Raw genomic sequence first — 112394 nt, forward strand, 5'->3', positions numbered from 1 at the left:
ATTGTGTGGGCCGTTTCCTTCCAGAAAGGGTGGTGCCCCCGGGGGGGGGGGGGGGGGGGGGGGGGGGGGGGGGGGGGGGGGGGGGGGGCCCCCCCCCCCCCCCCCCCCCCGCCGGCCCGGACTACCAGCCGATACCGAGGGTCAGCCCGGTGGGCGGAGCCGCGTTGCCGAGGATCTGGACGGACGACTGGTCGTTGATGTCGTCGTAGGGAAAGGCGTAGGAGCGGCCGCCGAGGCTGATGCCGTGCAGGTACCCCGCGTAGTCGTTCGCGGCGTCGGCGCCGCGGTAGTAGGCCGCGGGCCGGTACCAGTCGTCCGGGGTGAGCGCCACGCCGCGCTGGAGGGCCGCGCACAGCTCCGCGCCGAGCTGCTTCTCGGTGTCGTCGCCCGCGGCGAGCGGGCCCGCGCAGGCCATCACGTCCGGCGAGGCGGGCTTGGCCAGGTGGAACGGTCCGGCCCCGTTCTTGGTGAAGGTCAGGGTGTCGCCGGTGACCCGCCCGGTGAACGTCTCGCCGAGCCGGGTGAGGGTGAACTGCCGTGCGCTGAAGACCGACCAGAACCGGTCGATGGCCGGCTGGAGGTAGCCCTGCTGCGCGCCGCCCGCCTGGAACTGGGCGGACGACCGCGGGGCGGTGATGCGGTAGGTGCCCTGCAGCGCGCGGAAGGCGGGCCCGACGGCCGCCGCGTAGCCGGCCATCACCTCGGCGCGGGTGCGGGTGATGCCCTCGGTGGAGTCGTAGCCGCTGGCGGTCTGCCGCAGCCGGGCGGTCATCGGGAAGCCGAACCCGTCCACCTGGGTGGTGTTGCCGCCGAACGGGACCTCGCCGTGGACGTAGGTGTACTCGTACCAGTCGTAGTAGACGTCGTTGTTCGGGTCGGCGGGGTTGCGCGGGTCCGGCCCGCCCCAGCCCTGGTCGTCGGGCGAGACGGGGATGTACAGCGGCGAGCCGAGCGAGATGTAGACGCGGCCCCCGCGGATGGCGGCCGGGGAGGGGACGGTGGTGGCCCGGTCGAGCGTGAAGGACATGTTCGGGTAGTCGACGCCGTTCTTGGTCAGGTGCCCCGGGGCCTGCGCGGCGCGGTGGTCGATGTGCGCCGTCGTGCCGTCGGGCCGCAGGTAGGACCACTGGCCGGGGGTGACCATGCCGAGCACGGTCACGTAGACCTGGGCGTCGCTGAAGGCTCCCCGGGTGTTGTTCACGAAGGTGAGCGGGAAGCTGCCCGTCGCCCCGCCGCCGGTCGAGCCGCCCGCGCCGACGGTCACCGTGAAGTGCGGGGTGTCGTAGAGCGGTCCGGCCTTCTCGTAGGTGAACCAGTACTCCAGGACGGTCCCGGCCACCAGGCCGGTGGCGGTCGTCTCCCACCGGCCCGCGCCCGCCGTCATCCGGACGTTCTGCTGGCCGTCGGCGGCGGGCCGGTAGTGGACGTCGACCAGGGCGGCGGGCGTGGCCGGGGTGAAGGCGAAGAGGACCGAGCCGGGGGCGACCGTGGCCGCCGACTGGGTGTAGTCGGTGGCCGCCCGCGCGCCGGCCGCCGTCCACAGACCGGCGAGCAGCAGGGCGAGCACGGTGAGGACCGCGACGGCGCCGCGGTGGCGGGGCGCTCGATGGCGGGGCGCGGCTCCGTGGGCGGGGCCGGGCAGGGGTGGGGTGGCCGTCATGGGGGATGCCTTTCCCTCGGCGGTGGCAAGGCGGCGGAACTGTGTGAGAGCGCTCTCAAGCGTCGACACACTGTCCCGCCCCGTCGGACGGCGGTCAAGAGACGAAGCGGTGGAACTTCCTTGTGGGCTTTGTGACTTCACCTTGTGAAGGGAAGCCCTGCGGGAAATTTCTGGACATGTGTCTATGATTGCTGGACAACAGTCCAGAAAGGGGCCCCGTCATGGGCATCGTCGCGAGCACACTGGTGGGCCTGGTGGCCGCACTGCACGGATACATCCTGGTGCTGGAGATGTTCCTCTGGGAGCGGGCTCCCGGGCGCAAGCTCTCCGGCTTCGACCCGGAGATGGCCCGGGCCACCGCGCCGCTGGCCGCCAACCAGGGCCTCTACAACGGCTTCCTGGCCGCCGGCCTGGTCTGGGGCCTGATCGCGGCGGACCCGACCGGCTTCCGCGTCCAGGTCTTCTTCCTGTCCTGCGTGGTGGTCGCGGGCTTGTACGGGGCGGCGACCGCCAACCGCCGGATCCTGTTCGCCCAGGCCCTGCCCGGCGCGCTCGCGCTGACCGCGGTGCTGGTCGCCGGATGACCGACGCACGGGCCGACCGCACCCGCGCCCGGCTGCGCGAGGCCCTGCTCGCCGAGTGCGCCGAGCGCCCGCTGGCCGAGGTCGGCGTGGCCGCCGTGGTCCGGCGTGCGGGCGTCGGCCGGGCGACCTTCTACCTCCACTACGAGGACCTGCGGGCGCTCGCGGTGGACGCCTGCGCGGAGGTCGTCCGGGACGCCGTGGACGCCCTGCACGCCTGGCGCGGCATCCCGGACCCGGCCGCACCGCCGCCCGCCCTCGGCGCGTTCCTCACGGAGGTCGAGCGACACGCGGCGGTCTACCGCTCGCTGCTGCTGCCCGGCGGCGCCGGACCGCTGGGCGAGCTGCTCCACCGCGAACTCCGGGAGCGCAGCCGCACCGAGCGCGAGCTGGCCGGCGCGCCGTACGCCGAGCTGGTCGCCACCGCCGTCGCGGCGACCTTCACGGCGCTGCTCGCGGACTGGCTGCACGCCCTGGTCCCCGCCACCGCGGACGAACTCGCCGCGCACAGCTGGCGCCTGCTGATCTCGCTGCACCGCACCCCGTTCGGCTGACCGGCCGGCGGGCGGTGCGGGCGCCGGTCAGGCGGGCAGTGCGCGCCGGTCAGGCGCCCGGCGGGGGCTCGGCGGCCTCGGGCGCCGGCCCCGTGGCGGCCGGCCGGCGCAGCGAGGCCGCCAGACTGCCCGGGGCGGGCGCGGCCGGGGGCTGCTCGGCCCGCAGGCCGTCCAGCGAGATCCGGGACCAGTCGGCGTCCGCCAGGTGCTTCGCCAGCAGCTCGACACGCTCGCGGTACAGGGCCTCCCGGTCGAGGTCCGAGAAGGCCGGCGGCAGCACCTCGCGCAGCGGCTCGAACCGCTCCCCCGCCCCGGCCAGCAGGCTGCGCAGGACCCGCTCCCAGGTGACGCCGCGCAGGCCGATCGACAGGTGCAGCGACGGCTCGTCCGTGGTGTCGCCGACGTGCACGAAGCCGCGCGGCAGGTAGAGGCACTCGCCCTCCTTGAGGACGACGTCGAGCACCGGTTCGCCGACCTCGGACGGGGCCACCGGGCGGGCCCGGCTCGGCAGCCGCCGCACGGGGGCGCTCACCCGCCAGCGCTTGGAGCCGTGGAGCTGTCGCAGGAAGATGCCCACCAGGTCGAAGTGCGGCGCCGCGCCCCGGGCCCGAGGCGGCGTCAGGAAGGCGGTGCAGTCGGCCTCGTAGCCGGTCTCGCGGGCCACCTCGGCGGCGAAGCGCGCCACCTCCGGGCTGTGGTTCTGGAGCTCCTCCAGGGTCAGGGTCGCGCCGCCGGCCACCTGCTCGGCGACCTTGGTGCCGTCGGCGAGCTTCTCGCGGCTCCGCGGGTTGCTCCCCCGGTTGCGCAGGACGAGCTCCGGCGGGACCAGCTTGCCGTCACGGAAGAGCCGTACCGCGCTCATCGGCAGGCTGCTGTGGATCAGCCGCTCGGCGGACTCCAGGGAGAACACGTCACCGAGGTCGCCCAGCCCGGTACTGACGAACGGCTCGCGCTCCCAAGCGGTTTCGAGCGTCGGCAGGTCGTCCACGAGCCGGAGCAGACTGTCCACGGAGGCCTCACAGGGTGGTCGGGTGCCGGGCGGGAAGGCGACGGCCGGCCTGCGCGGTTGCACCCGCACAGACCGGCCCGGCCTCGTCCCGCCGGGGTGGTCCGGCCCGGCGGCGAGTCGGCCGATGACGAAGCGTCGGGCTAGACGCCGGCGGGGCCGTCCGCGGCGCTGGCGTCGGGCTAGACGCCGGCGGGGCCGTCCGCGGCGCTGGCGTTGAACTGGATCCCGCAGCCCGCCAGGTCCTCGTCGTCCTCGCCCACGCTGTGGGCCTGGACCTCGTCGTCCACGGCACTGGCGTTGAACTGGATCCCGCAGCCCGCCAGGTCCTCGTCGTCGCCGCCCACGCTGTGTGCCTGCACCTCGTCGGACATCGGAACTCCTCTCGCTCGCGCTCGGACGTCGGCCGACGTCACAGTGCGACGCTAGGAGCGGGCGGTTGAACTCCGGTATGTGCGTGGCTTCCTGGCAGCTTGTCCTGTCCCTCTCGACCCCCGGACACCGCTGTTCACCAATCGCTCACCACGTCCTTGCCAGACATCCTCTTCTCGGCGAAGCTACCCGTCGGAGTACGGACGAGGGCGACCGGCCCCGATCGGGCCGGCCCGACCTGTGCCCATGGCGTGGCGCGCTCTGGGGGAGGGGCCATATGACCGGGAACACCGGTGCGGAAAGAACGCTGCGTTTCACGATGCTCGGGCCGCTACAGGTCCGGTCCGGCGACGACCTGCTCGAACTCGGCCCGTACAAACAGCGATTACTCCTGGCCGCGCTGCTGTGCCGGGCGAACACCGTGCTGTCGGTCGACCAGCTCATCGACGCGCTCTGGGACGGCGACCAGCCCCGGACGGCGCGCAAGAACCTCCAGGTGTACGTCTCCGCCTTGCGCAAGGTCCTGCGGGACCGGATCGGCCACGTGCCGTACGGCTACACCCTGACGGTGACCTCCGAGGAGTCGGACCTGCTGCGGTTCGACGAACTCGCGGCGGCCGGGCGGCAGGCGCAGCGGGCGGGCCAGCCGGCCGGCGCGTCGGCGCTGTTCGGCGAGGCGGTACGGCTCTGGCAGGACCGGCCCCTGGTCGACCTGCTCGGCAGCCCGTTCGCGGCCCGCGAGTCGGAGCGGCTCGCCGACCGCTTCCTCGCGGTGTACGAGGACTGGGCCGAACTGGAGGTGGAGGCCGGCCGGGCGCTCGGACTGCTGGACCGGCTGGCCGAGTTGACCGCACGGCACCCGTTCCGCGAGCGGCTGATCGTGCTGCACATGACGGCGCTCGACCAGGTCGGCGGGCGGCGGCAGGCGCTCGCCTGCTTCGAGCAGCACCGGCAGTACATCGCCCGGGAGCTCGGCCTCGACCCCAGCCCCGTGCTGCAGCAGACCTACCGGGCGATCCTGGCCGGCGGTGGATCGGCCCGGCCGGGCCGCGACCGGCCGCGCGAGCACGCCAGGCCCTCCCAACTCCCCCGCGACCTGGCGGACTTCGTCGGCCGCCGGGACGAGGTCGAGGCGGCGGTGGCGGCCCTCGCCGGCGGGGCCCGATGTACCGACGTCACGGCGGTGTCGGGCCCGCCGGGGGTCGGCACCACGGCGCTGGCCGTCCACGTCGGCCACCGGATCGCCGACCGCTTCGCGGACGGCCAGGTCTTCGTCCCGCTGGGACACCCCGACGGAACCCCGCGCGACTGGCACGAGGTGCTGACCGAGCTGCTGCGGAGCACCGGTCTCGACCTCACCCCGCCCCGGGAGGAGACCGCGGCGCTGGCCCTGTGGCGGTCCTGGATCGCCGACCGGCAGGTCCTCCTCGTCCTCGACGGCGCGACCGGCGAGTCCCAGGTCCGCCGCCTGCTGCCGGGCCGCGGGCCGACCCGCACGCTGGTCACCTCGGCCCGCCGGCTCAGCGGCCTGGAGTGCGTCCACCGCATCGAACTCGACGAGTTCACCCCCGGCGAGGCCCGCGAGCTCCTGGCGCGCGTGCTCGACGAGCGACGGCTCGTGGACGCGGACCGGACGCTGCGCCGCCTTCAAGAGGTGTACGGGCTCTCCCCGCTGGTCGTCCGCGCGCTGGCCGCCAAGCTCACCACGCTGCGGCACCTCTCGCTGTCCGAGTACGCCGAGCAGCTGGGCCGGCTGCCCGCCGGACCCCAGGAGCTCTCGGTCGGGGGCTGCTCCGTCCAGGACGGCTACCGCCGGTTCCACCGGGGGCTGGATCCGCAGCAGCGGGCGGCGCTCGGCGCGCTCGGCGCCCTGCCCGGACCGGCCTTCGACCAGGCGGTGCTGCTGGCGGCGCTGGGCGGCCTCGCGGAGCCGGCCGAGCGGATCGTGGAGGAGCTCATCGAGGCCCATCTGGTCACAGTGGCCGAGGACGACGAGGTGCGGGCGCACGCCGTCCGCTACCGCATGCCGAGGCTGGCCCACCGGTACGCCGCCGCCCTGCACCGCGGCCCGGGTCCACTGCCGGGCGGCTGCTGACACCTGGACGTGACCGGGTGGCGGGCCGGTGCCGCTGACCGGGGCGGCCTCGCCGCCCGGTCAGCGCGCCGCCCCGCCGCACCGCGACCCCGCCGCCCGGTCAGCGCGCCATCGCGGCGAGCACCTCGTGCAGGGACTCGACCAGCCGCAGCCCACTGGCCCGCTGCTCGGGCGCCAGCGCGCCGAGGACCTGGACGATGCCGGCCAGCCGCTCGAACTCCGCACCCCCGAGGGCCAGCGCGCTGCGGGCCGCCCGGCTGCGGACCAGGCCGTGCAGGGCGAGCCCGGCCTGGCCGGCGAAGGCCACCAGCAGGTCCAGGTCGGCCAGGCTGGAGCGGGACTGCGGGTGCGGGTCGAGCACCTGGATGACGCCGAGGATCTCGTCCCGGTGGACGACCGGGGCCGCCATGATCGCGTCCGGCACGTAGCGGGTCCGCTCCGCGAGGTCCTGGGCGAAGATCGCGCTGCCGCGCAGGTCGTCGACCGTCACCGGCTCCCCGGTGTCGGCGACCCAGCCGGCGATCCCCCGGTGCGCCGGGAACCTGGTGCCGACCAGGAAGTCCTCGCCCTCCCCGGAGACGGCCTCGAAGACCAGCTGGTCCTCCTCCCGGTCGAACAGGAAGATCGAGCTGGCGGCGGCGCCGAAGATCGAACGCGCCACCCGCACGATGGAGGACAGCAGTTCGCGGTCGTCCGGGCCGGGATCGGCCAGGGCGCCCGAGATCGCCGCGATCATCGCCGTGGAGTCCGCCGACTGGTCCATGGATCTCACACTCCCCGCACGTTGGCTGCCGTCAGGTAGAGGATCGTCTTCAGCTCGAAGCTCGTCAGACGAGGGTGCTTGCCGAGGATGAGCGCGCTCAGTCCGGTGACGTGCGGCGCCGCGAAGCTGTTGCCGGTGTTTCGGGTGGTGCTGCCGTTCGGCCCGGCGACCTGCACCGCCTGCCCCCGGGCGAAGAACTCCACCGGCGGGTCCGGGTTGTAGAGCACGAGGTCCGAGTCGTCCTCGGCGTGGCTGCCGACCGAGATCACCGAGGAGAACCGCCAGGGGAAGCTCTCGATCCGGGAGTTGTGCGCCGAGGCGACGATCACCGAGCGGTTGAAGTAGGCGTCGTCGGCCATCTCCCGCAGCACCTGGCTGAACTGCGGGCGCGAGGTCGACAGGCTCAGGTTGATCACGTCGAAGCGCTGCTCAATGGCCCAGCTCAGCCCGGCGAGCAGGGCGGCCCCCGTGCCGCCGCCGTTCTCGCCGAGGATCCGGACGCTGTGCAGTTCGCAGCCGGGGGCCACCCGCCGGACGATGCTGGCGCAGGCCGTGCCGTGGCCGCAGGTGTCCATCGGCTCCACCCGTTCCACCGTCAGGCCGCCGTCGCGCCCGACCACGGCGTGCGAGGCGACCACCTCGCCGACCAACGGATGGCCCGCCTCGACCCCGCTGTCGACGACGCAGACCCGGACGCCGCTGCCGTCCGCGCCGCCGTACGCCCAGTCGGGCGTGACGGGCACGGTCTCGGAGGCGGCGACGGGGATGTCGGCGGGGCGGCGGTCGAGCAGGTTCCAGGTCAGCGCGGTGGCCCGGGCGGCGGTGTTGGTCCGGTCGGCGCTACCGGTCCGGTCGGTGACGGTACCGGTCCGACCGGTGGCGGCGGTCCGGTCGGCGGTACCCGGGGCGGAACCGGTCCCGGTCGCGGTCATCGGCCGCTCCCCCCTTCCGCCGGCCCGTCCAGCCCGTCCGCCCCGCCCGGCCCGCCCGGCCCGCGGTCCTGCTCCCGGCCGGGTTCCCGGGCCAGGCCGAGCTCCTCCGCCAGCAGCCCGGTCCGGGCCGCGCCGACCAGGTGCCCCTTCGCCTCGAAGCGGCGCCGCGCGGCCAGCAGCGCCGCCCGGGCCTGCTTCGGCCGGCCGACCAGGGCGCGGGTGTACGCGAGGTCGAGGCAGGCGGTCGCCTGGTCGGCCGGCGAGTCGGTGCGGTGGGCGAGCAGCACGGCCCGCCGGGCCAGCGCGAGGGCCTGCGGATGCTCGCCGCCGAGCGCCCGGATCCTGGCTTGGACGCCGTACCGGTTGGCCTGCACCACCGGGTGCGCGTCGGCGACCGTCAGGTCCTCCACCAGCTCGGCGGCCCGGCGCCACTGCCCCGCCGCGAGCTGGGCGCGGGCCAGTTCGAGCGCGGTGGTGCGGACCAGGCCGCCCGCGTTGAGGGCCCGGGCCGCGTCCAGCGCCTCGCGCAGGGCCGCCTGCGCCTGCTCCGGCCGGTCCGCCAGCGCGGCGAGCGTGCCGTCGAGCAGCGGCCCGAACACCGCGCCCTCGCCGTAGGCGAGCGCCGCCATCGCGCGCCGGACGTCGGCCAGGCACTCGGCGGCCCGGTCGGACCGGCCCTGGAGGGCGTGCAGCACGGTGAGCGGGAACCCGAGCGTGACCTGCACGGCCAGCCGGTCGGCGCCGTGCGTGGCCAGCAGGTCCTCGCACCGGGCGGCGGCGGACGGCGCCGGCTCCGGGCCGTGCCAGAGCGAGAGCCCCGTCGCGCCCAGGGTGTTGGCGAGCTCCCGGTCGGCCGCCGCGGCGAGCGAGTGGGTGAGGGCGTGGCCGAGCGCCGCCACCGCCTCGCCGTGCTCCCCGCGCCGCTGGCAGGACCCGGCGAGCACCAGGCGGCTGCGGGCCATCCCGAGTTCGTCGCCGCAGGCCCGGAAGACCGTCAGGCCGTCGACGGCCGCCCGTTCCAGCGCGACGTCGTCGTGTTCGCACGCGGCGAGGTGCAGCCGGGCGTGGGCGGCCGTTCCCGCCGCGCCCTGCTCGCCGGCCTCCGCCACGGCGCGGACCAGCACCTCGCGCGCCTCGTCGGAGCGGCCGAGTGCCAGCAGCACCTCGCCCAGCCGTTGCAGCACCTCGGGCCGGCCCTGGTCGCCCGGGTCGGCGAGGTCGGCGGCCCGCTGGAGGAGGGTGAGCGCCCACGGCAGGTCGACCCGGCCGAGCGCGCCGACGCCGGCCCGGGCCAGGTGGCGCAGCGCCCGCCGGCGCAGCAGCGGATTGCGCTCGGTACGGCGGCCGACCGCGCTGCGGTACCGGTAGGCCTGCTCCAGATGGGTGCCGACCAGCGCGTCCGGGCGCCCGGCGCGCAGCAGGTACTCGGCGTAGCGCTCGTGGAGTTCGCCGCGCCGGACCTTGGTGAGCCCCTCGTAGGCGACCCGCTGGGTCACGCCGTTGACGAAGCAGTAGGCGGCGCCGGCACCGAACGGCCGGCGCATCGGCTTCACCAGGCCGCGCCGGGTCAGGGTGCGCAGCACCGCCGTGCTCGCGGCCGGCAGCCCGGGCTCGCCGGCCAGGGCGTCGAGGTCCTCGGCGTCGAACTCGCGCCCCACCACCGAGGCCTGGCGCAGCACGGTCCGGTCCGCCTCGTCCAGCCGGTCGATCCGGGCGGCGAGCAGCGCGTGCAGGTTGGGCGGCAGGCCCTCCGTGCCGCCCGCCTCCTCGACCGTCGCGGCGAGCTGTTCCAGGTAGAGCGGGTTGCCGTCGGCCTGGGCCACGATCTGCTCGGTGGCCGCCGGGCTGTGCAGGGCGAGGTCGACCAGGTGGGCGGCGAGGACGGCGGAGTCCGCCGGGGAGAGGCCGGTGACGGTCACCGTGGTCGAGTTCGCCCGGCCCGTTCCCCAGCCGGGGCAGGAGTCCATCAGCTCGGGGCGGGCCAGGCACAGCACCAGGATGGGCAGCCGGCGCAGGTCCTCCACCAGCCGGTCGAGCAGGGCGAGGAAGGGCTGGTCCGCCCAGTGCAGGTCGTCGACGACGAGCAGCATCGGGTGGTCGCCGGTGCGCACCGTGAGCACATGGGCGACCGCCGCGCAGGTGTCGTCCTCGGAGGGGGCCGGGGTGCCGTCCAGCAGCAGCCCGGTACGCAGCAGGGCCAGCGCGGCGGCGGTGGCCGAGCCGTCGAGCGCGTGCCGCCCGGCCTCCTCGGCCAGCGGGGCGACGCACTCGGCGAGCGCGTGCAGCGAGCCGCCGGTGCCGGCCGCCCGGCAGCGGCCGGTGCCGACCGCCTCCGCGGCCGGGGCCGAGCGGCGCAGCCATTCGTCGACCAGGCGGGTCTTCCCGATGCCCGCCTCCCCGAGCAGGGTGAGGACGTGGACGTCGCTCTCCTCGGCCACCCGCCGCCAGGCCAGGTCGAGTTCACTGAGGTAGCGTTCGCGGCCGACGAAGGGCACGTCGGAGCGGGGCGCGCGCTCGGGCTCGGAGAGGCCCAGCAGGCGGCCGGCCTCGATCGGCCCGGCCACGCCCTTCAGCTCGACCGGCCCGACCTCGGCGACGGTCAGCCCGGAACCGCAGGCCCGCCAGGTCTGCGCGCTGAGCAGGATCTCGCCGGGGCCGGCGGCCTGCTCCAGCCGGGCGGCGACGTTGACCACCTCGCCGGAGACCAGCGCCTGCCGCCTGGCCGGATCGGCCGTGGTGACCACCTCACCGGTGTGCACGCCGATCCTGACCCCGAGCCGGACCCGGTGGTCGCGCTCCAGCTGGGTGTTGAGGCCGTCGAGGGCGGTCAGCATGTCCGCCGCCGTCTCCAGCGCCCGGCGCGCGTCGTCCTCCTGCGTCGCGGTGAGGCCGAAGACGGCCATCACGGCGTCGCCGATGAACTTCTCCACGATCCCGCCACGGGAATCGATCTGACGTTCCATCAGTTCGTAGTAGCGCAGCAGGATCGACCGGAGCACCTCGACGTCGAGCTTGCCGGACAGCTCGGTCGATCCGACGAGGTCGCAGAACAGCACGGTGACGACCCGGCGTTCCTCGGCCGCCGGGGTCGGGGGGGTGACCGGGGTGCCGCACCGGGCGCAGAATCGCGCGTCCGCGGGGAGTTCCGTGGCGCAGGACGGGCAGCTCATCGGTGGGGCCCTCCGGTCAGTACGCCGTCATGTTGCCTATGCACCAGGGGGCTTCGCCGTCGTCCCCGTCCGCGGAGTGCAGGACGACCTCCGGTTCGTCGTCGGCCGGCGCGGCGCCCGGGAGGGTGTCGGGCAGGTCCGACAGGTCGTCGAGCAGGTCGTCCGACAGGTCGGGGGGCAGGTCGGCGGGGGTCGGCTCGGGCACGTCGATCAGCCCTCTTCCATGACGTCGAGGTCAGGCGTTCTGGTCGTCGCCATGAGCCTAGGAGCGGCCAGTTGGGGTTCGGTTTACGTCCGGTATGCCCCCGTCGGCGCCCCGGCCGCCCGACCCGGGCCGGACGGTGGATGCCCCGGCCGTCCGGCCCGGCCGGAAGCTGCCCGTCAACCTGTCGCATACCGGCGGCAAACCACGGCTGCCTAGCCTCGCGCTGTCAGGGCCCGCCGACGGCGGCCGTTTCCCGCCGACCCCAGGGAGAGCAATGATCGGCACCCGGCTGGACGAGGTGGACGCGCCCCGCCTGATCAGGAGCGACCGCGGCTGGTGGTTCATCGGCAACCGGACGTGGACCCTGCTCAAACCGGAGCACGTCGCGGCCGACGGCCGGGTGCGGCCGGACATCGACGCGTTCCTGCGCGACGCGGGCGCGTACCGGGAGCGCACCGCGAAGTCCTTCGCGCTGACGGTGCTGACCAGCACGGCCTGCAACCTCGGCTGCGGCTACTGCTTCCAGAACACCGGCCAGGACCCGAAGGGCGGCCACCGCCCGCCCCGGATCAACCTGCGCCGGCTGAACACCCGGACCATCGACCGGATCGTGGACTTCACCGCCGAGCGGATGGCGCAGGCCGGCCTGGACCGGCTCTACCTGCTGCTGTTCGGCGGCGAGCCGCTGCTCAACCCGCGCGGCTGCGTGGAGTTGCTGGAGCGCTGCACGCCCCTGGGGCTCGCCACCGCCGCCATGACCACCAACGGCGTGCTGCTGACCGGGCGGCGGGCCGTCCAGCTCGGCGCCGCCGGGCTGCGCGCGGTGCAGATCACCTTCGACGGCAGCCGGGAGGACCACGACGCGACCCGGGTCACGCACGCCGGCGGGGGCACCTTCGACACCATCGTCGCCAACGTGGCGGCGGCCACCGAGGCCACCCGGCTCTCCTGGAACTTCCGGGTGAACGTCTCCCACCACAACGTGGACCGGATCGGCGCGCTCTTCGGCCAGCTCGACGGCAAGGTCGACCCGAGCCGGTGCACGTTCACCCACGCCTGGGTCGGCGACTCCGGGATCGGGTACCGCAACGACCTCGCGCGGGCCCGGCAGGTGGAGGACCGCTTCGTCGAGTGGGCGGTCGAGGCGCTCGAACGCGGCTACCGCTTCGCCAAGCCGAGCATGCGGACCACCTGCCAGATCTGCTCCGAGCCCGGCGGCCGCGAGGGCGCCGTGATCAACGCCGACGGCACGCTGTTCAGCAGCTGGCAGTCGGCCGGCAAGCCGGGCTTCGAGGTCGGACACGTCGACCACGGCTACCTGGAGACCGGCTCGGTGGCCGACCGCTGGGTGACCTGCGGCTACGAGTACGAGCAGGCCGACACCGAGGTCATGACGCGCTTCCAGGACAACGTCGACGCGCGGATCCTCGACCACCTGCACGCCACCGGCCGGCTGTAGCCGGGGAGGGGGCGGCCATGCTGGCTGGCGTGCTGCGCACCAACCGCGACTTCCGGCGGTCCTTCCTCGCCGACCTCACGTCGAACCTGGGCTCGGCGATGTCGACGATCGCCTACCCGCTGCTGGTGCTGAGCCTGGGCGGCAACGCGGCGCAGGCCGGGGCGGTCGCCACCGTCGCCCTGGTGACCAGGCTCGGCTTCCGCCTCCCGGCGGGCGGTCTGGTGGACCGGTGGAACCGGCGCCGGGTCATGCTGACGACCGACCTGGTGCGTCTGGTGGCGGTGGCCACCATCCCGCTGGTCGCCCTCTGGGGCTCCCCGTCCTACGCCCAACTGCTGCTGGTGGCCGCGGTGGAGGGCATCGCCACCGCGATGTTCGGGCCCGCCAACACCGTGCTCACCCGGGACGTCGTCGCCAAGGAGGAGCTCGCCGACGCGCTGGGCATGGGCCAGGCCCTCCAGGCCGCCGTCAGCCTGGCCGGGCCGGCGCTGGGCGGCGTCCTCTACGCCGCCGACCGGATGCTGCCGTTCGCCGTGGACGCGCTCTCCTACGCCGTGTCGGCCGCCCTGATCTGGCGGATCACCGTCCGCCCCACGGCCGCGGAGCCGCGGGCCGAGGACCGCGGGCTGACGGCGGGCATCCGCTGGCTGGTCCGCCGGCGCGAGCTGTTCGTCATCCTGGTGTACGCGGCCGTCATCAACCTGGTCGCGGCCGCCATCGATGTGATCGTCATCCTCGAGCTGCGGGCGAACGGGGCCTCCGGCTGGGTGATCGGGCCCGTGCTGTCCTGCGCGGGCGTCGGCGGGATCGTCGGCTCCCTGCTGGCGCCGTGGTTCGTCAAGCGGCTGAGCGTGCCGACCATCCTGCTCGGCATCGGGGTGGGCTGGACGGCGGTGCTGGCGGTGTTCACGCTGACCTTCGCGCCCGGGGTGGTCGCCGCCCTGCTGACGCTGCTGATGATGCTCTCGCCGGCCGCCGGCGTGGTGGTCGGGCACGCCCTGTTCGGGCAGACCCCCCGGCACCTGATCGGCCGGGTCAGCGCCGCCACCGGCCTGCTGCTCAGCGGCCTGGCCGCGCTGGGCCCGGTCGCGGCCGGCGCGCTGCTGCAGGGCCTCGGCGGGGCGGGCACCTGGGCGGTGATGGCGGTGCTGACGGCGGCGGTCACCGCGGGCGGCTGGATTCCGCTGCGGACCACCCAACGGCTCGCCGCCGGGCCGGCGGCCGACGGGGACGCGCAGCCGGCGGCCGGGCCACCGGCCACCCCGGACCTGGACGCGCAGGCCGGACCGGCCCCGGGCACCCGGACGGCGCCGGCCCCGGAGGCGGACCCGGAGCAGCCGGCGGAACCCGCCGTCGTCGCGCACGCCGCCCCGCCCGCCCCCGGCCGCGCCCCCGCGCCCGGCACCGGACCCACCGCCGCCCCGGCCGGCACCGACCCCGGGAGGAGCTCGGATGACTGACGGCCCGCCACCGCCCGACCCGTACCGCTGGCTGGAGGACGCCGACGACCCGGCCGTCCAGGAGTGGACGGAGAAGCAGGACGCCCGCTACCGCGCCGCCGCCGACGGCTGGCGGGCGCGCGCGAGTGCCGAGGCCCGGCTCACCGAGCTGTCCGGACGCCTCGGTGCCCGCTCCGCCCCCCGCCCGGCCGGCGCGCGGCTGTTCCTCACCCGCTCGCTCCCCGGCGCCGAACACCCCGAGCTGGTCGTCGTCGAACCCTCCGGCGCCGTCCGGGTCCTGATGGATCCGGCGCTGCTCGACCCGACCGGCGGCACCACCCTGGAGGAGTGGGAGCCGTCCTGGGACGGCCGCCGGCTCGCCTACCAGGTGGCGTCCGGCGGCACCGAGAACGCCGCCCTCTTCGTCCTGGACGTCGACACCGGCCGCGTCCTGGACGGCCCGATCGACCGGGTCCGCCGCAGCACCGTCGCCTGGCTGCCCGACGCCGACGGCTTCTACTACGTCCGCCGGCTGCACCCCGCGCTCCACCCGGGTGAGGGCCAGTACCACCGCCGGGTCCGGCTGCACCTGATCGGGACCGACCCCGAACAGGACGCGGTGGTCTTCGGCACCGGCCGGGCGAAGACCCAGCACTACACCGTGCGGATCAGCGCGGACGGCCGCTGGCTGGTCGTCGGCGCCGCCGCCGGCGCGGTGCCCCGCCGGGACCTCTGGATCGCCGACCTGACCGAGGACCGGCCGGACCGGCCCCGGCTGCGCCCGCTCCAGGAGGGCCTCGACGCGCGGTCCCAGCCGCACCTGCGCCCCGGCACCGCGCCGGACGGCCGCTGCTGGCTCACCACCGACCTGCACGCGCCCCGGGGCCGGGTCGTGGTCACCACCCCGGGCGCCCCCACGCCGGACACCTGGACCGAACTGATCCCGGAGGACCCGCAGGCCGTCCTGGAGGACTTCGCGATCCTCGACGGTCCCGATCCGGACCGCCCGCTCGCCCTGGTGGTCCGCACCCGGCACGCCGTCGGCGAGGTCACCCTGCACGACCTGGCCGACGGCCGGCCGCTCGGCCAGGTGCCCGTCCCCCCGCTGGGCACCGTCGGCAAGGTCCGGGTCGCCGCCACCGACGCCCACCGGGCCTGGTTCGTCCACACCGACTTCGCCACTCCCCCGGCCGTGCTCTGCTACGACACCCGCACCGGTGCGGTGACGCCCTGGCCCGTCCCCGGGGCCGCGGTGACCGAGCCCGCCGACGATCCGGCCGACGGCCTCGAAGCCCGCCGACTCGCCTTCACCTCCCGGGACGGCACCACCGTCCGGATGTTCCTGCTCGCCCGGCGCGGCGGCCCGGACCGCCCCCGGCCGGCGATCCTCACCGGCTACGGCGGCTTCGGACAGTCGCTGACGCCCGGGTACGCGCCGGAGGCCCTCGCCTGGGTCCGGGCCGGCGGGGTCTACGCCGTCGCCAACGTGCGCGGCGGCGGCGAGGAGGGCGAGCAGTGGCACCGCGACGGGATGCTCGACCGGAAGCAGAACACCTTCGACGACTTCCACGCCGCCGCCGACCACCTGGTGGCGACCGGCTGGACCACCCCCGGACAGCTCGGCATCTGGGGCGCCTCCAACGGCGGCCTGCTGGTGGGCGCCGCCCTGACCCAGCGGCCCGCGAGCTTCGGGGCGGTGGTCTGCATGGCCCCCCTGCTCGACATGGCGCGCTACGAACTCTCCGGCCTCGGGCCGAGCTGGACGGGCGAGTACGGCACGGCCGCCGATCCGGCGCAGCTCGCCCGGCTGCTCTCCTACTCCCCGTACCACCACGTCCGCGCCGGCACCCGCTACCCCGCCGTCCTGTTCGCCGTCTTCGACGGCGACAGCCGGGTGGACCCGCTGCACGCCCGCAAGATGACGGCCGCCCTCCAGGCCGCGACCGGCAGCGGGCAGCCGGTCCTGTTCCGCCTGGAACGCGGCGCGGGCCACGGCGCCCGCGCCGCCTCCCGCCGCACCGCGCTCTTCGCCGACCTCCTCGCCTTCTTCGCCGACCGCCTCGGCCTCCCGGCGGGCTTCTGACCCGGCGGCCGCAGCGCGGCTCACCCCGGGCGTCACTCCCGCGACGACGGACCCGTCCGCGGCAGCAGGAGCTTCGCCACGGCCGGCTACGGGACCGATCCGCGCGGGACCACCACCGGCGGCCACGACGACACGACCGCGCGTACGGTCGCCGTCCGCGAGGGCGAGGAGTTCGACGAGCCCGCCCTCGAGGCGGTGTTGCGGCGGATCATCGCCGACAACCGGGCCGGCGGCCGGCGTGTGCCGGAGCGCGGCGGGTGGCCGGGCGCGCCCACCAGGCCGGCCCCCGACGGGTCCGTCGGGGGCCGGGCAGCAGGGTGAGCAGGTCAGCAGGTCAGCAGGTCAGCAGGTCAGCAGGTGAACTTGATCAGCCGGAAGGTCGCGTAGTGGTCGCCGGTGTAGTAGTCCTCCCGGTACGCCTGGCCGGTGACGATGCGGCGGGCGCCGCGGGTGGGCGAGCCGGGGGTCACCACGGTGTACTCGTGGTAGTAGCCGGTGGACCTGCTCGGCAGGACGCGCTCGCGGTTCTGGAAGACGACGCCGTCCTGGGAGTACGGGAACGGGCCGTTGCTCGCGATGAGGTCGAGGGTGTGGTCGGCCTCGGCCGGCAGCGCGGAGAGGCACACCGAGCCGCTCACGGTGGCGTGGGCCTCGGTGGCGGTCACGGCGGGGACGAGGGTCAGCAGGGCGACGACGGTGACGGCGGCGGCGCGCGTCTTCCACGCGCGTAGAGTGCGGGTCATGACAACAGTGTGACCAGGCACGGAGCGGCACCGGAAGGCCTGATCCAACTCTTCACCTGCGGGTAAGTCGCCGGACGGACAGGCGACTTGAACCGTACTCGGGCGGCCGGACACCCGGCGCACGGACGCCCGCGCACCGAACGTGCGCCCGGGCCGTCCGGACAGCTCCGAACGGCCCGGTCGGCCCGGTCGGCCCCGACCAGCCCCGTCAGCCCCATCCGGTCGGTCAGCCCCGGGCCCCGCGCCCGCCCGCCGCGGCCCCCTCCCGGAGCAGCGCGGCCAGCGACTCGGCGTACGGCGAGGGGCGCCGGCCCCGGGCGACGGCGATCCCGAAGTGCCGGGCGGGGCGGGGCGCCACCACCGGCACCACCCGGGTGCCGGGCAGCGCCGGGTCGAGCGCGACGGACGGGACCAGCGAGACGCCGACCCCGGCCGCGACCAGGGTGCGGGCGAAGAAGTAGTCGGTCGTGGAGCCCGCCACCCGCAGTTCGAAGCCGGCCACGGCCGCGTACCGGCGCAGGAAGGTCTCGGTCTTCAGGCAGCCCAGCACCCAGCGTTCCTCGGCGAGTTCGGCGAGGTCCAGGGCCTCGCGGCCGGCCAGCCGGTGCCCGTCGGGCAGCACCACCGAGAACGGATCGTCCATCAGCGGGGTCCAGTCCAGGCCGGAGCGGTCTCCGGGGAGCACCGGCAGGGGGCCGTCGAAGTGGTAGGCGAGCGCGAGGTCGGCCACGCCCTCCCGCACCATCGGCAGGCTGTCCTCGGGCTCCCGTTCCAGGATGCGCAGTTCGACCTCCGGGTGGTCGGCGGTGAACCGGGTCAGCGCCGCCGGCAGGAGGTGCCGCCCGCCGCTGGTGAAGGTGGCGAGGGTGAGCCGGGGCCGGGCCGCGCCCAGCCGGCCGATCTGCTCCTGCGCGTGGCGCAGTTCGGCGGCGACCGCGGTGGCCGCCTCCACCAGCAACTGTCCGGCCTCGGTGAGCCGCACACCCCGGGTGGAACGCTCCACGACCGCCGTGCCCAGGCCCCGCTCCAGTGCGGCGACCTGCTGGGACACCGCGGACGGCGTGAGCCGCAGGGCGGTGGCCGCCCGGTTGAAGCTCCCGTGCTCGGCGACCGCCCGCAGCACGCCGAGCCTCCGTACGTCGATCATCGCGCTCCCTCGGTCGACAGTTCTGCTGATGACTCGTTCAGCAGGTCGGTAGTTCCGCTGATGACGGTACGGCAGCAGAGTGGGGGCATGCGAAACGTCTGCGTCATCGGCGGAAGCCGGTACTTCGGCCTGCACCTGGTCACCCTGCTGCGGGACTCCGGTACCCGCGTCACCCTCGTCAACCGCGGCTCGACCCCGCCGCCGCCCGGGGTCGACCACGTCCGCGCCGACCGGTCCGACGAGACCGGGCTGGCCGCCGCCCTCGGCGGCCGCGACTTCGACGCGGTGATCGACCAGGTGCTCTACACCCCCGTCCAGGCGGCCGTCGCCCGCCGGGTGTTCGCCGGCCGCACCGGCCGGTACGTGATGACCTCGACGATGGAGGTCTACGACCCGGCCACCTCGCCCCTGGTGCGCACCACCGAGGGTGTTCCGGTGCCCGAGTCCGCCGTCGACCCGCTCCGGGCCGTCCCGTCGGAGCTGCCGTGGCACGATCCGGCGGCGCTCGCCCGGCGTACCGACGAGGCGACCGGGTACGCCGAGGGGAAGCGGCAGGCCGAGGCGGTGCTCGCGCAGGATCCGCCGTTCTCCTGGGCGAGCGTGCGCAGCGCCCACGTCCTGGGCGGCGGGGCGCGGGACTTCACCGGCCGGCTGGCGCACTACACGGAGCTGATCGCGGCCGGGCGGCCGGTCGCGGTGCACGCGAGGCCGCGGCCCACGTCCTTCGTCCACCACGAGGAGATCGCCGCCGCGCTGGTGCGGTCGGCGGCCTCCGACGACGCCGGTCCGGTGAACGCGTGCTCGCCGGACGCGCTCGACGTGGTCCGGCTCTGCGAGCTGATCGCCGACCGGCTGGGGACCACCGCCCGCTACCGGGTGACGGCCGGCGAGGACGCCTCACCGTTCTCCTTCGACCGCTGGTACCCGATGGACGACCGGCGCGCCGTCGCGCTCGGCCTGCGGTTCTCCCCGCTGGCCGACTGGCTGCCGGACGCCGTGGTGGAAGCCGCCGCCCTCTCCCCGCGGGAGGTCTGACGTGCGACAGCGCACCATCGGCGCCGCGGCCGTCGGCGCGATCGGGCTGGGCGCGATGCCGCTCTCCGTCGAGGGCCGCCCGGACGAGGCCTCCGCCCTGGCCACCCTGCACAGCGCCCTCGACGCCGGGGTCACCCTGATCGACACCGCCGACTCCTACCACTGGCACGCCGGCGAACTCGGCCACAACGAAGGGCTGGTGGCCCGCGCGCTGGCGAGCCGGACCGCCGCCGACCGCGCCGCCGTGCTGGTCGCCACCAAGGGCGGGCGCGGCCGGCCCGGTGACGGCTCCTGGACCGTCGACGGCCGCCCGGACCAGCTGCGGCAGGCCTGCGAGGGCTCGCTGCGGCGCCTGGGCGTGGCGGCGATCGACCTCTACCAGCTGCACAAGCCCGACCCCCGGGTGCCGTGGGCCGAGTCGGTGGGCGCCCTGCGCGAGCTGCTGGATGCCGGGAAGATCCGGGCCGCGGGGATCTCCAACGTCGACGTGGGGCAGATCCTGGTCGCGCGGGACATCCTGGGCGCCGGCCTGGTCTCGGTGCAGAACCGCTTCTCCCCCGCCGTCCGCTCCGCCGAGCCGGAGCTGCGGCTCTGCGAGCGCCTGGGGCTGGCCTTCCTGCCGTGGAGTCCGCTCGGCGGGCTGTCGCGCAGTGTCCTCGACGGCCCCGACGACGTCGCCGTCACGTCCGGCGCGTTCCACCGGATCGCCGCCGAGCGGGGCGTCTCGCCCCAGCGGATCGGCCTGGCCTGGCTGCTCGCACTGTCCCCCGCCGTCGTCCCGATCCCGGGCGCCCGCCGGTCCGCCAGCATCCGCGACTCCGCCGCGGCCGCCGACCTCACCCTCACCCCGGCCGAACTCACCGAACTCTCCGAACTCGGCTCACTCGCGGCACCGTTCGGCCCGGCGCAGCCCGGGCCCACGGGGTGAGGCGCCGGGCCCATCCGAGCCCGGCCCGCCGCCGGCACTGCCCGGATCAGCCGTAGATCCTCAGGGACGTTCTGGTGGCGCGCCGGTCCAGGGGACGCCGAGAGACCCAGGGCGTCCCTCCTGCGCGGCGATCAGTATCCACGACGTCGCCGCAGCTCCGCACCCCGGTATCGGAGCTGCGGCGGCGGGCCCCGGGCCGGGGTCAGGACAGGTCGTCGGCCGGGGTCTTCTCGGGCTGGACGGCGCAGACCGCGTTGACGCCGCCCGGGCCGAACAGCAGGGATCCGCCGACCAGGGTGCCCACCACGCCGCGGCAGACGGCGGCCTCCTGGGACGTCTTGGGGCCTTCGGCGGCCGCCGGGTGGGCGGCCAGCAGCGGAGCGGCGAGCAGCAGGACGGCACCGGCCGCGCGGACGGCGTGGCGGAGCGGCTTCGGCATCGGGCTGAGCGGGAGCATGGGTCGGCCTTTCGGATCGGCGGGGGACGAGCCATCGCGGATCGGCGATGGACGAGCCATCCCTATCGGACCGGCCGTGCGCGGCGCCGGACTCTGCGCCGTCCGTGGGCGTGTCAGCCCGTGCCCGTCCGCTCAGCGCTCGTCCGGGTAGCCCCACTCGACGGCCGGCCGGGCGTGCGGCGCGACCTTCCCCACGGCCTCGGTGACGGCGCGCTCGAACGCCGGCCGCCAGGCGTAGAAGCGGGTGATGACCAGCGGGTACTCGCTCTCGCCCGAGACGATGAACTCCCCGTCCAGCTCGCCCACGCCGATCCGCACCTCGTCGTCGATCCGCTCGTCCCGCAGCACGGCGGCGAGGGCGTGCACCACCTCCCACGCCTGCTCCCGGCCGGTGAGGCCGTCGACGAAGAGGGCGAGTTCTATGTTGACCGACACGGGGGGAATGGTAGCCCGGCCGCCCCCGCCGAGCGGCGGCGGGCGGGTCAGCGGGGGCCGAAGGACGCCCCGGGTGAGGCCAGCACCCTGGCGGCGCAGCGGTGGCCGCGCGCGGTGGCCTCGCGCAGGCCGACCTCGGCCAGGAAGCCGGCCAGGAAGCCCGCGGCGAACGCGTCGCCGGCGCCGGTGAGGTCGCGGACCTCGCCGACCGGCGGGACGGGCACCGCGAAGGGGGCCCGCCCGGGCGCGTCCACGGTGGTCGCCGCCGCACCGGCCTTGGTGACCACCGTGGTGTCCGCCAGCCGGGCCCGCTCCGGGCCGGGCCGGCCCTCCACCAGGAGCCCGAGGAAAGCGGCCTCCTCCTGGTTGGCGAACAGCAGGGTGGGCGTCAACTCGGCGGCCAGGGCGAGGAAGCGCTCCCGGCCGAAGCCGGCGAGCATGCCGGTCGAGGAGGCGTCGAGCGAGGTGGTGCCGCCCGCCCGGCGCACCCGCCGCAGGGCGTCGGCCGCCGCGCTCCCGACCGGCTCCCCGTCGAAGGAGTAGGCGGGCACGTGCAGGTGGGTCAGACCGGCGAGCCACTCGTCCGGCACGGTGTCCAGCAGGGTGGCCGCGCCCCGGTCGGGGAGCATCGTCCGCTCCCCGGCGTCGTCGACGAGGACGACGATGCTGCCCGTCTGCCCCCGCCTGACGACCCGTACGTCGACGCCGTGGCCCGCCAGTTCGGCGACCAGAGCGTCCCCCGCCGGGTCGTCGCCGACGCAGCCGAGGAACCGTGCGGGCCACTGCCCGGCGGCGAATCCCGCGACGTTCGCCGCGCTGCCGCCGCGCCGCCGGAAGACCCTGGCCGTGGAGTCGGTGCCGTGCCGCAGCGGCCCGTCGACCCAGACGACGACGTCCTCGACGAGGTCGCCGAGTACCCCGAGTACCTCGATCACCGGCGCTACTCCCCGCCCCGCAGCGCCGCCAGCGCGGTGGCGATCCGGCCGCCGAGGCGGACGTTGCCCCGGTAGACCGCGACGTTGACGTCCAGGCTGCGGCCCTGCGTGTCGCGCTGGATGAAGTCGAGCAGGAACGGCGTCGAGGCGTTGCCGGTGATGCCCCGGCGCTCGGCCTCGGCCCAGGCCCTGGTCAGCAGCGCGTCGAGCTCCTGGGGCGGCAGCTGCTCGGCCGGGTCCACCGGGTTGGCGATCAGCACGGCCTGGGGCAGCTCCAGCCCGTCCCGGGCCGCGATGACCCGCGCGGCCTCCTCCGGGGAGTCCACCCGGTAGGCGATCTCGTGCCCGGAGTCGGTGACGTAGAAGCCGGGGTACCGGCGCGTCCGGTAGCCGATGACGGGGATGTTGAGCGTCTCGAAACGCTCCAGGGTGGCCCGGATGTCCAGGATCGACTTCACGCCCGCGCTGATCACGGTGACGGGTGTGGCGGCCAGCGTGGTGAGGTCGGCGGACTCGTCGAAGCTCTCGGCCGCGCCGAAGTGCACGCCGCCCAGCCCGCCGGTGGAGAAGACCCGGATTCCCGCCCGGTGGGCGAGGAAGGCGGTGGCCGCGACGGTCGTCCCGCCGTGCCGGCCCAGCGCGGCGACCACCGGCAGGTCGCGCAGGCTCGCCTTGTCCAGGTCGTCCGACTCGGACAGTTCCTTGATCTGGTCCGGGCCGAGTCCCACGGTGGGCACCCCGGCGAAGACGCCGATCGTCGCCGGGACGACCCCGGCGGCTCGCAACCGCTCCTCCGCCTCCAGCGCGACCTCCAGGTTGCGGGGCCGCGGAAGGCCGTGCGTGAAGATGGTCGACTCCAGGGCGACGACGGGCGCGCCGTCGGCGACGGCCCGGGCGACGTCGTCGGAGATCCGGATGGGCAGTCCGCTCATGGGAGGCACGAACTCTCTCTGGGGTGCCACCACGCTGTGGCAGTTCCGGTCAGCCTAGGGACGGTTCGCATCGGGATCCAGAAGGAGTACCGGGCCTTCCCATAGGGTTTCGACTATGGGATTCACCTTGCGTCAGCTCGAAGTCTTCCTCGCGGTCGCCGACGGTCTGCACTTCGGCCGCGCCGCCGAGCGCCTGCACATCTCGCAGCCGACGGTCAGTCAGGAGGTCGCCCGGCTGGAGCGGGCGGTCGGCGTCGAGCTCTTCGACCGCAGCCGCCGGGCCGTCGTCCTCACCCCGGCGGGCGAGGTGATGGCCGAGGAGAGCGCCCGGCTCCTCGGCCAGGCCGCCGCCCTGCTCGCCCGGGTCCGGCTGCACGAGGAGGCGCGGACGGGCACCGCCCGGATCGTCGCCTCCCCCAGCGTGATGAACCGGCTGCTGCCCGCCGTGGTCAGCCGGGCCGAGCGCGAACTGCCCGCGCTGGACACCGCGGAGCTCGCCGTCGACACCGGCCGCGTCTCCTCGACGCTGGCCGCCGAGCTGGCCGACATCGGCCTGGGCCGCTTCCTGGACGAGGTGCCCGGCTACCGGCGGGAGACCCTCGCCGACGAGCCCGTCCGGGTCGCGCTGGGCCGCGACCACCCGCTGGCCGGGCGCGACGCCGTCCGGCTGTCCGAGCTGCGGGACCTCCCACTGCTGCTCTGGCCCCGCGAGCAGCACCCGCGCTACTACGACCACGTCCTCGGACTCTGCTCCGAGCACGGCGTGGAGCCGCCGGTCCTGGTGAGCCCGCCGCGCATCGTCGGCTCACGGCTCTACCTGCTCTCCCAGAACCGGGCGTTCTCGCTCGTCCCCCGCTCGATGACCGGTCACCTCACCGAGGAGGTGGTCACCGTCCCGCTCGCCGGCCGAGCCACCCTGCCGCTGGAGATGCAGTGGCGGCTCGACGACGGCCGGCCCCGGCTGGCGGCGCTGCGCGAGCTGATCCGCCAGGAGGCGGGCACGCTCCAGGGCGACTGACCTCCATGGCTGCTTAGCTCCAGGGCGACTGAGCTCCAGGGCGGCGGATGCGAGCCGCCGACCGCCGCTCGCGCCACCGTCGCGCCAGCCCACGCGCCACCGCGTGCGCCACGGCGGGCCGGGTACGGGGGAGGCGCGTGCCGAATCGTTCGCCACCAGGGAGGGGAAACTGGCCAGAACCGGCCGGGTGGCCGGAATGTTGCATCCATGTGAACCGGTTCCGCAGACTCTCGCACCACGCCGCCCACCGCACCGCCCTGACCTGTACCGCCCTGGTGCACGGCAGCCGAGCCCTGGCCGCGGCCGTCGAACGCCTCGACCGCCGGGCCATCGCCCTGCTGCTCGGGCTGGTCCGCCCGTTCACCGCCCGGCTGGCCGCCCGGCTGCGCCGCGTGGTGGCCGCCAACTGCGGCGACGCGCTGAACCGGCACCTCCCCTGCCGCGGCCGGGAGCCCGTCCAGGACCGGTGGACCGACGGCGCGCCCGGGCGCCGGGACGCCGGCTGACCGCCCGGGGCCGGGGCGGACGGGCGCGAACCGACGATCGGATGTGGCCCTCGGGGCCGAGGATCAAGCCCGGCAGAGCCCGGTCGTCCAGTCGACGGTCGCGGCGGCCTGCGAGTACGTCCACTCCGGCGCCAGCAGGTCGCGGTCCAGCTGGGCCGCCGCGCCCTTGTCCTCGACCATGTAGCCGAAGTCCTGCAGCCAGGCCGGGTAGAGGTTCTTCGACCCGATGTAGAAGGCTGAGCCGTCGACCGCGACCAGCTTGTGGTGCAGCGCGTACGGGTGCCCGTCCGCCCAGGTGGCGGTCGGCGCCGCGCGGAAGGACGCGAGCTGGAGGTTGCCGCAGAGCGCGGCGCCCGCCTTCGCCGGGTCGCCGGTCAGCCGGGCCCGCAGCGCGTCGGAGACCTCGGCGAGCGACTTGATCTGCGAGTAGCCCCCGCTGCCGACCGTGCCCCGGTTGGCCGGGTCGCTGACCACGATCCGCACCTTGACCCCGGCCACCAGCTTGGCGGCCAGCAGGTCGTAGAGCCGGGCGTCGTAGCGCGGCAGCGGCGGGCAGGTGCCGTTCATGTCCTGCTGGGAGATCTCGATGTGGCTGCTCGCACTGCCGACGAGCGCGCGCAGGGCGTTCTCCTCGGGATTGACCGTCTCGTAGTCGCGGTCGGCGTTGGTGTTGTCGTGCAGGGCCAGCGGACCGCACTGGGTCTCGGAGACCCCGGCGACCGGTGCGGGCCGGTAGGCCGAGGCGGGGTCCGCGGCCTTGACGCCGACACCCAGGCCGCCGACGGCGATCACCGGGACGCTGCCGGTGGCGGGCGCGGCGGGGTTGTTGTCCCGCTCCATCGAGGGCCGGCAGGCACCGCCGTCGGAGGAGGCGAACCACGCGTTGTCGAACAGGCCGGTGCGGCCGCAGGTCCACGCCCAGAGGGTGTCCAGGTAGCGCGCGGCCGAGGTGGCGGCCGGGCCGGTCAGGGCGAGGTCGACGTCCGAGACGGGGTGCGCGGTGTCCAGGTAGTCGTCCTTCCACCCGTTGATGCCACCGGCGATCACGCTCCGGCCGTCGACCACCAGCAGCTTGGAGTGGTTCCAGGAGAACGCCGTGCGGGAGGTGGTCATCGAGGCGACGTTCAGCGTCACCGAGCCGGCCGCGGGGCCGAGCCTGGCCAGCAGCTCGTCGCGGTAGCGGGAGGGGAGGACGTTGGCGTTGTAGAGCGGCGCCGCGCCCACCAGGATCCGCACCTGGGGGCGGTGGCCGGCCGCGACCGAGGCCTTGAGCCCCGCCACCAGCGCGTCCTGGAAGCCGCCGTTGGGGAACGGCGCGAGGGTGGAGACGTCGACCGTCCGGGTGGCCGAGGCGACGTCCGCCTGCATCCTGGCCAGCAGCGCACGGGTGCCCCGGCGGTCGGCGCAGCCGGCGTCACCCCAGCAGCCGGGCGTCTGGAGCAGCCAGCCGGCCGGATCGTCGGCGGTGCCGGCCAGCGCGTTGCCCTCGGTGCGCTCCCAGACCGAGCCCTCCAGACCGGGCGACACCTCGCGCAGCGCACGCTCGACGGCGTCGAGGTGGGCCGTCCCGGCGTCGGCGGTGGCACCCTCGGCGGGGGCCGCGAGGGCCGACGGGGGCGGGACGGCGGCGAACAGGGTGGTGGCTGCGGCGACGGCCAGGGCCGAGCGGACGAGCCGGCCGGACCGGCGGGACCAGGGGAGGCGCACGTGAGGTTCCTTCAGGAAGCGGCGGGTGGTTCACCCGTGGGACACCCTGAGATTACCGAAAAGTAACTTGCTGTCGAATCTGCGCATGACAACCAGTCACCCGGCCGGAAACAGACCCGCCGGTCGACCCCCGCCGATCGGCGACACATCGTCAGGCGCATGTGTGACGGTGCGTCAATCAGCGGTGCCACCCCGCCAGCCGCGCTCGCGGGGCGCGGCGGGCCGACCGTCCGTCCCGGTCACACCGGGGCGCGTCCGGGCGGGTGACGGCGGCGGCGATCCGGACCCCGCGACCGGCGAGCCGGGCGCCCGCCCGGCCCCGGATCCGTAGCGTCGGCCCATGCTCCTCGGCCTGCTGGCGGCGCTCCTGGCCGCCCTCCTCACCGGCTCGGCCACCGTCCTCCAGGCGGTGGGCGCGCGCCGCGCCGCGGTGGGCCACCAAGCGGGCGAGGCCGCCGCGCTCGCCGGGGCGTTCCGCCAGTGGCCGTTCCTGGTGGGTGTCGGAATGGACATGCTCGGGTTCGCCGCCGAGCTGGTCGCGCTGGAGCGGCTGCCGCTCTACGAGGTCGAGGCCGCCCTGGCCTCCGCCCTCGCCGTCACCGCCGTGGGGGCGTCCCGGGTGCTGCGGATCCGGCTGCGGCGCAGCGAGTGGATCGGGGTGGCCTCGGTCTGCGCCGGGCTCTGCGTCCTCGCGCTCACCGCCGGACACGACGGCCGCGGGTCCGGCGACCAGCCGCTGCGCCTGGGCGTGCTGTTCGTCTCGGTCGCCCTGACGGCCGTGGGGTGGGCGGTGGTCCACCTGGCCGGGGCGCGGCGCGCCCCCCTGCTCGGCCTGGTGGCCGGCCTGCAGTTCGGGGTGGTGGGCGTCGCGGTCCGGGTCCTGCCGGGGGCACGGCTGCCGGAGCTGTTCGGCGAACCCTCGGCGTACGCGATCGCCGTCGCCGGGCTGGGCGGCTTCACCGCGCTCACCTGGGCCATGCAGAGCGGGTCGGTCACCGCCGCGACGGCGGCGATGGTGCTCGGCGAGACCCTGGGCCCCGCGATCGTCGGGGTGCTGCTGCTCGGCGACCACACCCGTCACGACGCCACGCCGCTCGCCGTCGCCGGGTTCGCCGCCGCGGTCCTGGGCGCGCTGACCCTGGCGCGCTTCGGCGACGCCGAGCAACCCGCCACCGCCGGGACCTGAGCCCCGGACGGCCGCCTCCCGCTCCGCGGCGCCGGGCCGGGGCCCGGCGCCGCGGAGCGGGAGGTGCGGAGCGGGAGGTCAGGCCGCCGGGCCCGCGAGGACCTCGTTGACCAGTTCCCGCGCCTCGGCCTGGACCCGGGCGAGGTGGTCGGCGCCGTGGAAGGACTCGGCGTAGATCTTGTAGACGTCCTCGGTGCCCGAGGGGCGGGCCGCGAACCAGGCGTTCTCGGTGCAGACCTTGATCCCGCCGATCGCGGCGCCGTTGCCGGGCGCCTCGGTGAGGACGGCGGTGACCGCCTCGCCCGCCAGGTCGCCGGCGCGGACCTGCTCCGGCGACAGCCGGGCCAGCAGCGCCTTCTGCTCGCGGTCGGCCGGGGCGTCCACCCGGGCGTAGGCGGGGGCGCCGAAACGGTCGGTGAGGTCGCCGTAGTACTCGCTGGGCGTGCGGCCGGTCACCGCCGTGATCTCCGAGGCCAGCAGCGCCAGCAGGATGCCGTCCTTGTCGGTGGTCCACACCCCGCCGTCGCGGCGCAGGAACGACGCCCCGGCCGACTCCTCGCCGCCGAACGCGATCGAGCCCTCCAGCAGCCCGTCGACGAACCACTTGAAGCCGACCGGCACCTCGACGAGGTCCCGCTTGAGGTCGGCGGCGACCCGGTCCAGCATCGAGGAGGACACCAGCGTCTTGCCCACCGCCGCGTCCACCGGCCAGTCGGCGCGGTGGCGGTACAGGTAGTCGACGGCGACGGCCAGGTAGTGGTTCGGGTTCATCAGACCGCCGTCCGGCGTCACGATGCCGTGGCGGTCGGCGTCCGCGTCGTTGCCGGTGGCGATCGCGAACCGGTCCCGGCGCTCGATCAGCGAGGCCATCGCGGCCGGCGAGGAGCAGTCCATCCGGATCTTGCCGTCCCAGTCCAGCGTCATGAACCGCCAGGTCGGGTCGGTGACCGGGTTGACGACGGTCAGGTCCAGCCGGTGCGTCTCGGCGATCCGGCCCCAGTAGGCGACCGACGCCCCGCCCAGCGGGTCGGCGCCGATCCGCAGGCCCGCCGCCCGCACCGCGTCGAGGTCCAGCACCGAGACCAGGTCCTCGGTGTAGGCGGTGAGGTAGTCGTGGCGGCCGGTGGTCGCGGCGGCCAGGGCACGGGCGTAGGGCACCCGCTTGACGCCCCGCAGGCCGTCCCGGATCAGGGCGTTGGCGCGGTCCTGGATCCAGCCGGTGGCCTCCGAACCGGCCGGACCGCCGCTCGGCGGGTTGTACTTGAACCCGCCGTCGCGCGGCGGGTTGTGGGAGGGCGTCACCACGATGCCGTCGGCCAGCGCCTGCGGGTGGCGCCGGTTGTGGGCCAGGATCGCGTGCGAGACGGCCGGGGTGGGGGTGTAGCCGTCGGCGCTGTCCAGCAGGACGGTGACGCCGTTGGCCGCCAGCACCTCGACGGCGGTCGCCCGGGCCGGCTCGGACAGGGCGTGGGTGTCCGCGCCGAGGAACAGCGGGCCGGTGGTCCCCTGGGCCACCCGGTACTCGCAGATCGCCTGCGTGGTGGCGGCGATGTGGTCCTCGTTGAACGCGGCGTCCAGCGAGGAGCCGCGGTGCCCCGAGGTGCCGAACGCCACCCGCTGGCCCGGCTCCTCCGGGTCCGGGTGCAGCGTGTAGTACGCCGTCACCAACCGTGCCACGTCCACCAGGTCGTCCGGCTGCGCCTGCTGCCCGGCCCGTGCGTGTGCCATCGTCTCTCCCACAGTGTTCCTCGCCGTGCGCCGGCCGCGCGGCCCGGCGCATCCTTCTGCCCCGTGCTCACCGATCGTAGCCAGCGCGCGACCTTCGGCCCACACGGGGCGACCCCCGGACACCGGAGCATCCGGCACCGGCGGCGCCCGGCGGGGCGAGCCGGGGGGCGCACGAACGGGGCGCGCACGGGCGACCGGCGACCCCGGGCATCGGAGCACCCCGCCCGGCGCCGGCGGCGCCCGGCGGGGCGAGGCGGGGGCGGCGCAGCCCGGCCCGGGCCGGTGCCCGGAGCGCCGCACACGGCCACCCGGCCAGCCCCGGGGCGCGCACGGCGACGGCGGACCACCCCGGCACCGGGCGACCGGCGACCCGGCGCGGGCCCGCGGGCGCTCAGTCGCCGGGGGGCGGCTCCGCCGGCCGTGCCCGGGGGCCGGGCCGGGGTCGGAGCGCCTGGGTGACGCCCCAGGCCGCGGCCGCCAGGCCGGCCAGGGCGATCGGGCGTGACCACTCCCCCGCGCCGGTCGACGCGAGGGCGACGGACAGGACCAGGCCGGACGCGGCGAGAGCGGCCAGTGCGTGCATGGGCCGGACGCGGTCGCGCTGCGGGCCGAGGACGTCGACCAGCAGCAGGTAGCCGATCAGGAGCGCGGCCACCGCCGCGATCCCGCCGAACGGGGGCTCGCCCAGCGCGGCCAGCAGCACGCTCCCGGCCGCCAGCACGGTGCTGCGCGACGCGGCGAGCCGACCGGGCCAGCCGTGCGGGCGGCGCGGCGGCTCGTCCAGCGGCGGGGCGGCCCAGAGGGCGAAGACCGCGGCGGCTACCGCGGCGACCGGGCCGAACCGGTCCACCGCGCCGTCGACGGTGCCGCCGACCCCGGCGGCGGTGAGCGCCAGCGCGACGCCGGTGCAGCGCAGCGCGGCCCGCTCGGCCCACCCGACCCACCGGGCAGCGGGCGCGATCCCAGGCTCGGCAGCGACCGAATCAGCGACCGAGGCGGCGGTCGGGGCAGTTGTCGGGGCGGCGGTCGGGGCGGCGGTCGGGGCGGCGGTCGGGGTGTCGTCGACGGTGGTCATCGGGCTCCTCCCCCGATCCGGCGGCGCAGCAGTGGCGCGAGGGCCAGGTCGAGCGCCTCGCCCGGGGTGTAGCGGGCCACCGGGATGCCGCGGGCGCGCAGCGCCGAGCGCATCGCCTCGCGTTCGGCGTGCCAGAGCCGCAGGGCCACCGCGCCGATCTCGTCACCGGGCTCCACCGCCGGTTCGCCGGCCGGGACCTCCACCACGACCAGCGGGTTGCCGCGGTCGCGGACCTGGCCGAGCACGTCCAGGATGCGCTGGTCGGCGAGCGAGGTGAAGGCGTACACCAGCGCGTGGCCGGGCAGCGCCGCCGCCGGGAGCCGGGGCACCAGCGGCCCGCGGTGGCCCCGGTCCTGGCGGACCTCCAGCACGCTCTCCACCATCCGGTAGAAGTGCCGCTCCCCGCTGCCCGCGGCGAGCCAGCGCAGCTTCCCGCCGACCGCGATCAGGCCGACCCGGTCGTGCCGGCGCAGGTAGGCGCGGGTCAGGCCGCCGGCCGCGCGCAGCGTCTCGTCGAGGCTGGACCGGCCGGTGGCCGCGTCCAGGAAGTCGGCCAGCGTGTCCAGCAGGACGACCGCGTCGGCGGCCCGCTCCGCCGCGAACTGGTTGATCTGGACGGCGTCGCGGCGGGTGGTCGACGGCCAGTGGATGCGCCGCTGGCGCTCACCGGGCACGTGCGGGCGCACGCCGACGACCTCGACGCCGGTGCCCTCGTGCGCGGTGGTGTGCTCGCCGAGGCGTTCGGGCAGCCGTACCGGGATCGGGGTGAGGCGGGCCGCGCTCGGCACCGGGAAGACGTCCACCGTGCCGAGGTCGGTGCGCACCGTCCGGCGGGCCAGACCGCCGGCGTCGTAGACGTCGATGTCGACGCTGCCCAGGGTCCAGCGGCCCCAGCGTTCGGCCCGGAGCACCAGGTCGACCTCGGTGGCGCCGACGGTCACCGCCGTCAGGGCGACGCCGGGGCCGAGGGCGACGGCCGGGTCGAGCCGGCCGATCCGTCCGTCGTGGCGGACGGTGATCCGTACGGTGATCGGCTCGCCCTCCAGGCAGCGGCTCGGCTCGACGCTGTTCTCGGCGGCCAGCCGGGACGGCCGACCGGTGCCCGGGGCCGCCAGGGCGAGCAGGACGGCCGGGCCGGCGGCCAGCGCGAGCAGCCAGGCGTGGCCGGTGGCCAGCGCGGCGACGGCCGCGACGGTGGCCACGGTGAGCAGGCGCAGGGTCCGCTCGCCGGGGCGCCAGTGGGGGGAGGGCGGGGTGCTCGGCAGGCCGGCCGCGGTGGCCCGGGCACTGCGGGCGACCAGGCGCGCGGCGGCCTGCTCCGGGCCCCGGGTGGCCGTCCGCCGGGCGGTGCCCGGGCCGGTGCGCGGGCCGGCGCTCAGGCCGGACCGCGTACCGGTCGGCCCTCCGGTCCGGGCGGTCCGGGCCGGGCGGCCGCGGGCGGGGCGCGCACCGGGGCCGGCGGCCGGGCCGGCGAGCCGCCGTACCGGGCGCCCGCCGGGTCCCGCGCTCTGGGCGGCGAGCCGGCGGGCCTGCTGCCCGGGCCGGTCGGCGGCGGAGGGCTCGGGGTTCACCGGGCGGCGTCCGGGGCGTCCACCGGGCCGCTCCCCGGCCCGCCGGCCGCGCGCGGCAGGGTCTGCGGCGCCGGGACTGCGGCGACCAGGCGCGCCAGCACGTCGTCCGCCTCGACCTGGCGCACCCACAACTCCGGCGTCAGGGTGATGCGGTGGGCCAGGGCCGGAACGGCGAGCGCCTTGACGTCCTCCGGGGTCAGGTAGTCGCGGCCCTCCAGCATCGCGCGCGCCCGGGCCAGTTGGACCAGCGCGAGACCGCCCCGGGGCGAGGCGCCGACCTGGATCTGCGGGTCGTTGCGGGTGGCGTGGACCAGCGCGATCACATAGTCGACCAGGTCGTCGTCGACCTCGACCCGCTCCAACGCCGCCCGCATGGCGAGGAGTTCGGCCGGACTGCTGACGGTCTCCAGGACCGGCTCGGGCACCGCCCGGTCCAGCCGGGCCCGGAGCATCGAGGCCTCCAGACCGGTGGTGAGGTAGCCCATCCGCACCCGGAGCAGGAAGCGGTCGAGCTGCGCCTCCGGCAGCGAGTAGGTGCCCTCGTACTCGATCGGGTTGGCGGTGGCGATCACCACGAACGGCTGCGGCAGCCGGCGGGTGGCGCCGTCGACGGAGACCTGGCCCTCGGCCATCGCCTCCAGCAGCGCGGCCTGGGTCTTCGGCGGGGTGCGGTTGATCTCGTCGGCCAGCAGGAGCTGGGTGAAGAGCGGCCCGGGGCGGAAGACCATCTCGCCGCTGCGCCGGTCGTAGAACGGCGCGCCGGTGACGTCCGAGGGCAGCAGGTCGGGGGTGAACTGGATCCGGCGGAAGTCCAGGCCGAGGGTGGTGGCGAAGGAGCGGGCCAGCAGGGTCTTGCCGAGCCCGGGCAGGTCCTCGATCAGCACGTGGCCGCCGGCCAGCACCCCCAGCATCACCAGCCGGAGGGCCTCGGGCTTGCCGACCACGGCGCGTTCGATCTCCTCGACCACCGCGCGGGCGCGGCGGCCGGCCTCCTGCGGCGTCAGCACCTGGGCCTCGGCCGGACGCCCCGGGGACTGCTCGGCCACCGGGGCGTGCTCGGTGTCCGGGACGGGGGCCTGGGGAACGGCGGTCATGGTTCTCCTGAAGGGCGACGTCGGCCGGCCAACTACCGGGACCGGCGGGGTGCGGGGAAACGGCGGGTGCTGGGCGTCCCTCGGGGACGGCGCCGGCTACCCGGACTTCGACGGCCTGGGGCCGGGCGGCTGGAGGGATTCGAGCCGGTCGACGAGGGCGAGCAGGACGGGGCCCGGGAGGGCCGCGTCCGGCTCTGCGGCGTCCGGGTCGATCCACGGCCACAGCCGGGGGCCGATCAGTTCGGCGGCCCGGGCGCGGTCGGTGTCGAGCGAGACGCCGTGGGTCTCGGACAGGCGCGCGGCGAAGAGCCGCCGGAGCCGGCCGCGCAAAGGCCGGGCGTCGCCGTTCGGGTCGAGGCCCTGACGGACGGTCCAGCGCCAGTCGCCGAGGCCCGGCTCCCGGGAGTCCATCACGCGCTGCCGGTCGCGCAGGCCGATGTCGAGGAAGCCCGCACCGGCCACGTACCGGCCGGCGACCAGTCCGGTGGCGGTCAGCAGGACGGCTCCGGCGGCGGCCGCGGGCGCGCCGCCGACCAGCGCGAACAGGACCTCGGCCAGTACGGCGGCCACTGTCAGCTCGATCAGGCTGTGCCGGACCGAGCCGGGTGCGGCGAGCTCGCCATCGGCCCGGCCCTTCGGGTCCACGGCGGCGGGGGCGCGGTCGGCGGCGGCCGCGGGGGCGGCCTGCCGCCCGTTCCGGCGGGCGCTCATCGGTGGCCTCCGGTACCGGCCGACCCGGCTGCCCCGGCTGCCCCCGCCGTCGCGGGCTCCGGCGGTGGCCCGGCCCGGTCCGCCAGTCGCTCGGCGAGCGCGTCGAGGGCCGACCGCGCCCGGCGCACATGGGTCTCGTCCATCGGGTGGGTGGAGTACCGGGCCTCCCGGAACAGCGCGGTGAGCGCCCGCGCGTGGACGGGGTCGACGCGGTCGTCGGTGACCGCACGCTCCAGCAGTTCGGTCGGGCTCTCGGGAGCCCGACGGGACAGTCCGGAGGCCGCCAGCGAGGCCTCCATCGCGGCGTAGCAGGCGATCACCGCCGCCCGCGCGTCGGCGCCGGTGAGGGCGCGCCGGGCGGTGTCGACCGCAGCGGTCAGGGCGTCCTCACCTCGGGCCGGCGCGGCGGGCAGTCGCGCCGGCGGCCGCCGCCGGGCGATCCGCAGCCGCCGCAGCAGCAGGACGGCGACCACCACCACGACGACCACCAGGGCGACGGCGAGCGCGCCGAACACCACGGGGATCACCGTCGAGAGCCAGCTCTTGCCGGACACCGGGTCGGGCCAGACCGGCGGCGGCGACGCCGGGGGCGGGGTGAAGTCCGGCACCGGCGGCAGCGACGGCGGATCGACCGCGTCCTTGACCGCCCGCCCGTGGAAGACGAACAGCAGCACCGGCACCGCGGCGGCGGCCCCGGGCAGCAGGACCGCGGTGGCCTCCCGCAGGCGCTCCGCCCACGGCGTCGGCCCGTCGAGGTGGCGGACCTCCGCGCGGAAGCGCAGCGCGAAGCGGCCGATGACGAACAGCCAGCCGAGCGCGAGCAGCAGGACGAGTCCGACGGCCTCCACCGGCACCGTGGCGGCGGGCGCACCGAGCAGACCGCCGTCCGGCCGCAGGGCCGAGGCCGCGAGCAGCAGGCCCACGAGGGCGACCAGGACGCCCACGGTCCGGCCGGCCGACCCGCCGGCGCGCTCGGTGTCGTCCGCGCGGTCGTCCGGGCCGCTTCGCCCGTCGTGGCGGGGCCCGCTCGACTGCAGTTCGTCGTCCACGCGGCCGTCCCCCGGTTCCCCCGCAGCGCGGTCGGCTCCGCGCGAGGATGCAGCGTCGCACACCAACTGTCGTATTGTCACCCCGCGTCGCGGGCCACCGAGGCCTCCGCACCCGGGCGGCCGCCGACCCCGGGAACGGGCTCAGACCAGGCGGTGCATGCCCACCGAGTGCGGGGCGGTCTCCCGGAAGCCGTACCGGGCGTAGAGCCGGTGGGCGTCACCGTCGGCGATCAGCGAGACGTAGGCGCCCGCCGGGGCCCGGCTCTCCAGTTCGGCGGTCAGCAGGGCCATGATCCGCCCGCCGAGGCCGCGGCCCTGGTGCTCGGGCAGGACGCAGACGTCGGCGATCTGGAAGACCGACCCGCCGTCGCCCACGATCCGGCCCATCCCGACCACCCGGCCGTCCAGGTGCACCGTCACCCCGTGCCAGGTGTGGGGGAGCCCGGCCGCCACCGCCGCGGCGGGCCGGTCGCTCATCCCCGCGCCGGTCCGCAGCCGTCGGAAGGTGTCCACGTCCGGCACACCGGCCCGCAGCTCGTAATGGTCACTTGCGCTAGTCATGCATTACAGGATAAGCCACCGCCGCCCCTCCCGGCGGAACGCGCGGGTCGGGACGGCGGGGCGGGACGGCGGTGGCGGGACGGGCCGTCAGCCCCGCGTCAGGGCGAGCGACTGCACGGCGGGGAGCTTGCGCCAGTCGCTGGAGACGATGCTCGCGTGCGCCCGGGCGAGCTGCTCGGTACGGCCGCGGGCCTGGTCGGCGGTGGGGTCGGTGGCGCTGATCGCGGGTGCGACGTTCTGCGCGTCGGTCATCGTCAGCAGGTAGTGCCGGCTGTCGTACCAGGCGGTGTCGATGCCGCCCAGGTAGGCGGCGGCGTCACCGTCGAAGACCACGAACCAGGGGCGGATCGCCGTCTCCGGGTACTTGGCGCGGGGATCGCCGGCCGCGGCGCCGTGCACGGCCGGGAACACCTGGGCGTCGCCGATCCGCCCGGCCGCGGCCAGGTCGCGCAGGTGACGCCCGTACTCGACGTCGGTGTGCAGGGTGTCGAAGGGGTTGCCCTCCTCCAGCGATCCGGGGATCACGTACACCAGCACCCGCCCGGCGAGCGAGGCCCTGGTCGGCCAGTTGCCGGCCCGGACCGCGTCGTCCGCCGTGGCGTACGAGCTGCCGCCCGGCCTGGCGAGCAGGTCGGCCGGGCGCAGCACGGCGGAGCCCAGGTGGCCGGCGATCAGGGAGTCGAGCTGGGCGGGGCCCATGCCGCGGTTGGCGGCGAACCCGGCCTTGAGCTCCAGCTTGACCACCAGCGGGCCGGCGCCGGGGTGGGCGCCGAGCCAGACCCGGACGTCGTCCAGGCAGGTCTCCAGGTTCTTGTTGGCACCGCCGGTGTAGAGCTGGGCGGGCGTGCTCGCGCTGACGCAGTTGTTGGCGTTGCCGAGCGGGTTGGAGTGGCTGACCTTCCACTCCTTGGTCACGGTGTCCGTCCAGGCGTCCAGCTCGATCATGCCGGTGCCGGTGTCCAGGCCCTGGGCGAGGTAGCCGAACGCGGCCGGGTCGTAGGTGTTGTGCAGCCCGACGGTGGTGGCCGAGCCGAACGGGAGCTCACCGGGGCCGCTCGCGGCGGCCGGCTGCACCGGGAGGAGGGCGGCGGCCGCGGCGAGCAGACCGGTGGCGATGGTGCCGGCGAGGGCGCGGCGTGCGGTCACGATGACTTGTCCCCTTGTCAGAACGCGGTCGGCGGTCGCTTCCGCCGTTCGGAAGGATGCCGCGGCTGAGCATCCCTCATGTGAAGGGGACACAACAACACCATGACGGGGGCGGGACGATCCTGCGGCGCCGCCGACGGTGACCGGTGACCGGTGACCGGTGACCGGTGACCGGCGGTCAGCGGTCAGCGGTCAGCGGTCAGCGGTCAGCGGTCAGCGGTCAGCGGTCAGCGGTCAGCGCAGGTTCTCGCGCAACCAGTCCAGCTGCTCCCGGACGACCTGCACCCGGGGGTGGCCCGGGCCGTGGATCCGGCTGTAGTCGGCGGCGCAGCGCGTCAGCAGGCCGGCCGCCTCGGCGAGGAGGCCGGCGTCGATCAGGACGTTGGCCAGGTTCTCCCGGGAGCTCACCGTGACGGGGTGGCCGTCCCCGTGCAGGGCGATCCGCCGGGCCAGGATGTCCCGCAGGAGGGGGACGGCCTCCTGGTAGCGCACCATGCCGTGCAGAACGGCGGCCAGGTTGTTGCGGGCGGAGAGGGTGTCGTCGGCGTTCGGCCCGGCGAGCGACTCCCAGGAGGCCGCCACCGCCCGCAGCTGCGGCTCCGCCTCGGCGTGCCGGCCCAGCCGCACCAGGGCGGCGGCGAGGTTGCTGCGGGCCGCCACGGTGCGCTCGTGGTCTCGCCCGTAGCGCTGTTCGAGCCGGGGTACCAGGGCCCGCAGGGACCGCTCGGCCGCCCGGTGGCGGCCGCTGTTGATCAGGGCGGCCGCGTGCCGGTTGACGGCGGACAGCACCTCGGGGTGGTCCGCGCCCAGCAGCCTGGTCCGGCGGTCCAGCGTGTCGCGCAGCAGCGGTTCGGCCTCCGCGGAGCGGCGCAGGGACTCCAGGGCGGCGGCCAGCCCGTCGGCGCTGTGCAGGGTGTCCGGGTGGTCCCGGCCGAGGGTCTGCGCCCTGGCGCGGAAGTTCGCCTGCCAGAGCGACTCGGCCTGCTGGACCCGGCCGAGGTGGTGCAGCAGGTCCGCCAGCTCGGCGTCGGTCCGCAGGGTCTCCTCGTGGCGGGCGCCGAGCACCGCGCGCTGGGTACCCGCGACGTACTCGTAGAGCTCGACCGCGCGGCCGTCGCCGCCCGGGGTGTGCGCCAGGACCCGGGCGTACTCCCGCAGGAGGATCAGGGTCTCGGGGTGGTCGGAGCCCAGCTTCTCGATGGCCGCGTTCGCCCGCCACTCGGCCACCTCCACCGGCTGGACGCGGACCCGGGCGATCTCCTGCTCCGGCCGGCCCTCCGTCACCTCGGTGACGGTGATGATGGCCCCGGGCGGCTGCCACCGCGGCTCCCGGAGCCCGTCGACGGCGGCCGGCCCGTCCTCGGCGCCCTCGCCGGGCGGTCCCGACGGCGCGGGGCCGCCCGTGCCGTCGGCCCGCGCGGCACGCTCGGCCCGCCTGCGCCGCCATCCGCTCATCGGTGGTCCTCCTTCGTCGTCTCGTCGTCGCGGTCCGGCCGTTCAGGCGCCGGCGTGCACATGGGCGGCCCAGAGGCCGGGACTGGTGGCGAACGCCGTCCGGCACTGCCGGACGGCGTGGTGGAGCGCCTCGGCCGTCCGGTCGGTGTCCAGCCCAGGCGCCCCGGCGGGCCGGCCGTCCCGCAGGCCCTGGTAGAGCAGCCTGGTCATCCGCAGCGCCAGCAGGTCGTGCACCGGCCAGAGGGTGCCGACGGCATGGGCGTACCCGGCGAGCTGGAAGGCGGAGGTGATGTGGATCGCCTCGTCGGCCAGGTCCGCGGCGCCCCGGGCCGTCTCGCAGGCCGAGAGGACGGCGAGCCGGGCCGCGGGCAGGTCCAGCCGGGCGATCCGGCGGACCGTCAGCGCCGCCGTCCGGTGGTCGTGGACGAGGAGCCGGGCGTTGGACGGGTCCCGCGGCTCGCTGACACCGTGGCAGGCGAAGTGCACGTGGGAGTGGCGGGGCAGCGCTTCGAGGACGCGTGCCAGGGTGGCCTCCTCGCCGATCAGCAGCTCGGTGGGCAGCAGCCCGCGGAGCAGCTCGACCTCGCGCCGGGCGCCGGTGAGCGGGCGGGCACCCGGGGTCTCGGGCAGCGCCACCGCGAGCAGGCCGTCGGCGGCCGGGGGGCCGCCGGGCGCGGACCCGCCCGCCGACGGTCCGCCCATCGCCGCCTCGCCCACCGACGGTCCGGTCGGTTCCGGTCCGGTCTCCCGGGTGCGGGCGTACGCGAGCGCGCGGACGGTCGGGGTGTAGGAGGAGACCACCCGGTCGAGCACGGTGCGGGGCCTCCCGCCGGACACCGCGTCGTGGGCGCCCGGAGCATCGTGGCCCGTCGCGTCCCCGTGGTGGCCCGCCGCGTGCAGCGGCAGGGCAGAGAGCGCGCCGCCCGGCGACCACCAGACCCGGGGCCACCGGCCGTCCGCCGCCGCCCCGGGCAGGCCGAGCCGGTCGAGCACCGGTCCGGTGACGTGGTCCCAGGTCCAGCGGAGCACCTCGCCGATCGCCGCCTGGGCCGCCCGGTCGGTCGCCGGGTCCGCCGCCGCCGCCAGCGCCGCCTCCAGCCGGCGGACCTGCTCGTCCACCGCCTCCGGAGTGGCCCCGGGCAGCGGGACCAGCAGGACCTGACCCGACCACAGGACCAGTGCGTCGCTGCGGTACCCGCTGCAGTAGGCGAGCACCACCGGCCCGCGCCGGGAGACCGCCGCCAGGAGGTCCGGGGAGGGCGGGGAGAAGAAGTCCGCGAAGCCCGGCAGGGCGCGGATCTCCGTCACCAGCTGCTCGAACCGCGCCGCCAGGGTGTGCCGCAGGTGGCTGCCGGTGGTGCCGGGCAGCCCCGGCGCCCCGTCGGCCGGGTCGGCGGCGTCCCGTGCATCCCGTGCGTCGGGGGCGTCGAGGGCGTCGGGGGCGTCGGGGGCGTCGGCGTCGATCCGCTCGATCAGCTCGCGGAACCGCTCGGCGGCCGCCGGATGGGCGCGGCGCAGCCGGCCCAGGCCGTCGCGGGTGGCGATGGTGCGGCCCAACAGGACGCCCCGGCCCTGTTCCAGCAGCTGGACGGCGAGGACGAGGTCCCCGGCCTGAACGGCACAGGCGGCGGCCTCGGCGGCCAGCCCGTGCACCCGGGAGAGGCTGCGCTCCTGGTCGCCGCGGCCCAGTCGGCCCGAGGCGGCGAACGGCAACAGCCGCACGGCCAGTTCGTAGCCGCGCAGGGCCTCCTCCCACCGTTCGCCGGTCGCCGCCGCGGCGCCCCACTCCCAGGCGGCCAGGAGCCGGCCGTGGGCCGGCATCGCCTCGGTCCGCGCGGCCCGCCGGTAGGCGTCCTCGGCGGCCCGCAGCACGCCCGGGTCGCCGTCCCGGTGGTGGAGGATCAGCAGGGTGTCGGCGTAGTGCCGCAGGTAGCCGCCGTGCGCCGCGGTGCCCTCGGCGTCGGCCCAGACGGCCCGGCCGAGGTCGCTCACCGCGGCTTCCAGCGCCGCCCCGTCCCCGGTCGTGCGGTACTGGGCGAGCCGGGCGTTGCCGAGGTTGGAGAGCACCAGGGCGAGCCGGGGGTCGCCGTACGGGCTCTCCTCGACGGCGCGTTCCAGCAGGGCGACGGCCTCGTCCAGGTCCGCCCGGTCGCCGGTCGCGTCGAACCGGGCCCGCAGCGCGTTGGCGAGGTGGTTCAGCCGGTCGCCCAGGGCCGGGCTGCCGGACCGGGTCAGCGCGAGGGCCTCGCGGGCCGTCGCGATCGCCTCGTCGGCCACCGCCGGCTCGCCGGTCGCACCGTGCCGGCTCTGCAGCGCCACACCGAGGTTGGCCAGCCGGTCGACCCGGTCGGCGGGCCGGACCGGTCCCTCGTCGACGGCCCGGCGGGCCAGCTCGGCCGCCTCCCGGAAGGCCTGCGGGTCGTCGGTCTGGAACCCGCGCTCCCGCAGGGTGACGGCGAGGTTGGCGAGGATCTCGCCGAAGGTCTTCGTGCCGGGCCGCTCCCCGGCGAGCGCCTCGCGCAGCACCTCGACGGCCTCGTCGAGGAGTTCCACGTCACCGGTCCACTGCGCCAGCCGGTGCAGCGCGTTGCCGAGGCTGTTCAGCCGGTGCGGGCGCCGGCTTGTGTCGCGCTCCGGCACGGCCGCGGCGCGGCGCAGCAGGTCGACGGACTCCCGCAGCACCGCCAGGTCGCCGGCGGCCTCGGCGGCCAGCCGCAGGGCCACCCCGAGCCCGGCCAGGCAGCCGCCGTGGCCCGGCTGCCCGGCCGGCGTCGCGGCCAGCGAGGCCCGGTTCACCCGGAGCATCTCCTCGCGGTCACCCGGGTCGCCGGTGAGGGCGTACCAGGTCCGCAGGCCCTGGGCCAGGTTGTGCAGCGCCGGCAGCCGGGCTCCGTGGCCCGCCGGGACCACGGCGGGCACCTCGCGCCACAGCCCCAGCGCCTCCTCCAGCGCCTCGGTGTCGCCGGTGAGTTCGTAGCCGGAGTGCAGCACCTCGGCGAGACCGAGCAGCAGGGCGACGAGGTCGTCGGGGTCGGACGGCAGGCCGTCCAGCGCCCGCCGGTAGGCACTCTCGGCCCGGGTCAGGTCCTGCTCGCGGCCGGCGGCCCGGTAGCGCTCGGACAGTGCCGCGCCGAGGCCGGCCAGCGCCTCCCCCACGGTGGGCGGCTGCTGCGGCAGGCCGGCCGCGCGGGCGAACATCGCCACCGCGCCGTCCAGATCCGCCGGCCGGTGGTCGAGGTCGAACCTGGTCCGGTACCCGAGGGCGAGCAGTCGGACGTCCTGGGCCGCGGGCGGCTCGGCCGCCGCGCGTTCGACGCCGAGCTCGATCAGGGCGTCCAGGTCCCGCCGGTCACCGAGCAGTTGCCAGCGCACCAGGAGCGCCACCAGGAGGTTGCCCGCCCGGACGGGCCGGCCCGGGTCGCCCGGCGGCGCCGTGCGCAGGTACTTCCGGGTCGTCCGGACCGCCCGGTCCAGCGCCGCCCGGTCGCCCGTTCTGAGGTGGTGCAGCAGGAGTTCGGCGGCCGGATCCGCCCCGCCTCCCGTCACCGAAAGCCGCGCCTGCGAGACGATCACCCCCGGGCGCCGTCGCGCCGATCGGCCGGTCTGCTCCAACTCCCCGCCTCGGCGGGTGGAATCGCTCCGTATCCTAGCGAACGTACCGTCAGAAGGCCGTCGTTATACTGATCCACGATCCGCGACGACGATCCACGATCCGCGGACGACGCCATGAAGGGGGCCGGGTGGTCGAGACGGCGAGCCGCGAGCCGGACGGCCCGACGGCCGGGCACGCGCGGTTGGGGGAGTTCTGCCGGCGGCTGACCTCCGCACCCGACTCGCTCGACCTCGGCCCGGCGGGGCACCGCCTGGTGGAACACCTCACCGCCGAGCTGCGGGCCGGCCGGCCGGCGGCGGAACTCGACGACGTGTTCGACGAGTTGGAGGAGCTGCTGCTGATGGCCGGGCACAGCGCCGGGCTCGGCTCCTTCCGCACGACCCCCGTCCCCGGCCCCGCCTACCGCGCCCTGCCGGTCTCCGGCCCGGGCCACCCGCCGCTGCACGTCCTGGCCTGCCCGCACGGCCACTGCGGCCGGGTGGAGGTGCCGGACGCCGCGCAGGCCTCGCAGTGCCGGGTGTTCGGACAGCCGCTGCGGGCGGTCGGACTCCGGTGACCAGCGCCTTCCTCGGCGCGCTGGGCGGCCGGATCGCCGAGCGCTGGGTCGCGCTGCTCGCCCTCCCCGGCCTGCTCTACCTCGCCGCCCTGACCACCGCCGGCGTCCTCGGCCAGCGCCACTGGGGCGACCTCGGCCGGCTCCGCTCACGACTCGACGACCTGGCCGCCGCGCCCGGCTCGCACAGCGCCGCCGTGATCGCCGTCGTCGCCCTGGCCGTCCTGGTCGGCGCGGCCGCGATCGGGGCGGCCGCCCAGGCGCTGGGCACCGGGGTGGAACTGCTCTGGTGCGCCGAGGCGCGCGGCCCGCTGCTGCGCTGCCTCGCCGACCGGCGGCTGCGCCGCTGGCGCACGGCGGACGAGGCCTACCGGTCGGCCCTACTGGCGGCGGGCCGCGCCCGGATCGCCGGCGCGGCCGACGCCGACGACCTGGCCGACACCGCGGAGCTCCGCTACGCCGAACGCAACCGCGTCGCGGCGGCCCGCCCGCGCCATCCGTTCCGCACCGGGGACCGGCTGGCCGCCCCCGGCCAACGCCTCTGGCGCGCCTACCGCCTGGACCTCGCGGCCGCCTGGCCCCACCTGTGGCTGCTCGCCGCCGACGGCACCCGCGCGGAGCTGCACACCGCCCGCCTCCAGCTGGGCGCCGCCGCCCGGCTCTGCGCCTGGGGCATCGGGTACCTGCTGCTGGGCCTCTGGTGGTGGCCGGCCGCACCGGCGGGCGCGGCCGCCGTCGGCCTCGGCCTGCGCCGGGGGCGGGACGCCGCGGTGGCGTTCGCCGACCTCACCGAGGCACTCGCCGACCTGCACGTCCGCGAACTGGCACAGTCCCAGGGCATCGACTGCCCCGACGGCTTCGACCGCGCGGCGGGCGAACGCCTCTCCCGGGCCCTGGCCAAGGTGGACTGACCGCCCGCCGAGGCCCCGCACCGCCACCCGTGCCCTCGCCGAGGAGGTCGGCGTCCGGCGCGGTGCGCGAGCGCAGCTCCCAGCCGGGCTGGTCCCAGCGCCACAGCTCCGTCAGCACGCCGCCCCCGGGCAGCCGGGAGGCGACGACGGACGCGCAGGACGTGGGGGTGCGCACCAGCGGGCCGACGGGCCGCTGCTCGCCACCGAGCTCCCGCCACACCACGGTCGGGCGTGCGGCCAGGGTGTCGAGGACGGCGATGCCCTCCTCGTCCCGGGTCAGAAGCTGTCGGCCGTCGAAGGACGGCACGAGCCCGCGCACCCGCGGCGTGCCCCAGTACCGGACGGCGCGGGTGCCGAGGTCCAGCCGGGAGATCTCGCGGACCTGCCCGTAACGGGCCACCAGCAGGGCGGCGGCGCCGTGGTCGGCCAGGACGAGTTCGTCCGCCGGGACGTCCCAGCGGGCCTTCAACCGGCCGTCGGGCCCGAGCAGTCGCACCCCCGCCTGGCCGCAGGCCACCAGCAAGCCGATCACCTGCCCCACCGGCTCGCCGGCGAGGGCCTCCCCCAGCCGTGCGCAGCCCTCCGCCAGACCCCGGCACGTCGCGGTGCCCGCCGGGCCTCCCAGGAGCTCCACCACCTGCCGGAAGCGCACCCGGCCCATTACCACCTGATCGCCCCCGGTGGCCGCCTCCCGCACATCGTTCCCGTTCATCCCGCGGCCTCGCACCCACCACCGACAGGACGGCCGCCGTGCCGGACGGCCACGCGAGGTGGACAGCCGGACCGCACGGCCCCAGGCGGCCCGCGGCCTTGCGTCGGCCGGGGCGGTGCCGGCCCGGGGGCCCGGTGCCCTGTCGGCGCAGTGCCCGGGCCTCGGAACGAGCCACGCCCGGCGCCCGGTGGCAGGCCCTCGCCCGCACGCCCCGCACCGCCGCCGCCCCGCACCGGTCGTGTCGCCGCGCCCCGGCGCGCCCCGGCAGGATAGGAATGGCATCCGGAGCGACCCGAGGCGAAGGAACGAGCGCCGGTGAACCAGCGAATCACGTCACAACTGCGCGACCTTCGAGTCGAGTTGGCGCCGAGCGACGGAACTCCCGCGCTGGTCGCGGCCGTCGCCGCGGGCGCCGCCGCACCACTGGGCGCACTCGCCGAACTGGCCGCGCAGCAGCAGCGGATCATCACCTCCGACCGCCGCAGCCTGCTGCTGCTCGCCACCCGGTGCGCCGACCGGCCGCTCGGCGCATGGTTCGCCGGCCTCGCCGAGGGCGAGAGCGCGGCGCTGCGCACCCTGCCCGCGCTGGCCACCGCCTGCGGGACCGAGCCGGGCCGAACGGCCGCCCGGCCACCGCTACCGGGGTGTCAGGCCTACCCCGCCTACCTGGCCTGGCTGGCGCTCAACGGGCAACCGGACGCCGTCGCGGCCGCACTCGTCGCCAACTTCGCCGCCTGGGGCGGCTACTGCGCCTCCCTCGCCGAGTCGCTCCGCCGCCGGCACGGCTTCGACGACGAGGCCTGCGCCTTCTTCGACTTCTTCGCCCAGCCGGCGACCGCCCTGGAGGAGGAGGCCGCGACCGCACTCGCGCGCCCGGGCTCCGACTCCCCCACCCTCGAGGCCGCGACCCTGGAGGCCGCTCGCGAGTACGGACGGCTGCTCCAGGCCTACGAGCACCTCTTCTGGGAGACGCTCGCCGCCCCTGTCGCCGGCTGAGGCGGCCCGCCGCACCGATGAGGGAGCCGTCGGGGCGGGGGCCTCATCGGTGCGGGCCGGCGGATCAGGCCTGCCAGTGCGGCTTGCCGCTGACCATGCGGCAGTAGATCACCCGGCCGCCGGCCTCGTGGGTGCTCTTGCCCAGGTCGGCGTCGCGGCAGAACTGGCCCGCCTTGTAGCAGTTGCCGGCGTTGGAGCGGATCTCGCAGTCGCCGGCGGCCGCCTTGGGCTGCGCGGTCGGCTCCGGGTCCGTCGGCGGCTGCGCGGTGGTCGCCTTGGGCTCCGGCGCGGCCTTGGTGACGGGCGGCTGCGTCTTGGGCGCGGCCGACTGGGGCTTGGCCGTGGTCGGCGCGGGTGCCGGCTCCGCGGGCGGCACCGGCGTGGTCACCGCCGACGGGGTCGCCACCGGCGCGGGCTCGGGCGCGGTGGCCACCGGTGCGGGGGTGGCCGGCGGGACGGTGGCGACGGGTGCGGCCGGGGCCGTGACGGCGGGCGGGGAGGCGGCGGTCGTGGCGCCGTCGGCCGGCGTCGGGTCGCACCCGGTCAGCGCGAGACCGACGGTGAGGACGAGTCCGGCGACGGCGGCCAGACCGCGACGGCCGCCGCGCGTGCGTGCAGCCGTGCGTGACGACATTCGTGCGGACGTGCGTGAGGGCATGAGGGGAGACATGAGGGGGACGCTCCGATCCGATGAAAAGATGTTCGGGATTCAATCAGGGTGACCACACGCCACAAGCACATCCCGCACACTTCGTTGGCAGATCGAGACCTTGCGACCACGGAGCGCGACCGGGCCGCCCGGCGCCGATCACCCAGCGCCGATCACCCACGGTCGACCGGCCCCCACGCCCGTCCGGCCCGCGCGCCACCGTCTCCGCCGGACAGGTCCTGTATCCGCCCGCCCGGCCGCGCTTGCCCGGCTTCGAACCCCTGCGGTGCGTACGGTCGGTGTCGTCCCGACCGAACCCGGTCGGCGGGCGAAGGGCGGGGTCGTCGTCTCTCCCACGGGTGGGAGTACGAGGACAGGGCGAAGGAGACCGGCAGCCGTGCGACGCAAGTGGTGGCCCCTCCTCGCCGTCTCCGTGGCGACGTTCATGCTGCTGCTCGACATCACGATGGTGAACGTCGCCCTGCCGTCGATCCGCAAGGACCTCGGCGCCGACTTCGCCGACCTCCGGTGGGTGTTCGACGCCTACGCGCTCTCGCTGGCCGCGCTGGTGCTGACGGCCGGCTCGCTCGCCGACCGCCTCGGGCGGCGCCGGGCCTTCGCCGCCGGCCTGGTGATCTTCTCCGCCGCCTCGCTGCTCTGCGCCCTGGCGCCGAACCCGGCCTTCCTCAACGTGTCCCGCGCGATCCAGGGCGTCGGCGGCGCGGTGATGTTCGCGGTGTCGCCGGCCCTGGTCGCCCAGGAGTTCCCGCCCGGCCGCGAGCGGGGCACCGCGATGGGCGCGCACGGGGCGACCATCGGGGTGGCGGTCGCGGTCGGCCCGCTGGTCGGCGGCGCGCGGAGGCCGTGGCGGCCCCGCCCGCGTAGGCCGTGACGGCTTGGACCCGGAGGAGTCTCCGAGCCCAGGCCGTCACGTTGCGGACGCCCCGCGCCGCTAGCCGATCGAGATCGTGAAGACCTTGTCGGCGCCGTCGGCCGCCCCGCCGTTGTTGTCGGCGTTGGTGGTGGTGAGCCAGAGCCGGTCGGCGCCGGGCACCTTGGACACCGTCCGCAGGCGGCCGTAGGCGCCGACGTAGTACGCGGTCGGCGTCCCGGCGTTCTCGGTGTTCCCGTCGATCGGGATGCGCCACATCCGCTCACCGCGCAGCGCCGCCATGTAGACCACGTTGCGCACGATCGCGATCCCGCTCGGCGAGGCCTCGTTGACCGGCCAGCTCGCCTTGGGGTCGGTCATCCCGGCCACGCCGCAGGTGCCCTCGCAGGTGGGCCAGCCGTAGTTGGCCCCGGGCTTGACCAGGTTGAGCTCGTCCCGCTTCGAGTCGCCGAACTCCGCCTCCCAGAGCCGTCCGTTGCGGTCGAACGCCAGGCCCTGCGGGTTGCGGTGGCCGTAGCTGTAGACGTAGTTGCCGAACGGGTTGCCGGGGGCCGGCTTGCCGTCGGTGGTCAGCCGCAGGATCTTCCCGTTGAGCGAGTTCTTGTCCTGCGCCAGCGCGGACGTCTGGGCGTCACCGGTCGACGCGTACAGGTACCCGTCGGGGCCGAAGGCCAGCCGGCCGCCGTTGTGGTAGCGGTTCTTCTTGATGCCCTGGAGCAGCACCTTGTAGCCGCTCAGCGTGGAGCCGTTGTACGTCATCCGCACGATCCGGTTGCCCTCGGCGGCGGTGTGCATGAGGTACACGTAGTGGTTGCCCGCCCAGTCGGGGTCGACGGCGATGCCGAGCAGGCCGCCCTCCCCGTCGGTGGTGACGGCGTTGGGCACGGTGCCGACCGCCGTCTTGGCGCCGCCCGTGGTGAGCCGGAAGACCTTGAAGCTGTCCCGCTCGGTGACCAGCGAGGTGGTGCCGTCCGGCAGCCAGGCGATGCCCCAGGGAATCGTCCACCCCGTGGAGAGGGCGCTCGGGGAGCCCGGGACGCCGCCGTCGGCCGGGCAGGCGCCGGTGGTGAAGGAGACGGGGTCGGACGGCGCCGAGTAGTTGCCCGCGGCGTCCCGGGCGACCACCGAGAGCGTGAACGGCGCGTCGCAGGCGAGCCCGGTGACCGCCGCCGAGGTGGCCGGCGGGGTGCCGGTGACGGTCTTCACGACGGCGGAGCCGCTGCGGATCTCGTACCCGACCACGCCCTTGTCGTCCGTCGCGGCGCCCCAGGTCAGGGTGGCGCCGGTGGCGGTGACGGCCGAGACGGTCGGGGTGCCCGGCCGGCCGGGCGCCGGGTCGGTGCCCGCCGTGGTGGTGCAGTCGACCGCGACGCTGGCCGGCGAGGCGTTGCCGGAGGCGTCCCGGGCGATCACGGTGAGGTTGTAGGTGGTGGCCGGGGCCAGCCCGGTGAGCTGCCGGGACGTCGCGGTGCCCGGCGCCTCGGCGAGTTTGTTGCCGTGCTCGTAGATGTCGTAGGCGGTGACGCCGACATCGTCGCCGGAGGCTCCCCAGCCCAGCGTCAGAGCGTTCGGCCCGACGGCGGAGCAGCTCGGCGCACCGGGACGGCTCGGCGGGGTGGTGTCGGCCGCCGCGCCCACCCGGAGGCGGTCGAGGTTGGGGCCGCCGTCGGCGGTGGTCGCGGTGGCCCGGATCCGGTTGGCGCCGGCGGCGAGGGCGACGCCGACGGTCTTCTCCGCCCAGGTGTCCCAGTCGGCGGTGGGCGGGAAGGCGACACCGGCGGCGACGACCTTCCCGTTGACCGCGATGTCCATCGGGCGGTTCGCCGTACCGGCGTTGGCGTACCGGAAGGCCAGCGAGGCGGTCCCGGCCGCGGTGGCGCTCACCGTGAACTCGACGGCGGAGCCGGTGGTGTTGGTGTAGTCGACGAAGCCGGTCCCGGTGTACCCGGTGTGGTTGGTGGCCGTCTTCGCCTGCGCGAGCACGGCGTCCTCGGCCTGGTAGTCGGTGCTCGCCGCCGTGGCGGCGGTCGCCGCGGGGGGCGCCGCCACGGCCCCCAGGACCAGGGCGGCCGCGGCGAGCGCCGCTCCGCCGGCCCGGGCGAGCGCCGTCCGCCGGTGCGCCGCGGCTGTCGTGCGCGGGTGTCCGGTGTCGGTCATCACGGCACCCAGTAGTTTCCGGAGGCGACGATCATCGACTGCAGCTGCACGCTGCCGCCGTAGTAGAGGGCCGGGTCAATCGCGGTGCCGGCCAGCTTGGCCCAGAGCGCGTCCAGCCAGGCCTGCGAGCCCGGGTCGGTCATCGCGGTGACCACGAACGGCGCGGTGAAGGCCATGTCACGGCCGTTCTCGAAGACCGTGCCGTTCAGCTTGTAGCCGGTGGCGATGTTCGCCGGGTCGCCGCCCGTCTTGCCCTTGATCCAGGTGTTGATCTTTCGGGCCGAGGCGAGCGAGGCGGCGTCCCCGCTGGTGACGGCGTCCGCGCCGATCCGCCACGGGTCGCGGCAGGCGTTCCAGCTGTAGTCCCCGTCGTTGGGGCTCTCCAGCACCTCGCCGGCGGCGGGCTTGGCGGTGCCGTTGGTGTTGACCACGAAGTCGGCGAGCAGCCCGGTGTTCGGGGCGTAGCCGCTCTGCTGCTTGGTGATCAGGTTCTGGTGGGCGGTGCGGACGGTGTCCCAGGTGGTGTCGCCGGTCGCGGCCCGGAAGGCGCGGAAGTGGTCGATCATCCAGTCCGAGGAGCGGGTGATGTAGTAGGTGGAGTCGCCCGAGGTGGACCAGTCGCCGAGCCGCATCAGGTGGGTCGTGGGGTTGACCTCACTGGCCTTGATCGCGTTGATGTGCTTGACGGCCAGGCCCTTGTAGTCGTACGTCCCGCCGCTGCCCCACTGCCGGTCGGCGAGCAGCAGCCCGTACGCGACGTCCAGGTCCCCGTCGGTCGCCGAGTCGGAGCCGTTGACGCTGCGGCAGGAGGAGTCCTGCTCGGCGGCGAGGAGGTTGGCGTTGTTCACCGACGGGTGGGCGAGCACGAACTTCACCATGCCGTCGAAGACCGTCCGCGCGTTGGCGTCGGCACCGGCCATTAGGGCGGTGACCACCATGCCGTAGCCCTGGCCCTCGGCGACGTACGGGTGGTCGGCGTCCGGCGAGATGGTCTCGTACCAGCCGTTGCCGCAGTTCTGCCGGACGAAGGCGGCCTTCCAGGCGTTGTACTTGTCGATCACCTGCTGGTCGGTCACGGACTGCGCGCCGGAGGGCTTGAGGGTGCCGGCCGCGTACGGGTAGCGGTGGCTGCCGAACGGCACCGCGGGGCCGCCCGGGGCCGGGCCGCTGCCGAGGTCGGCGTCCAGGTAGTCCAGGTTGGCCGTGCCGCCGGTGGTGGTGGAGGTGAGGCGGATCCGGTTGGCCCCGGCGGTGAGCCGGACGGTGAGCGTCGAGGTCGCCCAGGTGTCCCAGCTCCCGGTGGACGGGAAGGCCCGGGCCGGCTCGACCGTGGCACCGTTGACGGCCACGGCCGCCGGGCGGTTCGCGGTGGTCCCGTTGGAGTAGCGGATGCCGAGCACGGCGTTGCCCGCGCTCGCCGCGTCGACCGTGAACTCGACCCAACTGCCGGTGGCGTTGTCGGTGTTGACGAATCCGGTGCCGGAGTAGCCGCTGTGGTTGGACTCCACCACGCCCTGCGACAGGCCCGCGCCCTCCGCCTCGTAGCGGACCGGCGCGGCCGAGGCCGGCGGGGCCGCGAGCAGCCCGGCCGCCAGGCCGGCCCCCACGATCAGGGCCGCGGCGCGGCCGCGGTGTCTGGTGCTCGGTCGTGTCATCGGAATGCTCCTCAGCCCTGGTACTGGACGACGATCTTGGTGAACTCGTACGGGGACTGCGCGACGCCGCTGCAGGCGTCGGCGTCCGTGCCGGAGCCGCAGGCGCGGTCGCGGTTGACCGACCAGAAGGCGTACCGGGCCAGGTGGTGCTGCTGCGCGTAGCCGAGGATGGTCCGGAAGTCGGCGGTGGTGACCGTCTCGCCCGCCTCGTCGGTCTTCCCGTTCATCGAGGAGACGCCGATGTGCCGGTACGCGGCGTCGTCGCCGTAGCCGTAGGCGCTCTTGACCGCCGCCTTCAGGCCCTCCAGCGCGCTGACCGAGGCCTGGCCCATCGTGCCGCTGTGGCCGCCGAAGTCGAACGGCATGATCACCCAGCCGTCGTTGGCGAGGCCGGCCTGCGCGCCGCGCTTGATCAGGTCCTTCCCGGTGGCGTCCGGGCCGCTCGGGGTGGTGCCCATGGTCACGTAGGTGACGATGCCCGGGTTCTTGGACTTGACGATCTTCAGGGCGTCGACGACGCGCTGACGGACCGTCGCGTTGGAGAACTCGGTGTCCTCGATGTCGATGTCCAGCGCCTTGAGCTTGTAGGCGTCGATCACCTTCTGGTACGCGCCGGCGAGCGCGCTCGCACTGGAGCACTTCTCGCCCAGCTTGTTGCCGCTCCAGCCGCCGACCGAGATCACCACGTCGCCGCCGGCCGCCCGGATGGACTTGATCGCCGCTTCGTCGGACCCACCGGTCAGCGCCCGGCTGCCGTCCCACTTGGGGTTGCAGCCGCCGTCGGAGAGGACGAACGCGAGGGTGAACCACTTCACCCCGGTCGCCTTCATCACGTCGGTGGGCTTCTGCGGGCTGCCCCAGCCCAGGTACTCGTACGGCGCGGCGGCCATCGCGGGCACGGCCGCCGCCGCGGCGGGAGCGGCCGGGGCGGCTTGGGCGGCTGACGCGGCCGGGGCGGCTGTCGCGGTGGTCGCCGGGGCCAGCAGCAGGGCGGCCGAGCCGAGGACGGCGACCACCGACGGGGCGGTCGGACGGACTCCGGTAGATATGGGCATGCCAACTCACTTTCGCCGATCCACCGCCTGCGACGGCGGATCGAGGGGGAGACGGGCGAGGCGGAGGGGAGAGCGAAGCGGATGGGAGCGAGGCGGAGGGAGGCGGAGCACTCGGGGCGGGCGGCGACGACCACAGCGGGCGCCTACAGAATCGGGGCGGCGCGGCGCGCGGTCAATGGCTTTCGTTAGGAAAGTTTCCCAACCGTCACCGGAGTAACCCCCTTGCCACCCGAGCGGCTTGACGAAATAAGTAATGCTCCCTAACTTGAACCCCCCGGCAACCCGCCCGGCGCCCCACTCCCCCACGTTCGGAGGCCCCGGTGTCCCCCGGCCTTACCCGAAGAATCGGCCTCTTCCAGGCCACCGCGCTCAACATGAGCCAGATGTGCGGCATCGGCCCCTTCGTCACGATCCCGCTGATGGTCGCGGCCTTCGGCGGCCCGCAGGCCGTCATCGGCTGGATGGCCGGCGCCGTCCTGGCCCTCGCCGACGGCCTGGTCTGGGCCGAACTCGGCGCCTCCCTGCCGGGCGCCGGCGGGACGTACGTCTACCTGCGCGAGGCCTTCCAGTACCGGACCGGGCGACTGATGCCGTTCCTCTTCGTCTGGACGGCCATGCTCTTCATCCCGCTGATCATGTCCACCGGCGTGGTCGGCTTCGTCCAGTACCTCGGCTACCTCTGGCCCGGCATGACGAGCGGCCAGGGCGACCTGGTCGGGATCGCGTTCTGCGCGCTGGTGGTGCTCCTGCTCTGGCGGCGGGTCGAGAACATCGCCCGGCTCACCACCGTGATGTGGGGGGTGATGATCCTCTCGGTGCTCGCCGTGATCGTGGCCTGCTACACCCACTTCAGCCCGAGCCGCGCCTTCGACTGGCCCTCGCACGCCGTCGAACTCACCCACGGCCAGTTCTGGATCGGCTTCGCGGCCGGCCTCACCATCGGCATCTACGACTACCTCGGGTACAACACCGCCGCCTACGTCGGCGCCGAGGTCCGCGCCCCGGGCCGGGTCCTGCCGCGCGCCATCGTGCTGTCCATCGTCGGCATCATGACCATCTACCTGCTGCTGCAGATCGGCGTCCTGGGCGCGATGGACTGGCACGCGATGCTCGACCCGGAGTCGGTGGCCTCCAGGTCGGTCGCCTCGGCGGTCCTGGAGAGCACCTGGGGCAAGGGCGCCGCCCAGGTGGTCACCGTACTGATCCTGGTCACCGCCTTCGCCTCCGTCCTCGCCGGCCTGTTCGGCGGCTCCCGGGTGCCCTACGACGCGGCACGCGACGGCGTCTTCTTCCGGGCCTTCGGCCGGCTCCACCCCAGGCACGGCTTCCCCGTCCTCGGCCTGGCCGCCATGGGCGTACTCACCGCGGCCGGCTTCCTGCTCGGCCGCCACCTCGGCGCCAGCACCGACCACCCCCCGCTGACCCTGCTGATCAACCTGCTCACCACCGTGATGGTGATCGTCCAGGCCCTCGCCCAGATCGTCGCGGTCACCGTCCTGCGCCGCCGCCAGCCCGGCCTCGTCCGGCCGTACAGGATGTGGCTCTACCCGGCACCCGGCATCGTCGCGGCCGTCGGCTGGCTGGTCATCTACGGCTACGCGGACCGCAACGCGCCCGGCTTCCACCCCATCGAGTGGTCGCTGGCCTGGGTCGTCGCGGGCTGCGGCGCCTTCCTCCTCTGGGCCCGCACCGAACGCACCTGGCCCTTCGGCCCCCGCGAGATCCGGGAGGAGTACCTCACGCCGACCACCACGGCGGACGCCACGGTCTGACCTGTCCGACGACGGCCCGGCGGCCCCGGAGCTTCGGCTCCGGGGCCGCCGTCGCGTCAGCGGTCCCCTCGGGCCCACCTCACGCGGCGCCCCACCCCTCGGGCCCGACCTCCGCCCACACGATCTTCCCGACCCCCGGGCGAGGACAACAACCCCAACGGCGCGAGAGGGACTTGACGAGGAAGAGCCCCCGCCCTGACTCGTCGTCGGAGCCACCGGCCCGGAGCACAGGCTCCCTGTCCGCCCGAGCATCGTGCACCTCGATCCGCAGCCACGAGGCGCAGACGGACATCACCAGCCGGACCCGGTTGCCGCCGGGCGTCCCGTGGAGCACGGCATTGGTCACCAGCTCCGAGACGATCAACAGCGCGGCCTCCGCGAAGCATTGACCATCCGGGACCTCCATGAGCAGTTCTTCGAGCAGCCGCCGGGCATCACCCGGCGATCTGTCGCTGCGCAGCAGCCAGTAGCTGCGCTCATGGATGACGGCGACCGGGCTTTCGGGCGTTCCGGACATGGGGGAACCACCTTCCGCATGCGGGGGGATCAGGAGGCATCGGCAGACAAGGCAGACGGCGACACATGTCACCGTGCGTCATCGCTCCATCACCATCAGCATGGAGCATGGCTCAACGCCCCCGGAAGCCATGTCGAGCAAATATGAAAACTTTCAGTTCTGACGCCAAGGTGGCGCCCATAAGCTCGGGTTGGCAGTGGCGAACCATCACCCGGGACGTGCACACTGGTGCACGGACAGCTCTGGAGGGGTTACACAGATGGCGGTTGCAGTGCCGGCTGTGCGCTACCGGCGCATCGCGGCGGAGCTCAGGAGGCTTCGGGAGCTCAAGAACCTCTCGGCCGAGGAAGTCGTCGCCCAGGTCGACGGCGTCAACCTCGTGAAGCTCAGCAGATACGAGAACGCCCGGGTCCAACTGAAGCCCGAAGTGGTCCGCGCACTCCTCGACTTCTACGAGTGCGACGAGGAGCTGAAGGAAGTCCTGGTCGAGATCCTCCGGGACAAGCGCCGACCGGGCTGGATGGCCGGATACGAGCAGCTGAACCCGCTCTACACCGACCTGATCCGTCTCGAAGAGACAGCGATCGGCAATAGGTCATACGAGTCGGCCTATATCCCAGGATTGCTCCAGACTCGGCAGTACGCCCACGCCATCATCGCCAGCGGCGTCCTGACGAAGACCAGTGTCGAAGAGCGCGTCGAGGTCCGGATCAACCGTCAGTTCGTCCTGACCAGAGCCGAGAACCCCCTCAAGCTGTGGGCCGTCATCCACGAATCAGCCCTGACCATGACCGCGGCCCCTGGCGTGATGGTCGACCAGCTGGACAAACTTCAGCAGTTCAGCAAGCTCCCGAACGTCAAGATCCAGATCATGCCGGCCATGGCACCGCCACACCCCGGAATGACCGGCTCCTTCGCTCTCCTGGAATTCCGGCAACGGGATCTCGATCTCGTACTGCTCAGCGGAATGCTGAGCAGCGACTGGGTGGAGGACCCCGATCACGTCGACCTCTACCGAGCGGCATTCGACGAGATCATGGCGACCGCCCTGGATCTCGACCAGTCGTTCAACCTCATCGCAGAGAAGAGAGACAAGCTCAAGTGACCCACTTCCCCGTCGCCTCAGCCCTTCCCGTGAAATGGAAGAAGGCACTGGCCAGCAACCCGAACGACAACTGCGTCGAGTGCGGGGAACTTGAGGACGCCATCGTGGTCCGGGACAGCAAGGACGCCCACGGCCCCGCGCTCGACTTCCCCGCCGACGCCTGGCGGGCCTTCATCGCCGGAGTCCGCTCCGGCGACTTCCCCGCCGGGAGCTGACCCTCCGGAGCAGCCGGCGGCCCCGCGCCGAATTGGCGCGGGGCCGCAACCCCGGCGTCCCGGGCTCCGAGGTGCGGGGTCAGAAGGCCGCGGCGACGCCCGGGGGCGGGTTGATGCCGAACTCGGACGTCAGCAACTCCACCAGTTCCTCAGGGCTTTCGAGCTCCCGGGCGGTGGTCGTGCCCGCCGCGTCGGTGTGGGTGAAGGTCTTCCCGTCGAGCCGCACGTGGTCGGCGGTCCGGGTGCGCTGGAGGTAGAACCGCCGGAACGGCGAGCGCGGGTAGGTGGCCACGAACCAGTTGGACATCGTGAGGTCGGGCGCCGGGACCGGGTCCAGGGTGAAGGCGTGCTGGTCCTCCCAGGCCTCGCCCGTCCTCGCCTGCAGCACCCAGACGGGCGCGGGGCCGTCCGCCTCCTCGACGACCAGCCGGTGGGTGCGCCCGGCAGCCTCGCGAGCTTCACCGGGGATCATCGGGAGCGGCTCCAGCAGCCCGCCGACGGACCCGAATCCGACGTCGACGAGGTGGCGGCCGGATTCGCCGGGCACCTGGACGGCCAGCACCATATGGGTCCGCGGTCGGACCTCCCCGGCACGCGCGCCGACCCGCACCCGGCCGGTCAGCCGGGTGACCCCGAAGCCCAACTCGTCCAGCACCGCGGCGAACAGGGAGCTGTGTTCGAAGCAGTAGCCGCCGCGGGAGCTGTCGACGAGCTTCGCCTGGAGCTCACCGACATCCAGCGACGGCACCGAGCCGGTGACCACGTCGAGGTTCTCGAACGGGATGCCGAGGATGTGCGCGCGGTGCAGGGAGCGAAGGGTCGCGACAGTGGGCGCGGACTCGCCCTCCCATCCGATGCGGGCGAAGTACTTCTCCAGATCGACAGTCATTCCACCACGGTACGGAGCGAGCGGTCCGGCCGGCCTCCGCCGCTGGTCCCGGTCGCGATCGGCCGAGCGCCCTAGGCTCTGCCGCCGGGCCGGTCCCGGCTGGAGGATCATGGTCCGGCCCTGAACGGCGGGAACACGGGCGACTACGCGCGGTTCCCCGCCGCCCAGGGCGCCCCCGTCCCGACCCGGCGCCGCGATGCGAGAGAATGAACCCATGAACGACGACCAAACCCCACCCGCCTCGGCGATCGAGCGCCGGCAGCGGCTCCTGGACATCATGCGGCAGGACGGCGGCACCTGGGACTGGCACCGGGCCCGCGAGACCTACCTGCCCCGCCCGGACCCGCGCACCGTGCGCCGTGACCTCCAGTTGCTCGCCAAGGCCAAGCAGATCTTCCGCGCCGAGGACGGTGGGTACCAGGCTGTCGGCTAGGCGCGGACCGGAGCCCGCGGCCCGGGCGGCGCGCGGTGGCCCTCGCCGCTACACGCCGAGGGCCACCGCGCCGAACCGTCCGGCCCGGCGGACCAGGGCGGCCAGGACGAGGTAGGCCACGAAGCCGGCCAGGCTCGGAACGGGCCCGGTGAGGAACAGCTCACCGCGCATCAGCGAGAGCGCGTGCAGCAGCAGCACCGGCACCGTCAGGAGCGTCCAGACGGCCTGCAGCGCCACCTGGGCCGGCGTCGCGACGTCCGCGCCGCCGGCGTTCCGGAAGGCCAGCCCGGCCACCAGGGCGAGCACCGCACTCACTCCGGTGACGACGGCGGCCGCGGTGGCCCAGGGCCCGCCCGGCGCGAAGGCCGCCCAGGCCGCGACGGCCAGCAGGACCGTCACCTGGGCGTAGGCGGTGGACGCGCGCCGGAAGTGCGAACCCTTCTCGGACGCCGCACCGCCGCCCGACCGCGAACCCCGGGCGGCGGCGCCCGGCGGGACGGCTCCGGGGGGCACCGTCGCCTCCACCACCGTGACCGTCGGCGCCGCCGGCCGATCCGGCCGGGCGGGGTGGACCGCGGCCCGGGGCACCGGCTCCTGGACGCGCCGCACCGCCGCCCGGGAACGGCGGAAGGCGGCGGCGGCCTCCGTGCGCCGACCCGCCACCGTGAGGGCGGAGCCGAGCAGGGCCAGCGCCCACACCTCGGCGGACGCGTCGTCCTGCTCGGCGGCCAGCGCCACCGCCTCGTGCAGCGGGTCGACGGCCTCCAGCGGTCGCCCGCCGTCGTGCAGGGACCTGCCGAGGCCGCTCAACGCCGCCGACAGGACGGCCGGGGAAGCACCCTCCCGGGCCGCGGCGACCGCCTCGGCGGCCCGGGACACGGCCTCGTCGTGGCGTGCCAGCCGTCCGAGGGAGGAAGCCAGCGCGGTCAGGGCGCGGGCCCGGCCGGCCGGGTCGCCGACGCGGGCGCGGAAGTCGGCGACGGCACGGTGGACCGCGGCCGCCTGCTCGTGCTGTCCGGCCTCCGCCAGCGCGTCGCCGGCCTCCTCCAGCACCAGGTGGGCGGCGAGCTCGTCGCCCAGACCGAGCAGCCCCTCGCCCGCCTCGGCCAGGAAGCCCAGTCCCAGGTCACCGCCGGCCCGCCCGACCAGACCGAGGGCGACGAGCTCGCGGCGCCGGTCGCCGGCCTCCCGGAAGGCGTGCACCGCGATCGCGAACAGCGCTCCGGCGGGCACCGCCCGGCCCATCAGGTCGAGGCCGACCAGGCCGAGCTGCACGTTGGCGACGCCGGTGCGGAGCTGGTCGCCGGCCGCCTCGGCCACCCGGACGGCCCGGCTCAGGTCCTTCCCGGCGGCCTTCGCCCGCCCCTGCTCCGCGAGCGCGAGCCCCGCGTGCAGGCTCCCCCGGTAGTCGACCTCCGCGTCGCCGGTCATCCGGGCGGCGATCGCGGCCGCGCGACGGCCCTCCCGCGCCGCCTCCGCCGGCCGGCCGACCGCCCGCCAGGCCTCGGCCAGGGCGGCCAGCGCCGTCGCCGCGACCTCCCAGTGTCGGATCCGCCGCGCTCCCTCCGCCGCCCCGCGCAGCACCGCCAGGGCCTCCTCGTGGTTCCCGTCCAGGCCGTGCAGGCGGCCGAACCTCACCTGGGCCGCCAACTCCGCGCCGGGGTCGCCGCGCTCACCGGCCAGGGCCCGGAGGAGGGCGGCGGCGTCGGCGAGCTCGTCGCGGTGCAGGCCGTGCTCCAGGTACGGGTCGAGCGCCTGGGCGAGGCCCACCGCCGCCTCGGGGCCGCCGGTGGTCGCCGCCCGGCGCAGCAGCCCCGCCGAGGTCGGGTGCTCGGCGTCGAGCCGGGCGAGCGCGGCGGCGCGGTCCGCGAAGGCGCGCGGGTCGGCCCCGTGGCCGGGCCGCCCGGGACTCAGGTGCAGGCAGGCGGCCCGGACCCGTTCGGTGTGGGCGCGGACCAAGCGCTCCAGGGCCTCGCGGGCCTCGTCGGCGGCGCCGGCGGGCGTCCCCGGGACGGCCGGCGGCAGGTCGTCGTCGGCGGGCAGCGTCGGCCGCCACCGGTCGGGAGCGCCGCCGGGCGCGACCAGGCCGACCGCCAGCAGCTCGGCGAGGTCGGCGGCGACCGTCCCGGCGGAGGGTCCGGCGAGGTCCTGGGCGTTCTCGGTGGAGAAGTCCGGCCCCGGGAGGAGCCGGGTCAGCCGCAGCAGCCGGGCCGGCCCGGTGCCCAGCGCGCCCAGCGCGAGCAGGTGAACGGCCGCGAGGGTCTGCACCGGCCCGTCGAGCCGTCCCAGACCGGCCCGGAGCCGGTCGAGCTCCCGGGAGGTGTCGGCCGCCGTCGTACCGGTCCGGACCATGGTGGCCGCCGCCACCAGCAGCGCGTGCGGCAGGCCGCCGCAGGCCTTGGCGAGGCGCCGCAGTTCGAGTCCGTGCGCCGCGTCGGCCGGCCCGCGGGCGCCGCGGGCGGCCAGCTCGGCCCGCAGCAGGTCGGTGGCGTCCGTCGCGGAGAGCGGTGGCAGCCCGCGGACGGTGCCCGGAACGTCCCACGGGGTGTGTCGCGCCGTCACCAGCACGGCGCCCGTGCCGGGGGCGGGCAGCAGCGGGGCCAGGTCGTCGTCGGTGGCCGGGTCGTCCAGGTGCAGCAGCACGCGGCGCCCCTGGTCGGCGTAGGCCGCCAGGGTGCGGTGCAGCAGCGCGGCCCGGCCGGCCGGCCCGGGCGGGATGTGCTCGGGCGGCAGCCCAGCGGCGCGCAGCGCCAGGCCGAGGGCGCGTCCGGGGAGTTGACGGCGGACGTGGTCGGAGCCATGGAGATCGATCGTGAGCAGGCCGCCCGGGAAGTGCCCGTCGGACCGGAGGGCGTGCCCGGTCCGACGCGCCAGCGCGCTCTTGCCGACGCCCGGCGGTCCGGTGACGACCACGCACGGGTGCCCGTCGGCGGTGAGCGCGGTGCGCAGCGCGTCGAGCTCCGCGTCGCGGCCGGTCAGTTCGGCGGGCGGGGGGCCGGCGGGCGGGGCGAGCACCTCCGGGAGGCGAACCGCGTACGGCCGGTCACCTGTCCGTCCGTGGCAGAGCACACCGTCGCGTGCCCGGCCGACCCACGACCAGTCCACCGTGTCCATCCAGCCCCTCGAAGAATCCGTGCCGCCGACGGGGCGAACCGATCGCGAAGGCCACGGCCCGCCCGATGCGCTCCCCCGGCCGCTCCCACCCCTGCCCCGGCCGGCCGGACCTCCGGATCGGTCGTGCCGAACCCATGACGCTACCTCATATTCCTTGATGTGTAAGGGCTTTGGTCATCGAGAGGATGCCCCCGGAAGCCGCTGCCCGCCACGGCGGACCCCACCGGCCCCGGGCGCCCCGGGGGTGCTCCCGCCCACGCCGGAGCCCGCGCCCGCGGGAGGGGCGGTTCACGGGGGCCGCGAGGGGAACAGTGGGAGGTACGACCTACCCGGTCTGCTGCCACCCGGGCCACGCCCGGCGGTTCGTCCGCTGTTCATACGGCGCTCGCCCGGCCGCGGGCGCCCGTTGGGTCGGTGGCGGAAGGGTGGTGACACCCTGACAGGACGATCCCGGGACGGACATCGTGACCGAATCGCGCGCACCGCGCTGGCGCCGAAGCCTCGCCTTCCTCCTCGTCGCCGCCGCCGGGCCGGCGGGGCTGCTGAGCGCCTCGCCCGCCCGCGCGGCCTCGACCGACGACATCCGGATCAACGAGGTGGTGACCACCGGGGACGTCGACGACTCCGTCGAGCTCTACAACAAGGGCACCACCGCGGTGGACGTCTCCGGCTGGATCCTCAAGGACGACGACAACGGCTCGAAGTACGCGATCGCCGCCGGTACCACGCTGGCCCCCGGCGGGTTCCGCGCCTTCGACGTCCACGGCGCGTTCGGCCTGGGCTCCTCCGACAAGGCGCGGCTGTACCTGCCGAACGGCAGCACCCTGGTCGACAGCTTCAGCTGGAGCGAGCACTCCGCCCCGTCCTGGTCGCGCTGCCCCGACGGCACCGGCGCCTTCCGCAAGGCGGCGCTCACCCTGGGCGCGGCGAACGCCTGCGGCAGCACCGGCGGCACCTCGCCGGTGGCCTGGCCGGGCAGCGGGACGGTGGCGAACGCCGACGCCTCCAACGTCTTCGGGTCGGACCTCAGCGGTCTCTACCAGGAGGGCGGCGTGCTGTGGGGGGCGCAGAACTCCGGCAAGCTGTGGCGGCTGGTGCCGAACGGGTCCGGCGGGTGGAAGCCGGACACCGCGAACGGCTGGACGGCCGGCAAGAAGCTGCGCTTCCCGGGCGGCTCCGGCACCCCTGACAGCGAGGGCGTCACCCTCACCGGCGCCGGCGCCTCGGGGGGCGTGTTCGTCGCGAGCGAGCGCAACGGTGACGCCTCTGGCACCAGCAGGCTCTCCGTCCTGCGGTACGACGTGGGCGGCACGGGCACCACGCTGACCGCCGCGAAGGAGTGGAACCTGACCTCCGCCCTGCCGTCGGTGGGCGCCAACCTCGGGCTCGAGGGCATCACCTGGATCCCCGACGGCTATCTGACCGGCGCCGGGTTCACCGACGAGTCGACCCACGCGGCCTACGACCCGGCCGGGTACGGCGCGCACGGGGGCGGGGTGTTCCTGGTCGGCGTCGAGGGCGGCCAGATCTACGGCTTCGTCCTCCAGGACAGCGGGGCGTTCACCCGGGTGGCCACCCTCGGCAGCGGCATGGCCGGGGTCATGGAGCTGCAGTGGGAGCCGCAGGCCTCCCGGCTCTGGGTGGTGTGCGACGACACCTGCGACGGCCAGCACCGGACGATGCAGGTCGGCGCGGGCGGCACCTTCGTCACCACCGCGGTGTTCAACCGGCCGAGCGGCCTGGCCAACCTGAACAACGAGGGCTTCGCCCTGGCCGGCGCCGGGGAGTGCACCGCCGGCGCCAAGCCCGTCTACTGGGCCGACGACAGCAACACCGGCGGCCACGCGCTGCGCCGGGGCAGCATCAGCTGCTGATCGGGAGGCACCGCCGTGGTCCGGGCCGCTCCGGCCGGGACCACGGCGCGGCGGTCCGGTCGGCCGGTCCGCCGGTCCGCCGGAACGGCGGGGCCGCGGTCCGTCAGAGCGGCACGCCGTGGTCCGCCAGGGCCGAGCGGCGCTCGAAGACCTCGGGCCGCGCGGTGTCCAGGGCGGTGGCGACGGCGCCGAGCAGCACGGCCTGCTCCCCCAGCCCGCTCGGGGCGAGCTTGGGGCGCAGCGGGGTGAGGCGGTGCAGCTCGCGCTCCAGCGGTTCCAGCAGGAGGTCGGCGCTGCCGCCGACGCCGCCGCCGAGCACCACCAGGTCCGGATCGAGCACGGCCGCGAGCACGGCGATCGCGTACGCGAGCTGTTCGGCCTCGCGCTCGACCGCGCGGGCGGCGAGCGGGTCGCCGGCCCGGGCCGCGTCGAAGACCTGCTTGGCCGTCAGCGGGCCGCGCATGCCGAGGCCCAGTGCGGTGCGGACCACCGCGTCGGCCCCGGCCTCCTGCTCGATCGTCCGGCCCGGCCCGCCGTCGGCTCCGGGGGGCAGCGGCACCAGACCGACCTCGCCGGCCGCGCCGTGCGCGCCGGAGAGCAGTTCGCCGTCCTTGAGGACGCCGACGCCGAGGCCGGTGCCGATCAGCAGGTAGGCGAACATCCGGCTGCCCCGCCCGGCGCCGAGGGTGAACTCGCCGAGGGCGGCGAGGTTGGCGTCGTTGCCGACGGTGACGGCGGTCTCCAGCCCCGCCGCGATCCGGTCGAACAGACCGCGTCTGCCCCAGCCGGGCAGGCTGGTCGCGTACCGCACGCCGCGCCGCTGCTCGTCCCAGACACCCGGGGTGCCGATCACCGCGTGCACGATGTCGCCGGCCGCCAGCCCCGCCTCGGCGGCGGTCTCCCGGGCGGCCGCGACCACGGCGTCGGCCACCGCGTTGGCCGAGCGGCCCTTGTTGGGCACGTCCCGGCGGGCGACGATCCGCCCGGCGAGGTCGGCCACCGCGACCCGGAGCCAGCCCCGGCCGATGTCCACGCCGAGTACGTGGCCGGCCGTCGGGTCCGGCTCGTAGAGCACCGCCGTCCGGCCGCGCTCGGGGACGAACCGGCCCGCCTCGCGGGCCAGTCCGGCCTGCTCCAGCGCGGCCAGGGCGGCGGAGACGGTGGGCTTGGACAGCCCGGTGTCCCGGGCGAGCTGGGCGCGTGAGGAGGGACCGCCGGTGCGCAGCAGTTCGAGCAGCAGCCATTCGTTGTTGCTCCGCAGTCGCTGCCGGTTCCACGGCTGCGCCGGCGTCCCGCCCGGCGGAACGGTGGTCGGCAGGTGGCGGCTCATCGGTTCCTCCGGTCTGGGGCGTGCTCGGCGCCGTCGTCGGCGCCCGTGGCCTGCGCTCAGGCCTCGCCCAGTATGACCGGTCGTCAATCCGTCCATCGGCTGGAACCTCTCGGGGGCACGTGCCGCTCCGCACCCCGCTGACCTGGCATGTCCTCAACCAGAGGAGGTGCGGGGGCGGCCCCGGCGGTGGTCAGCCGACCCAGCCACCGGTGAGCTCCTGCACGGCGGAGCCGTCCAGATCGGCGAGCTTGGCGCCGACGAAGGCGCGGGCGGTCTCGGAGGTCTGCATCCGGAACGGCGGCTGCTCGGCGGTCAGCGCCTCCACCACCGACTCGGCGGCCTGCTCCGGGGTCTGCGCCCGGGTGAACGCCGCCCGGGTGCGGGCGGCGTAGGCGTCCAGCGCGGGGGCGTAGGGGCCGGCGGCGGCCAGCAGGGCGGGGATGTCCAGGCCCTGGCTGGCGACGAACTCGCTGGCCACCGCACCCGGCTCGACGACGGTGACCTTGACGCCGACGGTGGCGGCGACCGGCGCCAGCGCCTCCATGAAGCCCTCGACGGCGAACTTGGCCGCGCAGTAGGCCTCGTTGAAGGGCTGCCCGACCACGCCGCCGACGCTGGTGACGGTGACCACCCGGCCGCCGACGGCCCGCAGGTGCGGCAGCGCGGCGCGGGTGACGTCGACGACACCGAAGAAGTTGACCTCCATCGTGGCCCGGACCGGCTTCAGTCCGTCCTGCTCGACGGTGCCGACGTAGCCGGCTCCGGCGTTGTTGACGACGGCGTCGAGGCGCCCGTGCCGGGCGACCACACCGGCCACGCAGGCCTCGACCGACCGCGGATCGGTGACGTCCAGCCGGGCCACCTCGATCCGGTCGGCGACGCCCGCCGCCTCGGCGGCGGCGAGCAGCGCGCCGGAGCGGCCGGTGTCACGCATCGTGGCGACGACGTGGTGCCCGGCGCGGGCGACGGCCACGGCGGCGGCCAGGCCGATGCCGGAGGACGTACCGGTGATCAGGGCGATGCGGGCGGTGGTCATGAGGGTGCTCCCGACGGCTCGGATTTGTGTGCGTGCACACACACCATAGATCCGTGTGTACGCACATGCAAACAGGTAGGGTGTCGGCATGGCGCGTACCGAACTCACCCTGGGCGAGCTCACCGCCCGCGACCACGCCTTCTACGGACTCGTCTGGGCCGGCACCACCCTCGGTGCCAAGGTCGACCAGGCCCTCGGCAAGGCCCACGACCTGCCGCTCTCCTGGTTCGAGGTGATGCTCTGGCTGCACGGGCAGGAGGAGCCGGTGGCCGCCTCCGACCTCGGCGCCAAGACGCTGCTCAGCCGGAGCCAGGTCTCCCGGGTGGCCGACTCGCTCCAGGCCCGCGGCCTGGTCGAGCGCGTCCCCTCCCCCGTCGACGCCCGCTCGGTGCGGATCACCCTGACCCCCGAGGGCCGCCGGCTCTTCGCCGCCGCCGACGCCACCCGGCGCGCCGTCCTGGCCGAGGCCTTCGACGACCGGCTCGACGACGCGGACATCGCGGCCCTGGAGGTCGTCTGGGCCAAGCTCAAGCAGCCGCCCGCACCCGGGGCCTGACCGCACCGCACGCCGCCGGCGAGCCGGACGACCTGCTCTTAGCCGCGCCGCACGCGCTCGGCCCGGCAGCCGCCGGGGCGGCCAGGACGACATCGCCGTCCTGGCCGCCCCGGCCGCACCGCCGCACGGCCGTCGGGCTCAGAGCTTGGCGAGCGCCTGGTCCAGGTCGGCCCAGAGGTCCTCGGGATGCTCGATCCCCACGGCGACCCGGACGGTGCCCGGGCCGATGCCGGCCGCCGCCAGTTCCGCGTCGTCGAGCTGGCGGTGCGAGGTGCTGGCCGGGTGCAGGACGAGGGTGTGCACGCCCCCGAGCGAGGGGGCCAGCGAGGCCAGCCGGACCGACTCGGTGAAGGCCCGGGCCGCCTCCCGGCCGCCCGCCAGGTCGAAGGCGAGCACCCCGCCGTGGCCCTCCGGCAGCAGCCGGCGGGCGAGTTCGTGGTCGGGGTGGGCGGGCAGGCCCGGGTAGTGGACGCCGGTGACGGCCGGGTGACCGGCCAGCCGGCCGGCCAGCTCCCGGGCGCTCTCGCAGTGCCGGCGCACCCGCAGGGCCAGGGTCTGCAGGCCGCGCAGCGTCAGCCAGGCGCTGTGCGGGTCGGCCGAGGCGCCCAGTTCGACCGCGTAGTGCCAGACGGTGCGGTGGAGTTCGGGGTCGGCGAAGACGGCGATCCCGGCCAGCACGTCGGAGTGCCCGCCGAGATACTTGGTGGCCGAGTGGACCACGACGTCGGCGCCGTGCTCGATCGGCCGGCAGAGCAGCGGGGTGGCGAAGGTGTTGTCCACCACGCTGAGCACCCCGGCCTCCCGGGCGACCCCGATCAGCCCGGGCAGGTCGGTGACGCGGGTGGTCGGGTTGGAGATCGTCTCCAGGTGCAGCAGGCGGGTGCGGGGGCGCAGTGCGGCCCGCACCTCCTCCGGGTCGTCGCCCCCGACGTGGGTGACCTCCACGCCCCAGCGCCGGGCGAGGTCGGCGAGCATCGCGAAGGTGCCGCCGTACAGGCTCCGCTGGGCGATCACGTGGTCGCCGGAGCTCAGCAGTGCGAGCAGCACGGTGTTGATCGCGCCCATGCCGGAGGCGGTGGCGATCGCGCCCGCACCGCCCTCCAGCCCGGCGACCGCCTGCTCCAGCGAGCGGACCGTCGGGTTGCCGTAGCGGTTGTAGAGGAAGGCCTCGTCCGGTCCGGCGAACGCGCGCGTCAGGGCGTCGTTGTCCTCGAACGCGAACAGGTGGCTCTGGTGCAGCGGCACTCCCATCGGGCGACTGCCGGTCACCTCCGGGACGGGCGGGTGGACGATCCGGCTCTCGGGGCGCAGCGCGCTGTCGAAATCGCTCATACCGCTCATCCTCGGCCGGTCCGCTCCGCCGGGGCCAGGGCCAATCCCGGGCAAGTGGCCTGCCGCGGCCCGGTCCGGGCCCGGGCGGCACCGCCCCGACGGGGCTTCAGAGTCCGCCGACGGGCAGCAGAACCACCCGCGCCGGGTCGAACGGCTCCCAGCGGGCCGGGTGACCGCTCCGGGCCACCCTCAGCCGGCACCAGCGCCGTCCGCCCGCGTCCTGCCACCATCCGCTGATCCGCCCGAGGGCCCATCGGTCGTCGTCGAAGTGCACCTCGACCGGCTGGTAGACCCACTCCACCTCGGTGTCCACCGGGCCCGCGCCCCGCTCCGGTCCACCCCGCTCCGGCCCGTCCCGCTCCGGTCCGTCCGGCGCGGGTTCACCCCACCCCGGTCCGCCCGGTCCTGTTCCGCGCGGGTCTGTTCCGTTCCGTGCCTCGCGCCTGCCTTCGAGTACGGGCATGCCCCGACCTTCCACCACGGTTGCGCCCTCCCGTTCCGGTGCGGTCGCCGGCTCCCCGACGGGACGGCCGCGCGACCGGGCGTAGTCGCCACCCGAACGACTCTACAGCGCTGTAGAGGATCCGTACCGGAGCCCGCCCGGATCATCGGTGGGCCGCACCGTCCGCCGACCGGACCACCGGCTGTCCGCACCACCGGCGGGCCGCCCCGGTCAGGACGGCTGCAGGGCCCTCGCCAGGTCCTCCGCCTCGCGCAGCTGCGCGACGCCCAGCCGCCGCAGGCCCCGGAGCAGCAGGGCGGCGTCCGCGACGGCGGCGTCCGGCCCGGGCAGTTCCGGCGGCAGCGGCATCCCGAGGAGCGCCGCGAGGTCGCCCGCCGGGATGCCCAGCACGAGCGCGAAGTCGGCGACCAGGTCCGGGGTGGGCGCGTCAGCCCCGGAGGAGATCCGCCCGTACGCGTCGGACATCCAGTACCGGCCGGTGAGCAGGTGGAAGATCTTCGTGGTTCCGGTCCACCCGAGGTTCCGGGTGGCGACCATCCGCATCAGCAGGTTCCCGGCGGAGGCCGGGTCCGGCACCGAGGCGGGCAGCCCCTCGATGCGCCCCGGCCGGTCGGCCGGCGGCAGCGAGGTGACGAAGGAGCGCAGTTCCGCCCGCCGGTCGGCCGGCAGCGCCATGCCGAACCGCACCACGCCGACGATCGAGGTGGTGGCCATCCCGCCGGCCGGCGCGAGGTCCGCCGGCAGCGGCAGCGCCGCGATCTCGAACAGGTCGGCGGTGTCCAGGCCGAGGGCGGGCGCGAGTCGGCGCAGCAGCGCCGGATCCGGCGCGGCGCCGTCCAGCACCGCTGCCAGCTCGGCGTCGGTGACGCCGGCCCGGCGGGCCGACTCGGCGGGCTCCGGGCCCCGGTGGTCCAGCAGTCGGGCCAGCAGCGCGGCGAAGCCGGGAAGTTCGATCATCCCGCCAGCATAGGACGGCCCGGACGCCCGGCGGACCGCTGCCCACCAGGCGCGATGGCAGCTGTCCGGCTCCGGACGGGGCCGTCGCCGAACCGTCGGCCGGGCGGGCCCGGGTTGCCTCGGCCCCGTCCTCGGTCACCCGTTCGGCCGACGTTCCCGGCCGACACGCTGACGGAGCGTCACCTTCGCGGGGCGGCGGGCCCGCTCCGGGCCTAGCGTCGGCGGAGTGCGCGGTCATGCCTCACCGGGCCGCCCGACCCGCCCGACCCGCCCGACCGACCCGACCGACCGACCCGCACGACCGACCCGCACGACCGACCCGCCCCGGGGACAGCCGAAGCCCCGACCGCGCCCCGACCCCGCCCTGTCCCCACCTCCTCCCCGTCCCGCATCCCGTGCGAAGGAGCCCCCTTGCCCACCATCACCACCAGCGACGGCACCCGGATCCACTACAAGGACTGGGGCAGCGGCCGCCCCGTCGTCTTCAGCCACGGCTGGCCGCTGAACGCCGACGTGTGGGACGAACAGCTGCGGCTGGTCGCCGGGAACGGCTTCCGTGCGATCGCCCACGACCGGCGCGGCCACGGCCGGTCCGACCAGCCCTGGCACGGCAACGACATGGACACCTACGCCGACGACCTCGCCCAGCTGATCGAGCAGTTGGACCTGCGTGACGCCGTCCTGGTGGGCCATTCGACCGGCGGCGGCGAGGTGGCGCGCTACCTCGGCCGGCACGGGTCGGCCCGGGCCGCCAAGGCCGTCCTGCTCGGCGCCGTCCCGCCGCTGATGCTGCAGGGCCCCGGCAATCCCGAGGGCACGCCCCTCGCCGCCTTCGACGACATCCGGGCCGGGGTCGACGGCAACCGCTCGCAGTTCTACTGGGAGCTCAGCGAGTCCTTCTACGGGTTCGACCGCCCCGACGCGGACCTCGTCGGCGCCGCGGGCATCCGCCGGGCGTTCTGGCTCTGGGGCATGCAGGTCGGCGCGCGCGGCGCGTACGAGTGCGTCCGGCAGTTCTCCGAGACCGACTTCACCGAGGACCTGCGGCGCATCGACATCCCCACGCTGATCGCGCACGGTGACGACGACCAGATCGTCCCGATCGCGGCCGCCGCGCTGAAGGCGGCGAAGCTCGTCCCGAACAACGTCCTCAAGGTCTACCCGGGCGGCTCGCACGGTCTGCACGGGGCGTACCGGACCGCCTTCGAGGCCGACCTCCTGGAGTTCCTCAAGTCCTGAGTGCCCCCGCGCCGCGGCCGTCCCCCCGGACCCCGGGGGCGGCCGCGGCGCGTACCGGCTCAGGACTCCGTGGTACCGGCCCCGCGCCGCTCGGCGGTGCGCTCCTCGGTACTGCGGCCTCGGCGCCGGAGCGCGAACGGGACGGCCGCGGCGAGTGCGGCGGCCTCCGGCGCCGGCTGGTCCTCCACCGACCAGGCGCCGCCCGCCGCGCCCGGCCGCTCCAGGCCCTTCTGGTCGAAGGTCCCGGGGACGGGGAGGGTGGCCCAGTGCCCGAGCGGCCAGGCCACGACGAAGGCCCGGCCGATCACGTTCTCCACCGGAACGAAGCCGCCCCCGGGCTCGTCGACGTGGTAGCGGGAGTCACGGGAGTCGTCCCGGTGGTCGCCCATCACCCAGATCCGGTCCTTGGGCACCTCGACCGTCCCGGCCGGCCGGTCGCCGCAGGGCGTCGCCCCCGGGTAGAGGTACGGCTCGTCCAGCGCGACGCCGTTCACCTTCACCGGGCTGCCGGTGTCGCACTCCACGGTGTCGCCGCCGACCGCGATCACCCGCTTGATCAGGTCCTTCTCCTCCTCCGAGGGCATCAGGCCGACCACGCTGAGCGCCTTCCTGATGCCGTGCAGGAAGGAGTTGTCGGTGGCCGCGGGCGGACCGTCCAGCCAGCCGCCCGGATCGCGGAAGACCACCACCTCACCGCGCTCCGGCCCGGCACCGAACCACGGGGTGAACTTGTCGACCAGCACCCGGTCGTCCTTCTCCAGGGTGTGCTGCATCGACCCCGAGGGGATTTTGAAGGCCTGGACGAAGAAGGTCTTGATGCCCAGCGAGAGCAGCAGGGCCAGGACCAGCAGGATCGGCAGCTCCTGCCAGAACGGACGTTTCCTGCGCACCGCCCGGCGGACCCGGGCGACGAAGCCGGAGCCCGCACCGGCCTCGGCCCCGCCGGTACCGGTCCCGTCGACCGGCTCCGGCTCCGGCCCCGGGTCGGTACCCGGTCCGGCGCCCCGGTCCGGAGCGGCCGGACGGCCGCTCGTGCCGCTCCCCGCGGTCTCCTCGACACTCATCCCCGGCCCCCTCCGCACCGCCTCGCGGGGCCCCGATCGGAACCCCGCGGACAGCTAACGAACGGGGGTTCCCGGCTTCGCCCGGACGTGGATGCGTTCGCCCTGGGCGCCGAACAGGCTGAGGAACTCGACCGCGTTCGGCCCGGCGTTGCCGAACGCGTGCGGGGTCCTGGTGTCGAACTCGGCGGCCTCCCCGGCGGTGAGGACGAGGTCCTGCGAGCCGAGCAGCAGGCGCAGCCGCCCGGCGAGCACGTAGACCCACTCGTGGCCCTCGTGCACCCGCGTTTCGAGCTCGGGGCCGGCGCCGTGGCCCGGCGGCATGATGTGCTTGTAGGCGTGCAGGCCGCCGAGGTGGCGGGTGAGCGGGATGAAGGTCTGGCCGTACCGCTTGAACGGGCGGGCGTGGATCCGCGGGTCGCCGGTGGCCGGGGCGCCGACCAGTTCGTCCAGCGGCACCCGGTACTCCCGGGCGAGCGGCAGCAGCAGTTCCAGGGTCGGCTTGCGCTGACCGGACTCCAGGCGGGACAGCGTGCTGAGGGAGATCCCGGTCGCCGCGCTCAGCCCGGCCAGGGTGCTGCCGCGCTCGCGCCGCAGGGCCCGCAGGCGGGGGCCCACCGTGGTCAGGACCGCGGCGAGGTCGTCACCGGCGGCGCTGCCGGGGTCTGCGGTGGGGTGGACACTGTCGTGGGGGTGGTCGGCCATGGCTCCTATCTGCCGCTCCGGCAAGGGGATTTGTCAAACGCGCATCGGCCGACCGGGTCCCGTCGCCCGCCCCGCCGCCCCGCTCAGTGCCCGCCGCCGAGCATGATCCGGGCTATCAGCTCGCGGCGGCTGGCCACTCCCGCCTTGGCGAACACCGACTTGAGGTGGTCCTGCACGGTGTAGGGCTTCATCGTCAACAGCCGTGAGACGTCCCGGGTGTCGCAGCCGCGCACCAGCAGCAGGGCCACCTCCTGCTCGCGCGCGGTCAGCCCGTACGCGGAGAGGTAGAGCGGCATCGCGTCGGCCGGGGTGGCCGCGGTCGCCACCACCGTCACCTCGCCGGCCGCGGAGCCCTGCAGCGAGGAGCCGTGCAGCACGTACCAGCGGCCGTCGCCGGACTGGATGCGGATCTTCGCCTGGGGCACCGGCAGCCCGCTCGCCGTGCGGCGGGCCTGCTCGGCGGCCATCGCGAAGGCGGTCGGCAGCCCCAGCGAGGTGCGGGACGGGTCGGCCAGCCGGGCGAGCAGCTCCTCGGCCGGACCGGAGAGGGCGACCAGCCGGTTCGACGGGCCCAGCACCACGACGGCCGGTCCCGCGTCGGCGTCCGCCCTGCCGCCCGGCGGCAGGTGGCAGGCCCGCAGCGCGTGGCCCAGGTGCCGGGCGGCGGTGTCGGCGAGCTCGCGGTGGCGGCCGAGGAAGTGCCCCCGGTCGGCGGCCCGCATGAACGCGGCGCAGCCCCACATCCCGCCGTGCGCGTCGAAGGTCGCGCGCAGCTCGTCGCCGAACCCGGCCGGGGCGATCTGCTCGCGGAAGCGGGCGGCCCGCTCGGGGCGGCCCTGGGTCGCCCGGCTGAGCGTCTCGGCCCGGACGCCGCTGCGGCGGATCCTGGGGAAGGTGGCCGGGTCGTCGGCCCACACCTCCAGCCGGACGGCGTTCTCGAAGGAGTCCAGGCTGAGGTCGTCACTCAGCACGGAGTTGACCAGACCGGTCGCCGGGTCGGCGGTGTGCCAGCAGACGGCGTCGTACTCCAGGACGTCGCGCAGCAGTTCGTCGGCCCGCCGGAACACCTGCTCGGCCGTCAGCCCCGCACCGGCCAACTCCCTTACGCCCTCGATCGCTTGCTGCGCCGCGGCCGCGCGTGACCCACGTGATCCCATGGCCCGGAAGCTAGCACGCACACCAAGCACCGGGCGCGCGCCGATCGGCGGGGTGCCGGATCCCCCGCAGGGATGGCACCGGCCCGGTCCCCTACACCGGAGGTCCCGGCCCGTACGCCGGAAGTGCCGGACCCGTACTCCCGGAGTGTCGGACCCGTACTCCCGGAGTGCCGGCCCCGTACGCCGGAACGGCCGACCCCGTACTCCCGGCGTCCCGAACCCGTACGCCCGGGGTCGGGTCCCCGTACGCCCGGGGTCGGTCCCCGTACGCCCGGGGTCGGGTCCCCGTACGTACGGGGATCCCCGCCCCGCTCCCCCGCTACAGCCAGTCGCGCCGCTTGAAGATGAAGTAGAGGCTCACGCAGACCAGCGCCATCAGGCCGATCGCGAACGGATAGCCGAAGGCCCACTTGAGCTCGGGCATCTTCTCGAAGTTCATGCCGTAGACGGTCCCGATCAGGGTCGGCGCGAACAGGATGGCGGCCCAGGAGGAGATCTTCTTGATCTCGTCGTTCTGCATGTGCCCGGCCTCGGCCAGCTGCTTCATCTCCTCGTTCTGCCGCTGCGACACCAGGGTCGCGTTGACGGTGAGGATGTTCTGCAGCATCTGCCGGAAGCCGTCCACCCGCTCGGCGGCGTAGGTGGCGTGGTCGGCGACGTCCCGCAGGTACCGCTGGAGCTCGTCGTCGGTGCCGTACTTGCCGAAGCCCGCCTCCAGGCTCTTCATGATCTCCAGCAGCGGCCGGGTGGCCCGCTGGAGCTCGATCACCTCGCGGGAGAGTTCGTAGATGCGCCGGGAGACCTGCGGGTCGCCGCCGAACACCTCGGTCTCGATCTCGTCGATGTCGTGCTGGAGACCGGCGATCACCGGCGCGTAGCCGTCGACCACCGCGTCCAGCACCGCGTACAGCACGGCCTCGGGGCCGAGGGCGAGCAGCTCCGGGTCGTCCTCCAACCGGCGGCGCACCGCGGAGAGGTCGGGCGCCTGCGAGTGGCGCACGGTGAGGACGAAGTCGGGGCCGACGAAGAGGTGGACCTCGCCGAAGTCGACCTCCTCCACGTCGTCCAGGTAGCGGGCGGCGCGCAGCACGACGAACAGCGTGTCGCCGTAGCGCTCCAGCTTCGGCCGCTGGTGGGCGACGATGGCGTCCTCGACCGCGAGCTCGTGCAGGTTGAACCGCTCGGCGGCCTCCAGCAGCTGTGCCTCGGCGGGCCGGAACAGCCCGATCCAGGCCATCGTGCCGGGCTTGGCGGGCAGTTGGCGGTAGATGTCGGCGAGGCTGGCGGGCGGCTCGACCCGGCGGCCGTCGCGGTAGACGGCGGCCTCCACGACGGAGCGCTCCAGCGCCACGGGCTCGACCGGCTGGTCGGGCCGGGGGTCCATCGAGTGCTCGGGCGCCGGCTGGACCTCGCCGCCGGGGGCGGTGTTGTCGGAGCGGGAGAACGGACGCTTGCTCGCGCGCACGGCGCGCACACGCCAGTCGGACATGGCGGGGTACCTCCACGGTTCGGTGTCCGCCGCGCTCCCTGGACGTCGGTCGCGGGAAGCCGGGGCGGGTGGGGAGGCGCCCGGCCGGCCTCCACCGCGCACGGCGCCCGGCCGCGCGGTGGCCCGTCGTCAGCGACGGGCGGTGCGGCGGCGGGGAGCGGGAGCGGTACGGGAGGAGGGGTGCCGGGGGCCAGGAGAAGAGGGGGCGGTGCCGGGGCAGGGCCGACTTCGGCCCGGACTACTGGAATCCACAGCTCTCACCTCCTCGCCGTCGGGGCGCCCGTACCCCGGGTCGCCGTTACCGGGCCATCAGGGAGCGAGCCACGCCGTACGGCCGAGGGCACGGCTGCCCTGCGGGAACGGGTGGGCACCCCTGATCTCGTCAGAGCTTTGGCACGCCACGGCGTAGCACCCGGGGGTGCAGCCACTTGGGGTCACCCCTTAGGCCGGGGAGACCTGTCCTGAACCTGGGCGTCTCTCGACGTCGTGGGGTCAGTGGCCTGTGTCCGTGGCGACGCCTCACCGAACGAGGTGCCTGCACAACTGTCCCGAGTCTAGTACCCGCGCGCCCGTGCCTCCGACCAGGGCCCCGGCCGGAGTGGCGCCCCGGCCCCGGCTACAGGTGCGCGGCCACGTACGGGACGGCGGTCGACTCCAGGCCGCCGACGGTGCCGAACTGCGGGTGGACGTTCACCTCGAAGACCACGCCGCCGCTCTCGGCCGCGAGGTCGACGCCGGCCAGCGGGAGGCCGAGCGACTTGGTCGCGGAGATCGCCAACTCGGCCAGACCGGCCGGTAGTTCACTTTCCGGCAGGACCGCCGAGAGAGCGCCCTGGCTCTCGTTGCAGGGCGCGTCCGGGTCCGGCTGGACGTGCTCGACAGCGCGCACCACGCGTCCGTCGAGGACCACCACCCGGTACTGGTGGCGCCGGCCGTCCGCGGTGAAGTTCCGGGCGTCGCGGGCGATCAGCCAGTCGGCCCCCGCCTCGGCGTAGTAGCGGGCGGCGGCGGCGAGTTGGGCAGCGGTGGTGAGGTGGAAGACGTCGTTGCCGCCCATCCCGACGGTCGGCCGGGCCCAGACGTCGCCGCCGAGCCGGTCGAAGGCCTCGGCGACGGCCCCCGGGGCGGGCCGGGAGAACGCGATGGTGGGCATGTGCGCGATGCCGTCCCGGGTGAACCGTTCGACGGTGCGGTCCTTCTCGGTGGCCACCCGCCAGGCGTCGACGTCGGTGCCGAGCGAGCGGGCGCCGTGGGCGCCGAGCAGGCGCTGGCACTGCTCGAAGTCGCGGCGCCGGTGCGGCGGGATCTCGTAGACGATCACCGCCCCGGCCGTCACGGCGACGCCCTCGCCGGGCACCTCCAGCCGGAGGCCGCCGCCCGCGCCGGAAGCACCGGAACCGGAGCCGGAACCGGAGATCCGGCCGGTGCCGCCGGTCATGAAGTGTCGGGCGTCGAGGAGGACGGGTGCCCGGCCGGTGAGTTCCCGCACGGCGGTCGACAGGATCTCCCGGCTGCCCTCGGTCGAGCTGTGATCGGTCATCAGAACGAGCTCGCTTCGGACCATGCCGCCATGGAACAGCCGCCCGGCCCGCGGCGACAAGGGTGCCTCTTGCGCCGCTCCGACCCCGGATGGCCGAAACCGCCCCTGCCGGGCCGTCGGGCCGTCGGGCCGTCGGGCCGGCAGGGGCGGTCGCCGGTCGCGCCGGCTCGGCGGCGGCTCCGGAAAGCCCGCAGCCCGCCCCGGTGGCGTCCGGGGCGGGCTGTGTACGGGTGCGGGCGGCGGGCGCGCGTCCCGCCCGCCGCTAAGGCCGCGCGGGGGCCGGGCGGACCAGCTCCTTGAGGACGTCCTCCATGGTGACCAGGCCGGAGGCGGTGCCGTCGGCGGCGATCGCGGCGGCCAGGTGGGTGCCGGAGCGGCGCATGGCGGTCAGCACGTCGTCCAGCGGGGTGGACTCGGGGACGCGCGCGATCGGGCGCAGCGCGCGGGCCGGGAACGGCCGGTCGCGGGCGCCGTCCTGCTCCAGGGCGTCCTTGATGTGCAGGTAGCCGAGCACCGTCCGGTCCGCGTCCAGCACCGGGAAGCGGGAGAACCCCGTCCGGGCGGCGAGCTGCTCCAGCTCGACCGGCGTGGTGCCGGGACCGGCGAAGACGATCTCCTCGCGCGGGGTGACCACCTCGGAGACCGGGCGCGAGCCCAGCTCCAGGGCGTCCCGCAACAGCTCGGTGTCGCGGTCGCTGAGCAGCTCGGCGTCGGAGGAGTCCTTGACCATGCGGGCCAGCTCCTCCTCGGTGAACACCGAGGCGACCTCGTCCTTGGGCTCGACCTTCAGCAGGCGCAGGATCCGGTTGGCGAAGGCGTTGATGGAGAAGGCGATCGGCCGTACCGCGCGGGTCACCGCGACCAGCGGCGGCACCAGCAGGTAGGCGGCCTTCTCCGGTGCGGCCAGGGCGATGTTCTTGGGGATCATCTCGCCGAGCAGCATGTGGAGGTAGGTCGCCACGGTCAGCGCGACGACGAAGGCGATCGAGTGGATCAGGGCGTCCGGCACGCCGACGCTGTGCAGCGGGGGCTCCAGCAGGTGGGCGATCGCGGGTTCCGCGACCGCGCCGAGCACCAGCGAGGAGACGGTGATGCCGAGCTGGGCGGTGGCCAGCATCGCGGAGACGTGCTCCAGACCCCAGATCACCGTGCGGGCGCGCCGGTCGCCGGCTTCCGCGCGCGGTTCGATCTGGCTGCGCCGCACCGAGATGAGGGCGAACTCGCCGCCGACGAAGAAGGCGTTGGTCACCAGCGTGAGCAGCCCGATGACGAGCTGGATCGCGGTCATCGGTTCTCCTCCGGGCGGCGTCCGGTGCCGTCGGCGGCACCGGTGTCCGGGTCGGCGTCGGGGGCCGGGCCGCTGATCCGGACGCGTTCGGCGACGTGGTGCGCGACGGCCGTGACGTGCAGGGTCCAGCCGTGGGTCTCGACGACGTCGCCGGGCACGGGGATCCGGCCGAGGTGGTCGGCGATCAGTCCGGCGAGCGTCTCGTACGGCCCCTCGGTGTCGGGCAGTCCGACGGTGTCGAGCTGGTCGGTGCGGGTGATGCCGTCGGCGTCCCAGCGGTGGCGGCCGTCCTGGCCCTCGCCGAGGTCGATGAGGTCGGGCAGTTCGGCCGGGTCGTGCTCGTCGACGACCTCGCCGACGACCTCCTCGACGATGTCCTCCAGGGTGGCGATGCCGGCGGTGCCGCCGTACTCGTCGATCACCACCGCCATGGTCTCCTCGCCGCGGAGCAGGTCCAGCAGGCGGTCGACGGTGAGCGTCTCGGGCACCAGCAGCGGCTCGGTCACCAGGTTCGCCACCGGGTGCAGGTGGCGCCGGTCGGCGGGGACGGTGAGCGCGTCCTTGATGTGCACGGCGCCGACGACCTGGTCGAGGTTGCCGCGGTAGACCGGGAACCGGGACAGCCCGGTGGCCCGGGTGAGGTTGGCGACGTCGGCCGCCGTGGCGTGCTCCTCCAGAGCCCGGACGTCGACCCGGGGGGTCATCACGTTCTCCGCCGTCAGCTCGCGCAGGTTGAGCGAGCGGACGAAGAGTTCGGCGGTGTCGGGCTCTATCGCGCCGGCCCGGGCGGAGTGCCGGGCGAGGGCGACCAGCTCCTGCGGCGTCCGGGCGGAGGCGAGGTGCTCGGCGGGCTCCAGGCCCAGGCGCCGCACCACCCGGTTCGCGGTGTTGTTGAGGTGCCCGATCAGCGGCGAGAAGGCGGCCGAGAAGTAGTACTGCGGCCCGGCCACCACCTTCGCGACGGCGAGCGGGCGCGAGATGGCCCAGTTCTTGGGCACGAGCTCGCCGGCGACCATCAGCACGACGGTGGAGAGCAGGACCCCGAGCAGGATCCCGACGGTGTTGACCGCGCCGCTCGGCAGGCCCAGGGCCTCCAGCGGTGCGCGCAGCAGCCCGGCCACGGCCGGCTGGGCGACCATGCCGATCACCAGGCTGGTGATGGTGATGCCCAGCTGGGCGCCGGAGAGCTGGAAGGTGAGGCGCCGGGCCGCCTTCAGCGCGACGGGGGCGCCGCGCTCGCCGGCGTCGGCGGCGCGTTCGAGGGCGCCCCGCTCGACGGTGGTCAGGGAGAACTCCGCGGCGACGAAGACCGCGCAGGCGGCGGTGAGCACCAGGGCGAGGAGCAGCAGCAGGACGTCGGTCACCGTGCCACCCCCGCCCCGCTGGTCGAACACGTCTTGACGGGAACAGCACGGTGAGAACTGGGAGGTTCGTCCATCGCGGGGTCCGCGACTCCTTCACTGCGACGAGGGTGGCCGGTCGGCGGGCGGCCCGGTCCGGGGGGAACGGGTCACCAGCTCTACAGGAGTGTAAAGGGTTGGCAAATCAGAGTGCCGTAAGGGCCGCCACCTGTGCGGTCGCCGCCGCTTTGGGCCACCCCTGCCGTCGCCGCGACCGTCACCGCCGCCGGCACGGCCCGCGCCGCCGGAAACATGTGCACAGGTACGCACATATTGGCTACGATGGTGGGCGTACCCGCACGACGCCGACCGGGGACGGGACCACCGCATGCCGGCCATCCTGCGCAACCGCACCTACCGCCACCTGTTCACGGCCCAGCTCGTCGCCCTGGTCGGCACCGGTCTGGCCACCGTGGCGCTGAGCCTGCTGGCCTACGACCTCGCCGGCGACCACGCCTCGGCCGTCCTCGGCACCGCACTGGCGATCAAGATGGTGGCGTACGTCACCATCGCCCCGCTCGCCGGCGCACTGGCCGACCGGATCCCGCGCCGGGCGCTGATGGTGGCCATGGACCTCACCCGGGCCGCCGTCGCATTCACCCTGCCGTTCGTCACCCAGGTCTGGCAGGTCTACGCCTTGATCTTCCTCCTCCAGGCCGCCTCCGCCGCGTTCACGCCGACCTTCCAGGCCACCCTGCCGGAGGTGCTGCCCGCCGAGCGCGACTACACCCGGGCCCTGTCGCTGTCCCGGCTGGCCTACGACCTGGAGAGCCTGTTCAGCCCGGCCCTCGCCGCCGGGCTGCTGGCCCTGCTCTCCAGCGGCTGGCTGTTCGCGGGCACCGCCGCCGGCTTCCTCGCCTCGGCGGCCCTGGTGGTCTCCGCCGTCCTGCCCAAACCGGCGCCCGTCGAGCGCGCCGGCGGCGTCTACGCCAAGGCCGCCTTCGGCACCCGGCTGTTCTGGGCCACTCCCCGGCTGCGGGCCCTGCTCGCCCTGGACCTCGGCGTCGCCGCCGCGGGCGCGATCGTCTTCGTCAACACCGTCGTCCTGGTCCGCGAGCACTTCCACCGGCCGGCCGGCGCCCTCTCGCTCGCGCTCGGCGCGTACGGCGCGGGCTCCATCCTGGCCGCGCTGCTGCTGCCGCGCGTGCTCGGGCGGATCGGCGACCGGGCGGTGATGCTGCCGGCCGCCTTCGCCCTGCCGGTGGTCCTGGCGGGCGTCGCCGCCGTCACCGCCACCGCCCCGAGCGCGTGGTCCTGGGGCGCCGTGCTGACCGCCTGGGCGGCGATCGGCGCGGCCTGCTCGGCGGTGCTCACCCCCGGCGGCCGGGTGCTGCGCCGCTCCGCGGCCGACGCCGACCTGCCGGCCGCCTTCGCCGCGCAGTTCTCGCTCTCCCACTCCTGCTGGCTGCTGACCTACCCGCTGGCCGGCTGGCTGGCCGCCGGATCGGGCCTCCCGGCCACCGCCGCCGCCCTCGGCGCCGTCGCGCTCGCCTCGGCGGCCGCCGCCACCGCCCTCTGGCCCGCCCGGGAGGCCGCCGAGCTGGACCACGTCCACGCCGACCTGCCGCCGGACCACCCCCACCTCGGCGACGCCCACCCGGCCGCCGGCGGCTGGCGGCACGGGCACCGCTTCGTCATCGACCAGTACCACCGCCGGTGGCCGGCGCACGGCGACGTCCGCCCCGGCTGACGGCCGGGCACCCCGGGACGCCAGGGGCACCCCTGGCCGCACGGCTCAGCCGAAGAAGCCGAGCGCCCCCAGCGCGCAGACCCCGCCGAGGCCCATGAACACCGGCGTGAGCACCTTGAGCTCGACCCAGCTGCCCGCCCGGAACCGCATGCCCTTCGGCGGCCCCACCGGGTACCAGCGCTTGCGCCCGATCGGGATCGGCCAGAACACCGGGCAGCCCGAGACCGTCAGCGCGTCCCCGAGGCAGTGCACCAGCGAGCCGAGCGCGATCGGCAGGCCGATCCACAGGTACTGCTGCCCGGGCTGGTCGAACAGCCACTGCGAGCCGTTCCCCGGCTTGTCCAGGACGTCCGCCAGGACCCAGGCGCTGGTCGCCCCGAGCAGCCAGACCAGCACGTCACTGGAGACCCGGGCGTGGCGCCACAGCAGCCCCTCGATCGCCAGCACCATGTGCACGAAGAGCACCGCCAGCACGCCCCAGCGGCCGCCGTAGACCGCCACCGCGGCCGCGCCGGCGCCGCACAGCACCGCCCACAGCCAGGTGTGGGTCAGCGTCCGGTGCCCGCCCGAGCGGCGCGGGTCGCCCTTCTTCCGGGTCGACCGGTAGGCCGCGTACGAGAGCTTGTCGATCACCTCGCAGAGCGTCCGGGACACCGGCCCGAACGCCCGGGATATCGTCGCCGCCTTGTGGTCCAGATCCGGCGCCAGCGCGGCCCCCGCACAGATCAGCGTTCCCGCCAGCAGCACCGGCCAGGGCATCGGCTCGCCCAGCCCCGCGGCGATCGCCCCCGCCCCCAGCCACGCTGCCGCACCCGACAGCGCATGCGCCGGTCCCATCATGAGCTGGCTCCCGCCCTCGTTCCCAAGCGCCCTCCACGAGGACGTGACGGGGCAGCAGCCTAGCCGTCCAAGATCCACTCCCGTCGCCGGGTCGAACCCGACCGCCCCCGTCGGCAGTGCGCCGCCGAGGGCGCTGTCAAGCACCGCGCCCGCGACACGCCGCCCGGGCGGGACCGGCCGCCGCGATCGCGAGTCCGGGCCCGGGACCCGCTAGCCTGGACGGCTTACGCCCCCGGACCGCCAGCCCCACCGGCCCCGTGCACCGCGCCCCGCCCGCACCCGCCGGAGCCCCACCCGTACCGCCTCGCGCCCCGCAGCGAAGCGCACCGCACGCACCGAAGCGCGCAGCACCGCGCCGCACCGACAAGGAGCCCACCGCCGTGTCCGACACGTTCGCACACCTGCACGTCCACACCGAGTACTCGATGCTGGACGGAGCGGCGAAGAACGGGAAGCTCTTCGCGGAGGCCGAGCGGCAGGGCATGCCGGCCATCGCGATGAGCGACCACGGCAACATGTTCGGCGCGTACGAGTTCTTCCACGCCGCCGCCAAGACCGGCGTGAAGCCGATCATCGGCATCGAGGCCTACGTCGCCCCGGCCTCGCGCTTCCTGAAGAAGCAGGTGTTCTGGTCCCCCGGCGGCCAGCGCCCGGCGAGCTCCGACGGCGAGGGCGGCAAGGACGTCTCGGGCGGCGGCCGCTACACCCACATGACCATGTGGGCGCAGAACGCGACCGGTCTGCGGAACCTCTTCAAGCTCTCCTCGCTCGCGTCGATGGAGGGCTACTACATGAAGCCCCGCATGGACCGCGAGCTGATCGCGGCCAACGCGACCGGCATCATCGCCACCACCGGCTGCCCCTCGGGCGAGGTGCAGACCCGGCTGCGGCTCGGGCAGTACGACGAGGCGGTCAAGGCGGCCGGCGCCTACCAGGACATCTTCGGCAAGGAGAACTACTTCCTGGAGCTGATGGACCACGGCCTGTCCATCGAGCAGGACGTCCGCCAGGACCTGCTGCGCCTGGCCAAGCAGCTGAACATCCCGCTGCTGGCGACCAACGACTCGCACTACGTCACCGCCGACCAGGCGGACGCGCACGACAGCCTGCTCTGCGTCGGCGTGGGCAAGAACAAGGACGACCCGAACCGGTTCAAGTTCCAGGGCACCGGCTACTACATCAAGACCGCCGACGAGATGCGCGAGCTGTTCCGCGAGCTCCCGGAGGCCTGCGACAACACGCTGGCGATCGCCGAGCGGGTCGAGTCGTACGAGGACGTCTTCACCTACGTCGACCGGATGCCGCAGTTCGACGTCCCCGAGGGCGAGACCCAGGCGTCGTTCCTGCGCAAGAAGATCGACGCCGGGCTGAAGGTCCGCTACGGCGACAACCCGAGCCAGGAGGTCCTGGACCGGATCGAGCTGGAGATGGGCGTCATCTCCCCGATGGGGTTCGACGCCTACTTCCTCGTGGTCGCCGACATCTGCCAGTACGCCCGCGACAACGGCATCCCGGTCGGCCCGGGCCGAGGCTCGGCGGCCGGCTCGATGGTCTCCTACCTCACCCGGATCACCGAGCTGGACCCGCTGGAGCACGACCTGCTGTTCGAGCGGTTCCTGAACCCCGAGCGCATCAACCCCCCGGACGTCGACATCGACTTCGACGACCGCCAGCGCGACCAGATGGTGCGCTACGTCACCGAGAAGTACGGCTCCGCCTACACCGCGCAGGTCAACACCTTCGGCACGATCAAGGCCAAGGCCGCCGTCAAGGACGCCAACCGCATCCTCGGCTACCCGTTCGCGATGGGCGACCGGATCACCAAGGCGATGCCGCCGGACGTCATGGGCAAGGGCGTCCCGCTCGCGGACCTCTTCAACGAGAAGCACCCGCGGTACAACGAGGGCACCGAGATCCGCTCGCTGTACGCGAACGAGCCCGACGTCAAGAAGATCATCGACACCGGCCTGGGCATCGAGGGCCTGATCCGCGGCACCGGTGTGCACGCCGCCGCCGTCATCCTCTCCTCGACCCCGCTGCTCGACCTGATCCCGCTGCACATGCGGGACAAGGACGGCGTGATCATCACCGGCTTCGACTACCCGTCGTGCGAAGCCATGGGCCTGATCAAGATGGACTTCCTGGGTCTGCGGAACCTGGGCATCATCGATCACTGCATCAAGATCGTCAAGGCCAACCGGGGCATCGACGTCGACATCGAGAAGATCGCGCTCGACGACCCCACCACCTACCAACTGCTCGCCCGCGGCGACACCCTGGGCGTGTTCCAGCTCGACGGCGGCCCCATGCGCGCCCTGCTCAAGCTGATGAAGCCCACCGAGTTCGCCGACATCTCCGCCGTCTCGGCGCTGTACCGGCCGGGCCCGATGGGCATGAACTCGCACACCAACTACGCGCTGCGCAAGAACGGCCAGCAGGAGATCATCCCGATCCACCCCGAGCTGGAGGCCCCGCTCAGCGAGGTCCTCGGCCCCACCTACGGTCTGATCGTCTACCAGGAGCAGGTGCAGCGAGCCGCGCAGGTGCTGGCCGGCTACAGCCTCGGCCAGGCCGACCTGCTCCGCCGCGCGATGGGCAAGAAGAAGAAGGAGGTGCTGGAGAAGGAGTTCGTCCCCTTCCACGCGGGCTGCAAGGAGCGCGGCTACTCCGACGAGGCCATCCAGGCGGTCTGGGACGTGCTGGTCCCGTTCGCCGGCTACGCCTTCAACAAATCGCACTCCGCCGCCTACGGCCTGGTCTCGTACCAGACGGCCTACCTCAAGGCCAACTACCCCGCCGAGTACATGGCGGCGCTGCTCACCTCGGTGGCGGACGACAAGGACAAGATGGCGGTCTACCTCGCCGAGTGCCGCCAGATGGGCATCAAGATCCTGTCCCCCGACGTCAACGAGTCCGTGGTCGACTTCACCGCCGTCGGCAGCGACGTCCGGTTCGGCCTGAAGGCCGTCCGCAACGTCGGCGTGCCGGTCATCGAGTCCCTGGTCAAGACCCGCAAGGAGAAGGGCAAGTACGCCTCCTTCGCGGACTTCCTGGACAAGGTCGAGCTGGTGGTCTGCAACAAGCGCACCGTCGACTCCCTGATCAAGGCGGGTGCCTTCGACTCGCTCAGCCACACCCGCCTGTCGCTCAGCACCGTCCACGAGAGCGCGATCGACGCCGTCACCGGCCTGAAGAAGCAGCAGGCGATCGGCCAGGACGACCTGTTCGGCGCCCTGGACACCGGGGACGGCGGCGCACCGGCCATCGGGCTGGACTTCGAACTGACCGACCGGGAGTGGCCGCGCCGGCAACTGCTCAGCCTGGAGCGGGAGATGCTCGGCCTGTACGTCTCCAGCCACCCGCTGGACGGCGCCGAGCACATCCTCTCCCGCAACCGCGACACCTCCATCGCCGAACTCCTCGGCTCCGGCCGCACCGAGGGCGAGGTGCGCCTCGCCGGCCTGATCACCGCCGTCGACCGGCGGATCAACAAGGCGGGCAACGCCTGGGCCATCATCACCCTTGCCGACCGCGACGGCTCGGTCGAGGTGCTCTTCTTTCCCGCCACCTACAACCTGATGGCCGATCAGATGGTCGAGGACAACGTCATCTCGGCCCGGGGCCGGCTCAATGAGCGCGACGGCTCGCTGAGCATCTTCGGCCAGGAGATCACCACCCTCGACGTCTCCTCCGCCGAACTCGGCACCAAGCCGCCGGTGCAGATCACCGCGCCGCTCGGCAAGATCACCCCGACCGTGGTGGGCGAGCTGAAACTCGCCCTCCAGGCCCACCCCGGCGACGTCCCGGTCCGGCTGCTGACCACCAACTGGGACAAGGACACCCTCTACGAACTCGGCTTCCTGGTGAATCCCGACAACGGCCTCGCCTCGGACATCAAGACCCTGCTCGGCACCAACTCCTGGGCGGGCACCCTGTAGCGGGCCGCGTTCAGCCCTCCGGCCGGACCGGCGTCCCGGCCCGCCGGCCCAGTGCGCGCAGCACCTGGACCGGCAGGCCGGGGTTCCCGGCCGCGACCGCCGCCGTGTCGGGCTCGCACAGCAGGGCGACCAGGACGGCGGCGGGCAGCCGGGGATTGCGGGCGGCGGCATGACGGACCCCCGCCCCCGGGTCGTCGAGCAGCCGGACCGCCGACGCCGCGGAGAGCCGCGAGTCCGACGCGACCCGGCACCGCACCTCCTCGGCGGAGTCCCGGCCGAGCCGCTCGACCAGCTCGGCCGTCGACTCCCCGGCCGCGAGTTCACAGCGGTTTGCGGGCCTCGATGAGGAAGCGTGCGGAGTAGGCGACGAACGAACCCTCGGCGCGGATCTGCCGGTCCAGGTCGTGGAGCCGGTCGCGATGGGCGGCGACCGTGAAGCCGGGCACCATCCAGATGACCTTCCGGAGGAAGTACACGACCGCGCCGATGTCGAAGAACTCCATCCGCAGCCGCTCGGACCGCAGGTCCGTCACCTCCAGCCCGGCGGCCCGGGCGTCGGCGCTCTCGGTGTCGGGGTGCCGCGCCAGGCGGGCCTCCGGCTGCGGGCCGAGGAAGTACTCGACCAGCTCGAACACCGAGGCCGGGCCGACGTGCTGCGCGACGTACGTACCACCGGGCCGCAGCACGCGGGCGATCTCCGCCCACCAGACCGTCGCCGGGTGACGGCTGGTCACCAGGTCGAACGCCCCGTCGGCGAAGGGCAGCGGGGGTTCGTCCGGGTCCGCGACCACGATCGCTCCCAGCGGGTGCAGCAGCCCGGTCGCCCGGGCCACGTTGGGCGGCCACGACTCGGTGGCGACCATCGCGGGCGGCAGGGGACCGGCGCCGGCCAGCACCTCGCCGCCGCCCGTCTGGATGTCCAGCGCCGCCGAGGCCGCCGCCAGCCGCTCCCCCAGCAGGCGTTGGTAGCCCCAGGTGGGGCGCTGCTCGGTGGCCCGCCCGTCCAGCCAGGAGAAGTCCCAGCCATCGACGGACACGGCCTCGGCCTCGGCAATCAGCTCCTCGAACGTACGCGACATAACCGCATCATCGCGGCCCCCGACAGGCCCGGCCAACCGGATTTCCGCAGGCGGGGCCGCCGCCGAGCGGAGCACCGGCCGTCCCGGCGCGGCCCGGCGGCCTCCTCGTCGAAGGGGCCGGCGGAGGAATCGGCGACAGAGGAGCCGCCCCGCCGCGAGAGCGTCGGCGGTCGCGGAGCCGGGATCGCCGCCCGGGCCCAGCAGGGTTCCCGGGGCGGACGCGCGGGGCCGGGCCCGGGAAGTCACCCGGTGTCCCCGGCGGCCGACGGAGTGCGTGGCGGTGATCCACCTGCGCCGGGCGGTCCGTGCCGCGGGGCTTCGGCCCAGTCGCGGGGGGCAGCGGGTGGGGGCGCCGGGGGGGGGTGCGCCGCTGCTGGTCGCCCGGGAGGCCCCTCCGGTGGTCGGGGGGCGGGGCGCCGCCGAACGTGGCACCGTGCCGCGGAAGCCCGCGCGGTCGGGTGCTGCGGCCCGGCGTCGGGCCGATTCCTCGGCTGCGGTCCCGGGGCCGACCGGCCCGCTCGGGTCGCCCGGTCGACGAAGAGGCCGGTTGACGCAGAGCCGGCCGACGCGGTGGTGCGCCGCGGCTCCCCGTCAGGCGGCGGCGTTGCGGGCGGCGGTGGCCCAGGCGGCCGTGACGGCGCGGTGGGCGGTGGCGGTCGCGGTGGCGAGGTCGTCGTCCAGGTGCAGCGGGGCGCCGAGGTGGACGTGCAGGGCCGGGCGGCGCGCCGGGGCGGTGGTGAGGCCGGCGAGCTGCTTGACCGTGCCGCCGGAGCTCAGGCGGCGGGCGCCCGCCTGGCCGAGCGGGACCACCGGTGCGCCGGTGGCCCCCGCCAGCCGGGCGAGGCCGCTGCGGAACGGGCCGGGCGCCAGCTCGCCGGAGTCGGAACGGCGCGGCAGGCCGCCCTCGCCGTAGATGAGGACCAGGTGTCCGGCAGCGAGGGCGTCGGCGGCCCGGTCCAGGGCGTCGGCGGCGTGCTCGGTGCCGCGGTGGACGGGGATGTGCCCCTCGTGGCGCAGCAGCCGCCCCAGCAGCGGGACGCGCCAGAGGCCGGCCGTCGCGAGCACCACCGGTCGCGCGCCGAGGCGGTGCAGGGCGGCGAACACGATCGCGGGGTCGGCGAGCGAGGTGTGGTTGGCGGCGACGATGCTCCCGGGTGCGAGCACGGCCTCGGGGTCGGCGCTCACCCGCAGGGAGCCGAAGGCGGGGACGAGGAGGGCGGCGGTTCGGCTGAGCATGGCTGGTGGGTCCTCCGGTGGGCGGGTGAGCTGCCCCCAGTGTTCGCCGTTCCGGCCCGGCACGCCTGAGTACCCGTACTCAATGCCGCGCAGATCTGCGGGAGCCCGACTAGGCTCGCCGGATGAGGCGACTCGACGCAGTGGACCGGGCTTTGTTCGACCGAGTGGCGCTGGCGCGCCTGCGCCATGCCCAGCCGTGGCTACGGCGCTTGAGCCGGGCCGCGGACCACGGGGTGCTCTGGATGGGCACGGCCGCCGTGCTGGGGGCGGTCGGCGGCCGGGCCGGGCGGCGGGCGGCGCTGCGCGGGGTCGGGTCGCTGGCGATGGCCTCGGCCGTGGCCAACATCGCCGCGAAGCAGCTGACCCGCCGTCCGCGCCCGTTGCTGGACCAGGTGCCGGTGGTGCGGCAGTTGCTGCGGCAGCCGGTGACGAGTTCGTTCCCGTCCGGCCACTCCGCCTCGGCCGCCGCGTTCGCGACGGCCGTGGCGATCGAGGCGCCGCTGCTGGGCGTCGTGGTGGCGCCGGTGGCGGCCGCCGTCGGGGCGTCCCGGATCTACACCGGCGCGCACTACCCCGGTGACGTGCTGGCCGGGTTCGCGCTGGGTTCGGGGCTGGCGGCCCTGACGCTTCGCTGGTGGCCCCGGACGAACGACCGGCCGCCGCTCGCCGGCCCGCCGCCCCGGCCGGCGCCGGCGCTGACCGAGGGGGCCGGGCTCTCGGTGGTGGTCAACAGCGGTTCTGGGAGCGGGGCGTTGCTCGCCGACGGCCCGGAGGACACCGCGGCCGTCCTGCACACGCTGCTGCCGCGCGCGCAGGTGCGGGTCTGCGGACCGGACGACGACCTGCCCGCCCTGCTCGCCGAGGCGGCCGACCGGGCGGCGGCGGACGGCGGCGCGCTCGGGGTCTGCGGCGGCGACGGCAGTGTCAACCTGGCCGCCTCCCTGGCGGTCGAGCGCGACCTGCCGCTGGCCGTCTTCCCCGGTGGCACGCTCAACCACTTCGCGCTGGACCTCGGGATCGAGTCGCTGGAGGCGACGGCGGGCGCCGTGGAGGCCGGCTCCGCCTGCGGGGTCGACCTGGGCCTGGCCGTCGACGGCACCGAGCGGCGGATCTTCCTGAACACCTTCAGTCTCGGCGTGTATCCCGAACTGGTCCGGCTCCGCGAGTCGTTGGAGGGCCGGCTGGGCAAGTGGCCGGCCCTGGCGGTGGCCGTCGCCCGGGCGCTGGGGAGCGCCGAACCGGTCACCGTCGAGGCCGGCGGACGCAGCCGGCGGCTCTGGCTGCTGTTCGCGGGCAACGGAGCCTACGACCCGCCGGGCTTCGCCCCCACCCGGCGGACCGGCCTGGCCGACGGCCTGCTGGACATCCGCGTGGTGGACGGCGGCAGCCCGTTCGCCCGGACCAGGCTGGCGGCGGCCTTCCTCTCCGGCACGCTGTCGCGTTCGCGGGTCTACCACTCGGCCCGGCTGACCGGCCTGGGCCTCGACTCGCTCGGCGACGCCGACCGGATCGCGGTGGACGGCGAGAGCCTGCCGGCGGCCGGTGCCCTGCGGCTGGGCAAGGCGCCGAACGCCCTGACGGTGTACCGCCCCGCGCCCTCGTAGCGCGCGGGGCCGTGGGGGCCTGCCGGAGGCAGCCCACCGTAGGCGCCGCCCGCGGCCGCGGTCCGGACTCTGGGTAAAGCCCCGGGCCGGGCCGGCCGGGTCGGCCGGGCCGCGGTCCGGTCGCGGTCCCGGTCGGGGGGCGACACGCAAGGCGCACCATTCGGGTGACATTCCCCGGCGGTGCCCGCCCCGAGTCCCTAGTGTGCAGAGCAAGTTAGCCTACGAAGGGGTTACGCCATGTACCGTACCGTCCGCACCGTCGCCGTCCTCCTGGCCGCCATCGGCGCCGCCGCTGCCGTCCCGACCCAGGCGTTCGCCGACGGCCCCGAGGTGACCACCACGACCATCACGGTCATCGGCACCGGCAACCAGCTCGCCGGGGCCGACATCTTCAACACCGGTGGCGACAACGTGGTCGGCTCGTTCAACGGCAACGAGATCTCCTGACCCTCCGAGAACCGACCGGTACCGGGCCGTACCGGTACTGCCCGGACCGCCACCACCGCCCGCGCCCCCCGGCGCGGGCGGTGGTGTGCTGTCGGCCCGCTTCGCGGTCACCCCGGCGGCGCCGGCGGATCCACCGAGGATCAGCGGGGCGGCGCGCTGTCGTACTCCTCGCGGGCCTGCGCGACGCGGTCCAGATTGGCGGCGGACCAGTCGGCGAGGGTGGCGAAGAGCGGGGCGAGACTGTCACCGAGTTCGGTGATCTCGTACTCGACGCGGGGCGGCACTTCGGCGTGGTACGTCCGCCGGACCAGCCCGTCGCGTTCCAGCTGGCGCAGCCGCTGGGTGAGCACCTTGGGGCTGATGTCCGCCACCCGCCGCTGCAGTTCGACGTAGCGCTGGCGGCCGTGCGCGTGGAGCGTCCACAGGACCGGGGTGGTCCAGCGGCTGAACACGAGATCGACCACCGGGCCGATCGGGCACGCCCGCACCGGATCGGTCGTTCCGTCCGCCGCCCAGGCCATCTCGCTCATGCCGCCCCCTCCGAGCCGGGTCACTTTCCTCTAGGTACCTACTGTACGCAGGCTGTTAGCGTCGTCCTGTCGCCACCGAGGGATCCCCTCAGGTGGCTGCAACTCCCCTGAGAACAGCGGGAATTGATGACAACGAAGTGCGAAGGACGGGGACGGACATGATCGTGGTGACGGGTGCGACGGGCAATGTCGGACGACCGCTGGTGCAGGCGCTGGCGGCGGCGGGCGAGCAGGTGACGGCGGTGTCCCGGCGGCCGGCGGACGCCACCCTGCCGGACGGCGTGCGACACCACCGCGCCGACCTCGCGGACGCGGAGAGCCTGCGGACCGCCCTGGACGGCGCCGACGCGCTGTTCCTCCTCCTCTCCGGCGAGCTGCTGACCGGCGGTGAGAGCCCGGCCGCGCTGGTCGACGTGGCCAGGTCCGCGGGTGTGCGGCACGTGGTGCTGCTCTCCTCCCAGATCCTGGGCACCCGGCCGGTGCCGCTCTCGCACGCCCGGCTGGGCGCCTTCGAGCAGGCCGTCCGGGAGTCCGGGCTCGACTGGACGATCCTGCGGCCGAGCGGCTTCCACTCCAACGCCTTCGCCTGGGCGGAGCCGGTCCGCACCGGCGGGACGGTGCCGGCACCGTTCGGCGATGTGGCCCTGCCGACCGTGGACCCGGCGGACCTCGCCGCCGTGGCGGCCGTCGTCCTGCGCGGCGACGGGCACCACGGCCGGACGTACGTGCTGACCGGGCCCGCGCCGGTCTCCCCGCGCGAGCAGGCCGCCGCCCTCGGGGAGGCGACCGGCGTGCCGCTCGCCTTCGTCGAGCTGAGCCGCGAGGCCGCCCGGGCGCACCTCCTGGCCTTCATGCCGGAGCAGGTGGCCGACGGCACGCTCGACATCCTCGGCGCACCGACCGACGCCGAACGGCAGGTCAGCCCGGACGTGGAGCGCCTGCTCGGCCGCCCCGCCGGCACCTTCGCCGACTGGGCCCGGCGCAACGCCGCCGCCTTCCACCGGACGAGCCCCGCCGAGTGACCGGCGGTCGGGGGCGGCCGGCGGTCGGGGCGGCCCCGTCAACGCCCGGCCGCCGCTACCGCCGGTAGAGCTCCCGGGCCCGGGCGAGGTCGACGGGGCCGCCCTCGGGCAGGTGCAGGAAGTGCTCCAGCTGCCACGCCTGCGCGCTGCCGGCCTGCCGGTTGCTGGTGGTCACCCAGGGCGGGTAGACGCGGAAGGCCCGCTTCCCGCCCGAGCCGCCCACCGCGACGACACCGTGTCGGCGGAGGGCGTCCATGGGCAGGACGAACTGGCCGGCGTGGCGACCGTCGCGGGTGCCGATGACGAAGAGGTCGACGGGGTCGGTGGCGTCAAAGGGCTGGATGGGCCCGCCCGGGGACCTCTTCCAGACCGTGACGAACTGGCCGGCCTTGGTGGGGGTCGTCCTGGCCGCGCGGAAGCGGACCGGGCGGCCGTCCAGGGTGAAGGCGTGGGCGGCGTAGTCGGCGCTCTCGGCCTCGGGGACCGGCCGGGTGCAGGTGAACCCGCAGGGGTCGTAGACGAGCGCCTTCGCCGCACGGAGATCGCCGTGGACCCGGTCGGTGTCCGACCACGGTTCGAGGCGGCCCGCGCGGGGACCGGCCGGGTGCTCGTCGTTCGTCGCCATGGCTTCACCCTGTCACAGCCGCCCGGCCCGCCCGGGCCGGGCAGGCGACCGCTCAGGTCTCGCGCCGGGGGTGGTACTCCGCCTCGGGTATGCCGAAGGTCCAGGCGACCCCGGCACGGGCCGTGCGGGTGCTCGGCGGGACCCGCAGCCAGTAGGTGCGGAAGGTGCCGTCCGGCTCGGCGGTGGAGTTGACCACCTCGACCATCACCACCGCCTCGTCGTCCGGGAGTTGGATCCGCCAGAGCACACCGGTCTCGTCGCGGTGCAGCGGCTCGGCGCCGGAGTCCGCCAGGTACCGCTCGTAGCCGTAGTGCTCCAGCAGGACGCGGCGCAGCTCAGCGTTCTCCTCCGTCCGGATCCGCTCGACCGTGACGCCGCCGAGGCCGGACAGGAAGTCGGCCGGGACGGGCATGCCGCGCCAGGCGTGCAGGGCGAAGCCGTCGGCGAAGCCCAGGGCCGGGCCGTCGGCCCGGTCGAGCCGGCCCGCCTCGTCGCGGTGCAGCGCGACCGGCCGCTCGCTGACCAGGGCCACGCCCTCGTACGGCCACCACCAGCCGGCCTCGCCCGCGACCTCGGCCAGCGCGCCGATCCCGGCCGGCGCGTCGATACTGGCCGGCGCGTCGATCCCGGCCCGCTCCGCCGGTGCACCGGCGAGCACGCCGGCCGCCTCGAAGGCGGCGAACCACGGCGCGTCGTGCTGGCCCCGGACGGCGTCCAGCAGCGCCAGCCGGACGGCGGTGCGACGGGCGCGGGCCGCGTCGGCCTCGGGCTGGTCGACCTCGTCGAGGTCGGGCTCGGGGGCGAGCCGGTCGAGCACCGCGTCGCGGATCCGCCCGGCCAGCGCGTTGGTCACCGGGCCGATCTCACCACCGGTCAGCGACCAGAGCGGGGCCCACCCGGCCGGCCCGACCCGCTCCACGGCCCGCCGCCTGGCCGCCTCCCACGGCAGCGTCCGCACGGCCTCGCGGACGCTCACCGCACCCGCGGCCCGCAGCTCCAGGGCCGCCTGCGCCGCCGCCGGCGGCGAGCCGAACCAGCGGACCTCGGCCGGCTCGGCCAGCCCGGCCGCCCGGTAGGCGGCCCGCACCGCGCGCTCGACCGCGACCCGGTCGGCCGCCCCGGTGGCCGCCGCGCGCGCCCGCCAGCGGGCCGTCACCTCGGCCGGCCCGACCGTCTGCTCCGTCACCATCACCTGCTCCTGTCCCGGCCGGGCCCGTGCCCGGCCGACCCACTCGTTCCGTCCACCGCCACCACCCCGGGAGCCGCCGGCCCCCGGCCCGCCCCGCCGCCCGCGGGCCCCGCCCGCCCGGACCTCGTCAGTCCGCGACGACGCGCACCGCGCCCGGCACGTACTCGCGCTGGCGCACCACCCGGTACCAGCCCTTGGGCAGCGGTATCGCGGCGTGCTCCTCGTGCACCACCCGACCGCCCTCGGGCAGGTGCAGCCAGGCGGCACCGAACGGCCCGGCCTCCCGGCGCAGCTCCCCCGGGCCGACCACGGCGTGCGCGTGGCCGGTGACCTCGCCGAGCGCCAGCACCAGCCGGCCCCGCGCGTCCCGTGGCTGCGCGGCCAGCGCCGCCACCCGCGGGGGCACCGCGGCCTCCGCCGTCGGCACGATCAACACGTCACCCTGGCGATACATCAGTCCTCCCTGACCGACCCGACGGGCGTCGGAATCTCACGGTCCGAAACGTAGAACAGGGGTCCGACAAACGCGCCCGGGTCCGCCCCGGCGACCGGTTTGTCGGACCCGGCTGGTAGACAGTTGTTCGGCCCGCATCCCGGAGGAGCAGCGCATGACGGTCGGCAAGCACATCGAAGAGTTCCACGGCCTCCCGGTCCTCGACTTCGTCCAGGCGGTCGAGGACGGCACCGGCCTGCCCGAGGCGGCGGCGGTCGCCTGGAAGGTCGGCATCGAGTTCGACTCGCCGACGTCGTTCGTCGAGCGCTGGCAGCAGTTCCTCGACGCGGTCGACACCGAGCGGGTCACCGCCGTGGTGGTCGGCGAGTGGTCCTCCGACGGGCCGGAGAGCTTCACCGGGCCGCTGGCCGCGATCCTCGCCGCCGCCGACCGGCTGCCGGCCCTGCGCGCCCTGTTCATCGGCGACATCACGTACGAGGAGAACGAGATCTCCTGGATCAACATGGTCGACGTGACGCCGGTGCTGACGACGTACCCGCTGCTCGACGAGCTGGTGGTGCGCGGCGCCGCGGGCTCCATGGTCGAGGACGACGGGATCGCCCTCCAGGCGCTGCGTCACGAGCACCTGAAGGCCCTGCGGTTCGAGTCGGGCGGTCTGCCCGCCGCGGTGCTGCGGGCGGTCGCGTCCAGCGACTTCCCCGCGCTGGAGCGGCTGGAGTTCTGGCTCGGGGTCGAGAACTACGGCGGCGACTCCTCCCTCGACGACCTGGCACCCTTCCTCGACGGCGCCCGGTTCCCGGCACTGCGCCACCTCGGTCTGCAGAACAGCGAGATCCAGGACGAGATCGCCGCCGCCGTCGCGCACGCCCCGGTCGTCGCCCGGCTCGACTCGCTCAACCTCTCGATGGGCGTCCTGACCGACCAGGGCGCCACCGCCCTGCTGGAGGGCCAGCCGCTCACCCATCTGCGGGCCCTCGACCTGCACCACCACTACCTCACCGACGCGCTCCAGGAACGGCTCCGGGAGGCCCTGCCCGGGGTGGCCGTCGACCTCTCCGAGGCCGGGAGCCCGGACGACCGGTGGCGCTACGTCGCGGTCGCCGAATAGCCGGGCACCGCCCCGCCCACATTTTCACCGCTCACCGCTCACCGCTCACCGCTCGCCGCTCGCCGCTCGCCGCCCACCACTCACCACCTGCCGCTCACCGGCAGCGCACGCAGCACAGGGGACCGTATGCACGCCTACCAGCACCAGCGGGAGTTCCACGGGCTCCCCGTGGTGGAGTTCTCCGGCGAGGCCGGTGCCACGGGCGACCGGCCGGCGCCGGGCGCCGCCGCGTGGCGGCTCGCCGTGCCCTACGGCGCGGGCACCGGCTTCGACGCGCTCTGGAACACCTTCCTCGACACGGTGGACCCGGACGAGGTCCGGGCGCTGCTGATCGGCCCCTGGTGGACGGACGGCTACGGGCCGGTGACCGACGCCCTGGCCCGGGTCGTCGGTGACGCCGGGCGGCTCCCCGCCCTCGAAGCGCTCTTCGTCGCCGACGTGACGTCCGAGGAGTGCGAGATCTCCTGGCTGGAGATGTCCGACGTCACCGTGGTGGCGGCGGCCTTCCCCCGGCTCACCGAGCTGGTGGTGCGCGGTGGCGGCGGCCTGGCGCTCACGCCGTTCCGGCACGACCGGCTGAAGGCCCTGCGGTTCGAGGCCGGCGGGCTGCCCGGCACGGTGGTACGGGCCGTGGCCGGCTCCGAACTGCCCGCCCTGGAGCGGCTGGAGCTCTGGCTCGGGGTGGACGAGTACGGCGGCGACTCGACCATCGACGACCTGGCGCCCCTCCTCGACGGCGCCCGGCTCCCGGCCCTGCGCCATCTCGCCCTGGCCAACAGCGAGTACCAGGACGAGATCGCCGCCGCCGTCGCGCACGCGCCGGTCGTGGCGCAGTTGGAGGTGCTGGACCTCTCGATGGGCGTGCTGTCCGACGAGGGCGCCGCCGCCCTGCTGGAGGGCCAGCCGCTGACCCATCTTCGGCTGCTCGACCTGCACCACCACTACCTCTCCGAGGAGCTCCGGCAGCGGCTGCGCGAAGCCCTGCCGGGGGTGGAGCTCGACCTTGACGAGGCCGAGGCGGAGTACGAGGACGACCCCGAGGACCGCTACGTCGCGGTCGCCGAGTAGCCCGGCGCGGTCCGGATGAGCACCCCCCAGACGGCCTCCCCGCAGCCGACCTCCCGCTTGGCGGCCACCCCGCAGGCGCCCGGACCTCAAGCGCCCAGGCCTCAGGCGACCACCCCGCAGGCGCCCAGGCCTCAGGCGCTCCGACCGGCCGCGCCCCCGGCCGGTCCCGGGGAGGACGCGCCGCTGGCCGTCCTCGGCAATCCCGGGCACCGGCGGGTGGCGCTGTTCGCCGCCGCCGCCCGCGCGGCCGGCGTGCCCGAGCCGGTCGTGCTGCCCTGGATCGACGTCCTGCGCGGCCGGTTCGTCGTGCCCGCGGGGAGCCTGCTGCGGATCGAGTCGCCCGGCGAGGACCCGGCCGTGGACGAGCTGCTGCGCGGTCCGGCCCTCGGCCCCTCGTACGCGCCGACCAGGGTGGAGGGCGGCGCGGCCTGGTACAGGGGGGTGGTGGCCGCCCTGCGCGCGGTGGCCCGGGTGCCGGGGGTGCGGCTGCTCGGCGATCCTGAGGAGATCGCCGTGATGTTCGACAAGCGGCGGGCGCACGCACTGCTGGCGGGCGCCGGGGTGCCGGTGCCGCGCGCGCTCGATGGCGCCGGGATCACCGGCTGGGCGGACCTCCGGGAGCGGCTGCGGGCCGCCGGGCTGCGGCGGGTCTTCGTCAAACCCGCGCACGGCTCCTCCGCGTCCGGCGTGGTGGCGCTGGAGTTCGGCCCGCGCGGGCAGGTGCTCGCCACCACCTCGGTCGAGCTGGCCGGCGGGCAGCTGCACAATTCGCTGCGGGTCCGCCGCTACCGGGACGAGCGGGAGGCGGCCGAGCTGGTCGACCGCCTGGCACCTGACGGGCTGCACGTCGAGCAGTGGATCCCGAAGGCCGCCCAGGCGGGCCGCTCGGCCGACCTCAGGGTGGTGGTGATCGCCGGGCGGGCCACCCACGTGGTGGTGCGCACCAGCGCACAGCCGATGACCAACCTCCACCTCGGCGGCGCCCGCGGCAGCCTCGCCGTGGCGCAGCAGGCCGCCGGCCACGCCTGGCCGGGCCTGCTGGAGACGGCCGAGCGGGCGGCGGCCTGCTTCCCCGGTTCACCGATGGTCGGCGTCGACGTCCTGCCCACCGCCGGGTGGCGCCGGGCCGTGGTCGGCGAGGTGAACGCCTTCGGCGACCTCCTGCCGAACCTGACCGGCCTGCCCGGCGGCCCGGCCGAGGGCCTGGACACCTACGCCGCCCAGATCGCCGCGCTACGACACCCGGGCCACCGGCCCGGGCCCGCGAACGACGCACCGACGACGGAACCGATGGAACCCACGCGATGAACCACCAGTACGACCACCGGGCGCCCGCGCCGGCCGCGCCGCCGACACCGCCGGCGGCCGCCGCCGCGCCCGACATGAACGCCGTCGTGGGCACCCACGACCTGCTCCTCGTCACCCTGGACACCCTGCGGTTCGACGTCGCCGAGGAGCTGGCCGCGGCCGGGCGGATCCCGCACCTCGCCGCCGTCCTCCCCGGTGGCCGCTGGGAGCGCCGACACTCCCCGGGCAGCTTCACCTACGCCGCGCACCAGGCGATCCTGGCCGGTTTCCTGCCCACCCCCGCCGCTCCGGGCGGTCCGCACCCGCGGCTGTTCGCCGCCCGCTTCGCCGGGTCGGAGAGCACCGCTCCGCGCACCTGGGTGTTCGACGCGCCCGACCTGCCGGGCGCGCTCGCCGGGCACGGGTACCGGACGGTCTGCATCGGCGGCGTCGGCTTCTTCAACAAGCAGGGCCCGCTCGGCTCGGTGCTGCCCGGGCTGTTCCAGGAGAGCCACTGGTCGCCGGAGATGGGCGTCCCCTCCCCCACCTCCTTCGAGGCGCAGGTCGCCACGGCCGAGCAGGTCGCCGCCGAACAGCCGGCCGGGCAGCCGCTGTTCCTGTTCCTCAACGTCTCGGCGCTGCACCAGCCCAACTGGTTCCACCTGCCGGGCGGCACCCGCGAGGACGGGGACTCCCGGGAGAGCCACGCCGCCGCCCTGGAGTACGTGGACGCCCACATCGGCCGGCTCTTCGCGGCGATGAGCGCCCGCCGGCCGTGCTTCGCGATCGTCTGCTCCGACCACGGCACGGCGTACGGCGAGGACGGATACACCGGCCACCGGATCGGCCACGAGGTGGTCTGGACGGTGCCGTACGCGCACTTCACCCTCCCGGCCCGCCCGGCCGGCCCGGCACCCGCCCCGACCGCAGCCACCCGCCCGACAGCCACCGCCACCGCCACCGCCACCGCCACCGCCACCGCCACCGCCACCGCCGAGGAGACCGCATGACCACGGCCGCGGCCCCGCCGACCGAGTCGCCCTACCGGTCGTACGTCTACGCCTACCCGCACAAGACCGCCTACCGGCGGCTGCCGGAGCGTCCCGCACTGCGCGAGCTGTGGGCCGGCGAGCCGCAGCACGCGCTCTCGCTCTACCTGCACATCCCGTTCTGCGAGGTCCGCTGCGGCTTCTGCAACCTGTTCACCCGGATCGGCAGCCCCGAAGGGCTGACCACCGCCTACCTGGACGCGCTCGACCGCCAGGCCGCCACCGTCCGCGAGGCCCTGGACGACGGCGCCCGGTTCGCGCTGGCGGCGTTCGGCGGCGGCACGCCCACCTACCTCACCGCCGGCGAGCTGGAGCGGCTCTGCGACATCGCCGAGCGGCGGACGGGCGTCGACCTGCGGGCGGTGCCGCTCTCCGTGGAGGCCTCCCCCGCCACCGCCACGGCCGACCGCCTGGAGGTGCTGGCCGCGCGCGGCGCCACCCGGCTGAGCCTGGGCGTGCAGTCGTTCCTCGACGAGGAGGCCCGCTCCGCCGTCCGCCCGCAGAAGCGCGCGGAGGTCGAGGCCGCCCTGGGGCGGATCCGCGCCGCCGGGTTCCCCGTCCTCAACATCGACCTCATCTACGGCATCGACGGCCAGACCGAGACCGGCTGGCTGCGCTCGCTGGACGCCGCGCTGGCCTGGGAGCCCGAGGAGCTGTACCTCTACCCGCTGTACGTCCGGCCGCTGACCGGCCTGGCCCGGCGCGGCGAGCAGGAGAGCCCGGCCGCCTGGGACGCCCGCCGGCTCGCGCTCTACCGGGCCGGCCGCGACCACCTGCTCGCCCGGGGGTACCAGCAGGTGTCGATGCGGATGTTCCGCCGCGCCGCCTCCCCGCAGGCCGGGAGCGGCGAGTACGCCTGCCAGACCGACGGCATGGTCGGCCTCGGCTGCGGGGCCCGCTCCTACACCTCGCGGCTGCACTACTCCTTCGACTACGCGGTGAACGCCACCGAGGTGCGCGGCATCATCGACGACTACGTGGCCACCACCGACTTCCGGCACGCCGAGGTCGGTCGGTACATGACGCCGGAGGAGGCCCGCCGGCGGCACCTCGTCCAGTCGCTGCTCCAGGCCGAGGGCATGCCGCTGGCGGACTACCGCGCCCGCTTCGGCAGCACGCCCCTCGAGGACTTCCCGGCCGAGCTGGCCGCGTTCGAGGCCCGGGGCTGGCTGGCACAGGACGAGCTGCGCCTGATGCTCTCGCCGGAGGGGCTGGCGCACTCGGACGCGGCCGGTCCGATGCTGTTCTCGCCCGAGGTCCACCGGCTGATGGCCGAGTACGAGGCGAAATGACCTTCCTCGGCATGCCCGCGCCCCGGCCGGCCACCGGCGACGCCCGGTCCGGCCCCGACGCCGTACCCGCGGCGGCCTCCCGGCCCGCGCCGGACGACGGGGGGGTCGACCTGACCCTGCTCTACCGGGGCCCGCTGTCCTCCTGCGACTACGACTGCCCGTACTGCCCGTTCGCCAAGCGGCGTGACACGCCGGAGCAGTTGCGGGCCGACCGGGCGGCGCTGGAGCGGTTCACCGGCTGGGCCGCCGGACGGGCCGGTACCGGCGACACGCTGTCCGTGCTCTTCACGCCCTGGGGCGAGGGCCTGGTGCGGTCCTGGTACCGGCGGGCGCTGGTCGAGCTGAGCCAGCTGCCGCACGTGCGCCGGGTGGCGATCCAGACCAACCTCAGCTGCCGAACCGGCTGGCTCGCCGAGGCCGACCCCGACACGCTGGCCCTCTGGGTGACGTACCACCCCGGTCAGGTCGATCACCGGCGGTTCCTCGCCAAGTGCCGCGAGCTCGACGCGCTCGGTGTGCGGTACAGCGTCGGCGTGGTCGGCCAACCCGGGCACCTCGGGGAGGCCCGCCGGCTCCGCGCCGCGCTCGACCCGGCGGTCTACCTCTGGATCAACGCCGCCGAGGGGCTCACCTACAGCGACGCCGAGGCCGCCGACTGGACGGCGCTCGACCCGCACTTCGGCTACAGCCGGCACCCTCACCCCAGCGCCGGCCGCCCCTGCCGCACCGGGGAGTCCGTGCTCTCGGTGGACGGCGACGGCACCGTCCGCCGCTGCCACTTCGTCCGGGGCGTTCTGGGCAACCTCTACGACGGCTCGTACCGGCGCCAACTGCGCTCCCGGCCCTGCCCGTTGCCGGTCTGTGACTGCCACATCGGCTATGTGCACCTGGAGACCCTGCCGCTCTACGACGTCTTCGCCGGAGGCGTCCTGGAACGGGTGCCGCACGCCTGGTGACGCGGCGTACCCGGCCGCCCACCGCCCGCGCGGTAGCGGCCCGCCACCCTCCGGGCACACCGGGCTTCCGGCGCCGCCGCCCCTGGGCAGATCGGCCCCGGCGTATCTAGCCTGGAGGGAGGAGGCGATGGCAATGCTTGGAGACGCACCGATGGTGGCCATCATCCCGGCGGCGGATCTCGCCCGGGCGAAGCGCTTCTACACCGACACCCTCGGCCTGAAGCTCACCGATGAGAACGAGCAGGACGTCAGCTTCGAGTGCGGCGGCACGGAGTTCGGCATGTACGAGACGCCGAGCGCCGGGCAGGCCGCGCACACGCTGGCCAGCTTCAAGGTCCCCGACCTCGACGGCGAGATGGCGACGCTGCGCGGCCGCGGGGTCACCTTCGAGGAATACGACATGCCGGGTTTGAAGACCGTCGACGGCGTCGTGGAGGCCGAGGGCATGCGCGCGGCCTGGTTCAAGGACAGCGAAGGGAACATCATCTGCCTGAACGAGCGGACCGCGTGAGCGCACGGGCCGCCGGGTAGCACCCGCCCCCGGCCCGCACCGACGGCTCGTACCACCGTGTCGGACACCACCGCCACGCCGGCGCGGGTCTCGGTGTGCCACAGCCGCCTCGCCGGTGGACCGGCTCCGGCGAGGCGGCCGGACCCGTGCCATGACGCCGGTACCGCCGACTGCCGGCGCCGGGGTCGCGAATCTGGCGTACCCGCCCGAGCGGACCCGGCGCGCCGCCCCGGGCGCACGGGGGACCGCACCGGTGCTACCTACCGGCCGCCCATTCCTGCGCCAGGCGCTGCTTCCACCCCTTCGGGGCCGGCCAGGCCACTCCCCAGGCGGCGAGCTGGGCCCGGGTCCACCCGCCTGCCGCCGTTCGGGCCGCCTCGACCTCCGCCGGGGAGGGCACGACCCTCGGCCGTGGGGACACCTCCGGAAAGAGGGGGATCGGCTCCGTCCCCGGCGATGGCGACGGAGGCGGAGGCGCGGGGGCGTCCGGCGCGGGGGCGTCCGGGGCGGGGGCGTCCGGGGCGGGGGCGGACACCGCAATGAGATCCGATGCCGGAGCCGGATCCGACAGCGGGGCGGGAACGCTCGCCGGCGTGCCGCTCCGCAGCCGGTAGGGGTGGGTGCGCCAGACCCAGCCGCGCCGGAGCACCAGCGCGGCGAGGTCCATCGACTTCAGTGGCAGGGCCCCTGCGGCAGACCTGACCTGATGCCAGGTCAGTTCGCCGCCCCTCGCCAGCGCTTCGTCCAGCGCGGCCTCCAACCGGCCGTCGACCGGGCGGTCCTCCAGGAGTCTGCGGGTCCTCCAGGAGTCTGCGGGTCCTCCAGCCGTCGGTGGCCACCAGACCCCACCCGCGGGCCCGGCAGAGTGCCTCCACCGCACGGTACTTGGCGACGTTGACGGCGGTCGCCATCTCGTAGACCGGTTTGACCTCGATCAGGACGCAGCGCCCGTCGGTGGTGGCCACGAGGAGGTCCGGGTAGTAGGTGCGCCGGCGACCGTCGAAGTCGTAGCCGATGGCCAGGGGCTGCTCCTGGTAGTACGCGATCTGCGGGGCGAAGCTGAGCAGTTGGACGACGCGCCACTCGGTCTCCGACTCGTAGGCGACCTCGCGGTCCAGCTTGGGGCAGTGCCAGGACCCGGAGCGCCCGTCCTCCCCGGCCGTGTCCCGCAGGGCCGCCAGCTCCCCGCGCGGCGGGGCGGGCTCGGGCGCTCCGAACCAGCTGACCTCGGCCTCCAGTGCGGCCCAGCGTCGGGCGGCGCGTTCGATCCGCCCCTGCCGTGACAGTTCGCGACGCGCGGCGTCGTGGCGAAGGGCGCGCACGGTCATGGCCTCGGCCGCCAGGTTCTCCGCGCGCAGCTTCCGGGCACCGGCCAGTTGGGCGATCACCAGCGCGGCCTGCCGCACCGGGACCGACGGCAGCAGCACCTCCGCGAGGTCGAGCAGTCGGGCCGGCGCCGGGGGGTCCGCCACCGCTGCGCCGGCGGTCCGGGAGCCGCCGAGCGGATCCGGGCCGTCCCCGGCGGGCGAACCGCCGAGCGGATCCGGGCCGTCCCCGGCGGGCGAGCCGTCGGGCGAACCGTCGGGGCACGGTGGATCATCGACCCGGCTCAGCCCGGCGAGCAGGGTCCGCAGGCTCCGGGTCGCCGGCGCGGCGGTGCTCGCCATGCCGCGCACCGCCTTCACCTGGAGCTGGCGGACCCGCTCCCGCGAGATCCCGAACGCCTCCCCCACCGCCGCCAACGACTCGGCCGGTCCGTCGTGCAGCCCGAGGCGGCGGCAGACGATCTCGCGGCTCCGCCCAGCGGGTATCTCCGCCGCCGCGGCGGCAGCCAGCTCGCGGAGCAGCAGCACCGTGTCGGGGTCGCGCTCGGCGATCGGCGCCCAGTCGGTCGTCAGCCTCGACGCCCCGGGGCAGAGGCACTCCAGGAGCCAGTCGTCCAGCAGCAGACGCGCCTCGCCCTCCCACAGCCGTCGGGCAGCCGCCTGCCGCACCGGGGCGGCCACGACCGCCAGGTCCGCGACGACCGGACGCGCGACGAACTCCGCCCGGCGCTCGGCCCGCAGCTGGTGCCCGGTCGTCCGCTCCCACTCGACCCGCACGTCATCGAGCCGGGCCGACCACTGCGGCCCGGCTGCGGGCTCGCCGCGCGTGGGCCTGGCCGGGGCAGGCTCCCCGGGGGTGGCCGCCGGAGCGTCACCGGCGGCCCGTCGCCGGCGCAGCCCGCGTGGGGGACGGCGGCGCGCGTCGAACACGCTCCGCCACGGATAGTCCGGGTCGGCGGCCAGGCGCGCTCGGAGCCACTCCAGCTCGGCGCTCCCGACCAGCGCGGCACCGGAGGCCGGTCCGCCGCCGGAAGCCGGACCGTCCTCGACCAGCGCGGCCTCGGGCAGCTCGGCCTCGGGCACGAGGCGGGCCAGCCGGGCGCCGATGGCCCCGGTCGTCCGGCCGTGCCGCCCGGCCAGTTCGGTCAGGTCGAGACCCTCCCGAACACCGTCGACAAGCCGCCCGGTCTCCTCGTCGCTCCACGCGCGGCCCTGCCGCGACGCGGGTGGCGGACCCTCCACGTTCCCCCCCGGGTTCGTTCACGAGGGATCCAGTATGCCCGCCGCCACCGACAGGACGCCGCCGCACCGGCGGGCCCGGCCGGTCAGCCTTCGGCGCCGTCGGCCAGGAGCGCGGAGTCGAGCGCGCCGGTCACCCGGTTGAGCAGGGCTCGCAGGTCGGCGAGGTCCTCGACCGGTAGGCCGGTGGCGGCGAGCAGCCTGCGCGGCACCTGCCCGGCGCGGTCGCGCAGCTCGCGCCCGGCGTCGGTGAGGCTGACGGTGACGGAGCGCTCGTCCTCGGGGCTGCGCTCCCGGCGGACCAGGCCGGCCGCCTCCAGCCGCTTGAGCAGCGGCGAGAGGGTCCCGGAGTCCAGGCGCAGGTGCTCGCCGATCCGCTTCACGGGCAACTCGCCGTGCTCCCAGAGCACCAGCATGACCAGGTACTGGGGGTAGGTGAGCCCCAGGTCCTTGAGCAGCACGCGGTAGACGCCGCCGAACGCGCGCGAGGCGGCGTTCAGCGAGAAGCAGATCTGCTGGTCGAGCCGGAGCAGGTCCTCGTCGCGGAGCGGCTGCTCGCCGTGGAGCAGGTCCGCGCCGGGCGCTCCGGAGCGGGCGGCATCGACGGAAGGGGCATCGACGGAAGCCGCGTGGACGGGCAGGGCGTCGACGGACGGCGCGTCGGCGGCGGCGGTCTCGGGGGGTGTTGCCATGACTCCATGATAGCGGCCATGCGCACCATTGAGTTGTGCGCAATTGAATTGCGTGCTCTACTTGTACCCGGAAGGCGGCCCCACCGGCCGCCGGGGACAGAAGCAGTACGGACGCAGGACGAAAGGGACCAGACCCATGGACGCGATCTACACCGCTGTGGCCACCGCGAACGGCCGAGAGGGCCGCGCCGTCAGCTCCGACGGACAGCTGGACCTCGCGCTGGCGATGCCGCCCGCCCTCGGCGGCAGCGGCCAGGGCACCAACCCCGAGCAGCTGTTCGCGGCCGGCTACGCGGCGTGCTTCGCCAGCGCGCTGGGCCTGGTCGGCCGGCAGGCCCGCGTCGACACCAGCGAGGTCTCGGTCACGGCCGAGGTCTCGATCGGCAAGGACGGCGCCGGCTTCGGCCTCGCGGTCGTCCTGCGGGTCGAGCTGCCGGACGCGCTGGCCGGCGAGGGCGGCGAGCTCCTGGTCAAGCAGGCGCACGAGGTCTGCCCCTACTCCCGCGCCACCCGGGGCAACATCCCGGTGGAGCTCGTCGTCGAGTAGCAGCACCCGCCCCCCGGCACGTCAGGGCCCCGCCGCGCCGTCGGCGGGGCCCGCGGCGTCTATCCGCCGCCGGGCGGCTCCCCCGCGGCGGCCTCACCCGGTCCGCCGGCGTCCCGCAGGACGTCCAGGCGGTGCCGGTACTCCTCCGTGTCGATCTCGCCGCGCGCGAACCGCTCGGCGAGCAGCTGCTCGGCCGTCGGCGAGACCGCCCGGCGCGGCGGCCCGGCAGGCCCGGCCGCGGCCCACGGGCCGGGCGGCACCGGCCGCGCTCCCCGCGAGGTCCGCGACAGGTGGCGGACCAGCGCGACGGCCGCCAGGACGAGGACCGCCAGGACCAGCAGCAGCAGGAGGGCCAGCAGGCCGTAGCCCCAGCCGCCCAGGACGTGACCGTGGCCGTGCCCGTGGCGCGGACCGTTCCAGTGCCCCATCACGGCCTCCTCCTCCGGCCCTACAGGGCCCATCGAGGTGATCGGCGCCTCATCACCATCCTGCGCCCGCAGGTGCTCCGGCGGACCTGAGGATTGTCTGAGAAACGCTCGCGACGCGCCGATCGTGCCCGTCGGGGTAGCGTTGCGGCCCATGGACCACCACCCGCCGGCCGACGACCGCGAGCGGCTCGTCGCGGCCGGGGTGCTCCGCCGCTACGAGGACCGACGCCTGCATCCGGCCCTGCGCCACTCGCCGATCTTCTACGTCTCCAGCCGGCTCTGGGCAGAGCTCACCGCGCTGGCCATCGCCCCGGAAGCGGCCGCCGCCACGGCGCACGCGCTGCTGGCCACCATCGCCGAACAGGCCGTCGACGCCGCCCTCGCCCCCGGCAACGAAGGCGCCCCGCGCGACGACCTGTACGTCACGCACCCCGCCCACATCGGCCCGTACCGCCGGGTGGTCTGGTTCCAGCGCACCGGCCCGCGCGGCCTGATCACGGCGACGTTCCCGCCGGACCGGTGAACCGCGCTGCCCCCGGGCCGACGACTCCGACCCGGGGGCAGCCACGCGGCCTTCGTCAGCGCTCTATCCGCAGGCTGTGGCAGGTCCAGCTCAGCCGGTCCGGACCCGTGGCCGACGGCCGGTCGTGGTACGTGCCGTCCGCCACCGAGAGGTTGACGATCAGGTAGGCGTGGAAGTCCGGCCCGACCCCGCGCCGGTCCGCGTGCACGAGCGTGTCGCCGACGAACCAGTCCACCGAGCGCGCGCCCAGCACCGCCCGCAGGTCGAAGGTGGCGCCGGGGGCTATCCCGGCGTCGGCGCCGTGCCAGTACCGGGAGCCGCCGCGAACGTGGTTCGAGACCTCCAGCAGGTCCGGATGGTCGGGGTGGTACTCGAAGACGTCCACCTCGTTGCCGCCGTCCCGCCAGGTCCAGATGGCCGGCCAGGCGCCCGTCTCGACGGGGAGCGTGACCCGCGCCGTGAGCACGTCGCCGGTGCGGACCTGGAACGCCTCCGGGCTGCCCTCGGTGGTGAGCAGGCTGCACGTCCACAGGTCGCCGCCGTGCCGCCGGACGGCGGCGAACACGCCACCGGGGCAGTAGGAGCGGCTCAGGAAGTCCAGCTTGTGATCGCCCCGGTTGGTCGGCCCCATCCGGGGATAGGCGCTGCTGCGGCCCGCCACCCACTGCCTGGTCGAAGTGAAATCCGCGTCGAACACGACTGCCACGGCCGCCTCCCGGGTCACCCGGCGCGTTCGGCGGCCCGCTGCCGCCGCACACAAGGAGTGACTTACCCGATACTCTCCGCAGTATGCGAAGCGGACGCTCCGGGTCCGTGGTCAGGACAGCGGGACGCGACGGGACGCCACGGGACAGCGGCCGGCCCGGGCCGGAGTCAGCCGACGACGGCGGCCTCGTCGCTGCTGCCGAGGCGGTCCGTCACCGACACCACGCCGTCCACCGAGCGGCACAGGCTCAGCACGATCGGCACCAGGTGCGGCGCCGGCACGCTGCCGCTGAGCACCACCCGGCCCTGGTCGACCTCCACGCCCACCTCCGCCGGGCTCACGCCCTCGATCCGGCCGAGCACCTCCTCGACGATCTCGCGGCGGATCACCCGGTCCTCGCGCAGGAAGACGCGCAGCAGGTCGCCCCGGCTCACCATGCCGAACACCCGGCCGTCCTCGTCCAGCACGGGCAGTCGCTTCACCCCGTGCCGGCTCATCATGCGCGCGGCCGCCACCACACTGGTGCCGGGGGTGACGCAGACGGCGGGGCCGGTCATCAGGTCCGCGGCGGTGACGGCCCCGCCCGGCCCCGTCCGGGTCAGCTCGGGCGGCGGCACCAGGCTGCCCGGGTCCTCCTGGGCGGCCAGGGTGAGCAGCAGGTCCGCCTCGGAGACGATGCCGAGGGGCCGCCCGTCGGGGTCCACCACCGGGACACCCGTGATGTCGTACTCGGTCAGCACGGCGACGATCTCCCGGAACCCGGTCTCGGGCGCGACCCGCACCACGGGACTGGTCATCACTGATTCGACGGTGGCATGCAGCACGCCGGTCACCTCGTCCACGAGCGATGTCGGCCGGACGACCGCCGTCCGGCCGGATATCTGGAGCATCGCTCCCGGCCGCGCCCCCGGCCAGGGGCCGAAGGGGCTGACATCCCGGGACCAACGGCACTGCCGTCCGACGCTCCCCTCACAGCGTACGGCGGTGCGGTCCGCTCGCCCGGCCGTCGAGCCCGGCCCGCTCCGGACGGCGGCCCGCGGGGGCGGGTGCCGGGCCGGTGCTGTGGCGGCCCGGACGGCGGGCGGCGAAGCTGGCGGAGGGCGCGTGCGGCCCGCCCGCCGGCGCCGCCGCGCCGAACCCCGCACCCCTGACGCGGCTTTCTGGGAGGCACCATGGCCGGACCGAGCACCCCCGACGCCCCGCTGCGCTGCCTGGTCACGGGTGCCACCGGCTACATCGGCGGCCGGCTCGTCCCCGAGCTGCTGGCCGCCGGGCACTCCGTCCGCTGCCTGGTCCGCGACCCGGGCCGGCTGCGCGACCACCCCTGGCGGGCCTCGGTCGAGGCCACCGCCGGGGACGTCACCCGGCCGGAGTCGCTGACCGGGGCCTTCGCCGGCATCGACGTGGCCTACTACCTGGTCCACTCGCTGGGCACCGGCCGTGACTTCGAGGCGACCGACCGGGCCGCCGCCCGGGCCTTCGGCGAGGCGGCGGCCCGGGAGGGGGTCCGCCGGATCGTCTACCTCGGCGGTATCAACCCCGCCGGGGTGCCGGCCGCCGAGCTGTCCCCGCACCTGCGCTCGCGCGCCGAGGTCGGCCGCCGGCTGCGGGCGAGCGGGGTGCCGACCGCCGAACTCCGGGCCGCGGTGATCATCGGATCCGGTTCGGCCTCGTTCGAGATGCTGCGCTACCTCACCGAGCGGCTGCCCGTGATGGTGACCCCGAACTGGGTCGACACCAGGATCCAGCCGATCGCCGTCCGGGACGTCCTGTACTACCTCACCGCGGCGGCCCGGCTGCCGCCGGAGGTGGACCGGGCCTTCGACATCGGCGGCCCGGACGTCCTCACCTACCGCGAGATGATGATGCGCTACGCCGCCGTCGCCGAGCTGCCGCGCCGGCTGATCGTCCCGGTGCCGGTGCTCACCCCCCGGCTCTCCAGCCACTGGGTCGGCCTGGTGACGCCCGTCCCCAACTCGCTCGCCCGCCCGCTGGTGGAGTCGCTGCGGCACGAGGTGGTCCGCGGCGAGCACGACCTGGTCGAGTACGTGCCCGACCCGCCCGGCGGCCCGACCGGCTTCGACGAGGCGGTCCGGCTGGCACTGCGGCGGATCAGGGACGCCGAAGTGGCAACCCGGTGGTCCTCCGCCACCCTGCCCGGCGCGCCGAGCGACCCGCTGCCCACCGACCCGGACTGGGCCGGCGGCAGCCTCTACCAGGACGTCCGGGAGCGCGACGTGGGCGCCCCGCCGGACGCGCTCTGGCGGGTGGTGGAGGGCATCGGCGGCGAGAACGGCTGGTACTCCTTCCCGCTCGCCTGGGCACTGCGCGGCCGGCTCGACCGGCTGGCCGGCGGCGTCGGCCTGCGCCGGGGCCGGCGCGACCCGGCCCGGCTACGGGTCGGCGACTCGCTGGACTTCTGGCGGGTGGAGGAGATCGAGGCCGGGCGGCTGCTGCGGCTGCGCGCCGAGATGCGGCTGCCCGGACTGGCCTGGCTGGAGCTGTCCGTCACCCCGGACGGCCTCGGTGGCAGCCGCTACCGGCAGCGGGCACTGTTCCACCCGCACGGGCTGGCCGGGCACGCGTACTGGTGGTCGGTGGCACCGTTCCACGCCATCGTCTTCGGCGGGATGGCGCGCCGGATCACCGAACGCGCCGCCGGATCCCGGAACACCGCCCCGGACGGCGCAACCATCACATGATCGACTCGTTGGACCGTCCGCCACCACACGACAGACGGCTCCGGGGAGAACGCCTTGGCAGGACGGATAGACGGCGGCGCACCGCCCCGGGGCGCGGGCGCGCGTCCGGTGGCCCGGGCCGAGGCGACCCTGGTCCGCCACTACCGCCGGCTGGTCCGGCTCGCGTACCTGGCCCTGCCGGCCGACCGGGACCGCCACAGCCGGGTGCTCGCCGCGCACGCCGCGGTCCAGCGGGCCCTGCCGTCCCGTTGGAGCAGGCTGCGGGAGCCGGCCGGCACGGACGAGGACCCGCTGTACGCCGCCCTGCGCCTGCGGGTGCTGCGCGGCGCGCTGCACCCGCGGCCCGCCGACCGGCTGCGGACGCCCCGGGTCTGGGGGCTGCGGCTGTTCACCCCCGGCGGCGGTGAGCGGGACGCGGCACTGGACCGCGAACTGGCCGCCCTGGGGGCGCCCGCCCGGTCCGCGTTCGCGCTGCTCGCCGTGGAGGAGCTGACGCCCGAGCAGGCCGCGGAGGTGCTGCTTCAGGCCGGTGCGACCGACCCCGGGCAGGCCGTCGACGAGGCCGCACGGCTCTGCGCCGGACCGGATCACGGCCTGTCGGCCTTCGACCCCTGCGCGGTGCGCGTCCAGCCGACCGACCTGCTGCGCCGCCGCCGGGCCTTCGGTGCCTCGCTCGCGGTGGCCGCGCTCGCGCTCACCGGTACCGCCGCCGCGCTGGCCGGCCCCGGTGCCCCGGCCCCGGCCGGCGCGCCCGTCCGTCCGCTCGCCGTCCCGCCGGGCGGAACGGCGCCCGACCCGGCCCGGCTGCTCCGGGTGGCAGCGGACCAGTGGCAGCACACCGCCCGGATCGACTTCTCCGCCTGGCCCGCCCGCGGCGACCGCCGTGACGACACCGCCCTGCTCGGCCGGGCGCTCGCCGCCTGGTCGGGCCCCGGCCCGCGGACCAGGCCCGAGCCGGGCACCCCGGCCGCCCCGCCGCAGGGCCCGCCCCAGCTGCTGTTCGCCGGCACCGTCGACGGCGCGGCCGTGGTGGTGCTCTACGACGGCGGGCGGCTCGCCCGCTGGACCGACGGACCCGGCGGCGGGCTGGACCTCGCCCGTGCCGACGACTCCTCCGTCACCACCGCCGGCGCGGTGGTGCTGCACCGTCAGGGGGCGACCGCCCGCTACCTGCTCGCCCCGTGGATCGACGCGGCCGACACCCGCCGGATCGACCAGCCGGACGTACCCGCCAGGGCACTGGACCGCGTGGACGGCGTGACCGCCGCGGCACCCGGCGCGGACACCCCCGGTTCGCGCTCCCCGGGGGCGCTCGCGGACTGCCTGGGCGCCACCGTGCTCCAGTTGCGCTCCTCCGCCACGATCGCCGAGAAGCACTCCTTCCTGCTGGCCGACCTCGGCGGGCTGGTGCCCGCCCACCTCAGCTACACCCCGCCGCCGGACCGCACCCAGCCGGCCCGGCAGCCCCGCGAGGCGGTCGGCCAGGACGCGCTGCTGGCCTGGGCCCGCGCGGGCTGCGCCGTTCCGGACGGCACCCCCGGGGTCAAGCAGCTCAACCTCTGGGCCTTCGCGGTGCAGCAGCTGCCGCAGAACGCGGGCGCGGCGTCCTGGGTCTGCCTGCGCGCCGACCGCTGGAACGGCGAGGGCAGCGCCGCGACCGCCGTGCTGCTGCCGAACGCCCGGGGCCCGCAGCGCACGGGCGGCGGGCCGGGCCGGGCGTGCAGCCGGTTCGAACAGGACACGGTGGGGTGGACGTGGTGGCGCTCGCCGCAGGGCACCGAGTTCCTGCTGGCCGCGGGCAGCCGGCGGGTCGGCCGGATCACGGCCAAGGGACCGGACTGGTCGGCCGACCGGGCCACGCCGGACCACACCCTGGCGGTCGAGCGGCCCGGCCGGGCCGCCGTCACGCTGGAGGCGGTGCTGGACGGCGGCACCCGGATCGCTCCGCTGCGGTGAGGGCGACCGCGGGAGCCTCCCCCTCGGCAGCCGCCCCCGGTGCGCCCGCCGGCCACGGGCGCACCGACGCCCGACGGTGCCTCAGGCCGCCCAGCGGGCCCGGACGTCCAGGCGTCGCAGCAGCGGATGCGCGTCCCCGGCGGTCCCGGACCCGGTCCGCCGTCCCGTCACGCGGCGCGCCCACCAGGCGGACGCCAGGTTCGAGGAGAGCAGCGGGCGCCCGCTGGTGTCCTCCCGCGCGAGCTCGGCGAGCGCGCCGAGCGTCCCCATCCCGGTCCCGGTGAACAGCAGCGCGGAATCGTCGGGGATCCCGTTCTCCTGCTGGTGGGCCCGTATTCGCTCGCGGATCCGGCCCGTGGTCACCTCGTAGGGGTCGAAGTGGTCGGACCCGTCCGGGGCCGTCCCGGCGGGCACGAGGACGACGCCGTCCACCGTGAGCCCGGCCCGCTCCCAGAAGGCGCGGGAGGTCGCGGTGAGCCACGGCTGGTAGGGCGAGACCAGGGTCAGCCGGTTCACCCCGAGCGCCTCGCAGGCGGCCAGGATCGCCTGCGTCGAGGAACTGACCGGGAACCCTGAGCGGTTCGACATCTCCTCGCACAGGGCGCGGTCGCCCGCCGGGTCCAGCAGGTAGTGCGAGGCACTGCAGGCGACCACGGCCGCGTCCAGCCGCATGCCGCCGAAACCGTCGAGGGTGTCGGGAAGGACCCGGTTGTAGGTCTCCAGCATCTCCCGGAGCTCCACCCCCGGCGTGGTGGGGAAGCGGGAGGTGTACACGTGCACGGCGGCACCGATCAAGCGGTTGAACTCCGGCTCCGCCGTGGGGTTCTCCGGGGGGACGACGACTCCGAGTCTGGGCAGCGAGAAGAGATCCATGGCCGCACAGTAGGCCGAACGCCGAGACAGGGGACAGATCCGCCGACGTTAAGCGACAGACCACTCACAAGCGCTTTGCACGCCGTTCCCGTTGTTGACATTCCTTGACACTCCCCCACACATCCCTGACCCGAATCCCCTTGTCCGCCACATCCGTTCGGTGAACCCTGGTGATCACAGCCGCCCCGTGGACCGGACCGCACACGCGTGGCCACGCGGCCGGCCTCCCTGGGGCCGGCCCTTCCCCGAAGGAGCAAGCCCCGTGCCTGCCGCCGCAGAACACGCCGGAAGGAAGCAGGTGCACCTCGCCGTGCAACTGCCGGCCATCCACAACGTGACCGTCTGGTCGGACCCCCGTTCCGAGAGCCAGATCGCGATCGACTCCTTCATCCGGCTCGCACGGACCGCGGAACGCGGCAAGTTCGACTTCTTCTTCCTGGCCGAAGGGCTGCGACTGCGCGAACACAAGGGCCAGGTCTACGACTTGGACGTGGTGGGCCGCCCGGACAACCTGACGGTGCTGGCCGCGCTCGCCGCCGTCACCGACCGGCTCGGGCTCGCCGCGACCGTCAACACCACCTTCAACGAGCCCTACGAGGTGGCCCGCAAGCTGGCGAGCCTGGACCTGCTCAGCGGCGGCCGGGCGGCCTGGAACGTGGTCACCAGCTACGACGCCTTCACCGGCGAGAACTTCCGCCGCGGCGGCTTCCTCGCCGAGGCCGACCGCTACACCAGGGCGGCCGAATTCCTGCAGACCACCCGCGAGTTGTGGGACAGCTGGGCGGACGGCGACGTACCCGCCGACGCGGCGGACGGCCGGTTCGTGCGCCCCGGCGCCGGCACCTTCGCCCACCGCGGCACGCACTTCGACATCGCGGGCCGGTTCACCACCCCGCGCGGCCCGCAGGGCCATCCGGTGATCATCCAGGCCGGGGAGTCGGACGTCGGCCGGGAGTTCGCCGCCTCCGACGCCGAAGTCATCTTCAGCAAGTACAACCGGCCCGACGAGGCCCGGGCGTTCTACCGGGACGTGAAGTCCCGGCTCGCCGCGTACGGCCGGCGCCCGGACGACCTGAAGATCCTCCCCACCGCGACCGCCGTGGTGGCCGACACCGACGAGGAGGCCACCGCGTACGCGGACGAGATCACCCGCGCGCAGGTGAGCCCGCAGACCGCGATCGCCCACCTGGAGGGCGTCTGGGGCCGCGACCTCTCGGCGTACGACCCGGACGGACCGCTGCCCGACATCGAGCCGGAGCCGGACGCCCTCCTGCTGAAGGGGCACTCGGTGTTCCGCAAGGGCCGTGAGGAGACGGCGCGGCGGTGGCGCAGGATCGCCGAGGAGCGCGGGCTGAGCATCCGTCAACTGATGATCGAGGTCCACGGCGGCCAGAACTTCGTCGGCAGCCCGCAGACCGTCGCCGACACGATCGACCGCTTCGTGCAGAGCGAGGCGGCCGACGGATTCGTCCTCGTACCGCACCTGACGCCCGACGGCCTGGGCGACTTCGTGGACCGGGTGGTTCCGCTCCTCCAGGAGAAGGGCGTGTTCCGCGAGGAGTACACCGGAACGACGCTCCGCGACCATCTCGGCCTCGGCTCCCCGAAGGAGACCTCGTGACCGCCACCCCGTCCGACTCCCCGCTGCACCTGGCCGTCGCGCTCGACGGCGCGGGCTGGCACCCGGCCGCCTGGCGGGCCCCGGACGCCCGGCCGTCGGAGCTGTTCACCCCCGGCTACTGGGCGGGCCTCGTGGCCGAGGCCGAGCGGGGGCTGCTCGACTTCGTCACCCTGGAGGACGGCCTCGGTCTGCAGTCCGAGCCCTTCCACCGCCCCGACGACCGCACCGACCGGGTCCGGGGCAGCGTCGACGCCGTTCTGCTGGCCGCCCTGCTCGCGCCGCTGACCGACCGCATCGGCCTGGTACCGACCACGAACGTCACCCACACCGAACCGTTCCACCTGGCGACCGCCATCGCGACCCTGGACTACGCCGCCCGCGGCCGGGCGGGCTGGCGGCCGCAGATCGCCTCCCGCGCCTCGGACGCCGCCCACTTCGGCCGCCGCACCACCCCGCAGCTCACCGACGACGACATCCGCGACCCCGAGCTGATCGCCAAGCGGCTCCGCCCGCTCTTCGCGGAGGCCGCCGACGTGGTCGAGGTGGCACGACGGCTGTGGGACAGCTGGGAGGACGACGCGGAGATCCGGTCCGTGCCGACCGGCCGCTTCATCGACCGTGACAAGCTGCACCACATCGACTTCGAGGGCGAGCACTTCAGCGTCCGGGGGCCGGCGATCACCCCGCGCCCGCCGCAGGGCCAGCCGCTGGTCGCGAGCCTGGCCCACGCCTCGACGCCGTACGAGTTCGCGGCCCGCGCCTCGGACGTCGTCTTCGTCACCCCGCACGACCGCCCCGGCGTCGAACGGATCCTCGCGCAGGTCGACGAGGCCGTCGCCGCCACCGGCCGTGACCTGCGGGCCAGGCCGCTGCGGCGGTTCGCGGACCTGATCGTGCTGCTGGACGACAGTCCGGCGGCCGCCGCCGACCGCAAGGCCCGGCTGGACGAGCTGGCAGGCGCCGAACTCGCCTCGGACGCCGTGGTGTTCACCGGCACCGCGGCTGCTCTGGCCGCTCTGCTGCTCGACTGGCGCTCGGCCGGGCTGGACGGGTTCCGGCTCCGCCCGGCGGCGTTGCCGCACGACCTCGAGGCGATCACCCGGGCCCTGGTACCGGAGTTGCAGCGCCGGGGTGCCTTCCGCACGGCCTACACGGCGACGACGCTGCGCGGTCACCTGGGGTTGGAGCGGCCGGCCAACCGGTACGCGCGGGTCTGACCTCGGCCCGGAGCGCTCAGGGGTGCGCCGCGGCGGGCCTGCTCAGGGGCGCGCCGCGGCGGGGTCGCCCGCCGGCTGTCGGCCGAGGGCCTCGCAGCCGCGGCGCACCGCCTCCACCGCGGTGAGCCGGCCGCCCTGGGCGAACGCCGCCGCGAAGGCGGCCGCCCCCAGGACCTCCTCGGCGGCCGCCGCGATCCGGTCCGTGTCGCCGCGCTCGGCGGGCGGCAACGGGGCCCC

At 75.3% G+C, this 112394-nt stretch carries 98 protein-coding genes and 1 riboswitch (1 of these 99 running past the window's edge); of the genes, 40 read left to right on the plus strand and 58 right to left on the minus strand.

Annotation, left to right across the window (positions count from 1 at the left end; genetic code table 11):
- Positions 1 to 121: 121 nt before the first annotated feature.
- The gene (locus tag ACZ4UX_RS11080) at positions 122 to 1660 is read right to left on the minus strand and encodes a glycoside hydrolase family 64 protein (RefSeq protein ID WP_465706408.1); all 1539 of its coding nucleotides are present in this window, start codon (positions 1658 to 1660) and stop codon (positions 122 to 124) included.
- A 221-nt stretch (positions 1661 to 1881) separates the two neighbouring features.
- On the opposite strand from ACZ4UX_RS11080, the gene ACZ4UX_RS11085 reads away from it, so the two are divergent.
- Positions 1882 to 2244, plus strand: a complete 363-nt coding sequence (locus tag ACZ4UX_RS11085; RefSeq protein ID WP_380394276.1) for a DUF1304 domain-containing protein — start codon at positions 1882 to 1884, stop codon at positions 2242 to 2244.
- Positions 2241 to 2795: a TetR/AcrR family transcriptional regulator gene (locus tag ACZ4UX_RS11090; RefSeq protein WP_329491459.1), complete on the plus strand. Its 555-nt coding sequence runs from the start codon at positions 2241 to 2243 to the stop codon at positions 2793 to 2795. The genes ACZ4UX_RS11085 and ACZ4UX_RS11090 overlap by 4 nt, the downstream gene beginning before the upstream one ends.
- 49 nt (positions 2796 to 2844) lie before the next feature.
- Here the strand turns inward: ACZ4UX_RS11090 and ACZ4UX_RS11095 are convergent, their stop codons facing one another.
- Positions 2845 to 3804 (minus strand): JmjC domain-containing protein, encoded by a 960-nt coding sequence (locus ACZ4UX_RS11095; RefSeq protein ID WP_465706409.1) that lies wholly within the window; start codon positions 3802 to 3804, stop codon positions 2845 to 2847.
- Between the two features lie 179 nt (positions 3805 to 3983).
- On the minus strand, positions 3984 to 4175 hold the full coding sequence (locus ACZ4UX_RS11100; protein ID WP_329491456.1) for a hypothetical protein: 192 nt from the start codon (positions 4173 to 4175) through the stop codon (positions 3984 to 3986).
- Between the two features lie 275 nt (positions 4176 to 4450).
- On the opposite strand from ACZ4UX_RS11100, the gene ACZ4UX_RS11105 reads away from it, so the two are divergent.
- Positions 4451 to 6268: an AfsR/SARP family transcriptional regulator gene (locus ACZ4UX_RS11105; RefSeq protein WP_465706410.1), complete on the plus strand. Its 1818-nt coding sequence runs from the start codon at positions 4451 to 4453 to the stop codon at positions 6266 to 6268.
- 100 nt (positions 6269 to 6368) lie between these two features.
- Here ACZ4UX_RS11105 and ACZ4UX_RS11110 read toward each other — a convergent pair whose 3' ends face one another.
- Genes ACZ4UX_RS11110 through ACZ4UX_RS11125 form a run of 4 tightly spaced genes read right to left on the minus strand, consistent with a single transcriptional unit; the run spans position 6369 to position 11338 of the window.
- Positions 6369 to 7031: a GAF domain-containing protein gene (locus ACZ4UX_RS11110; protein WP_380390319.1), complete on the minus strand. Its 663-nt coding sequence runs from the start codon at positions 7029 to 7031 to the stop codon at positions 6369 to 6371.
- Positions 7032 to 7036: 5 nt separating this feature from the next.
- Positions 7037 to 7963 (minus strand): S8 family peptidase, encoded by a 927-nt coding sequence (locus ACZ4UX_RS11115; RefSeq protein ID WP_465706411.1) that lies wholly within the window; start codon positions 7961 to 7963, stop codon positions 7037 to 7039.
- Positions 7960 to 11133, minus strand: coding sequence for an adenylate/guanylate cyclase domain-containing protein (locus ACZ4UX_RS11120; RefSeq protein WP_465706412.1), 3174 nt, complete (start codon positions 11131 to 11133; stop codon positions 7960 to 7962). Before ACZ4UX_RS11120 ends, ACZ4UX_RS11115 begins: the two co-directional genes overlap by 4 nt.
- A 16-nt stretch (positions 11134 to 11149) precedes the next feature.
- Entirely contained in the window at positions 11150 to 11338 is a 189-nt protein-coding gene (locus ACZ4UX_RS11125; protein ID WP_329491452.1) for a hypothetical protein, read from the minus strand.
- A gap of 274 nt (positions 11339 to 11612) precedes the next feature.
- Here ACZ4UX_RS11125 and ACZ4UX_RS11130 point away from each other — a divergent pair, with 274 nt between their 5' ends.
- The 3 genes from ACZ4UX_RS11130 to ACZ4UX_RS11140 are packed head-to-tail and all read left to right on the plus strand — an operon-like array spanning position 11613 to position 16319.
- Positions 11613 to 12797 (plus strand): radical SAM protein, encoded by a 1185-nt coding sequence (locus ACZ4UX_RS11130; RefSeq protein ID WP_465706413.1) that lies wholly within the window; start codon positions 11613 to 11615, stop codon positions 12795 to 12797.
- A gap of 17 nt (positions 12798 to 12814) precedes the next feature.
- A complete protein-coding gene (locus tag ACZ4UX_RS11135) occupies positions 12815 to 14257 on the plus strand; it encodes an MFS transporter (protein ID WP_465706414.1) in 1443 nt (480 codons plus the stop codon).
- The gene (locus tag ACZ4UX_RS11140; protein ID WP_465706415.1) at positions 14250 to 16319 is read left to right on the plus strand and encodes a prolyl oligopeptidase family serine peptidase; all 2070 of its coding nucleotides are present in this window, start codon (positions 14250 to 14252) and stop codon (positions 16317 to 16319) included. Before ACZ4UX_RS11135 ends, ACZ4UX_RS11140 begins: the two co-directional genes overlap by 8 nt.
- 350 nt (positions 16320 to 16669) lie before the next feature.
- On the opposite strand, the gene ACZ4UX_RS11145 is transcribed toward ACZ4UX_RS11140, so the two are convergent.
- A complete protein-coding gene (locus ACZ4UX_RS11145; RefSeq protein WP_465706416.1) occupies positions 16670 to 17062 on the minus strand; it encodes a guanyl-specific ribonuclease in 393 nt (130 codons plus the stop codon).
- A 226-nt stretch (positions 17063 to 17288) separates the two neighbouring features.
- Entirely contained in the window at positions 17289 to 18209 is a 921-nt protein-coding gene (locus tag ACZ4UX_RS11150; protein ID WP_465706417.1) for a LysR family transcriptional regulator, read from the minus strand.
- A gap of 87 nt (positions 18210 to 18296) precedes the next feature.
- Between ACZ4UX_RS11150 and ACZ4UX_RS11155 the strand changes: the two genes are divergently transcribed.
- Positions 18297 to 19244, plus strand: a complete 948-nt coding sequence (locus ACZ4UX_RS11155) for an NAD-dependent epimerase/dehydratase family protein (RefSeq protein WP_465706418.1) — start codon at positions 18297 to 18299, stop codon at positions 19242 to 19244.
- A 1-nt stretch (position 19245) separates the two neighbouring features.
- Positions 19246 to 20172: an aldo/keto reductase gene (locus ACZ4UX_RS11160; protein ID WP_465706419.1), complete on the plus strand. Its 927-nt coding sequence runs from the start codon at positions 19246 to 19248 to the stop codon at positions 20170 to 20172.
- Between the two features lie 202 nt (positions 20173 to 20374).
- Here the strand turns inward: ACZ4UX_RS11160 and ACZ4UX_RS11165 are convergent, their stop codons facing one another.
- The 4 genes from ACZ4UX_RS11165 to ACZ4UX_RS11180 all read right to left on the minus strand — a co-directional run bounded on the left by ACZ4UX_RS11165 (position 20375) and on the right by ACZ4UX_RS11180 (position 22931).
- Positions 20375 to 20611, minus strand: a complete 237-nt coding sequence (locus tag ACZ4UX_RS11165) for a hypothetical protein (protein WP_465706420.1) — start codon at positions 20609 to 20611, stop codon at positions 20375 to 20377.
- Positions 20612 to 20761: 150 nt separating this feature from the next.
- Positions 20762 to 21064 carry a hypothetical protein gene (locus ACZ4UX_RS11170; protein ID WP_329491442.1) on the minus strand — a complete coding sequence of 101 codons (303 nt, stop codon included), beginning with the start codon at positions 21062 to 21064 and terminating at the stop codon, positions 20762 to 20764.
- A 47-nt stretch (positions 21065 to 21111) separates the two neighbouring features.
- A complete protein-coding gene (locus ACZ4UX_RS11175) occupies positions 21112 to 21999 on the minus strand; it encodes a carbohydrate kinase family protein (RefSeq protein ID WP_465706421.1) in 888 nt (295 codons plus the stop codon).
- Between the two features lie 5 nt (positions 22000 to 22004).
- On the minus strand, positions 22005 to 22931 hold the full coding sequence (locus ACZ4UX_RS11180; protein ID WP_465706422.1) for a pseudouridine-5'-phosphate glycosidase: 927 nt from the start codon (positions 22929 to 22931) through the stop codon (positions 22005 to 22007).
- Between the two features lie 115 nt (positions 22932 to 23046).
- On the opposite strand from ACZ4UX_RS11180, the gene ACZ4UX_RS11185 reads away from it, so the two are divergent.
- Together ACZ4UX_RS11185 and ACZ4UX_RS11190 are read left to right on the plus strand one after the other, a co-directional pair.
- Positions 23047 to 23949 carry a LysR family transcriptional regulator gene (locus tag ACZ4UX_RS11185; protein WP_465706423.1) on the plus strand — a complete coding sequence of 301 codons (903 nt, stop codon included), beginning with the start codon at positions 23047 to 23049 and terminating at the stop codon, positions 23947 to 23949.
- 209 nt (positions 23950 to 24158) lie between these two features.
- Entirely contained in the window at positions 24159 to 24455 is a 297-nt protein-coding gene (locus ACZ4UX_RS11190) for a hypothetical protein (protein WP_465706424.1), read from the plus strand.
- 63 nt (positions 24456 to 24518) lie between these two features.
- Here the strand turns inward: ACZ4UX_RS11190 and ACZ4UX_RS11195 are convergent, their stop codons facing one another.
- Entirely contained in the window at positions 24519 to 26162 is a 1644-nt protein-coding gene (locus ACZ4UX_RS11195; RefSeq protein WP_465706425.1) for a phospholipase D-like domain-containing protein, read from the minus strand.
- Positions 26163 to 26502: 340 nt separating this feature from the next.
- On the opposite strand from ACZ4UX_RS11195, the gene ACZ4UX_RS11200 reads away from it, so the two are divergent.
- Positions 26503 to 27348 (plus strand): hypothetical protein, encoded by an 846-nt coding sequence (locus tag ACZ4UX_RS11200; RefSeq protein ID WP_465706426.1) that lies wholly within the window; start codon positions 26503 to 26505, stop codon positions 27346 to 27348.
- Between the two features lie 78 nt (positions 27349 to 27426).
- Here the strand turns inward: ACZ4UX_RS11200 and pgm are convergent, their stop codons facing one another.
- From pgm to ACZ4UX_RS11250, 10 genes are all read right to left on the minus strand, one after another.
- Positions 27427 to 29076, minus strand: a complete 1650-nt coding sequence (gene pgm, locus ACZ4UX_RS11205) for a phosphoglucomutase (alpha-D-glucose-1,6-bisphosphate-dependent) (RefSeq protein ID WP_465706427.1) — start codon at positions 29074 to 29076, stop codon at positions 27427 to 27429.
- A 391-nt stretch (positions 29077 to 29467) separates the two neighbouring features.
- A complete protein-coding gene (locus ACZ4UX_RS11210) occupies positions 29468 to 30151 on the minus strand; it encodes a hypothetical protein (protein WP_465706428.1) in 684 nt (227 codons plus the stop codon).
- Complete coding sequence (locus tag ACZ4UX_RS11215; protein WP_465706429.1) at positions 30148 to 31722, minus strand: DUF58 domain-containing protein; 1575 nt, start codon at positions 31720 to 31722, stop codon at positions 30148 to 30150. Before ACZ4UX_RS11215 ends, ACZ4UX_RS11210 begins: the two co-directional genes overlap by 4 nt.
- Positions 31719 to 32816 carry an AAA family ATPase gene (locus ACZ4UX_RS11220; RefSeq protein WP_396487384.1) on the minus strand — a complete coding sequence of 366 codons (1098 nt, stop codon included), beginning with the start codon at positions 32814 to 32816 and terminating at the stop codon, positions 31719 to 31721. The genes ACZ4UX_RS11215 and ACZ4UX_RS11220 overlap by 4 nt, the downstream gene beginning before the upstream one ends.
- Positions 32817 to 32912: 96 nt before the next feature.
- Positions 32913 to 33527, minus strand: a complete 615-nt coding sequence (locus ACZ4UX_RS11225) for a hypothetical protein (protein ID WP_465706430.1) — start codon at positions 33525 to 33527, stop codon at positions 32913 to 32915.
- Entirely contained in the window at positions 33524 to 34576 is a 1053-nt protein-coding gene (locus ACZ4UX_RS11230) for a DUF4129 domain-containing protein (protein WP_465706431.1), read from the minus strand. Before ACZ4UX_RS11230 ends, ACZ4UX_RS11225 begins: the two co-directional genes overlap by 4 nt.
- A gap of 141 nt (positions 34577 to 34717) precedes the next feature.
- Complete coding sequence (locus ACZ4UX_RS11235) at positions 34718 to 35137, minus strand: GNAT family N-acetyltransferase (protein WP_359834781.1); 420 nt, start codon at positions 35135 to 35137, stop codon at positions 34718 to 34720.
- 87 nt (positions 35138 to 35224) lie between these two features.
- On the minus strand, positions 35225 to 36283 hold the full coding sequence (locus ACZ4UX_RS11240; protein ID WP_465706432.1) for a phosphatidylinositol-specific phospholipase C domain-containing protein: 1059 nt from the start codon (positions 36281 to 36283) through the stop codon (positions 35225 to 35227).
- Between the two features lie 234 nt (positions 36284 to 36517).
- Positions 36518 to 37738 (minus strand): tetratricopeptide repeat protein, encoded by a 1221-nt coding sequence (locus ACZ4UX_RS11245; RefSeq protein WP_465706433.1) that lies wholly within the window; start codon positions 37736 to 37738, stop codon positions 36518 to 36520.
- Between the two features lie 42 nt (positions 37739 to 37780).
- Positions 37781 to 41284 carry a CHAT domain-containing protein gene (locus ACZ4UX_RS11250; RefSeq protein ID WP_465706434.1) on the minus strand — a complete coding sequence of 1168 codons (3504 nt, stop codon included), beginning with the start codon at positions 41282 to 41284 and terminating at the stop codon, positions 37781 to 37783.
- 194 nt (positions 41285 to 41478) lie between these two features.
- Between ACZ4UX_RS11250 and ACZ4UX_RS11255 the strand changes: the two genes are divergently transcribed.
- From ACZ4UX_RS11255 to ACZ4UX_RS11265, 3 genes are all read left to right on the plus strand, one after another.
- Positions 41479 to 41907 carry a hypothetical protein gene (locus ACZ4UX_RS11255; protein WP_396487395.1) on the plus strand — a complete coding sequence of 143 codons (429 nt, stop codon included), beginning with the start codon at positions 41479 to 41481 and terminating at the stop codon, positions 41905 to 41907.
- Positions 41904 to 42815, plus strand: a complete 912-nt coding sequence (locus ACZ4UX_RS11260; protein WP_465706435.1) for a hypothetical protein — start codon at positions 41904 to 41906, stop codon at positions 42813 to 42815. Before ACZ4UX_RS11255 ends, ACZ4UX_RS11260 begins: the two co-directional genes overlap by 4 nt.
- Positions 42816 to 43842: 1027 nt before the next feature.
- Positions 43843 to 44523, plus strand: coding sequence for a thiaminase II/PqqC family protein (locus tag ACZ4UX_RS11265; protein ID WP_465706436.1), 681 nt, complete (start codon positions 43843 to 43845; stop codon positions 44521 to 44523).
- Positions 44524 to 44587: 64 nt separating this feature from the next.
- On the opposite strand, the gene ACZ4UX_RS11270 is transcribed toward ACZ4UX_RS11265, so the two are convergent.
- Positions 44588 to 45157 carry a hypothetical protein gene (locus ACZ4UX_RS11270; RefSeq protein ID WP_465706437.1) on the minus strand — a complete coding sequence of 190 codons (570 nt, stop codon included), beginning with the start codon at positions 45155 to 45157 and terminating at the stop codon, positions 44588 to 44590.
- Between the two features lie 412 nt (positions 45158 to 45569).
- Here ACZ4UX_RS11270 and ACZ4UX_RS11275 point away from each other — a divergent pair, with 412 nt between their 5' ends.
- Positions 45570 to 46064, plus strand: a complete 495-nt coding sequence (locus tag ACZ4UX_RS11275) for an MFS transporter (RefSeq protein ID WP_465706438.1) — start codon at positions 45570 to 45572, stop codon at positions 46062 to 46064.
- Positions 46065 to 46124: 60 nt separating this feature from the next.
- Here ACZ4UX_RS11275 and ACZ4UX_RS11280 read toward each other — a convergent pair whose 3' ends face one another.
- Genes ACZ4UX_RS11280 through ACZ4UX_RS11290 form a run of 3 tightly spaced genes read right to left on the minus strand, consistent with a single transcriptional unit; the run spans position 46125 to position 50931 of the window.
- Positions 46125 to 48221: a PQQ-dependent sugar dehydrogenase gene (locus tag ACZ4UX_RS11280; RefSeq protein ID WP_465706439.1), complete on the minus strand. Its 2097-nt coding sequence runs from the start codon at positions 48219 to 48221 to the stop codon at positions 46125 to 46127.
- The gene (locus ACZ4UX_RS11285; protein ID WP_465706440.1) at positions 48221 to 49876 is read right to left on the minus strand and encodes a glycosyl hydrolase family 8; all 1656 of its coding nucleotides are present in this window, start codon (positions 49874 to 49876) and stop codon (positions 48221 to 48223) included. Before ACZ4UX_RS11285 ends, ACZ4UX_RS11280 begins: the two co-directional genes overlap by 1 nt.
- Positions 49877 to 49887: 11 nt before the next feature.
- Positions 49888 to 50931 carry a chitinase gene (locus ACZ4UX_RS11290; protein ID WP_465706441.1) on the minus strand — a complete coding sequence of 348 codons (1044 nt, stop codon included), beginning with the start codon at positions 50929 to 50931 and terminating at the stop codon, positions 49888 to 49890.
- Positions 50932 to 51251: 320 nt separating this feature from the next.
- Here ACZ4UX_RS11290 and ACZ4UX_RS11295 point away from each other — a divergent pair, with 320 nt between their 5' ends.
- Positions 51252 to 52703, plus strand: a complete 1452-nt coding sequence (locus ACZ4UX_RS11295) for an APC family permease (RefSeq protein WP_465706442.1) — start codon at positions 51252 to 51254, stop codon at positions 52701 to 52703.
- Between the two features lie 79 nt (positions 52704 to 52782).
- On the opposite strand, the gene ACZ4UX_RS11300 is transcribed toward ACZ4UX_RS11295, so the two are convergent.
- Positions 52783 to 53220 (minus strand): ATP-binding protein, encoded by a 438-nt coding sequence (locus ACZ4UX_RS11300; protein ID WP_465706443.1) that lies wholly within the window; start codon positions 53218 to 53220, stop codon positions 52783 to 52785.
- 259 nt (positions 53221 to 53479) lie between these two features.
- On the opposite strand from ACZ4UX_RS11300, the gene ACZ4UX_RS11305 reads away from it, so the two are divergent.
- A complete protein-coding gene (locus ACZ4UX_RS11305) occupies positions 53480 to 54325 on the plus strand; it encodes a helix-turn-helix domain-containing protein (protein ID WP_359834758.1) in 846 nt (281 codons plus the stop codon).
- A gap of 29 nt (positions 54326 to 54354) precedes the next feature.
- Positions 54355 to 54540 (plus strand): DUF397 domain-containing protein, encoded by a 186-nt coding sequence (locus ACZ4UX_RS11310; protein ID WP_465706444.1) that lies wholly within the window; start codon positions 54355 to 54357, stop codon positions 54538 to 54540.
- A gap of 79 nt (positions 54541 to 54619) precedes the next feature.
- Here the strand turns inward: ACZ4UX_RS11310 and ACZ4UX_RS11315 are convergent, their stop codons facing one another.
- Entirely contained in the window at positions 54620 to 55429 is an 810-nt protein-coding gene (locus tag ACZ4UX_RS11315; protein ID WP_465706445.1) for an arylamine N-acetyltransferase family protein, read from the minus strand.
- A 214-nt stretch (positions 55430 to 55643) separates the two neighbouring features.
- On the opposite strand from ACZ4UX_RS11315, the gene ACZ4UX_RS11320 reads away from it, so the two are divergent.
- Positions 55644 to 55862 (plus strand): hypothetical protein, encoded by a 219-nt coding sequence (locus tag ACZ4UX_RS11320; protein WP_465706446.1) that lies wholly within the window; start codon positions 55644 to 55646, stop codon positions 55860 to 55862.
- 48 nt (positions 55863 to 55910) lie between these two features.
- Here ACZ4UX_RS11320 and ACZ4UX_RS11325 read toward each other — a convergent pair whose 3' ends face one another.
- Positions 55911 to 58976, minus strand: a complete 3066-nt coding sequence (locus ACZ4UX_RS11325; RefSeq protein ID WP_465706447.1) for an AAA family ATPase — start codon at positions 58974 to 58976, stop codon at positions 55911 to 55913.
- A 464-nt stretch (positions 58977 to 59440) separates the two neighbouring features.
- Between ACZ4UX_RS11325 and ACZ4UX_RS11330 the strand changes: the two genes are divergently transcribed.
- Positions 59441 to 60850 (plus strand): lamin tail domain-containing protein, encoded by a 1410-nt coding sequence (locus ACZ4UX_RS11330; RefSeq protein ID WP_465706448.1) that lies wholly within the window; start codon positions 59441 to 59443, stop codon positions 60848 to 60850.
- Between the two features lie 103 nt (positions 60851 to 60953).
- Here ACZ4UX_RS11330 and ACZ4UX_RS11335 read toward each other — a convergent pair whose 3' ends face one another.
- Positions 60954 to 62180 (minus strand): ROK family transcriptional regulator, encoded by a 1227-nt coding sequence (locus ACZ4UX_RS11335; RefSeq protein WP_465706449.1) that lies wholly within the window; start codon positions 62178 to 62180, stop codon positions 60954 to 60956.
- A 190-nt stretch (positions 62181 to 62370) separates the two neighbouring features.
- Complete coding sequence (locus ACZ4UX_RS11340; protein ID WP_329491408.1) at positions 62371 to 63216, minus strand: SDR family NAD(P)-dependent oxidoreductase; 846 nt, start codon at positions 63214 to 63216, stop codon at positions 62371 to 62373.
- An 88-nt stretch (positions 63217 to 63304) separates the two neighbouring features.
- Between ACZ4UX_RS11340 and ACZ4UX_RS11345 the strand changes: the two genes are divergently transcribed.
- Entirely contained in the window at positions 63305 to 63772 is a 468-nt protein-coding gene (locus ACZ4UX_RS11345; RefSeq protein WP_465706450.1) for a MarR family winged helix-turn-helix transcriptional regulator, read from the plus strand.
- Between the two features lie 138 nt (positions 63773 to 63910).
- Here the strand turns inward: ACZ4UX_RS11345 and ACZ4UX_RS11350 are convergent, their stop codons facing one another.
- The 3 genes from ACZ4UX_RS11350 to ACZ4UX_RS11360 all read right to left on the minus strand — a co-directional run bounded on the left by ACZ4UX_RS11350 (position 63911) and on the right by ACZ4UX_RS11360 (position 66524).
- Positions 63911 to 65104: a trans-sulfuration enzyme family protein gene (locus tag ACZ4UX_RS11350; RefSeq protein WP_465706451.1), complete on the minus strand. Its 1194-nt coding sequence runs from the start codon at positions 65102 to 65104 to the stop codon at positions 63911 to 63913.
- A 106-nt stretch (positions 65105 to 65210) separates the two neighbouring features.
- Positions 65211 to 65417 carry a hypothetical protein gene (locus tag ACZ4UX_RS11355; protein ID WP_329491405.1) on the minus strand — a complete coding sequence of 69 codons (207 nt, stop codon included), beginning with the start codon at positions 65415 to 65417 and terminating at the stop codon, positions 65211 to 65213.
- A gap of 360 nt (positions 65418 to 65777) precedes the next feature.
- On the minus strand, positions 65778 to 66524 hold the full coding sequence (locus ACZ4UX_RS11360) for a hypothetical protein (protein WP_465706452.1): 747 nt from the start codon (positions 66522 to 66524) through the stop codon (positions 65778 to 65780).
- A 411-nt stretch (positions 66525 to 66935) separates the two neighbouring features.
- Between ACZ4UX_RS11360 and ACZ4UX_RS11365 the strand changes: the two genes are divergently transcribed.
- Positions 66936 to 67763, plus strand: a complete 828-nt coding sequence (locus ACZ4UX_RS11365; protein ID WP_465706453.1) for an alpha/beta fold hydrolase — start codon at positions 66936 to 66938, stop codon at positions 67761 to 67763.
- A 59-nt stretch (positions 67764 to 67822) separates the two neighbouring features.
- On the opposite strand, the gene lepB is transcribed toward ACZ4UX_RS11365, so the two are convergent.
- From lepB to ACZ4UX_RS11400, 7 genes are all read right to left on the minus strand, one after another.
- The gene (gene lepB / locus ACZ4UX_RS11370; protein ID WP_465706454.1) at positions 67823 to 68827 is read right to left on the minus strand and encodes a signal peptidase I; all 1005 of its coding nucleotides are present in this window, start codon (positions 68825 to 68827) and stop codon (positions 67823 to 67825) included.
- Positions 68828 to 68881: 54 nt separating this feature from the next.
- Complete coding sequence (locus ACZ4UX_RS11375; RefSeq protein WP_465706455.1) at positions 68882 to 69529, minus strand: helix-turn-helix domain-containing protein; 648 nt, start codon at positions 69527 to 69529, stop codon at positions 68882 to 68884.
- Positions 69530 to 69612: 83 nt separating this feature from the next.
- A complete protein-coding gene (locus ACZ4UX_RS11380) occupies positions 69613 to 70686 on the minus strand; it encodes a helix-turn-helix transcriptional regulator (RefSeq protein ID WP_465706456.1) in 1074 nt (357 codons plus the stop codon).
- A gap of 319 nt (positions 70687 to 71005) precedes the next feature.
- Positions 71006 to 72175, minus strand: a complete 1170-nt coding sequence (locus ACZ4UX_RS11385) for a magnesium and cobalt transport protein CorA (RefSeq protein WP_329491400.1) — start codon at positions 72173 to 72175, stop codon at positions 71006 to 71008.
- 364 nt (positions 72176 to 72539) lie between these two features.
- Positions 72540 to 72713, minus strand: a riboswitch (M-box (ykoK) riboswitch).
- Between the two features lie 78 nt (positions 72714 to 72791).
- A complete protein-coding gene (locus ACZ4UX_RS11390) occupies positions 72792 to 73715 on the minus strand; it encodes an ATP-grasp domain-containing protein (RefSeq protein WP_465706457.1) in 924 nt (307 codons plus the stop codon).
- A 262-nt stretch (positions 73716 to 73977) separates the two neighbouring features.
- Positions 73978 to 75003 (minus strand): hemolysin family protein, encoded by a 1026-nt coding sequence (locus ACZ4UX_RS11395; protein WP_352290741.1) that lies wholly within the window; start codon positions 75001 to 75003, stop codon positions 73978 to 73980.
- On the minus strand, positions 75000 to 76367 hold the full coding sequence (locus ACZ4UX_RS11400) for a hemolysin family protein (RefSeq protein WP_359834791.1): 1368 nt from the start codon (positions 76365 to 76367) through the stop codon (positions 75000 to 75002). Before ACZ4UX_RS11400 ends, ACZ4UX_RS11395 begins: the two co-directional genes overlap by 4 nt.
- A 364-nt stretch (positions 76368 to 76731) precedes the next feature.
- Here ACZ4UX_RS11400 and ACZ4UX_RS11405 point away from each other — a divergent pair, with 364 nt between their 5' ends.
- On the plus strand, positions 76732 to 78093 hold the full coding sequence (locus ACZ4UX_RS11405) for an MFS transporter (protein WP_465706458.1): 1362 nt from the start codon (positions 76732 to 76734) through the stop codon (positions 78091 to 78093).
- Positions 78094 to 78138: 45 nt separating this feature from the next.
- On the opposite strand, the gene ACZ4UX_RS11410 is transcribed toward ACZ4UX_RS11405, so the two are convergent.
- Complete coding sequence (locus ACZ4UX_RS11410; RefSeq protein WP_329491395.1) at positions 78139 to 78933, minus strand: metal-dependent hydrolase; 795 nt, start codon at positions 78931 to 78933, stop codon at positions 78139 to 78141.
- A gap of 380 nt (positions 78934 to 79313) precedes the next feature.
- Between ACZ4UX_RS11410 and dnaE the strand changes: the two genes are divergently transcribed.
- A complete protein-coding gene (gene dnaE, locus ACZ4UX_RS11415; RefSeq protein ID WP_352290743.1) occupies positions 79314 to 82871 on the plus strand; it encodes a DNA polymerase III subunit alpha in 3558 nt (1185 codons plus the stop codon).
- A gap of 10 nt (positions 82872 to 82881) precedes the next feature.
- Here dnaE and ACZ4UX_RS11420 read toward each other — a convergent pair whose 3' ends face one another.
- From ACZ4UX_RS11420 to ACZ4UX_RS11430, 3 genes are all read right to left on the minus strand, one after another.
- A complete protein-coding gene (locus ACZ4UX_RS11420) occupies positions 82882 to 83127 on the minus strand; it encodes a hypothetical protein (protein WP_465706459.1) in 246 nt (81 codons plus the stop codon).
- A gap of 64 nt (positions 83128 to 83191) precedes the next feature.
- Entirely contained in the window at positions 83192 to 83950 is a 759-nt protein-coding gene (locus ACZ4UX_RS11425) for a class I SAM-dependent methyltransferase (RefSeq protein ID WP_465706460.1), read from the minus strand.
- Positions 83951 to 84541: 591 nt separating this feature from the next.
- The gene (locus tag ACZ4UX_RS11430; protein WP_465706461.1) at positions 84542 to 85186 is read right to left on the minus strand and encodes a lysophospholipid acyltransferase family protein; all 645 of its coding nucleotides are present in this window, start codon (positions 85184 to 85186) and stop codon (positions 84542 to 84544) included.
- Positions 85187 to 85308: 122 nt separating this feature from the next.
- Here ACZ4UX_RS11430 and ACZ4UX_RS11435 point away from each other — a divergent pair, with 122 nt between their 5' ends.
- Entirely contained in the window at positions 85309 to 86790 is a 1482-nt protein-coding gene (locus ACZ4UX_RS11435; protein WP_465706462.1) for a phosphatase PAP2 family protein, read from the plus strand.
- A 237-nt stretch (positions 86791 to 87027) separates the two neighbouring features.
- Entirely contained in the window at positions 87028 to 87237 is a 210-nt protein-coding gene (locus ACZ4UX_RS11440) for a hypothetical protein (protein WP_359804680.1), read from the plus strand.
- Between the two features lie 140 nt (positions 87238 to 87377).
- Here the strand turns inward: ACZ4UX_RS11440 and ACZ4UX_RS11445 are convergent, their stop codons facing one another.
- The gene (locus ACZ4UX_RS11445; RefSeq protein WP_329491386.1) at positions 87378 to 87767 is read right to left on the minus strand and encodes a winged helix-turn-helix transcriptional regulator; all 390 of its coding nucleotides are present in this window, start codon (positions 87765 to 87767) and stop codon (positions 87378 to 87380) included.
- Positions 87768 to 87925: 158 nt separating this feature from the next.
- Between ACZ4UX_RS11445 and ACZ4UX_RS11450 the strand changes: the two genes are divergently transcribed.
- Positions 87926 to 88789, plus strand: a complete 864-nt coding sequence (locus ACZ4UX_RS11450) for an SDR family oxidoreductase (protein WP_465706463.1) — start codon at positions 87926 to 87928, stop codon at positions 88787 to 88789.
- A 55-nt stretch (positions 88790 to 88844) separates the two neighbouring features.
- Here ACZ4UX_RS11450 and ACZ4UX_RS11455 read toward each other — a convergent pair whose 3' ends face one another.
- From ACZ4UX_RS11455 to ACZ4UX_RS11465, 3 genes are all read right to left on the minus strand, one after another.
- A complete protein-coding gene (locus ACZ4UX_RS11455) occupies positions 88845 to 89414 on the minus strand; it encodes a MepB family protein (RefSeq protein WP_465706464.1) in 570 nt (189 codons plus the stop codon).
- A gap of 52 nt (positions 89415 to 89466) precedes the next feature.
- A complete protein-coding gene (locus ACZ4UX_RS11460) occupies positions 89467 to 90603 on the minus strand; it encodes a DUF6745 domain-containing protein (RefSeq protein ID WP_465706465.1) in 1137 nt (378 codons plus the stop codon).
- A 127-nt stretch (positions 90604 to 90730) separates the two neighbouring features.
- Positions 90731 to 91057, minus strand: a complete 327-nt coding sequence (locus ACZ4UX_RS11465; protein ID WP_359834735.1) for a hypothetical protein — start codon at positions 91055 to 91057, stop codon at positions 90731 to 90733.
- Between the two features lie 154 nt (positions 91058 to 91211).
- Here ACZ4UX_RS11465 and ACZ4UX_RS11470 point away from each other — a divergent pair, with 154 nt between their 5' ends.
- The 7 genes from ACZ4UX_RS11470 to ACZ4UX_RS11500 all read left to right on the plus strand — a co-directional run bounded on the left by ACZ4UX_RS11470 (position 91212) and on the right by ACZ4UX_RS11500 (position 98328).
- On the plus strand, positions 91212 to 92165 hold the full coding sequence (locus ACZ4UX_RS11470) for an STM4015 family protein (protein WP_465706466.1): 954 nt from the start codon (positions 91212 to 91214) through the stop codon (positions 92163 to 92165).
- A 126-nt stretch (positions 92166 to 92291) separates the two neighbouring features.
- Positions 92292 to 93233 (plus strand): STM4015 family protein, encoded by a 942-nt coding sequence (locus tag ACZ4UX_RS11475; RefSeq protein WP_465706467.1) that lies wholly within the window; start codon positions 92292 to 92294, stop codon positions 93231 to 93233.
- Positions 93234 to 93248: 15 nt separating this feature from the next.
- Complete coding sequence (locus ACZ4UX_RS11480) at positions 93249 to 94541, plus strand: STM4014 family protein (RefSeq protein WP_465706468.1); 1293 nt, start codon at positions 93249 to 93251, stop codon at positions 94539 to 94541.
- 74 nt (positions 94542 to 94615) lie between these two features.
- Complete coding sequence (locus ACZ4UX_RS11485) at positions 94616 to 95530, plus strand: STM4013/SEN3800 family hydrolase (RefSeq protein ID WP_465706598.1); 915 nt, start codon at positions 94616 to 94618, stop codon at positions 95528 to 95530.
- Positions 95527 to 96861 carry an STM4012 family radical SAM protein gene (locus ACZ4UX_RS11490; RefSeq protein WP_465706469.1) on the plus strand — a complete coding sequence of 445 codons (1335 nt, stop codon included), beginning with the start codon at positions 95527 to 95529 and terminating at the stop codon, positions 96859 to 96861. The genes ACZ4UX_RS11485 and ACZ4UX_RS11490 overlap by 4 nt, the downstream gene beginning before the upstream one ends.
- Positions 96858 to 97817, plus strand: a complete 960-nt coding sequence (locus tag ACZ4UX_RS11495) for an STM4011 family radical SAM protein (RefSeq protein ID WP_465706470.1) — start codon at positions 96858 to 96860, stop codon at positions 97815 to 97817. Before ACZ4UX_RS11490 ends, ACZ4UX_RS11495 begins: the two co-directional genes overlap by 4 nt.
- Positions 97818 to 97944: 127 nt before the next feature.
- Positions 97945 to 98328 (plus strand): VOC family protein, encoded by a 384-nt coding sequence (locus ACZ4UX_RS11500; RefSeq protein WP_329491376.1) that lies wholly within the window; start codon positions 97945 to 97947, stop codon positions 98326 to 98328.
- A 260-nt stretch (positions 98329 to 98588) separates the two neighbouring features.
- Here ACZ4UX_RS11500 and ACZ4UX_RS11505 read toward each other — a convergent pair whose 3' ends face one another.
- The gene (locus ACZ4UX_RS11505) at positions 98589 to 100895 is read right to left on the minus strand and encodes a TnsA endonuclease N-terminal domain-containing protein (protein ID WP_465706471.1); all 2307 of its coding nucleotides are present in this window, start codon (positions 100893 to 100895) and stop codon (positions 98589 to 98591) included.
- A gap of 83 nt (positions 100896 to 100978) precedes the next feature.
- Positions 100979 to 101461, minus strand: coding sequence for a MarR family winged helix-turn-helix transcriptional regulator (locus ACZ4UX_RS11510; RefSeq protein ID WP_380383914.1), 483 nt, complete (start codon positions 101459 to 101461; stop codon positions 100979 to 100981).
- A gap of 259 nt (positions 101462 to 101720) precedes the next feature.
- Between ACZ4UX_RS11510 and ACZ4UX_RS11515 the strand changes: the two genes are divergently transcribed.
- On the plus strand, positions 101721 to 102131 hold the full coding sequence (locus ACZ4UX_RS11515) for an organic hydroperoxide resistance protein (RefSeq protein ID WP_352290759.1): 411 nt from the start codon (positions 101721 to 101723) through the stop codon (positions 102129 to 102131).
- Between the two features lie 59 nt (positions 102132 to 102190).
- Here the strand turns inward: ACZ4UX_RS11515 and ACZ4UX_RS11520 are convergent, their stop codons facing one another.
- The gene (locus ACZ4UX_RS11520) at positions 102191 to 102559 is read right to left on the minus strand and encodes an SHOCT domain-containing protein (RefSeq protein WP_465706472.1); all 369 of its coding nucleotides are present in this window, start codon (positions 102557 to 102559) and stop codon (positions 102191 to 102193) included.
- A 151-nt stretch (positions 102560 to 102710) separates the two neighbouring features.
- On the opposite strand from ACZ4UX_RS11520, the gene ACZ4UX_RS11525 reads away from it, so the two are divergent.
- Positions 102711 to 103082: a hypothetical protein gene (locus ACZ4UX_RS11525; RefSeq protein WP_465706473.1), complete on the plus strand. Its 372-nt coding sequence runs from the start codon at positions 102711 to 102713 to the stop codon at positions 103080 to 103082.
- A gap of 55 nt (positions 103083 to 103137) precedes the next feature.
- On the opposite strand, the gene ACZ4UX_RS11530 is transcribed toward ACZ4UX_RS11525, so the two are convergent.
- Both ACZ4UX_RS11530 and ACZ4UX_RS11535 read right to left on the minus strand, forming a co-directional pair.
- Positions 103138 to 103788, minus strand: a complete 651-nt coding sequence (locus tag ACZ4UX_RS11530) for a beta-glucanase (RefSeq protein ID WP_329491371.1) — start codon at positions 103786 to 103788, stop codon at positions 103138 to 103140.
- Between the two features lie 167 nt (positions 103789 to 103955).
- The gene (locus ACZ4UX_RS11535; protein ID WP_465706474.1) at positions 103956 to 104678 is read right to left on the minus strand and encodes a CBS domain-containing protein; all 723 of its coding nucleotides are present in this window, start codon (positions 104676 to 104678) and stop codon (positions 103956 to 103958) included.
- Between the two features lie 282 nt (positions 104679 to 104960).
- Here ACZ4UX_RS11535 and ACZ4UX_RS11540 point away from each other — a divergent pair, with 282 nt between their 5' ends.
- Together ACZ4UX_RS11540 and ACZ4UX_RS11545 are read left to right on the plus strand one after the other, a co-directional pair.
- Positions 104961 to 106490, plus strand: coding sequence for an SDR family oxidoreductase (locus ACZ4UX_RS11540; RefSeq protein ID WP_465706475.1), 1530 nt, complete (start codon positions 104961 to 104963; stop codon positions 106488 to 106490).
- Positions 106491 to 106544: 54 nt separating this feature from the next.
- On the plus strand, positions 106545 to 108446 hold the full coding sequence (locus ACZ4UX_RS11545) for a hypothetical protein (RefSeq protein ID WP_465706476.1): 1902 nt from the start codon (positions 106545 to 106547) through the stop codon (positions 108444 to 108446).
- 81 nt (positions 108447 to 108527) lie between these two features.
- On the opposite strand, the gene ACZ4UX_RS11550 is transcribed toward ACZ4UX_RS11545, so the two are convergent.
- Positions 108528 to 109319, minus strand: coding sequence for a maleate cis-trans isomerase family protein (locus ACZ4UX_RS11550; protein ID WP_329491367.1), 792 nt, complete (start codon positions 109317 to 109319; stop codon positions 108528 to 108530).
- A 262-nt stretch (positions 109320 to 109581) separates the two neighbouring features.
- Here ACZ4UX_RS11550 and ACZ4UX_RS11555 point away from each other — a divergent pair, with 262 nt between their 5' ends.
- Both ACZ4UX_RS11555 and ACZ4UX_RS11560 read left to right on the plus strand, forming a co-directional pair.
- Positions 109582 to 110940: an NtaA/DmoA family FMN-dependent monooxygenase gene (locus tag ACZ4UX_RS11555; protein WP_465706477.1), complete on the plus strand. Its 1359-nt coding sequence runs from the start codon at positions 109582 to 109584 to the stop codon at positions 110938 to 110940.
- The gene (locus ACZ4UX_RS11560; protein WP_465706478.1) at positions 110937 to 112157 is read left to right on the plus strand and encodes an LLM class flavin-dependent oxidoreductase; all 1221 of its coding nucleotides are present in this window, start codon (positions 110937 to 110939) and stop codon (positions 112155 to 112157) included. Before ACZ4UX_RS11555 ends, ACZ4UX_RS11560 begins: the two co-directional genes overlap by 4 nt.
- Before the next feature lie 42 nt (positions 112158 to 112199).
- On the opposite strand, the gene ACZ4UX_RS11565 is transcribed toward ACZ4UX_RS11560, so the two are convergent.
- On the minus strand, positions 112200 to 112394 hold the final stretch of the coding sequence (locus ACZ4UX_RS11565; protein ID WP_465706479.1) for an AfsR/SARP family transcriptional regulator. It continues 3174 nt past the right edge of the window; only the last 195 of its 3369 coding nucleotides appear in the window; the start codon falls outside the window, past its right edge; its stop codon occupies positions 112200 to 112202.

The sequence above is a fragment of the Kitasatospora sp. NPDC028961 genome, assembly GCF_055564815.1.

Coding starts and splice junctions, on each gene's coding strand:
- ACZ4UX_RS11080 (WP_465706408.1), bottom strand. CDS start 1,660: ATGACGGCCACCCCACCCCTGCCCGGCCCCGCCCACGGAGCCGCGCCC.
- ACZ4UX_RS11085 (WP_380394276.1), top strand. CDS start 1,882: ATGGGCATCGTCGCGAGCACACTGGTGGGCCTGGTGGCCGCACTGCAC.
- ACZ4UX_RS11090 (WP_329491459.1), top strand. CDS start 2,241: ATGACCGACGCACGGGCCGACCGCACCCGCGCCCGGCTGCGCGAGGCC.
- ACZ4UX_RS11100 (WP_329491456.1), bottom strand. CDS start 4,175: ATGTCCGACGAGGTGCAGGCACACAGCGTGGGCGGCGACGACGAGGAC.
- ACZ4UX_RS11105 (WP_465706410.1), top strand. CDS start 4,451: ATGACCGGGAACACCGGTGCGGAAAGAACGCTGCGTTTCACGATGCTC.
- ACZ4UX_RS11110 (WP_380390319.1), bottom strand. CDS start 7,031: ATGGACCAGTCGGCGGACTCCACGGCGATGATCGCGGCGATCTCGGGC.
- ACZ4UX_RS11115 (WP_465706411.1), bottom strand. CDS start 7,963: ATGACCGCGACCGGGACCGGTTCCGCCCCGGGTACCGCCGACCGGACC.
- ACZ4UX_RS11120 (WP_465706412.1), bottom strand. CDS start 11,133: ATGAGCTGCCCGTCCTGCGCCACGGAACTCCCCGCGGACGCGCGATTC.
- ACZ4UX_RS11130 (WP_465706413.1), top strand. CDS start 11,613: ATGATCGGCACCCGGCTGGACGAGGTGGACGCGCCCCGCCTGATCAGG.
- ACZ4UX_RS11135 (WP_465706414.1), top strand. CDS start 12,815: ATGCTGGCTGGCGTGCTGCGCACCAACCGCGACTTCCGGCGGTCCTTC.
- ACZ4UX_RS11140 (WP_465706415.1), top strand. CDS start 14,250: ATGACTGACGGCCCGCCACCGCCCGACCCGTACCGCTGGCTGGAGGAC.
- ACZ4UX_RS11145 (WP_465706416.1), bottom strand. CDS start 17,062: ATGACCCGCACTCTACGCGCGTGGAAGACGCGCGCCGCCGCCGTCACC.
- ACZ4UX_RS11150 (WP_465706417.1), bottom strand. CDS start 18,209: ATGATCGACGTACGGAGGCTCGGCGTGCTGCGGGCGGTCGCCGAGCAC.
- ACZ4UX_RS11155 (WP_465706418.1), top strand. CDS start 18,297: ATGCGAAACGTCTGCGTCATCGGCGGAAGCCGGTACTTCGGCCTGCAC.
- ACZ4UX_RS11165 (WP_465706420.1), bottom strand. CDS start 20,611: ATGCCGAAGCCGCTCCGCCACGCCGTCCGCGCGGCCGGTGCCGTCCTG.
- ACZ4UX_RS11180 (WP_465706422.1), bottom strand. CDS start 22,931: ATGAGCGGACTGCCCATCCGGATCTCCGACGACGTCGCCCGGGCCGTC.
- ACZ4UX_RS11185 (WP_465706423.1), top strand. CDS start 23,047: ATGGGATTCACCTTGCGTCAGCTCGAAGTCTTCCTCGCGGTCGCCGAC.
- ACZ4UX_RS11200 (WP_465706426.1), top strand. CDS start 26,503: ATGCTCCTCGGCCTGCTGGCGGCGCTCCTGGCCGCCCTCCTCACCGGC.
- pgm (WP_465706427.1), bottom strand. CDS start 29,076: ATGGCACACGCACGGGCCGGGCAGCAGGCGCAGCCGGACGACCTGGTG.
- ACZ4UX_RS11210 (WP_465706428.1), bottom strand. CDS start 30,151: ATGACCACCGTCGACGACACCCCGACCGCCGCCCCGACCGCCGCCCCG.
- ACZ4UX_RS11220 (WP_396487384.1), bottom strand. CDS start 32,816: ATGACCGCCGTTCCCCAGGCCCCCGTCCCGGACACCGAGCACGCCCCG.
- ACZ4UX_RS11225 (WP_465706430.1), bottom strand. CDS start 33,527: ATGAGCGCCCGCCGGAACGGGCGGCAGGCCGCCCCCGCGGCCGCCGCC.
- ACZ4UX_RS11235 (WP_359834781.1), bottom strand. CDS start 35,137: ATGACTAGCGCAAGTGACCATTACGAGCTGCGGGCCGGTGTGCCGGAC.
- ACZ4UX_RS11245 (WP_465706433.1), bottom strand. CDS start 37,738: ATGAGCGGATGGCGGCGCAGGCGGGCCGAGCGTGCCGCGCGGGCCGAC.
- ACZ4UX_RS11270 (WP_465706437.1), bottom strand. CDS start 45,157: ATGTCGTCACGCACGGCTGCACGCACGCGCGGCGGCCGTCGCGGTCTG.
- ACZ4UX_RS11280 (WP_465706439.1), bottom strand. CDS start 48,221: ATGACCGACACCGGACACCCGCGCACGACAGCCGCGGCGCACCGGCGG.
- ACZ4UX_RS11285 (WP_465706440.1), bottom strand. CDS start 49,876: ATGACACGACCGAGCACCAGACACCGCGGCCGCGCCGCGGCCCTGATC.
- ACZ4UX_RS11290 (WP_465706441.1), bottom strand. CDS start 50,931: ATGCCCATATCTACCGGAGTCCGTCCGACCGCCCCGTCGGTGGTCGCC.
- ACZ4UX_RS11300 (WP_465706443.1), bottom strand. CDS start 53,220: ATGTCCGGAACGCCCGAAAGCCCGGTCGCCGTCATCCATGAGCGCAGC.
- ACZ4UX_RS11305 (WP_359834758.1), top strand. CDS start 53,480: ATGGCGGTTGCAGTGCCGGCTGTGCGCTACCGGCGCATCGCGGCGGAG.
- ACZ4UX_RS11315 (WP_465706445.1), bottom strand. CDS start 55,429: ATGACTGTCGATCTGGAGAAGTACTTCGCCCGCATCGGATGGGAGGGC.
- ACZ4UX_RS11320 (WP_465706446.1), top strand. CDS start 55,644: ATGAACGACGACCAAACCCCACCCGCCTCGGCGATCGAGCGCCGGCAG.
- ACZ4UX_RS11325 (WP_465706447.1), bottom strand. CDS start 58,976: ATGGACACGGTGGACTGGTCGTGGGTCGGCCGGGCACGCGACGGTGTG.
- ACZ4UX_RS11335 (WP_465706449.1), bottom strand. CDS start 62,180: ATGAGCCGCCACCTGCCGACCACCGTTCCGCCGGGCGGGACGCCGGCG.
- ACZ4UX_RS11340 (WP_329491408.1), bottom strand. CDS start 63,216: ATGACCACCGCCCGCATCGCCCTGATCACCGGTACGTCCTCCGGCATC.
- ACZ4UX_RS11345 (WP_465706450.1), top strand. CDS start 63,305: ATGGCGCGTACCGAACTCACCCTGGGCGAGCTCACCGCCCGCGACCAC.
- ACZ4UX_RS11350 (WP_465706451.1), bottom strand. CDS start 65,104: ATGAGCGATTTCGACAGCGCGCTGCGCCCCGAGAGCCGGATCGTCCAC.
- ACZ4UX_RS11360 (WP_465706452.1), bottom strand. CDS start 66,524: ATGATCGAACTTCCCGGCTTCGCCGCGCTGCTGGCCCGACTGCTGGAC.
- lepB (WP_465706454.1), bottom strand. CDS start 68,827: ATGAGTGTCGAGGAGACCGCGGGGAGCGGCACGAGCGGCCGTCCGGCC.
- ACZ4UX_RS11375 (WP_465706455.1), bottom strand. CDS start 69,529: ATGGCCGACCACCCCCACGACAGTGTCCACCCCACCGCAGACCCCGGC.
- ACZ4UX_RS11380 (WP_465706456.1), bottom strand. CDS start 70,686: ATGGGATCACGTGGGTCACGCGCGGCCGCGGCGCAGCAAGCGATCGAG.
- ACZ4UX_RS11385 (WP_329491400.1), bottom strand. CDS start 72,175: ATGTCCGACTGGCGTGTGCGCGCCGTGCGCGCGAGCAAGCGTCCGTTC.
- ACZ4UX_RS11390 (WP_465706457.1), bottom strand. CDS start 73,715: ATGACCGATCACAGCTCGACCGAGGGCAGCCGGGAGATCCTGTCGACC.
- ACZ4UX_RS11395 (WP_352290741.1), bottom strand. CDS start 75,003: ATGACCGCGATCCAGCTCGTCATCGGGCTGCTCACGCTGGTGACCAAC.
- ACZ4UX_RS11405 (WP_465706458.1), top strand. CDS start 76,732: ATGCCGGCCATCCTGCGCAACCGCACCTACCGCCACCTGTTCACGGCC.
- ACZ4UX_RS11410 (WP_329491395.1), bottom strand. CDS start 78,933: ATGATGGGACCGGCGCATGCGCTGTCGGGTGCGGCAGCGTGGCTGGGG.
- ACZ4UX_RS11425 (WP_465706460.1), bottom strand. CDS start 83,950: ATGTCGCGTACGTTCGAGGAGCTGATTGCCGAGGCCGAGGCCGTGTCC.
- ACZ4UX_RS11430 (WP_465706461.1), bottom strand. CDS start 85,186: ATGCTCAGCCGAACCGCCGCCCTCCTCGTCCCCGCCTTCGGCTCCCTG.
- ACZ4UX_RS11435 (WP_465706462.1), top strand. CDS start 85,309: ATGAGGCGACTCGACGCAGTGGACCGGGCTTTGTTCGACCGAGTGGCG.
- ACZ4UX_RS11440 (WP_359804680.1), top strand. CDS start 87,028: ATGTACCGTACCGTCCGCACCGTCGCCGTCCTCCTGGCCGCCATCGGC.
- ACZ4UX_RS11445 (WP_329491386.1), bottom strand. CDS start 87,767: ATGAGCGAGATGGCCTGGGCGGCGGACGGAACGACCGATCCGGTGCGG.
- ACZ4UX_RS11450 (WP_465706463.1), top strand. CDS start 87,926: ATGATCGTGGTGACGGGTGCGACGGGCAATGTCGGACGACCGCTGGTG.
- ACZ4UX_RS11455 (WP_465706464.1), bottom strand. CDS start 89,414: ATGGCGACGAACGACGAGCACCCGGCCGGTCCCCGCGCGGGCCGCCTC.
- ACZ4UX_RS11460 (WP_465706465.1), bottom strand. CDS start 90,603: ATGGTGACGGAGCAGACGGTCGGGCCGGCCGAGGTGACGGCCCGCTGG.
- ACZ4UX_RS11465 (WP_359834735.1), bottom strand. CDS start 91,057: ATGTATCGCCAGGGTGACGTGTTGATCGTGCCGACGGCGGAGGCCGCG.
- ACZ4UX_RS11470 (WP_465706466.1), top strand. CDS start 91,212: ATGACGGTCGGCAAGCACATCGAAGAGTTCCACGGCCTCCCGGTCCTC.
- ACZ4UX_RS11475 (WP_465706467.1), top strand. CDS start 92,292: ATGCACGCCTACCAGCACCAGCGGGAGTTCCACGGGCTCCCCGTGGTG.
- ACZ4UX_RS11480 (WP_465706468.1), top strand. CDS start 93,249: ATGAGCACCCCCCAGACGGCCTCCCCGCAGCCGACCTCCCGCTTGGCG.
- ACZ4UX_RS11485 (WP_465706598.1), top strand. CDS start 94,616: ATGAACGCCGTCGTGGGCACCCACGACCTGCTCCTCGTCACCCTGGAC.
- ACZ4UX_RS11490 (WP_465706469.1), top strand. CDS start 95,527: ATGACCACGGCCGCGGCCCCGCCGACCGAGTCGCCCTACCGGTCGTAC.
- ACZ4UX_RS11495 (WP_465706470.1), top strand. CDS start 96,858: ATGACCTTCCTCGGCATGCCCGCGCCCCGGCCGGCCACCGGCGACGCC.
- ACZ4UX_RS11500 (WP_329491376.1), top strand. CDS start 97,945: ATGGCAATGCTTGGAGACGCACCGATGGTGGCCATCATCCCGGCGGCG.
- ACZ4UX_RS11515 (WP_352290759.1), top strand. CDS start 101,721: ATGGACGCGATCTACACCGCTGTGGCCACCGCGAACGGCCGAGAGGGC.
- ACZ4UX_RS11520 (WP_465706472.1), bottom strand. CDS start 102,559: ATGGGGCACTGGAACGGTCCGCGCCACGGGCACGGCCACGGTCACGTC.
- ACZ4UX_RS11525 (WP_465706473.1), top strand. CDS start 102,711: ATGGACCACCACCCGCCGGCCGACGACCGCGAGCGGCTCGTCGCGGCC.
- ACZ4UX_RS11535 (WP_465706474.1), bottom strand. CDS start 104,678: ATGCTCCAGATATCCGGCCGGACGGCGGTCGTCCGGCCGACATCGCTC.
- ACZ4UX_RS11540 (WP_465706475.1), top strand. CDS start 104,961: ATGGCCGGACCGAGCACCCCCGACGCCCCGCTGCGCTGCCTGGTCACG.
- ACZ4UX_RS11550 (WP_329491367.1), bottom strand. CDS start 109,319: ATGGATCTCTTCTCGCTGCCCAGACTCGGAGTCGTCGTCCCCCCGGAG.